The 109286-nt window shown below is 68.7% G+C and carries 143 protein-coding genes, 2 tRNA genes, 3 pseudogenes and 1 riboswitch (2 of these 149 cut by a window edge); of the genes and pseudogenes, 100 read left to right on the top strand and 48 right to left on the bottom strand.

From position 1 onward, the window contains the following. From OG884_RS06630 to OG884_RS06610, 5 genes are all read left to right on the top strand, one after another. Positions 1–374 carry the end of a GTP-binding protein gene (locus OG884_RS06630; protein ID WP_326643197.1) on the top strand. 1267 nt of this gene lie to the left of the window's left edge, so the window shows 374 of its 1641 coding nt (coding positions 1268–1641); its start codon lies beyond the left edge, outside the window; the stop codon is at positions 372–374. A 160-nt stretch (positions 375–534) separates the two neighbouring features. Next, entirely contained in the window at positions 535–1341 is an 807-nt protein-coding gene (locus OG884_RS06625; protein WP_326643195.1) for a single-stranded DNA-binding protein, read from the top strand. Positions 1342–2008: 667 nt separating this feature from the next. Next, positions 2009–3307: a GGDEF domain-containing protein gene (locus tag OG884_RS06620; protein WP_326643194.1), complete on the top strand. Its 1299-nt coding sequence runs from the start codon at positions 2009–2011 to the stop codon at positions 3305–3307. Positions 3308–3332: 25 nt separating this feature from the next. Further along, a complete protein-coding gene (gene ettA / locus OG884_RS06615; protein ID WP_326643192.1) occupies positions 3333–4997 on the top strand; it encodes an energy-dependent translational throttle protein EttA in 1665 nt (554 codons plus the stop codon). 124 nt (positions 4998–5121) lie between these two features. Further along, the gene (locus tag OG884_RS06610; RefSeq protein WP_326643190.1) at positions 5122–5562 is read left to right on the top strand and encodes an acyl-CoA thioesterase; all 441 of its coding nucleotides are present in this window, start codon (positions 5122–5124) and stop codon (positions 5560–5562) included. Between the two features lie 143 nt (positions 5563–5705). Here the strand turns inward: OG884_RS06610 and OG884_RS06605 are convergent, their stop codons facing one another. The 4 genes from OG884_RS06605 to OG884_RS06590 form a co-directional block, all read right to left on the bottom strand. Beyond that, positions 5706–7241, bottom strand: a complete 1536-nt coding sequence (locus OG884_RS06605) for a glycoside hydrolase family 13 protein (RefSeq protein WP_326643189.1) — start codon at positions 7239–7241, stop codon at positions 5706–5708. Positions 7242–7271: 30 nt separating this feature from the next. Then, the gene (locus OG884_RS06600; RefSeq protein ID WP_326643187.1) at positions 7272–7670 is read right to left on the bottom strand and encodes a globin; all 399 of its coding nucleotides are present in this window, start codon (positions 7668–7670) and stop codon (positions 7272–7274) included. A gap of 19 nt (positions 7671–7689) precedes the next feature. Further along, positions 7690–8739: a mechanosensitive ion channel family protein gene (locus OG884_RS06595; protein ID WP_326643184.1), complete on the bottom strand. Its 1050-nt coding sequence runs from the start codon at positions 8737–8739 to the stop codon at positions 7690–7692. A 504-nt stretch (positions 8740–9243) separates the two neighbouring features. Beyond that, a complete protein-coding gene (locus OG884_RS06590) occupies positions 9244–9528 on the bottom strand; it encodes a hypothetical protein (protein WP_326643182.1) in 285 nt (94 codons plus the stop codon). Positions 9529–9869: 341 nt separating this feature from the next. Between OG884_RS06590 and OG884_RS06585 the strand changes: the two genes are divergently transcribed. Then, entirely contained in the window at positions 9870–11441 is a 1572-nt protein-coding gene (locus OG884_RS06585) for an XRE family transcriptional regulator (protein WP_326643180.1), read from the top strand. Then, positions 11438–11932 carry a GNAT family N-acetyltransferase gene (locus OG884_RS06580; protein ID WP_326643178.1) on the top strand — a complete coding sequence of 165 codons (495 nt, stop codon included), beginning with the start codon at positions 11438–11440 and terminating at the stop codon, positions 11930–11932. The genes OG884_RS06585 and OG884_RS06580 overlap by 4 nt, the downstream gene beginning before the upstream one ends. A 274-nt stretch (positions 11933–12206) precedes the next feature. On the opposite strand, the gene OG884_RS06575 is transcribed toward OG884_RS06580, so the two are convergent. Next, positions 12207–12665, bottom strand: a complete 459-nt coding sequence (locus tag OG884_RS06575) for an NUDIX hydrolase (protein ID WP_326643176.1) — start codon at positions 12663–12665, stop codon at positions 12207–12209. A gap of 204 nt (positions 12666–12869) precedes the next feature. Here OG884_RS06575 and purU point away from each other — a divergent pair, with 204 nt between their 5' ends. Then, on the top strand, positions 12870–13724 hold the full coding sequence (gene purU, locus OG884_RS06570; RefSeq protein WP_326643174.1) for a formyltetrahydrofolate deformylase: 855 nt from the start codon (positions 12870–12872) through the stop codon (positions 13722–13724). A 188-nt stretch (positions 13725–13912) separates the two neighbouring features. Here purU and hypE read toward each other — a convergent pair whose 3' ends face one another. The 15 genes from hypE to OG884_RS06500 all read right to left on the bottom strand — a co-directional run bounded on the left by hypE (position 13913) and on the right by OG884_RS06500 (position 25529). After that, positions 13913–15127, bottom strand: coding sequence for a hydrogenase expression/formation protein HypE (gene hypE / locus OG884_RS06565; RefSeq protein WP_326643172.1), 1215 nt, complete (start codon positions 15125–15127; stop codon positions 13913–13915). Then, positions 15124–16251: a hydrogenase formation protein HypD gene (hypD, locus tag OG884_RS06560; protein ID WP_326643171.1), complete on the bottom strand. Its 1128-nt coding sequence runs from the start codon at positions 16249–16251 to the stop codon at positions 15124–15126. The genes hypE and hypD overlap by 4 nt, the downstream gene beginning before the upstream one ends. Before the next feature lie 6 nt (positions 16252–16257). Next, positions 16258–16509, bottom strand: a complete 252-nt coding sequence (locus OG884_RS06555; protein ID WP_442811642.1) for a HypC/HybG/HupF family hydrogenase formation chaperone — start codon at positions 16507–16509, stop codon at positions 16258–16260. Continuing rightward, positions 16484–16876: a hydrogenase maturation nickel metallochaperone HypA/HybF gene (locus OG884_RS06550; protein ID WP_326643168.1), complete on the bottom strand. Its 393-nt coding sequence runs from the start codon at positions 16874–16876 to the stop codon at positions 16484–16486. Before OG884_RS06550 ends, OG884_RS06555 begins: the two co-directional genes overlap by 26 nt. A 46-nt stretch (positions 16877–16922) precedes the next feature. Beyond that, positions 16923–17027, bottom strand: a complete 105-nt coding sequence (locus tag OG884_RS37405; protein ID WP_442811641.1) for a DUF6893 family small protein — start codon at positions 17025–17027, stop codon at positions 16923–16925. Further along, positions 17021–17524 carry a hydrogenase maturation protease gene (locus OG884_RS06545; RefSeq protein WP_326643166.1) on the bottom strand — a complete coding sequence of 168 codons (504 nt, stop codon included), beginning with the start codon at positions 17522–17524 and terminating at the stop codon, positions 17021–17023. Before OG884_RS06545 ends, OG884_RS37405 begins: the two co-directional genes overlap by 7 nt. Next, positions 17521–19023, bottom strand: coding sequence for a hypothetical protein (locus OG884_RS06540; RefSeq protein ID WP_326643164.1), 1503 nt, complete (start codon positions 19021–19023; stop codon positions 17521–17523). Before OG884_RS06540 ends, OG884_RS06545 begins: the two co-directional genes overlap by 4 nt. Further along, positions 19020–19652 (bottom strand): DUF6084 family protein, encoded by a 633-nt coding sequence (locus OG884_RS06535; protein WP_326643162.1) that lies wholly within the window; start codon positions 19650–19652, stop codon positions 19020–19022. Before OG884_RS06535 ends, OG884_RS06540 begins: the two co-directional genes overlap by 4 nt. Beyond that, entirely contained in the window at positions 19645–20322 is a 678-nt protein-coding gene (locus OG884_RS06530) for a DUF5947 family protein (RefSeq protein WP_326643160.1), read from the bottom strand. Before OG884_RS06530 ends, OG884_RS06535 begins: the two co-directional genes overlap by 8 nt. Beyond that, entirely contained in the window at positions 20319–20897 is a 579-nt protein-coding gene (locus tag OG884_RS06525; RefSeq protein WP_326643158.1) for a NifU family protein, read from the bottom strand. Before OG884_RS06525 ends, OG884_RS06530 begins: the two co-directional genes overlap by 4 nt. 57 nt (positions 20898–20954) lie before the next feature. After that, a complete protein-coding gene (locus tag OG884_RS06520) occupies positions 20955–22736 on the bottom strand; it encodes a nickel-dependent hydrogenase large subunit (RefSeq protein ID WP_326643155.1) in 1782 nt (593 codons plus the stop codon). Between the two features lies 1 nt (position 22737). Further along, positions 22738–23814, bottom strand: a complete 1077-nt coding sequence (locus OG884_RS06515) for a hydrogenase expression protein HypE (protein WP_326643153.1) — start codon at positions 23812–23814, stop codon at positions 22738–22740. Between the two features lie 65 nt (positions 23815–23879). Continuing rightward, positions 23880–24620, bottom strand: a complete 741-nt coding sequence (locus OG884_RS06510; RefSeq protein WP_326643151.1) for a D-sedoheptulose-7-phosphate isomerase — start codon at positions 24618–24620, stop codon at positions 23880–23882. Then, a complete protein-coding gene (locus tag OG884_RS06505; RefSeq protein WP_326643149.1) occupies positions 24607–24855 on the bottom strand; it encodes a HypC/HybG/HupF family hydrogenase formation chaperone in 249 nt (82 codons plus the stop codon). Before OG884_RS06505 ends, OG884_RS06510 begins: the two co-directional genes overlap by 14 nt. Then, positions 24852–25529 (bottom strand): D-sedoheptulose-7-phosphate isomerase, encoded by a 678-nt coding sequence (locus OG884_RS06500; RefSeq protein WP_326643147.1) that lies wholly within the window; start codon positions 25527–25529, stop codon positions 24852–24854. Before OG884_RS06500 ends, OG884_RS06505 begins: the two co-directional genes overlap by 4 nt. 169 nt (positions 25530–25698) lie before the next feature. Here OG884_RS06500 and hypF point away from each other — a divergent pair, with 169 nt between their 5' ends. Then, positions 25699–28044: a carbamoyltransferase HypF gene (gene hypF / locus OG884_RS06495; RefSeq protein WP_326643145.1), complete on the top strand. Its 2346-nt coding sequence runs from the start codon at positions 25699–25701 to the stop codon at positions 28042–28044. A gap of 102 nt (positions 28045–28146) precedes the next feature. Here the strand turns inward: hypF and OG884_RS06490 are convergent, their stop codons facing one another. Next, positions 28147–30219, bottom strand: a complete 2073-nt coding sequence (locus tag OG884_RS06490) for a prolyl oligopeptidase family serine peptidase (protein ID WP_326643143.1) — start codon at positions 30217–30219, stop codon at positions 28147–28149. A gap of 318 nt (positions 30220–30537) precedes the next feature. Here OG884_RS06490 and OG884_RS06485 point away from each other — a divergent pair, with 318 nt between their 5' ends. The 3 genes from OG884_RS06485 (at position 30538) to OG884_RS06475 (ending at position 32272) form a co-directional block, all read left to right on the top strand. Beyond that, entirely contained in the window at positions 30538–31047 is a 510-nt protein-coding gene (locus OG884_RS06485; RefSeq protein WP_030917850.1) for an HNH endonuclease, read from the top strand. Between the two features lie 91 nt (positions 31048–31138). Beyond that, a complete protein-coding gene (locus OG884_RS06480) occupies positions 31139–31960 on the top strand; it encodes a GNAT family N-acetyltransferase (RefSeq protein ID WP_326643140.1) in 822 nt (273 codons plus the stop codon). A 90-nt stretch (positions 31961–32050) separates the two neighbouring features. After that, a complete protein-coding gene (locus tag OG884_RS06475; protein WP_326643139.1) occupies positions 32051–32272 on the top strand; it encodes an FmdB family zinc ribbon protein in 222 nt (73 codons plus the stop codon). An 82-nt stretch (positions 32273–32354) separates the two neighbouring features. Here the strand turns inward: OG884_RS06475 and OG884_RS06470 are convergent, their stop codons facing one another. The 3 genes from OG884_RS06470 to OG884_RS06460 all read right to left on the bottom strand — a co-directional run bounded on the left by OG884_RS06470 (position 32355) and on the right by OG884_RS06460 (position 35749). After that, positions 32355–32837 (bottom strand): helix-turn-helix transcriptional regulator, encoded by a 483-nt coding sequence (locus OG884_RS06470; protein WP_326643137.1) that lies wholly within the window; start codon positions 32835–32837, stop codon positions 32355–32357. A gap of 81 nt (positions 32838–32918) precedes the next feature. Next, positions 32919–34757, bottom strand: a complete 1839-nt coding sequence (gene ilvD / locus OG884_RS06465; protein ID WP_326643135.1) for a dihydroxy-acid dehydratase — start codon at positions 34755–34757, stop codon at positions 32919–32921. Between the two features lie 167 nt (positions 34758–34924). Further along, positions 34925–35749: a nuclease-related domain-containing protein gene (locus OG884_RS06460; RefSeq protein WP_326643132.1), complete on the bottom strand. Its 825-nt coding sequence runs from the start codon at positions 35747–35749 to the stop codon at positions 34925–34927. A gap of 153 nt (positions 35750–35902) precedes the next feature. Between OG884_RS06460 and OG884_RS06455 the strand changes: the two genes are divergently transcribed. The 4 genes from OG884_RS06455 to OG884_RS06440 are packed head-to-tail and all read left to right on the top strand — an operon-like array spanning position 35903 to position 38657. Further along, positions 35903–37324, top strand: a complete 1422-nt coding sequence (locus OG884_RS06455) for an amidase (protein WP_326643131.1) — start codon at positions 35903–35905, stop codon at positions 37322–37324. A gap of 38 nt (positions 37325–37362) precedes the next feature. Beyond that, positions 37363–37662, top strand: coding sequence for a hypothetical protein (locus OG884_RS06450; RefSeq protein ID WP_326643129.1), 300 nt, complete (start codon positions 37363–37365; stop codon positions 37660–37662). 35 nt (positions 37663–37697) lie between these two features. Further along, entirely contained in the window at positions 37698–38060 is a 363-nt protein-coding gene (locus tag OG884_RS06445; protein ID WP_326643127.1) for a DUF5130 family protein, read from the top strand. Positions 38061–38105: 45 nt separating this feature from the next. Beyond that, a complete protein-coding gene (locus OG884_RS06440; protein ID WP_326643125.1) occupies positions 38106–38657 on the top strand; it encodes a hypothetical protein in 552 nt (183 codons plus the stop codon). A gap of 79 nt (positions 38658–38736) precedes the next feature. On the opposite strand, the gene OG884_RS06435 is transcribed toward OG884_RS06440, so the two are convergent. Continuing rightward, the gene (locus OG884_RS06435) at positions 38737–39699 is read right to left on the bottom strand and encodes a hypothetical protein (protein ID WP_326643123.1); all 963 of its coding nucleotides are present in this window, start codon (positions 39697–39699) and stop codon (positions 38737–38739) included. A 260-nt stretch (positions 39700–39959) separates the two neighbouring features. Further along, on the bottom strand, positions 39960–42527 hold the full coding sequence (pepN, locus tag OG884_RS06430) for an aminopeptidase N (RefSeq protein ID WP_326643121.1): 2568 nt from the start codon (positions 42525–42527) through the stop codon (positions 39960–39962). 220 nt (positions 42528–42747) lie between these two features. On the opposite strand from pepN, the gene OG884_RS06425 reads away from it, so the two are divergent. Both OG884_RS06425 and OG884_RS06420 read left to right on the top strand, forming a co-directional pair. Then, positions 42748–43368 carry a mycothiol-dependent nitroreductase Rv2466c family protein gene (locus OG884_RS06425; RefSeq protein WP_326643119.1) on the top strand — a complete coding sequence of 207 codons (621 nt, stop codon included), beginning with the start codon at positions 42748–42750 and terminating at the stop codon, positions 43366–43368. Between the two features lie 261 nt (positions 43369–43629). Then, the gene (locus tag OG884_RS06420) at positions 43630–45039 is read left to right on the top strand and encodes an aldehyde dehydrogenase family protein (RefSeq protein ID WP_326643117.1); all 1410 of its coding nucleotides are present in this window, start codon (positions 43630–43632) and stop codon (positions 45037–45039) included. A gap of 120 nt (positions 45040–45159) precedes the next feature. Here OG884_RS06420 and def read toward each other — a convergent pair whose 3' ends face one another. Next, positions 45160–45648, bottom strand: coding sequence for a peptide deformylase (def, locus tag OG884_RS06415; protein WP_326643115.1), 489 nt, complete (start codon positions 45646–45648; stop codon positions 45160–45162). Between the two features lie 97 nt (positions 45649–45745). Between def and OG884_RS06410 the strand changes: the two genes are divergently transcribed. Beyond that, positions 45746–46213 (top strand): ribose-5-phosphate isomerase, encoded by a 468-nt coding sequence (locus OG884_RS06410; RefSeq protein ID WP_326643113.1) that lies wholly within the window; start codon positions 45746–45748, stop codon positions 46211–46213. A gap of 3 nt (positions 46214–46216) precedes the next feature. On the opposite strand, the gene OG884_RS06405 is transcribed toward OG884_RS06410, so the two are convergent. Both OG884_RS06405 and OG884_RS06400 read right to left on the bottom strand, forming a co-directional pair. Next, positions 46217–46363 carry a hypothetical protein gene (locus OG884_RS06405; protein ID WP_326643111.1) on the bottom strand — a complete coding sequence of 49 codons (147 nt, stop codon included), beginning with the start codon at positions 46361–46363 and terminating at the stop codon, positions 46217–46219. A gap of 182 nt (positions 46364–46545) precedes the next feature. Continuing rightward, positions 46546–47775, bottom strand: coding sequence for a GNAT family N-acetyltransferase (locus tag OG884_RS06400; protein ID WP_326643109.1), 1230 nt, complete (start codon positions 47773–47775; stop codon positions 46546–46548). A 118-nt stretch (positions 47776–47893) separates the two neighbouring features. On the opposite strand from OG884_RS06400, the gene OG884_RS06395 reads away from it, so the two are divergent. Further along, positions 47894–49009 carry a PP2C family protein-serine/threonine phosphatase gene (locus tag OG884_RS06395; protein ID WP_326643108.1) on the top strand — a complete coding sequence of 372 codons (1116 nt, stop codon included), beginning with the start codon at positions 47894–47896 and terminating at the stop codon, positions 49007–49009. 13 nt (positions 49010–49022) lie between these two features. On the opposite strand, the gene OG884_RS06390 is transcribed toward OG884_RS06395, so the two are convergent. Continuing rightward, positions 49023–49616, bottom strand: a complete 594-nt coding sequence (locus OG884_RS06390) for a response regulator transcription factor (RefSeq protein ID WP_326643105.1) — start codon at positions 49614–49616, stop codon at positions 49023–49025. 211 nt (positions 49617–49827) lie between these two features. Between OG884_RS06390 and OG884_RS06385 the strand changes: the two genes are divergently transcribed. The 7 genes and pseudogenes from OG884_RS06385 (at position 49828) to OG884_RS06355 (ending at position 56460) form a co-directional block, all read left to right on the top strand. Beyond that, positions 49828–51135: a M50 family metallopeptidase gene (locus tag OG884_RS06385; protein WP_326643103.1), complete on the top strand. Its 1308-nt coding sequence runs from the start codon at positions 49828–49830 to the stop codon at positions 51133–51135. A 54-nt stretch (positions 51136–51189) separates the two neighbouring features. Then, positions 51190–51711, top strand: coding sequence for a MarR family winged helix-turn-helix transcriptional regulator (locus OG884_RS06380; protein ID WP_326643101.1), 522 nt, complete (start codon positions 51190–51192; stop codon positions 51709–51711). A 48-nt stretch (positions 51712–51759) separates the two neighbouring features. Further along, positions 51760–52539 carry a serine/threonine-protein kinase gene (locus OG884_RS06375; protein ID WP_326643099.1) on the top strand — a complete coding sequence of 260 codons (780 nt, stop codon included), beginning with the start codon at positions 51760–51762 and terminating at the stop codon, positions 52537–52539. Beyond that, positions 52431–53417, top strand: coding sequence for an AfsR/SARP family transcriptional regulator (locus tag OG884_RS06370; protein WP_326643097.1), 987 nt, complete (start codon positions 52431–52433; stop codon positions 53415–53417). The genes OG884_RS06375 and OG884_RS06370 overlap by 109 nt, the downstream gene beginning before the upstream one ends. 45 nt (positions 53418–53462) lie before the next feature. Further along, positions 53463–55340 (top strand): annotated as a pseudogene (locus OG884_RS06365) (NB-ARC domain-containing protein); the annotation flags it as partial. After that, a complete protein-coding gene (locus OG884_RS06360) occupies positions 55324–55881 on the top strand; it encodes an OmpA family protein (RefSeq protein WP_326643095.1) in 558 nt (185 codons plus the stop codon). The pseudogene OG884_RS06365 and the gene OG884_RS06360, both read left to right, overlap by 17 nt. A gap of 216 nt (positions 55882–56097) precedes the next feature. Then, positions 56098–56460 carry a nuclear transport factor 2 family protein gene (locus OG884_RS06355; RefSeq protein WP_326643094.1) on the top strand — a complete coding sequence of 121 codons (363 nt, stop codon included), beginning with the start codon at positions 56098–56100 and terminating at the stop codon, positions 56458–56460. A 160-nt stretch (positions 56461–56620) separates the two neighbouring features. Here OG884_RS06355 and OG884_RS06350 read toward each other — a convergent pair whose 3' ends face one another. From OG884_RS06350 to OG884_RS06330, 5 genes and pseudogenes are all read right to left on the bottom strand, one after another. Next, a complete protein-coding gene (locus OG884_RS06350) occupies positions 56621–57595 on the bottom strand; it encodes a coiled-coil domain-containing protein (RefSeq protein ID WP_326643092.1) in 975 nt (324 codons plus the stop codon). A gap of 3 nt (positions 57596–57598) precedes the next feature. After that, a riboswitch (cyclic di-AMP (ydaO/yuaA leader) is annotated at positions 57599–57735 on the bottom strand. A 72-nt stretch (positions 57736–57807) separates the two neighbouring features. Further along, a pseudogene (locus OG884_RS06345) lies at positions 57808–58200 on the bottom strand (galactose-1-phosphate uridylyltransferase); the annotation flags it as partial. A gap of 58 nt (positions 58201–58258) precedes the next feature. Then, entirely contained in the window at positions 58259–59059 is an 801-nt protein-coding gene (locus tag OG884_RS06340; RefSeq protein ID WP_326643090.1) for a DeoR/GlpR family DNA-binding transcription regulator, read from the bottom strand. Between the two features lie 76 nt (positions 59060–59135). Further along, on the bottom strand, positions 59136–59732 hold the full coding sequence (locus tag OG884_RS06335; RefSeq protein ID WP_326643088.1) for an HD domain-containing protein: 597 nt from the start codon (positions 59730–59732) through the stop codon (positions 59136–59138). Between the two features lie 594 nt (positions 59733–60326). Continuing rightward, positions 60327–60911, bottom strand: coding sequence for a TIGR03086 family metal-binding protein (locus OG884_RS06330; RefSeq protein WP_326643086.1), 585 nt, complete (start codon positions 60909–60911; stop codon positions 60327–60329). 187 nt (positions 60912–61098) lie between these two features. On the opposite strand from OG884_RS06330, the gene OG884_RS06325 reads away from it, so the two are divergent. Next, complete coding sequence (locus OG884_RS06325) at positions 61099–62643, top strand: choice-of-anchor I family protein (RefSeq protein ID WP_326643085.1); 1545 nt, start codon at positions 61099–61101, stop codon at positions 62641–62643. A gap of 222 nt (positions 62644–62865) precedes the next feature. On the opposite strand, the gene OG884_RS06320 is transcribed toward OG884_RS06325, so the two are convergent. From OG884_RS06320 to OG884_RS06300, 5 genes are all read right to left on the bottom strand, one after another. Beyond that, positions 62866–64539 (bottom strand): ATP-binding SpoIIE family protein phosphatase, encoded by a 1674-nt coding sequence (locus OG884_RS06320; protein ID WP_326643083.1) that lies wholly within the window; start codon positions 64537–64539, stop codon positions 62866–62868. Between the two features lie 44 nt (positions 64540–64583). Further along, positions 64584–66170: a phytoene desaturase family protein gene (locus OG884_RS06315; RefSeq protein ID WP_326643081.1), complete on the bottom strand. Its 1587-nt coding sequence runs from the start codon at positions 66168–66170 to the stop codon at positions 64584–64586. A 197-nt stretch (positions 66171–66367) separates the two neighbouring features. Then, positions 66368–67726, bottom strand: coding sequence for a TrpB-like pyridoxal phosphate-dependent enzyme (locus tag OG884_RS06310; protein ID WP_326643079.1), 1359 nt, complete (start codon positions 67724–67726; stop codon positions 66368–66370). Positions 67727–67767: 41 nt separating this feature from the next. After that, positions 67768–67911 (bottom strand): hypothetical protein, encoded by a 144-nt coding sequence (locus OG884_RS06305; protein ID WP_326643077.1) that lies wholly within the window; start codon positions 67909–67911, stop codon positions 67768–67770. A gap of 88 nt (positions 67912–67999) precedes the next feature. Beyond that, positions 68000–68070 (bottom strand) — tRNA-Gly (locus OG884_RS06300). 89 nt (positions 68071–68159) lie between these two features. On the opposite strand from OG884_RS06300, the gene OG884_RS06295 reads away from it, so the two are divergent. Beyond that, positions 68160–68233: transfer RNA gene (locus OG884_RS06295), tRNA-Pro, on the top strand. Between the two features lie 7 nt (positions 68234–68240). Here the strand turns inward: OG884_RS06295 and OG884_RS06290 are convergent. From OG884_RS06290 to OG884_RS06275, 4 genes are all read right to left on the bottom strand, one after another. Continuing rightward, entirely contained in the window at positions 68241–69860 is a 1620-nt protein-coding gene (locus OG884_RS06290) for a hypothetical protein (protein WP_326643075.1), read from the bottom strand. 70 nt (positions 69861–69930) lie between these two features. Then, positions 69931–70665 carry a hypothetical protein gene (locus OG884_RS06285; protein WP_326643073.1) on the bottom strand — a complete coding sequence of 245 codons (735 nt, stop codon included), beginning with the start codon at positions 70663–70665 and terminating at the stop codon, positions 69931–69933. Next, entirely contained in the window at positions 70662–70949 is a 288-nt protein-coding gene (locus OG884_RS06280; protein ID WP_326643071.1) for a hypothetical protein, read from the bottom strand. Before OG884_RS06280 ends, OG884_RS06285 begins: the two co-directional genes overlap by 4 nt. A gap of 264 nt (positions 70950–71213) precedes the next feature. Then, positions 71214–71720, bottom strand: a complete 507-nt coding sequence (locus OG884_RS06275) for a helix-turn-helix domain-containing protein (protein ID WP_326643069.1) — start codon at positions 71718–71720, stop codon at positions 71214–71216. Positions 71721–71905: 185 nt separating this feature from the next. On the opposite strand from OG884_RS06275, the gene OG884_RS06270 reads away from it, so the two are divergent. From OG884_RS06270 to OG884_RS06195, 16 genes are all read left to right on the top strand, one after another. Then, positions 71906–72139 carry a helix-turn-helix domain-containing protein gene (locus OG884_RS06270; protein ID WP_326643067.1) on the top strand — a complete coding sequence of 78 codons (234 nt, stop codon included), beginning with the start codon at positions 71906–71908 and terminating at the stop codon, positions 72137–72139. After that, positions 72139–72474 (top strand): hypothetical protein, encoded by a 336-nt coding sequence (locus OG884_RS06265; RefSeq protein ID WP_326643065.1) that lies wholly within the window; start codon positions 72139–72141, stop codon positions 72472–72474. Before OG884_RS06270 ends, OG884_RS06265 begins: the two co-directional genes overlap by 1 nt. Positions 72475–72553: 79 nt before the next feature. Beyond that, positions 72554–73027 (top strand): hypothetical protein, encoded by a 474-nt coding sequence (locus tag OG884_RS06260; RefSeq protein ID WP_326643063.1) that lies wholly within the window; start codon positions 72554–72556, stop codon positions 73025–73027. Further along, on the top strand, positions 73024–73425 hold the full coding sequence (locus OG884_RS06255) for a hypothetical protein (protein ID WP_326643061.1): 402 nt from the start codon (positions 73024–73026) through the stop codon (positions 73423–73425). The genes OG884_RS06260 and OG884_RS06255 overlap by 4 nt, the downstream gene beginning before the upstream one ends. After that, positions 73422–73763, top strand: coding sequence for a hypothetical protein (locus OG884_RS06250; RefSeq protein ID WP_326643059.1), 342 nt, complete (start codon positions 73422–73424; stop codon positions 73761–73763). Before OG884_RS06255 ends, OG884_RS06250 begins: the two co-directional genes overlap by 4 nt. Beyond that, on the top strand, positions 73756–74070 hold the full coding sequence (locus OG884_RS06245; protein ID WP_326643057.1) for a hypothetical protein: 315 nt from the start codon (positions 73756–73758) through the stop codon (positions 74068–74070). The genes OG884_RS06250 and OG884_RS06245 overlap by 8 nt, the downstream gene beginning before the upstream one ends. Then, entirely contained in the window at positions 74067–74321 is a 255-nt protein-coding gene (locus OG884_RS06240) for a hypothetical protein (protein ID WP_326643055.1), read from the top strand. The genes OG884_RS06245 and OG884_RS06240 overlap by 4 nt, the downstream gene beginning before the upstream one ends. Then, positions 74318–74740: a hypothetical protein gene (locus OG884_RS06235; protein WP_326643053.1), complete on the top strand. Its 423-nt coding sequence runs from the start codon at positions 74318–74320 to the stop codon at positions 74738–74740. The genes OG884_RS06240 and OG884_RS06235 overlap by 4 nt, the downstream gene beginning before the upstream one ends. Then, complete coding sequence (locus OG884_RS06230; RefSeq protein ID WP_326643051.1) at positions 74733–75374, top strand: hypothetical protein; 642 nt, start codon at positions 74733–74735, stop codon at positions 75372–75374. The genes OG884_RS06235 and OG884_RS06230 overlap by 8 nt, the downstream gene beginning before the upstream one ends. Next, entirely contained in the window at positions 75374–75790 is a 417-nt protein-coding gene (locus OG884_RS06225) for a MerR family transcriptional regulator (RefSeq protein ID WP_326643049.1), read from the top strand. Before OG884_RS06230 ends, OG884_RS06225 begins: the two co-directional genes overlap by 1 nt. Further along, the gene (locus OG884_RS06220) at positions 75787–75939 is read left to right on the top strand and encodes a hypothetical protein (RefSeq protein WP_326643047.1); all 153 of its coding nucleotides are present in this window, start codon (positions 75787–75789) and stop codon (positions 75937–75939) included. Before OG884_RS06225 ends, OG884_RS06220 begins: the two co-directional genes overlap by 4 nt. After that, on the top strand, positions 75936–76859 hold the full coding sequence (locus OG884_RS06215; RefSeq protein ID WP_326643045.1) for a YqaJ viral recombinase family nuclease: 924 nt from the start codon (positions 75936–75938) through the stop codon (positions 76857–76859). Before OG884_RS06220 ends, OG884_RS06215 begins: the two co-directional genes overlap by 4 nt. A 1-nt stretch (position 76860) precedes the next feature. Then, positions 76861–77694 carry a recombinase RecT gene (locus tag OG884_RS06210; RefSeq protein WP_326643043.1) on the top strand — a complete coding sequence of 278 codons (834 nt, stop codon included), beginning with the start codon at positions 76861–76863 and terminating at the stop codon, positions 77692–77694. Further along, positions 77691–78074, top strand: a complete 384-nt coding sequence (locus OG884_RS06205) for a hypothetical protein (RefSeq protein ID WP_326643041.1) — start codon at positions 77691–77693, stop codon at positions 78072–78074. The genes OG884_RS06210 and OG884_RS06205 overlap by 4 nt, the downstream gene beginning before the upstream one ends. Next, positions 78071–78568 carry a hypothetical protein gene (locus OG884_RS06200; protein ID WP_326643039.1) on the top strand — a complete coding sequence of 166 codons (498 nt, stop codon included), beginning with the start codon at positions 78071–78073 and terminating at the stop codon, positions 78566–78568. Before OG884_RS06205 ends, OG884_RS06200 begins: the two co-directional genes overlap by 4 nt. Before the next feature lie 263 nt (positions 78569–78831). Further along, positions 78832–79065, top strand: a complete 234-nt coding sequence (locus OG884_RS06195; protein WP_326643037.1) for a hypothetical protein — start codon at positions 78832–78834, stop codon at positions 79063–79065. Positions 79066–79284: 219 nt separating this feature from the next. Here the strand turns inward: OG884_RS06195 and OG884_RS06190 are convergent, their stop codons facing one another. Beyond that, positions 79285–79596, bottom strand: coding sequence for a hypothetical protein (locus OG884_RS06190; protein WP_326643036.1), 312 nt, complete (start codon positions 79594–79596; stop codon positions 79285–79287). A gap of 165 nt (positions 79597–79761) precedes the next feature. Here OG884_RS06190 and OG884_RS06185 point away from each other — a divergent pair, with 165 nt between their 5' ends. From OG884_RS06185 to OG884_RS06065, 25 genes and pseudogenes are all read left to right on the top strand, one after another. Continuing rightward, entirely contained in the window at positions 79762–79995 is a 234-nt protein-coding gene (locus tag OG884_RS06185) for a helix-turn-helix transcriptional regulator (protein WP_326643034.1), read from the top strand. After that, positions 79992–80861 carry a BRO family protein gene (locus tag OG884_RS06180; protein WP_326643032.1) on the top strand — a complete coding sequence of 290 codons (870 nt, stop codon included), beginning with the start codon at positions 79992–79994 and terminating at the stop codon, positions 80859–80861. Before OG884_RS06185 ends, OG884_RS06180 begins: the two co-directional genes overlap by 4 nt. Continuing rightward, positions 80858–81598 (top strand): hypothetical protein, encoded by a 741-nt coding sequence (locus OG884_RS06175; protein ID WP_326643030.1) that lies wholly within the window; start codon positions 80858–80860, stop codon positions 81596–81598. The genes OG884_RS06180 and OG884_RS06175 overlap by 4 nt, the downstream gene beginning before the upstream one ends. 15 nt (positions 81599–81613) lie before the next feature. Then, positions 81614–81796: a hypothetical protein gene (locus OG884_RS06170; RefSeq protein ID WP_326643028.1), complete on the top strand. Its 183-nt coding sequence runs from the start codon at positions 81614–81616 to the stop codon at positions 81794–81796. Further along, complete coding sequence (locus OG884_RS06165) at positions 81747–81932, top strand: hypothetical protein (RefSeq protein ID WP_326643026.1); 186 nt, start codon at positions 81747–81749, stop codon at positions 81930–81932. The genes OG884_RS06170 and OG884_RS06165 overlap by 50 nt, the downstream gene beginning before the upstream one ends. Continuing rightward, complete coding sequence (locus OG884_RS06160) at positions 81929–82141, top strand: hypothetical protein (protein ID WP_326643024.1); 213 nt, start codon at positions 81929–81931, stop codon at positions 82139–82141. The genes OG884_RS06165 and OG884_RS06160 overlap by 4 nt, the downstream gene beginning before the upstream one ends. 90 nt (positions 82142–82231) lie before the next feature. Next, complete coding sequence (locus OG884_RS06155) at positions 82232–82906, top strand: hypothetical protein (RefSeq protein ID WP_326643023.1); 675 nt, start codon at positions 82232–82234, stop codon at positions 82904–82906. Next, positions 82903–83076, top strand: a complete 174-nt coding sequence (locus OG884_RS06150) for a hypothetical protein (RefSeq protein ID WP_326643021.1) — start codon at positions 82903–82905, stop codon at positions 83074–83076. The genes OG884_RS06155 and OG884_RS06150 overlap by 4 nt, the downstream gene beginning before the upstream one ends. Further along, positions 83073–83471: a hypothetical protein gene (locus tag OG884_RS06145; protein ID WP_326643019.1), complete on the top strand. Its 399-nt coding sequence runs from the start codon at positions 83073–83075 to the stop codon at positions 83469–83471. The genes OG884_RS06150 and OG884_RS06145 overlap by 4 nt, the downstream gene beginning before the upstream one ends. Then, complete coding sequence (locus OG884_RS06140) at positions 83468–83905, top strand: hypothetical protein (protein ID WP_326643017.1); 438 nt, start codon at positions 83468–83470, stop codon at positions 83903–83905. The genes OG884_RS06145 and OG884_RS06140 overlap by 4 nt, the downstream gene beginning before the upstream one ends. After that, positions 83902–84327, top strand: coding sequence for a hypothetical protein (locus OG884_RS06135; RefSeq protein WP_326643015.1), 426 nt, complete (start codon positions 83902–83904; stop codon positions 84325–84327). The genes OG884_RS06140 and OG884_RS06135 overlap by 4 nt, the downstream gene beginning before the upstream one ends. Next, on the top strand, positions 84320–84655 hold the full coding sequence (locus OG884_RS06130) for a hypothetical protein (RefSeq protein ID WP_326643014.1): 336 nt from the start codon (positions 84320–84322) through the stop codon (positions 84653–84655). The genes OG884_RS06135 and OG884_RS06130 overlap by 8 nt, the downstream gene beginning before the upstream one ends. Continuing rightward, on the top strand, positions 84648–85202 hold the full coding sequence (locus tag OG884_RS06125; protein ID WP_326643011.1) for an HAD domain-containing protein: 555 nt from the start codon (positions 84648–84650) through the stop codon (positions 85200–85202). The genes OG884_RS06130 and OG884_RS06125 overlap by 8 nt, the downstream gene beginning before the upstream one ends. Further along, the gene (locus OG884_RS06120; RefSeq protein ID WP_326643010.1) at positions 85199–85567 is read left to right on the top strand and encodes a hypothetical protein; all 369 of its coding nucleotides are present in this window, start codon (positions 85199–85201) and stop codon (positions 85565–85567) included. Before OG884_RS06125 ends, OG884_RS06120 begins: the two co-directional genes overlap by 4 nt. Next, positions 85564–85749, top strand: a complete 186-nt coding sequence (locus OG884_RS06115; RefSeq protein ID WP_326643008.1) for a hypothetical protein — start codon at positions 85564–85566, stop codon at positions 85747–85749. The genes OG884_RS06120 and OG884_RS06115 overlap by 4 nt, the downstream gene beginning before the upstream one ends. Next, positions 85746–85910: a hypothetical protein gene (locus tag OG884_RS06110; protein ID WP_326643005.1), complete on the top strand. Its 165-nt coding sequence runs from the start codon at positions 85746–85748 to the stop codon at positions 85908–85910. The genes OG884_RS06115 and OG884_RS06110 overlap by 4 nt, the downstream gene beginning before the upstream one ends. Next, positions 85907–86335, top strand: coding sequence for a helix-turn-helix transcriptional regulator (locus OG884_RS06105; RefSeq protein ID WP_326643003.1), 429 nt, complete (start codon positions 85907–85909; stop codon positions 86333–86335). The genes OG884_RS06110 and OG884_RS06105 overlap by 4 nt, the downstream gene beginning before the upstream one ends. Continuing rightward, a complete protein-coding gene (locus tag OG884_RS06100) occupies positions 86332–86667 on the top strand; it encodes a hypothetical protein (RefSeq protein WP_326643001.1) in 336 nt (111 codons plus the stop codon). The genes OG884_RS06105 and OG884_RS06100 overlap by 4 nt, the downstream gene beginning before the upstream one ends. Then, positions 86664–87779, top strand: a complete 1116-nt coding sequence (locus OG884_RS06095; RefSeq protein WP_326642999.1) for a DNA cytosine methyltransferase — start codon at positions 86664–86666, stop codon at positions 87777–87779. The genes OG884_RS06100 and OG884_RS06095 overlap by 4 nt, the downstream gene beginning before the upstream one ends. A 96-nt stretch (positions 87780–87875) precedes the next feature. Next, complete coding sequence (locus OG884_RS06090) at positions 87876–88211, top strand: hypothetical protein (RefSeq protein ID WP_326642998.1); 336 nt, start codon at positions 87876–87878, stop codon at positions 88209–88211. Continuing rightward, entirely contained in the window at positions 88204–88878 is a 675-nt protein-coding gene (locus OG884_RS06085) for a hypothetical protein (protein WP_326642996.1), read from the top strand. Before OG884_RS06090 ends, OG884_RS06085 begins: the two co-directional genes overlap by 8 nt. 203 nt (positions 88879–89081) lie before the next feature. Continuing rightward, the gene (locus OG884_RS06080; RefSeq protein ID WP_326642994.1) at positions 89082–89282 is read left to right on the top strand and encodes a hypothetical protein; all 201 of its coding nucleotides are present in this window, start codon (positions 89082–89084) and stop codon (positions 89280–89282) included. A 44-nt stretch (positions 89283–89326) separates the two neighbouring features. Beyond that, positions 89327–89572, top strand: a pseudogene (locus OG884_RS06075) (WhiB family transcriptional regulator); the annotation flags it as partial. Positions 89573–89769: 197 nt separating this feature from the next. Then, on the top strand, positions 89770–90276 hold the full coding sequence (locus OG884_RS06070; protein WP_326642992.1) for a winged helix-turn-helix domain-containing protein: 507 nt from the start codon (positions 89770–89772) through the stop codon (positions 90274–90276). 17 nt (positions 90277–90293) lie between these two features. Then, a complete protein-coding gene (locus OG884_RS06065) occupies positions 90294–91310 on the top strand; it encodes a hypothetical protein (protein ID WP_326642990.1) in 1017 nt (338 codons plus the stop codon). 5 nt (positions 91311–91315) lie between these two features. On the opposite strand, the gene OG884_RS06060 is transcribed toward OG884_RS06065, so the two are convergent. Continuing rightward, the gene (locus tag OG884_RS06060; protein WP_326642988.1) at positions 91316–91552 is read right to left on the bottom strand and encodes a hypothetical protein; all 237 of its coding nucleotides are present in this window, start codon (positions 91550–91552) and stop codon (positions 91316–91318) included. A gap of 177 nt (positions 91553–91729) precedes the next feature. Here OG884_RS06060 and OG884_RS06055 point away from each other — a divergent pair, with 177 nt between their 5' ends. The 15 genes from OG884_RS06055 (at position 91730) to OG884_RS05985 (ending at position 100380) form a co-directional block, all read left to right on the top strand. Next, positions 91730–92299 carry a hypothetical protein gene (locus OG884_RS06055; protein ID WP_326642986.1) on the top strand — a complete coding sequence of 190 codons (570 nt, stop codon included), beginning with the start codon at positions 91730–91732 and terminating at the stop codon, positions 92297–92299. Next, positions 92300–93124, top strand: coding sequence for a hypothetical protein (locus OG884_RS06050; RefSeq protein ID WP_326642984.1), 825 nt, complete (start codon positions 92300–92302; stop codon positions 93122–93124). Continuing rightward, entirely contained in the window at positions 93124–94725 is a 1602-nt protein-coding gene (locus OG884_RS06045) for an AAA family ATPase (protein ID WP_326642982.1), read from the top strand. The genes OG884_RS06050 and OG884_RS06045 overlap by 1 nt, the downstream gene beginning before the upstream one ends. A gap of 2 nt (positions 94726–94727) precedes the next feature. Further along, positions 94728–95135, top strand: coding sequence for a single-stranded DNA-binding protein (locus OG884_RS06040; protein ID WP_326642980.1), 408 nt, complete (start codon positions 94728–94730; stop codon positions 95133–95135). A 19-nt stretch (positions 95136–95154) separates the two neighbouring features. Beyond that, a complete protein-coding gene (locus OG884_RS06035) occupies positions 95155–95655 on the top strand; it encodes a hypothetical protein (RefSeq protein ID WP_326642978.1) in 501 nt (166 codons plus the stop codon). A 220-nt stretch (positions 95656–95875) separates the two neighbouring features. Then, positions 95876–96037, top strand: coding sequence for a hypothetical protein (locus OG884_RS06030; protein ID WP_326642975.1), 162 nt, complete (start codon positions 95876–95878; stop codon positions 96035–96037). Between the two features lie 29 nt (positions 96038–96066). Beyond that, the gene (locus tag OG884_RS06025; protein ID WP_326642973.1) at positions 96067–96447 is read left to right on the top strand and encodes a hypothetical protein; all 381 of its coding nucleotides are present in this window, start codon (positions 96067–96069) and stop codon (positions 96445–96447) included. 351 nt (positions 96448–96798) lie between these two features. Continuing rightward, the gene (locus OG884_RS06020) at positions 96799–97362 is read left to right on the top strand and encodes a hypothetical protein (protein WP_326642970.1); all 564 of its coding nucleotides are present in this window, start codon (positions 96799–96801) and stop codon (positions 97360–97362) included. Continuing rightward, positions 97359–97748, top strand: a complete 390-nt coding sequence (locus tag OG884_RS06015; protein WP_326642968.1) for a hypothetical protein — start codon at positions 97359–97361, stop codon at positions 97746–97748. The genes OG884_RS06020 and OG884_RS06015 overlap by 4 nt, the downstream gene beginning before the upstream one ends. A gap of 40 nt (positions 97749–97788) precedes the next feature. Beyond that, complete coding sequence (locus OG884_RS06010; protein ID WP_326642966.1) at positions 97789–98148, top strand: hypothetical protein; 360 nt, start codon at positions 97789–97791, stop codon at positions 98146–98148. A 73-nt stretch (positions 98149–98221) separates the two neighbouring features. After that, on the top strand, positions 98222–98662 hold the full coding sequence (locus OG884_RS06005; protein ID WP_326642964.1) for a hypothetical protein: 441 nt from the start codon (positions 98222–98224) through the stop codon (positions 98660–98662). Between the two features lie 58 nt (positions 98663–98720). Then, on the top strand, positions 98721–99422 hold the full coding sequence (locus OG884_RS06000) for a hypothetical protein (protein ID WP_326642962.1): 702 nt from the start codon (positions 98721–98723) through the stop codon (positions 99420–99422). Further along, positions 99415–99744, top strand: coding sequence for a hypothetical protein (locus OG884_RS05995; protein ID WP_326642960.1), 330 nt, complete (start codon positions 99415–99417; stop codon positions 99742–99744). The genes OG884_RS06000 and OG884_RS05995 overlap by 8 nt, the downstream gene beginning before the upstream one ends. Before the next feature lie 19 nt (positions 99745–99763). Further along, positions 99764–100156: a DUF7736 domain-containing protein gene (locus OG884_RS05990; RefSeq protein WP_326642958.1), complete on the top strand. Its 393-nt coding sequence runs from the start codon at positions 99764–99766 to the stop codon at positions 100154–100156. Further along, a complete protein-coding gene (locus tag OG884_RS05985) occupies positions 100153–100380 on the top strand; it encodes a DUF6011 domain-containing protein (protein WP_326642956.1) in 228 nt (75 codons plus the stop codon). Before OG884_RS05990 ends, OG884_RS05985 begins: the two co-directional genes overlap by 4 nt. Before the next feature lie 65 nt (positions 100381–100445). On the opposite strand, the gene OG884_RS05980 is transcribed toward OG884_RS05985, so the two are convergent. Beyond that, complete coding sequence (locus OG884_RS05980; RefSeq protein WP_326642954.1) at positions 100446–100946, bottom strand: endonuclease domain-containing protein; 501 nt, start codon at positions 100944–100946, stop codon at positions 100446–100448. Beyond that, complete coding sequence (locus OG884_RS05975) at positions 100936–101136, bottom strand: hypothetical protein (protein ID WP_326642952.1); 201 nt, start codon at positions 101134–101136, stop codon at positions 100936–100938. Before OG884_RS05975 ends, OG884_RS05980 begins: the two co-directional genes overlap by 11 nt. A 160-nt stretch (positions 101137–101296) precedes the next feature. Here OG884_RS05975 and OG884_RS05970 point away from each other — a divergent pair, with 160 nt between their 5' ends. The 15 genes from OG884_RS05970 to OG884_RS05900 form a co-directional block, all read left to right on the top strand. Continuing rightward, the gene (locus OG884_RS05970) at positions 101297–101695 is read left to right on the top strand and encodes a hypothetical protein (RefSeq protein ID WP_326642950.1); all 399 of its coding nucleotides are present in this window, start codon (positions 101297–101299) and stop codon (positions 101693–101695) included. A 64-nt stretch (positions 101696–101759) separates the two neighbouring features. Continuing rightward, positions 101760–102176 carry a hypothetical protein gene (locus tag OG884_RS05965; protein WP_326642948.1) on the top strand — a complete coding sequence of 139 codons (417 nt, stop codon included), beginning with the start codon at positions 101760–101762 and terminating at the stop codon, positions 102174–102176. Between the two features lie 57 nt (positions 102177–102233). Beyond that, complete coding sequence (locus OG884_RS05960; RefSeq protein ID WP_326642946.1) at positions 102234–102635, top strand: hypothetical protein; 402 nt, start codon at positions 102234–102236, stop codon at positions 102633–102635. A gap of 69 nt (positions 102636–102704) precedes the next feature. After that, positions 102705–103031 carry a hypothetical protein gene (locus tag OG884_RS05955; protein WP_326642944.1) on the top strand — a complete coding sequence of 109 codons (327 nt, stop codon included), beginning with the start codon at positions 102705–102707 and terminating at the stop codon, positions 103029–103031. Positions 103032–103298: 267 nt separating this feature from the next. Beyond that, on the top strand, positions 103299–103820 hold the full coding sequence (locus OG884_RS05950; protein WP_326642942.1) for a hypothetical protein: 522 nt from the start codon (positions 103299–103301) through the stop codon (positions 103818–103820). Further along, on the top strand, positions 103817–104056 hold the full coding sequence (locus tag OG884_RS05945; RefSeq protein ID WP_326642940.1) for a hypothetical protein: 240 nt from the start codon (positions 103817–103819) through the stop codon (positions 104054–104056). Before OG884_RS05950 ends, OG884_RS05945 begins: the two co-directional genes overlap by 4 nt. Beyond that, on the top strand, positions 104043–104426 hold the full coding sequence (locus OG884_RS05940; protein ID WP_326642938.1) for a hypothetical protein: 384 nt from the start codon (positions 104043–104045) through the stop codon (positions 104424–104426). Before OG884_RS05945 ends, OG884_RS05940 begins: the two co-directional genes overlap by 14 nt. Continuing rightward, on the top strand, positions 104423–104710 hold the full coding sequence (locus OG884_RS05935; protein ID WP_326642936.1) for a hypothetical protein: 288 nt from the start codon (positions 104423–104425) through the stop codon (positions 104708–104710). The genes OG884_RS05940 and OG884_RS05935 overlap by 4 nt, the downstream gene beginning before the upstream one ends. A 162-nt stretch (positions 104711–104872) precedes the next feature. Continuing rightward, entirely contained in the window at positions 104873–105775 is a 903-nt protein-coding gene (locus OG884_RS05930) for a hypothetical protein (protein WP_326642934.1), read from the top strand. 331 nt (positions 105776–106106) lie between these two features. Continuing rightward, complete coding sequence (locus OG884_RS05925) at positions 106107–106364, top strand: hypothetical protein (RefSeq protein ID WP_326642932.1); 258 nt, start codon at positions 106107–106109, stop codon at positions 106362–106364. 300 nt (positions 106365–106664) lie between these two features. Then, on the top strand, positions 106665–107138 hold the full coding sequence (locus OG884_RS05920; protein ID WP_326642930.1) for a hypothetical protein: 474 nt from the start codon (positions 106665–106667) through the stop codon (positions 107136–107138). After that, the gene (locus OG884_RS05915) at positions 107138–107815 is read left to right on the top strand and encodes a hypothetical protein (RefSeq protein ID WP_326642928.1); all 678 of its coding nucleotides are present in this window, start codon (positions 107138–107140) and stop codon (positions 107813–107815) included. The genes OG884_RS05920 and OG884_RS05915 overlap by 1 nt, the downstream gene beginning before the upstream one ends. Before the next feature lie 113 nt (positions 107816–107928). Next, on the top strand, positions 107929–108264 hold the full coding sequence (locus OG884_RS05910; RefSeq protein ID WP_326642926.1) for a hypothetical protein: 336 nt from the start codon (positions 107929–107931) through the stop codon (positions 108262–108264). 26 nt (positions 108265–108290) lie between these two features. Beyond that, complete coding sequence (locus OG884_RS05905) at positions 108291–108464, top strand: hypothetical protein (protein ID WP_326642924.1); 174 nt, start codon at positions 108291–108293, stop codon at positions 108462–108464. Positions 108465–108683: 219 nt separating this feature from the next. Continuing rightward, positions 108684–109286: the 5' portion of a phage antirepressor KilAC domain-containing protein gene (locus OG884_RS05900; protein ID WP_326642922.1), read on the top strand. It continues 363 nt past the right edge of the window; only the first 603 of its 966 coding nucleotides appear in the window; the start codon lies at positions 108684–108686; its stop codon lies off the right edge, out of view.

The following is a 109286-nucleotide window of genomic DNA, read 5'->3' as shown; positions in this document are numbered from 1 at the left end:
GGCGGTTGCTTCTCGCCTGGCAGTACCTGCTGGTCCTGCTCTTCGTCGCGGGCCTCGCCTGGGTCGGCGCGGCTCTGGCCTACGGCGTGTTCGGCGCGGGGAGGCCGCCGGCGGGGCTGGAGCTGTTCGGCGACGTCGCCTCGCTGCCGTGGGTGGGACTGATGATGTTCTCCGTACTCGGGCTCGGGTTGCTCACCGCGGTGGCCAGCCGCAACTTCGTCGTACTCGGCGCCGGCAACGAGCGTGACGCGCTGGAGCGTGAGATGCGCCGCAGGGTCGCCGGGCTCGCGGAGAGCATGGTGATCGAGCCGGTGGAGCGCGAGCTGACCCGCTATAACGAGTTCTACTCGGCCATGCGGGGCCTGCGAGGCTGATTCCCACCGCCCGGGTACGCGTGACGCCGGCTTGTCCACAGCTTGGCCGCGTGTCCGATGGTTGTCCCCAGAGCGTGATTCGGTTACTCGCGAGGGGAACGGCTCGGGCCATCGTGTCTTTCATGCCGCCGGCACTCGGCCGGCTCTCATGGGAGGCACGATGAACGACATCCATGTCACGCTGACCGGTAATGTCGCGGCCACGCCGCGCCAGCACACCTTCCCCGACGGCTCCCGGGTCACCTCGCTCAAGATCGCCTCGACGAGTCGTTACTTCGATCGGGAGAACCAGCAGTGGCGCAACGGCGAGACGACCTACTTCGGCGTCCGTTGCTTCCGCGGGCTCGCCGACAACGTCGCCCAGTCGGTCCAGCTGGGCCAGCCCGTCGTCGTTCAGGGACGGTTGCGGATCCGCGAGTTCACCCACGAGGGCGAGCGCCGATTCATGCCCGAGGTGGAGGCCAACTCACTCGGACACGACCTGCGCTGGGGGCTCGGGAGCTTCAGCAAGCCACAGCGCGGCGGCCCGGTCGCGGCGCTGGGCAGCGCGGAGCGGAGCGAGCTCGACCGCGAGACGTCCGACTGGGCCATGAGCGGTGGCGCCCCCGTGGACGCGGTGGCTCTCGGCGCCTCCTCCCCGCTGAAGGTCGGGCTCGACGACGAGCGGGCCGCGCCGACCGGCGGGCCGGCCGAGAGTGGTGCGATTCACGGAGACGCCGCTGAGGCTGCCTCAGGTGCGGTGGATCACGACTCCGCCGGGGAGAAAACGGAGGAGGGAGGGGCCGTGACCAGGAGAAGGAAGGCGGTGAAGGGAGCCACGAAGCGCGGAGACGCCGCGGGGGCCGACGACTCGGCTGCGGGGGGCGCCGGGGAGGAGACGGCCGGGGCAGTGCCGGGCGCGGCGAAGGTCCGCCCAGAGGTGAGTGATGAGACGCCCTGGCCGATGCGGGAGCGTGTGGCGGCCTGAGCCGTTTCCCGCCGGGAGGCCCGGGACGCGGGCCTCCCCACCCGATCGGCCATCCGAGGCCGGAGAGGTGTGCGGAGAAAACGTTCGAGACGGGCGGGAGATCGAACTTCGGGCAGAGGAATGAGCACGGGTCCGGGCAGAGGAATGAGCACGGGTCCGTGCAGAGGAAGAACACGGGTCCGTGCAGGGGAAGAACACGGACAGACGGACAGGGGGTGGGCACAGATTCGAACGGAAGATTTCGAACGGAAGATTTCGGACGGAAGATGAGGACGGGCGGGCGTCCGATGAAGGGGGACTTCGCAGGGGCAGGATGTCTGACGGGGTACAAGGCCTCGCACGGAAAGGGGCCTGGTGCGAGCGGAGTGAGGGGGGACCGGCCGGGCATGGTCGGTGTCTCGCCGCGGAGACGCGGAGGCGCGGAGAGGCCGAGATAACCAGCCGATGGTCTTGCCCGTGTCAGATGCCCAAGACACCTGTTAGGTCCAGGTCACGCCCCGCAGCATGGCTTGCTCCTTTCCCACACGGCCCGCTCGCGAGCGAGCGGTTTCCAAAACGTAGGTCAACCGGTGGGCTGGCCCACTCCGTCAAAGGTAGCGGTTCCCATCGCGCGTCGCACACTCCGCAACTATTGTGTTACACATCGTTAGTCGGAGAGGGGGACGACATGGCGGCTCCTAGTCACACCTCGGTCAAACCGCGCGACGGCATGACACCCTTGGTCGACCGCTGGCCCTTGCTCGGACAGCGTCGCCCGCTGGTCGGCTACCTCTGCGGGGTAGTGGCGCTGGATCTCGCCGCGATCGTGTTCTTCGTGGTATCCGGTGTTTTCCGCTGGTCCGATGTGCTGACCTTCACCGCGCTGATGGCGTGTGGAGCCGTGTGCATCGAGGCGACCCGGAGGCTTGGCATGCCGGCCGGCGTCCACCGGGACCTGCTCTCCGCCTGGTGGCTGCCCGCCGCACTGCTCCTCCCGCCGCTCTACGCTCTTCTGGCGCCCATTCCGCTCCAGTTCCTGCTGCAGAGGCGGGTGCGTGCGACGGTTGTCTACCGGCGGGTCTTCAGCTCGGCGGCGATCGGCCTGGCCGGATGTGCGGCCTCCCTGCTCTTCCACACCGCGGTCGGCGACCTGAGCGCGCTGACCAGAGGCGATGGGGGGCCGATCCTGGTGGCCGTCGGCTGCGCGGTCCTGTTCACGGTGATCAACACCGCGCTGATCGCCATCGCGGCGCACACCGCCGACCCCGACAGTCGCTGGCGGGAGGTCCTGTGGAACCGGGAGAATCTGCTCCTCGACGTCGTCGAACTCTGCCTCGGCGTCACCATCTCCATCACCTGCGGGCTCAATCTGGCTCTGCTGGTTCTGGCGTTGCCTCCCGTGGTGCTGCTCCAGCGCAGCCTGCTTCACGCCCAGCTTCAGGCCGCGGCCCGCACCGACCTCAAGACCGGCCTGCTGAACGCCGCGGCCTGGCAGCGAGAGGCCGACACCGAGATCGTCAGAGCGCGTCGCACGGGTGAGACACTCGCGCTGCTGATCGTCGACATCGACCACTTCAAGAGGGTCAACGACACCTACGGTCACCTGATCGGCGACCAGGTCCTCGTCGAGGTGGCCGACACCATCCGCAGCCAGCTGCGCGACTACGACGTGGTGGGCCGGTTCGGCGGTGAGGAGTTCGTCGTCCTGCTGCCCAGAGCCGACGTGACAGAGGCCCGCAGGGTTGCCGAGCGGCTGCGCTCCCGGGTGGGACGGATGGCGGTCCCGGCCGACGACAACATGATCACCGTGACCATCTCGGTCGGTGTCGCGATCATGAGCGTGCACGGGGACGACCTGATCGAACTGCTCGCCGCGGCGGACCTCGCCCTCTACCGAGCCAAGGAGCTCGGCCGCGACCAGATCTGTCTGTCGGCCACCATCGTGCCTCCGGCCCGCAGGCCCGGATCCGAGGCCGCCCCTAGCTGAACTTTCCAGGCCTTAAACTAAAGGCATGCCGGAGTACATCTACACACTGCAGCGCGTGCGCAAGGCGCACGGCGACAAGGTCGTCCTAGACGACGTGACGCTGTCGTTCCTACCGGGTGCCAAGATCGGTGTCCTGGGCCCCAACGGCACCGGAAAGTCGACGCTGCTGAAGATGATGGCGGGCCTGGAGCAGCCGTCCAACGGCGACGCCCGGCTCATGCCCGGCTTCACCGTCGGCATGCTCCAGCAGGAGCCCCCCCTCAACGAATCCAAGACCGTCCTCGGCAACGTCGAAGAGGGTGTCGCCGAGACCAAGGCGATGCTCGACCGCTTCAACGAGATCGCCGAGCTGATGGCCACCGACTACAGCGACGAGCTGCTCAACGAGATGGGCAAGCTTCAGGACGCCCTCGACCACCGCAACGGCTGGGATCTCGACAGTCAGCTGGAGCAGGCGATGGACGCCCTCCGCTGTCCCCCGCCGGACGCCGAGGTGACCCAGCTCTCCGGTGGAGAGCGTCGCCGGGTCGCCCTCTGCAAGCTGCTCCTGGAGCAGCCCGACCTGCTCCTGCTCGACGAGCCCACCAACCACCTCGACGCCGAGAGTGTCCAGTGGCTCGAGTCCCACCTGGAGAAGTATCCGGGCACCGTCCTGGCCGTCACCCACGACCGCTACTTCCTGGACAACGTGGCCACCTGGATCCTGGAGCTCGACCGCGGCCGTTGCCACCCGTACGAGGGCAACTACTCCACCTACCTGGAGGCCAAGGCCGCGCGGCTCAAGCTCGAAGGTCAGAAGGACGCCAAGCGCAAGAAGCGCCTGGAGGAGGAGCTGGAGTGGGTCCGCTCCAACGCCAGGGCCCGCCAGACCAAGAGCCGGGCGCGCCTGCAGCGCTACGATGAGATGGCCGCCGAGGCCGACAAGTACCGCAAGCTCGACTTCGAAGAGATCCAGATCCCGCCGGGCCCGCGTCTGGGCACCACGGTCATCCGGGCCGAGAAGCTCACCAAGGGCTTCGAGGAGCGCGTCCTGATGGAGAGCCTCTCCTTCGACCTGCCGCGTAACGGCCTCGTCGGCATCATCGGCCCGAACGGTGTCGGCAAGACCACTCTGTTCCGGATGATCACCGGTGGTGAGACGCCGGACAACGGTGCGATCATCGTCGGTGACACCGTCAAGATCTCTTACGCCGACCAGAGCCGGGGAGGGATCGACCCGGCGAAGAACGTCTGGGAGGTCGTCTCCGACGGGCTCGACTACATCAAGGTCGGCCAGGTCGAGATGCCGTCGCGCGCCTACATCGCCGCGTTCGGGTTCAAGGGCCCGGACCAGCAGAAGAAGGCGGGCATCCTGTCCGGCGGAGAGCGCAACCGGCTCAACCTGGCGCTCACCCTCAAGCAGGGCGGCAACGTGCTCCTGCTCGACGAGCCCACCAACGACCTCGACACCGAGACGCTCTCCAGCCTGGAGAACGCGCTGCTGGAGTTCCCCGGCTGCGCGGTCATCACCTCGCACGACCGGTGGTTCCTCGACCGCATCGCGACCCACATCCTGGCCTGGGAAGAGGGGTCGAACTGGTTCTGGTTCGAGGGCAACTACGCCGACTACGAGAAGAACAAGATCGAGCGTCTGGGCGCCGACGCGGCCCGGCCGCACCGCGTCACCTACCGTAAGCTCACCCGCGACTGACCCCGCCTCGCCGCACCTGACGCGGGCCGCGTCAGGTGCGCTCCCGGTCGCGACCGCACGATCCGACGAGCTCCCGGTGCCCCCGCCGTACGACGGGAACCGGGGGCTCGCTACGGTTCTGGGTGTGTTTGGACAGAGCATCGCGGACGAGGTCGGCCATGGCCACCGACACGTGTTCCCCAGGGCTGTCAGGTTCGCCGACATCGACTCGCTGGGTCATGTCAACAACGTGCGGTTCCTCGACTATCTGGAGGACGCGCGGTCGGGGATGTTCTACATCGACCCCCAGCGCGAGGGAAACGCTCCTTTCGCCGGACTGGTGATCGCCCGGCATGAGATCGACTACCGGCGCCCCCTCACCTTCCGTCCCGACCCGGTCCGGGTGGAGTCGTGGGTGACGAAGGTTAGTCCGGTGCGGTTCACCCTCGCGTACGAGATCCGCGACGATGACGAGATCTTCGTCAAGGCCCGCTCGGTGCTCGTGGCCTACGACGTGGAGAGTGCCTCTCCCCGGCGGCTGAACTCCGGCGAGCTCGCCTACCTGCGCAGGTTCACCGCGGGCTGAGGCCCTTCCAGGAGCGAGGCCGGCCTCCTGACCCGAGGCCCGTCCGCCGGCCTCCTGACCCGAGGCCCGTCCGCCGGGAGCCGTCAGACCCGAGGCCCGTCCGCCGGGAGCCGTCAGACCCGAGGCCCGTCCGCCGGGAGCCGTCAGACCTCGGGGGCCTGCAGCCAGACCGCGGTGTCCGGCAGGAGCAGGTGGCCTTCCACCGGGGTGCTGCCGATCAGGACACGGTCGTGCGGCGGCAGTCGCACCGGCGCGGAACCACAGTTGATGACGCAGATCAGGGAACCCCGGTTGAGGACGAGGGCGTCCTCCGGGGCCTCCTGCCAGCTGATCTCTTCGGGCAGCGTGCCACGGAGGGCTCGGCGGACGCGCAGGGCCTCCTGGTAGAAGCTCAGCGTCGAGCCGGGGTCGCTCGACTGGCGCTCGGCGGAGAGCACGGTCCACTCGACGGGCTGGGGCAGCCAGGACCGTGTTCCATCGGGCGAGAAGCCGTACGGTTCGGCCATGCCGGACCAGGGGATGGGAACCCGGCAGCCGTCGCGGCCGGGCAGCTCTCCCTTGGAGCGGGCGAAGATGGGGTCCTGGCGGGCCTCCGGGGGAAGACTCTTCACCTCGGGGAGGCCCAGTTCCTCCCCCTGGTAGAGATATGCGGAGCCCGGTAGGGCGAGCATGGCGAGCAGCGCCGCGCGGGCGCGGGCCAGGCCCGTCGTGGAATTGGTCAGGCCGTCACCGTACCGGGTCACGTGGCGGACCACGTCGTGGTTGGAGAGCACCCAGGTGGGAGCGGTCACGGCGGCCAGCGTGTCATCGATGATCTTCTTGAACGCGGGCCCGGACCAGGGGGCCTCCAGCCAGGCGAAGTTGAAGCTCTGGTGGAGCTCGTCGGGGCGAAGGTAGAGCGCGAGATCCTCGACGGAGTCGGTCCAGACCTCGCCGACCGCCACCCGCTCGCCGTCGTAGGAGTCGAGCACCTTGCGCCAGGCGCGGTAGACCTCGTGCACCTCGGGCCGTCCCCAGATCGGCGACTCGGCCTTGAACGCCTGGTCCTGCGGCGGGGTGTCCGGCAGCTCCTCGGCCTTGTACAGGCCCATCGCCACGTCGATCCTGAACCCGTCCACCCCCCGGTCGAGCCAGAACCGCAGCACGTCGAGGAACTCGGCGTGCACCTCGGGGTTGCGCCAGTTGAAGTCAGGTTGTTCCGCGGCGAAAAGGTGCAGGTACCACTGCCCGTCGGAGGTCTTGGTCCAGGCCGGGCCGCTGAAGGTCGACTGCCAGTTGTTGGGAGGCAGATCACCGCCGTCACGGAAGATGTAGCGGTCGCGTCCCTCGCCGAGCAGCGCGGCCTGGAACCACGCGTGAGCCGAGGAGCTGTGGTTCGGAACGATGTCCACGATCACCCGGAGCCCGAGGCGATGCGCCTCGGCGACGAGCTCGTCGAAGTCGGCGAGCGTGCCGAAGAGGGGGTCGACGTCACGGTAGTCGGCCACATCGTAGCCACCGTCGGCCATGGGGGAGCGGTAGAAGGGGGTCAGCCAGATCGCGTCCACACCGAGTTCGGCGAGGTACGGCAGGCGCTGCCGGATGCCGGGCAGGTCGCCGACACCGTCTCCGGAGGCGTCGGCGAAGCTGCGAACGTAGATCTCGTAGACGACGGCATCACGCCACCAGGGGGATTCCATGTGCTTTGGACTGCCCCCGCTTGACGATTTTTATGCGTCAGGGGCGTTGATCATGCTGCTCGCCGCGTACACGAGATAGTCCCAGAGACGTTTCTCCAGGTCCTCGGGGAGTTCCAGGGAGATCACCGCGTCGTGCATGTGCCTGAGCCAGGCGTCGTGCTCGACCGAGCGGATGACGAACGGGTTGTGCCGCATCCGCAGGCGCGGGTGGCCTCGCTGTGCGCTGTAGGTGTTGGGGCCGCCCCAGTACTGGATGAGGAACAGGCGTAGTCGCTCTTCGGCCCCGTCCAGGTCATCCTCGGGATACAGCGGCCGTAGCACCGGATCGGCCGCCACTCCCTGGTAGAAGTGGTGCACGAGACGTCTGAAGGTCTCTTCGCCGCCGACGGCGTCGTAGAAGGACTGGGATTCCCCGGGGATAACGGACACGTCCCCAGCCTAATCGACGTCAGCCGGCGATCGGGATTTCGGCGTGGTCGAGGGCGGACTTGACCCGGATGCGGAGCTCGCGGGCGACCTCCGCCTGCCGGGAGGGGATGGTCTTGACGCTGACCCTGAAGATGACGGCGGTTTCGGAGATCTGCTCGATGCCCCAGACCTGCGGCTCCTCGACGATGATGGAGTCGCGGAAGGCGAGGTCGTTCCACATCTCGTCGGCGACCTGCTTGAGCAGGTCGCGGACCACGGGGATGTCGGAGGCGTAGGCCACGGGCACGTCTACGGTGGCGCGAGACCAGCCCTGCGACGCGTTGCCGACGCGGGTGATGGTGCCGTTACGGATGTACCAGACCCGGCCGTCGCTGTCGCGCAGGCGGGTGATGCGCAGGGTGACGGCCTCCACGGTGCCGATCGCGGTACCCGCGTCGATCACGTCGCCCACGCCGTACTGGTCCTCCAGAAGCATGAACATGCCTGCGATGAAGTCCTTGACGAGTTCCTGGGCGCCGAAGCCGACCGCCACGCCCAGAATGCCGACGCTGGTCAGCAGGGGGGCGATGGGGACGGAGAGCCGATCCAGGACGGTCAGCACGGCGGTGCCCAGGATGATGATCGAGGCGACCGGCTTGAGCACGGAACCGATGGTCTCGGCCCGCTGTCTGCGCCGCTCGGCCACGATCGCGTCGAGGCCCTCGGGGGTCACCGCCTCCCTGCCGCGCAGCCGTCCCGCCAGGGACGCACGCTCGGCGGAGGCCTTCCGCACCACCCGGCTGATCAGCCGGTGCGCCACGTTGCGCAGGAGCAACGCGATGATCACGACCAGCGCGATGGCGATCATGCCCGCGATCACGGGGGCCGCCCAGCTCACGGGTACGATCATCTGCACGAAGTCGCAGATCATCCCTCCGCCGTTCCCGCAGCCCTTTGTCAATCCCGCGCTCATGTCGATGAGTTCCTCGACCACGACTCCGGGGCCGGGGGTCGGGGTGACGCTGGTGCTGGGGGTGGTGCTGGGGGTTGGGCTGGGGCTGGGGATGGGCGTGGGGGAAAGCAAGAACACGGAGTGGATCCCTCTCGGATCGGATCGACGGGTCAGACGGGCGAGTCATGCGACCTACCCATATTGCCGATCGAACCGGCCTCCGTCACATCACGCCGGGGAAGACGGGGACATTCGGATCTGGGGCCGCGGGGGCGGACCCGGATGCCCCGGTGACGGGCGGCCCGGACGGGACACGCACCCGGAAGCGTGTCCCGTGCCGTTCCCGAGGGGGATCCCTCCTACTCACCGCCCGGACGAGAGACCAGGCGGCAGCCTTTGCCTTACAGCAGTTCGTGGCTTCGGCTCGGGCGAGCCTCAGCGGTTCCGCCGGTGGAGGCCCGCGCGTGTCAGGCCGGTGGTCCTTCGTGGGACGCGGCGCGGTTGAGCGGTCCGGCTCGGACGATTCGGAGCCGACGGGGTGACCAGCGTCCGAGGACGCTCCGCACCGGTCCCCCCGTCGGCTCCGCCGGGCCGTGGTAGGCGCGGCGCGTCGGGCAGGTGAAGCCCTCCGCGCCGCTCACCTCATTCCCCTACCGCGGCGAGTACGCGTGCGACCTTGGTCGCGGCACCGGCGGGGTCCTCCACCGTGTGCATCCGTTCACCCCAGGACCACCAGTAGTACCAATCCCGGTGGCTGGGGGCGGCCTGTGCTCGGCAGGTGACGTTCTCCGCCAGGCTGGTCGCCTTCGGATTGATCACACGCACGAACGCGCGGCCGGAGTGGGTCCGCACCACACGGGCGTGCAGCCCGCGGCAGTCAAGCTCCGTCACCAGTCGCTCCAGGTGCCGGAAGTCGTCTTCACCCACCTCGCCCCTCCTCGTGGTTTTGGTTCGCCGGCACCGAATCGTGTTCGCTTGATCACGCCTTCGGTGCTGCTCGCCAAAGATGACTCACAGTGGCCCCATGGGTCAATTCAGGGAAAACCCAGTTCAGGGTGGGCGTTGTGCCAAGTAGGTTGAAAGAAACAGTCCGCCGGGGGACGATTCTTAGCCGACGGCTTTATTAGCACGTTCCGGATGAGTCAAACGTGGTCCATCATTCTCGGTAGGCGTAGTGCGACGAATAGATCACACTGTGTCAATGGAGAGAGGACCGGTCGGGACTAAGTGTGCCAGCCAGCCCAGCTGGCCGCGAGAGAGGGGCCGGTATGTCCGGCAGGCAGCACAGGGAGACAGAGCTGGCACGGCAGGTCCGGGCCCGTGGCCTGGCCGTCGGGAAGTCCTCGGCGCAGATAGCCGGGGAAATCTACGAGAAATGCAATTCGCAATTCGGGACTACCCGGGTTAAAGGTCACCGCCTTGCCCATGGTGTCGCCCTCGCGGACGTCATCGAACAGATACGGGCGCTGTTCGAACGCGACGGCAAGTCGGCCCCTGGCATCGGTGAGACGCTCCTGTCCGCGTACGAGAGCGGATTGAAGCGGCCCGGTCCCGAGTACCTGCACTACCTGTGCTCCGCCTACCGGGTCGAGCCGGCCTCCCTCGGGTACGACGGCCCGTGCATCTGCGGCCACGGCCACAGAATGCCCGGTGTCGTCCGAGGCGATCTCCAGGATGGAAGACCCGACACATCCCCTGATCCGCGCGAGCTGCTGATCCAGCCGATCGGCTTGGAACTTTCCGCGGATGGGAGCGAGGAGGACGAGAACGTGTTACGGAGGACACTCTTACAGCTCCTGGCCGGCAGCGGCATCGCGCTGGACGGACAGGTGCTCGGATCAGTGGAGAGCATCCGCAGACGGATGGACGACACGCTGGTTTCGGCCACCGTCTCGCCCGCGATGCTCGACCAGTGGGAGGAATCCACCATCGGCTTCGGCCGTCAGTACATGAACACCCCCCCGCTCAGGCTGCTGTGCGACGTGATGCTGGAGTTCAGTGCGGTGCGCAAGGCCATGGAGCGGCGCCAGCCGGTCGACCTGCAGGAACGGCTATGTCGCATGGCGGCCCAGCTGGCCGGTCTGAGCGGAATGATCATGGTCAATCTCGGCGACCACAGGCTTGCCCGATCCTTCTTCAGGACCGGCAGGACCGCCGCGGACGAGACCGGCGACCGTGCGCTGAGAGCGTGGGTCACGGCCAGGGAGGCTCTGGTCCCGCTCTATTACGGTGACCCGCGCGAGGCGCTCAACCTCGCGAAGAAGAGCCGTGACCTGGCCGGGCAGACGCCCTGCGCGGCCCAGGCCATGGCCCCGGTGGTCGAGGCCCGTGCGCTGGCGATGATGTCGGGCACGGGCAAGAAGGACGTGGTCGACCAGGCGAAGCGGGCGCTTTCCCGGGCCAGGGTCGCCTTCTCCCAGATGGCCGCCGCGGACCAGGACGACGCCACCTTCGGCTACACCGAGCGACAGCTCTACTTCCACCAGGGAGACGCGCTGGTCAAGCTCGGGCAGGCGATGGAGGCCGACCTCATCCTGGAACAGGCGCTCACCAAGTACGGCCCGACCGACTGGCTCGACCCGACCTTCATCAAGTTCGACCGTGCCCAGTGCAAGATCCTTGAGGGTGATGTGGACGAGGCGCTGGACATCGCCCAGCGCACGATCTCGGGTCTCGATGAGGCGTGCAGGCCCGACATCCTCATGCAGCGCGCCCACGAGGTGGGCAGGCAGGCCGAGGTGAAGGCTCCCGGGCATCCCAAGCTCAAGGTCTACCTGGAATCGCTGCGCGGTCGCGGCGCGTGGCCGGAGGACTCGGTGGCCGGCGGGGGTGGCAGTTGAGGCCGAGGCTTCGGCGTTATCGCTGGTCCGACATCGAATCCGTCTGGGCACTCCACCAGATATGCCTCGCCCAGGTCGGCCTCGCGCCAGGGGACGGTGTCTACTACGAGGACGATTTCCCCAGGATCCACGAGATCTACCTCGCCGACCGGGGAGAGTTCCTCGTGGGTGAGACCCCTGCCGGGCGTATTGTCACGATGGGCGGGCTCCGTCGCGTCGACGACCAGACCGCGGAGATGTGCCGCATGCGGGTTCATCCGGAGTTCCAGCGTCGTGGGTTCGGCGCCCAGATGGTCGTCGCGCTGGAGGCGCGGGCGATCGAACTCGGCTACGTACGGCTTCGTGGGGATACCACCCTGAGTCAACCGGCGGCGATGGAGCTCTACCGCAAGTTCGGGTGGCGCGAGGTCCGCAGGGAAGAACGAGGGGGATCTGTGGTGATTTATGGAGAAAAAGATCTAATGGCCGCTATGTCCACATTAATGAAGTGACCTGAACTTAGGCCGCTTCACTATTCGGCATTGCCAATTCGTGAAATATTCGAATAATTGTTCTTTGTGTCTATCGCCGTCCTCGGGTGAGTGCGATGAAAAAGATCATTGTTCACAAATTTGGCGTGTCCAGGCTCGGTGGCATTGCCAGCGCCATCCACAAAGGGTGAGATTCTCCCCGGCCGGGGGAATCGTTCTCTGCCGACCGCGGCCCTCGATCTTCGAGATCGAGGGCCGCGCCATACGGTATTTCCGGGTTTGCCCGACGGTCGCATCACCCCAGCCGGGTGACGCGGGAGACGACTTCCCGTAGGTCCGGGGGCTCCAGGCTGTCGGGGAGCTCGGCCATCTCCTCCGTTGAGAACCAGCCGAAGCCCAGGTAGGTGGTGTCCTCCTCCGCGCTGAGCGACCCCGGGCTCACCTCGGGAGTGCCCTCGAACCTGGCCAGGTAGAACCGTTCGGTCTTGGCGTAGTGGACGCCGAGCCAGTGGAAGTCCCGGCGTACCGGCACCCAGCGGTCCACCACCGCCTCGCCGGGCAGGCCCGTCTCCTCCGCGAGTTCCCGCCGTGCCGCGTCAAGGGGGGGCTCGCCCGGGTCCATGCCGCCGCCCGGTGGCTCCCACAGGCGTCGGCCGCCGACGGTGTCACGCCAGTGCATGAGAAGCACCCGGCCAGAGGAGTCCACGCAGATCACCCGGGCAGCGGGCCGGTCGTTCGGCTGAGGGGCGTCCATAGGTCAGGGACGCTACCATCGCCGCCCCGTCCGGGGGATCCGTGCGGACTCCGCCGGCCGGGGGACCCGTGTCCGGGTGGCTCTTCCCACCTCCTGGCTCGCCGCGTGCCGACCGGCTGGGTGTGGCACCGGGATTCGCTGTACTCTGCCCAGGTCAGGTGGAAGTACCTTACGATCCGACCGCTCCAGCTCAAGGGTGAAGGCATGAGTTCCAGGGCCGAGTTTGTGTTGACGCTGTCCTGTCCGGACCGTCCTGGCGTGGTGGCGGCGGTCTCCGGTCTCCTGGCCGGACGGGGCTGCAACATCATCGAGAGCCAGCAGTTCGGTGATGCCGTGACCGAGCGGTTCTTCATGCGGGTGCAGTTCGCCTCTCCGTTGCCCGATGGGGAACTGCGCGAGGCCTTCGCCGCGCTCGCCCCCGAGTTCGGCATGGATTTCAAGCTGCGGGAGGCGTCCGTCAAGCCGCGTGTGCTGGTGATGGTCAGCAAGTTCGGCCACTGCCTGAACGACCTGCTCTACCGGACACGCTCGGGCCTGCTCGACATCGAGATCGTCGCGGTCGTCTCCAACCACCCGGATCTGCGGCCGCTCACCCAGTCGTACGGCATCGACTACCATCACCTGCCGGTCACGCCCGAGACCAGGTCCAGGCAGGAGGCGGAGGTGCTGACCCTCGTCGATCACTACCAGGCCGACCTGGTGGTGCTCGCCCGCTACATGCAGGTGCTGTCCGAGGACCTCTGCGTCAAGCTCGCGGGCAACGTGATCAATATTCACCACTCGTTCCTGCCGTCGTTCAAGGGCGCCAAGCCCTACCACCAGGCGCACTCCCGTGGCGTGAAGCTGATCGGCGCGACCGCGCACTATGTGACCGCCGACCTCGACGAGGGCCCGATCATCGAGCAGGAGGTCGCCCGGGTCAACCACACCCACTCCGCGGACGACCTCGCCGCCATCGGCCGCGACGTCGAGTGCCAGGCCCTGGCCCGTGCCGTCCGCTGGCACACCGAGCAGCGCGTCCTGCTCGACGGCCACAAGACGATCGTCTTCCCCCGCTAGCGTCCCGTTTCCGCCTGTCGCCCGGCGGGTGTCCGAAGGCCAGGTTGCCGGATCGCACCACCTCCTCGCTCGCGTGGCTCACGCCGGAGGAGCGCCCCCGCTCCCCCGGGGTGTCCTTGCCATGCCCGCTGGTGTGTTCGGGTTTCTGTCTCTTGCTCATGTCCAGAACCTCATGGATTCGCTGGTTATCAGCAGATTCTCGGCAGCGGGTCGCCGACCAGCAGGTCGACGATGCGGGTGCCCCCGAAGGAGGTCCTCAGCAGGACCAGCCCCGGCGGGTCGTCGTTGATCCGTCCGATGATCGCCGCGTCGGAGCCGAGTGGATGGGAGCGGAGGGCGGCCAGTGCCGCCTCGGCGGCCTGTTCGGCCACCACCGCGACCATCCGGCCCTCGCAGGCGACGTAGAGTGGGTCGATCCCCAGCAGTTCGCACGCCCCCCGCACCACCGGGCGGACCGGAACGGCGTCCTCGTCGAGTACGACGGCGACCTGCGAGGCCCCGGCTATCTCGTTGACGATCGTCGCCACCCCACCGCGGGTCGCGTCGCGCAGGCAACGTACCGCGCCGTCTTCGCAGGCGTCCAGCAGCAGGCCGGTGAGGGCGTTGAGCGGTGCGGTGTCGGAGCACAGGTCGGCTTCGATGTCCAGCTCTCCCCGGGCCAGCATGACGGTGATCCCGTGCTCGCCGATCGGCCCGGACACGATGACCACGTCACCCGGCCGCGCGGCGGCGACGCTCAGCCGGATGGGCCGCTCCAGTGTCCCGATGCCGGAGGTGGTCACGTAGCAGCCGTCGGCCTTGCCCCTCTGCACGACCTTGGTGTCGCCGGTGACGATCCACACGTCCGCCACCCGCGCGGCCTGGGCCATCGAGGCGGTGATGCGCCGCAGGTCGGCGAGGGGAAAGCCCTCTTCCAGGATGAATCCGGCCGACAGGTAGCGGGGGCGGGCCCCGCACATGGCCAGGTCGTTGACCGTGCCGTTCACCGCGAGGTCGCCGATGTCGCCCCCGGGAAAGAAGAGCGGCGTCACCACGAACGAGTCGGTGGTGAAGGCGAGCCCGTCGGTGACCGCGCCGTCCTCCAGGGGTTCCAGCATCGGGTTGCGGAACGACTCCAGGAACACCGCCTCGATCAGGGTTTGCGTGGCCTTGCCGCCCGCGCCGTGCGCCAGGGTGATGAGCTCCTCCCGCACGCGCGCCCTGCGGCGCCGTACCCGCTCGATCCGGTCCAGGACCTGCTGCTCCCGGTCGGATGTGTCGGGGCCGCCTGCCTTTCTCGTCCGGTCCAGGACCCGCTGCTCCCGGTCGGATGTGTCGCCGCCCGTCTTTCTCGTCCGCTCCAGGACCCGCTGCTCCCCACCTGGCCCCTCGCCCGGCCCGGCGTAGCCCTCTCCGTCGTTCACCTCCGAGTCGCCTCCCTGACGCGCTCGCGCGAGAACCGGCCGAAGTTGTAGTACGCCGCGCAGGCGCCCTCGGACGAGACCATGCACGTGCCGATCGGTGTCTCCGGGGTGCACGCGGTGCCGAACACCTTGCACTCCCAGGGCTTGAGCACTCCCTTGAGCACCTCGCCGCACTGGCACGCCTTCGGGTCGGCCACCCGCCCGCCGGGAATCTGGAAGATCCGCTCGGCGTCGAAGGCGGCGTACCGTTCGGTGACCCTGAGGGCCGACTGGGAGATGAAACCCAGCCCGCGCCACTCGAAGTACGGTCGCAGCTCCATCACCTGATTGATGACGTGCAGAGCTTTGAGGTTGCCGTCCCACGGGACCACCCGGGAGTACTGGTTCTCCACCTCCGAACGTCCCTCGGCCAGTTGCGCGAGGAGGCGGTAGACCGTGTGCAGTAGGTCCAGCGGCTCGAAACCGGCCACCACCAGGGGCTTGCCGTAGACACGGGAGATGAACTCGTACGGCCGGCAGCCGATCACGGTGGAGACGTGGCCGGGGCCGATGAACCCGTCCAGGCGCAGGTCGGGGGAGTCCAGGATCGCCTTGATCGCGGGGATGATCGTCACGTGGTTGCAGAAGATCGAGAAGTTCTCGATCCCCTCGGCCTCGGCACGCAGGACGGTCATCGCCGTCGAGGGTGCCGTGGTCTCGAACCCGATGGCCATGAAGACCACGCGCCTGCCGGGATTCTGCCGGGCGATCTTCAGCGCGTCCAGCGGGGAGTACACCAGCCGGATGTCGGCGCCCCGCGCCTTGGCGTCGAGGAACGAGCCGTTACCGCCGGGCACCCGCATCATGTCGCCGAACGACGTCATGATCACATCTGGTTGCTCGGCGATGTGGATGGCGTCGTCCATCCGTCCCATGGGGATGACGCAGACCGGGCAGCCGGGGCCGTGCACCAGCGTGACGGCCCCTGGCAGGTAGTCCTCCAGGCCGTGCCTGTAGATCGTGTGGGTGTGCCCGCCACACACCTCCATGAACTTGTAGTCGCGGCCCGGCTCGCAGAGTGCGGTGATCCGCGCGGCGAGCATCCGGGCCTTCTCCGCGTCGCGGTACTCGTCGACGAAACGCATCAGCCCTCACCCCTCTTCGATCATGGATTCTCGGAGGGCCGAGATCTCGTCCTCGTACGCCTGGCCGATGCTTTCCAGGAAGTCGAGCGCGGCCCTGGCCTCCACCTCGTCGATCTTCGACAGCGCGAACCCGACGTGGATGAGGATCCAGTCGCCCGGCACGATGAACTCGCCCTCAAGCAGGCCGATGTTGATGGCGCGCTTGACGCCGCTGACATCGACCATGGCCAGGTCAGGACGGTCCGACAGGATTTCCACGATCTCCCCGGGAATTCCCAGGCACATGAGCGGCCTCCGCCATCTGGATGGATTCGAGGACGAGGTCGTCGCCGCCCTCGGTGTCGATATCGGTGCCGCCGCACCCCGCACAGACGGTGAAGGGGTCGACGGAGGCGGACGTACTGCCGCAGGAGCGGCAGGTCATCCGCACGGGGACGATGACCAGGTCCACCTGGGCGCCCTCGGCCACGGACCCGTCGGCGATCGCGGAGAACGCCTGGTTGATCACCGGTTCGGTGATGCGAAGCAGGGCACCCGCGTGCACTCGCGCCCGCCGCACCCGCCTGCCGTCCGCGCGCTTCTCCACCGCGGTGAGGATCGCCTCGGCGATCCCGAATTCATGCACGACTGTTCCCTCTCATTCGAGTTCGATCTCCCGGTGTCCGGACGCGTCACATACTGCGCATCCTCAGATAGCGCTTGATGTCGGGAAGCGTCACGTAGAGCAGTGCGGCCACTCCCGCCAGCGCCGCCCCGGCCAGAACGCGTTTCAGCATGTCCGTTCCTCCTCGTGCCCCGCGGTGGCGAGCGCCATCGCGATCTGTTGCCCGGCCAGTTCGACGACGAGGTCCGCCGCCCTGCCGACGGCGTCCGAGACCGGCGCGCTGAGCTCCATGCCCGGCGAGGTGTCGGCGGGCTGGCAGCCGACGAGCAGGACGCGGCCGGCCCCGCCGCCGAGCGTGTTCACCAGCGACAGCACGGTCTCGGGTGTCATCGAGTGCGCGTCGGCGAAGGATCCCGGCACCTCGCCCGCCGTTGGTTCGAGGACGTACAGGGTGCCGGGCGGGCCGTCGCGGGATACCGCGTCGATGAGGATCGTGCTGTCGTAGCCGCCGCCGGTCAGCTCGTAGGCCAGATGGATTCCCCGGATGCCGAAGTCCCGCAGCTCGACCTCGTCGGGCAGGTCGGCGTCCGCCAGGCGCCCGGCCACCGCGACCCCGAAGCCGTCGTCGCCGAGGAAGACGTTCCCCACACCGGCCACCAGGATTCTCATGCGCCGGCCTCCCCGTCGAGTGCCGCCCCCGGAGGCGACCCCTCCGAGGCCTTGCCGCCTGGGAGTGAGTCGCCTGGGAGTGAGTCGCCCGGGAGTGAGCCGCCGGTGAGTGGGTCGTCCGGGAGCGGCTCGACCTCGTCGGGGGCGAAGTAGAGGAAACGGCCGTGCGATCGGTGCAGGTCGGCGCCCGGGTCCTCCTCCAGGGTGACGGCCAGGTGGTGGGCGCCGTCGAGATCGAGGAGCACCGCCTCGACGTGGGCGGTCCTGCCGGTCAGGAACATGTCATGGGCGTCGGCGCGCCGCCTGCCGGGAACCAGCCGGACCCTGCTGCCCCTGGATACGGCCACCCCGCAGACCGTCACGCTGTCGGTCTCCGGCGAGACCGTGGCATCGCCCGCGGGGTCCCACCAGGGCGTGGGAACCTCCGGCCGACTCCAGGGATCTCCCTCCTGCCCCGGAGGCTTGGAGGGCTGCGGGCCCGTGGTCGCGTCCACCGAGCGGATCGCACCGTGCAGCCGTTCCACCAGTTCGGGGGGCATGCCGCTGACCATGTCGATGAGCTCGGCCACCCGGGGGTCGGTCGCCCGTGCCTCCCGCGTCTCCTCGTCGGTGAGGGTGAGCGTGCGGAGGTGGAGCATCTCGTCGATCTCGGTGGAGTCGAACAGGGTGCCCGGACTCTCCGGGGCGATGTCCGGGTGGTCGTAGAGGATGATCGGCGAGGAGAGCATCACGTCCCGGTGGCCGGGCTCGCCCACGAGTACCGGCCAGGTGTGCTCGTTGCGGCAGGTCTCCACGGCCGGCCGCGCCCATTCCGGCGGGTCGAGCAGGGAGACGAAGGCCCCGGCGGTCACCGCGATGAGCAGGTGCGCCGAGATCAGCGAGTGCCGCAGCGCCTGCTCGCGCGGCGCGCCCAGCGGTTTCCAGTCGTCGGTGTTCTGCACCCGGGCACGCAGCTTGACCAGCTCGTAGGGGCCGGGCACCAGTTCGGCGGAGACCCTGAGCTCGGCGTGGAGCGGCAGGTGTTCGGAGACGACGCGTCCCACGACCTCTCCGGACGATGCCACGATCGGCTCGATCACGCGGTCTCCGGGAATCCGTACCTCGATCACCCGCTCGGGGGCGTCGAGCAGGCCGGCGACGGGGAGCACCGTCTCCAGCTCCCGCTCGGTCGCCTCGTCGAAGCTGAGGTAGGTCCGCTGGCCGTTCCGTAGCTGCTGGACCGGCCAGTAGCCGTCGTCCTCGGCACGCTCGACGCTCCGCGTTCTGAGGTGAAGGAAGCGCAGGCTCAGGTGCGCCACGGCGTACGTGGCCCCCTCCAGGAGGCATTCGGTCACGCTGGCCGGGTGCTCGGCGGTCGCGGTGAACCCCGGCGGGACGAGCACTCCGAACTGCCAGCGCACCTGGTTCTTGGCCGCCGAGGCGCGGTAGGGGTAGAGCAGGTAGCCCTCGTACAGCACCGCGTCCGCCACCCGCCGGGCGATGTCCATCGGCACGCTCATCGCCGCGCCTCCTTGAGCAGTAGTTCCAGGGTCTCGTCCCAGGTCGCCAGGGCGCGGGCGGACTTGAAGCCGCTGAGTTCCCGGAGCGTGTCGCGGCGCAGCCGCAGCCACCCGGAATCCGGGAAGTAGCGGTCCATCAGCTCCCGCCACACCGCCACCGGCAGCCGGCAGCGGGCCTCGCAGTGCCACGGCACCTGGCTCACCGAGAAGCCGCCCGGCGCCCTGGCGAACACGGTGCCGCTGAAGAGCATGAGCATCGGGATCTCGCCCTCGTCCAGCGCGGCGAAGTATCTGCCCGCGGCCACCTCCAGGTCGTAGCCGCAGGGCACCGGAACGTCGATCTCGGTGCTCCGGGTGAACGCCGGGACCATGACCGAGACGTTGGCGAACTGCAGGGGCTTCAGCGTGTCGCCCCACCGGGCCGGGTCGCCGAACAGGTCGCCGAGCAGCCCCGCCTCGGCTCCGCCGTAGCGCCTCAGCTGCGGCTCCACCCGGATCTGGCAGTGCAGCGCGATGGTGTGCACCCCGTCGGGGGAGGGGTCGGTGACGCGCAGCCGGAAGACGAGCGTCGGGAAGGCGGCGTACGCCTCCGCCCGGATGTCCACGCAGCCGAACGCGAGCTCAGCCACGGCCGTCACCGCCCAGGACGGGCGCGAGCGCCGCATCGGCGCTGTCAACGGGCGGCACGGTTCGGCTACGGCCGCGCAGGTCGGCGAAGAAGCCCTCGATGGCCGCCCGCGCCTCCTGACCGCCGTCGAAGCCCTTCCAGTGCAGCCGCACCAGGCCGACCAGCTCGTAGCAGGTGTCGATCGGCACCAGGTGGCAGGCGAAGCCTCCGTCGGGACGGCGGTCCACCAGGAGTGCCTCCACGTCGGGCTGGACATCGGCCATCGCCGGGTTGGCCGCCAGGACGCGCTCCCACGTTTCCAGCGGCAGCAGCGACTCGGTGGCGCCCGCCGGGCTCGGGTAGAACGCGACCGTCTGGTCCAGCGCGGAGTTGCGGAAGAAGAACGCCGTGCGGACCGGGATCTGCATCTCGTCCCAGTCGGCCGTGCCCAGCAGGAACCGCGGGGCGTGAAGGTAGCGCCGGGGGACGGACCGGTAGCGCGCCCGGCCGCTCGTATCGCGGGTGAACAGCAGATGGCAGGCCCGGCAGGCGCACAGCAGTCCCCGGGTCTCCACGTTCACGACGTGGCCGTGCTCCTCGCCGGCGGGCACCGCGCACAGTTCGCACAGCGTCACCGGCGGCCCGTTCCCGCTGGGCGGCTCGCGGAACCTGCGCAGCCCGATGGTCGTCACGAGACCGGCTCCGACGCCGGTGTCCGCTCCGGAACCGGGCACGGGCCGGGCGCGCGGCGCTGGATCTGCAACAGCTCCGGGCGGTCGTCGGTCACCCCTTCGACCTCCACCCCGGACACCTCGGGAGCGGCCTGGCCGATGGCCCGCTCGATGGCGTCGGTCACGGTGAGCCGCGAGGACGGGCAGCCGTGGCAGGTGCCCTCCAGGCGGAGCCGCACGATCCCGTCCTCGCCCACACCGAGCAGCTCCACGCCGCCCTCGTGCGACCCCAGATAGGGCCGTACGCCGTCCAACGCCTCGCGAACGCGTTCGGCCGTGCTCAGCGGGTGCAGGTCGTGCAGCACCAGCAGGCCGGACACGAGCGGGTCGTCGACCAGGTGGCGCAGTACCTCGGATGCCTCGGCCTCGGTGACGATCTCGACGACGCGCTCCAGACCGGCGCCGTACAGCTCGACGAGGGCCCGTACCAGGTCCTCGGCCTTGGCGCGGGTCACGGCGTCGCTCAGCGTGCCGAGGTCGGCGATCAGCGCCTCGACGCGATCGCCGGTCACCCGGATGTCATGGGCTTGTGGCATCTGCCCAGGCCCCCTTTCCGACCCCGGGGAGCGGTCGGCCCCCCGGCCGCCGCTGGATCAGGTGGTGTCGAAGGCGTGTGGGGTGTGCAGCCTGCGGAGCTCCTCGCCGCCGCCGAGGTACATGTGCACCCCGCACGGCAGGCACGGGTCGAAGCTCCGCACGGTGCGCATGATGTCGATGCCCTTGAAGTCCGCGGGCGGGTTCTCCTCGAAGATCGGTGTGTTCTGCACCGCGTCCTCGTAAGGTCCCGGCGTGCCGTGTACGTCGCGGACGCTGGCGTTCCAGGGGGTCGGCGGATACGGGTGGTAGTTGGCGATCTTCCCGTCCCTGATCACCATGTGGTGGGAGAGCACGCCCCGCACGGCCTCGGTGAAGCCGCAGCTGATCGCCTCGTCGGGAACCGTGAACGGCTCCCAGGTCTGGGTGCGGCCCGCGCGCACCTCGGCCAGGCCCTGCTCGACGAAGTAGAGCGCGCACGCCGCCGCGTAGGCCTGGAAGTAGGTGCGGGCCCGGTTGCGCTCCAGGGCGTTGGACAGCGGCTGGCCGTTGTGCTCGGGGATCGTCCACTCGAACGTCTTCTCCGGTTTCAGCGCCGTCCGCGGCAGGTTGATCTGCACGCTGTGACCGGTGGACCTGACGTAGCCGATGTCGACCCTGCCGGCCAGCGCCGTCGCCCAGAGCCTGGCGATGGGGCCGCCGCCGGTGTCGAGCGCGAGCGTGTTCTCCCCGTCGAACCAGCGGGGTGACATGACCCAGCTGTACTTGTCGCCGAAGTCGCGCTTCTGCGGGTGCGGGATGGTGTGCTGGTTCCACGGGTGCCGGATGTCGATCGGGTTGCCCAGCGGGTCGTGGGTGACGAACGGCTCCTGGCCCTGCCAGTCGTCGTAGTAGGAGCTGCCCAGCAGGATCCGGATGCCGAGGTTGATGTCGACCAGGTCGTTGGTGACGAGCCTGCCGTCGACGATCACCCCCGGCGTGACGAACATCTCGCGGCCCCAGTCGCCCATGTTGCGGTAGGTGTAGTCGCAGTGCTCGGGGTTCTGGAAGCTTCCCCAGCACCCCAGCAGCACGCGCCTGCGGCCCACCTCCTCGTAGCCGGGCAGTGCCTGGTAGAAGAAGTCGAACAGGTCGTCGTGCATGGGCACGACCCGCTTCATGAACTCCACGTAGCGCATCAGCCGGGTCAGGTAGTCGGTGAACAGCTGCACCGTCGCGACGGTGCCCACCCCGCCCGGGTAGAGCGTGGAGGGGTGCACGTGCCGGCCCTCCATGAGGCAGAACATCTCCCGGGTGGTGCGGCTCACCGCCAGCGCCTCGCGGTAGAACTCGCCCTCCAGCGGGTTCAACGAGCGCATGATGTCGGCGATGGTCTTGTAGCCATGATCGGCCGCGTGCGGTGCCTCGGTGCGCTCGGCCATCGCCAGCACGCCGGGATTGGTCTCGCGGACCATCTTCTCGCAGTAGTCGACCCCCACCAGGTTCTCCTGGTAGATGTTGTGGTCGAACATGTACTCGGCGGCCTCGCCGAGGTTGACGATCCACTCGCCCAGGGCCGGGGGGCGCACCCCGTAGGCCATGTTCTGCGCGTAGACCGAGCAGGTCGCGTGGTTGTCACCGCAGATCCCGCAGATGCGGCTGGTGATGAAGTGGGCGTCGCGCGGGTCCTTGCCCTTCATGAAGATGCTGTAGCCGCGGAAGATCGACGAGGTGCTGTAGCACTCGGCGACCTGCCTGTTCTTGAAATCGATCTTGCAGTAGATGCCGAGGCTCCCGACGATCCTGGTGATGGGGTCCCAGGCCATCTCCACGAGTTCCGGGTTCTGTTCCGATGTCGTCATGTCAGCTCCAGGGCGCCTTGTAGCCGGTCAGCAGCTCGCGCCCCTTGTGGCGCCACTTCGGTTCCTTGTCGACGGTCTTGGAGGTGATGCCGCGCAGGGCCCGGATGACCGTCCCGTACGCGCCGCTCACCGTCGAGGAGATGAGGGCGCCGGGCGGCTCGTCCATGAACGGCATGAACTTGTCGGGGAAGCCCGGCATCGTGCAGGCGATGCAGATGCCCCCCACGTTCGGGCAGCCGCCGATCCCGTTCATCCAGCCGCGCTTGGGGACGTTGCACCTGACGACCGGCCCCCAGCAGCCGATCTTCACCAGGCACTTCGGCGAGCCGTACTCGGTGGCGAACTGCCCCTGCTCGTAGTAGCCGGCCCGGTCACAGCCCTCGTGGACGGTCTGGCCGAACAGCCACGTCGGTCGCAGCGCCTCGTCCAGCGGGATCATCGGCGCCTGCCCGGCGACCTGGTAGAGCAGGTAGAGGAGCGTCTCGGAGAGGTTGTCCGGCTGGATCGGGCAGCCGGGCACGTTGACGATCGGCAGGCCCGCCTTGGACCTCCAATCCCAGCCCAGGTAGTCGGCGACGCCCATGGCCCCGGTCGGGTTCCCCGCCATCGCGTGGATGCCGCCGTACGCCGAGCAGGTGCCCGCGCACACGATCGCGGTCGCCTTGGGTGCGAGCCGGTCCAGCCACTCGCTGGTCGTCATGGGCTGGCCGGTGTCGGGGTTGTTGCCGAATCCGCACCAGTACCCCTCCTGCTTGATCGCCTCGTTCGGGATCGAGCCCTCGACGACCAGCACGAACGGATCCAGCTCACCGCGATCGGCCTTGAAGAACCACTCGATGAAGACGTCCGCGCCCTGCATCGGCCCGGACTCGAAGTCGATCAGAGGCCAGTGCACGGCCACCTTGGGAAGTCCGGGAAGCGCGCCGAGCACGATCTCCTCGATGCTCGGCTGCGTCGCCGCGGTGAGCGCGACGGAGTCGCCGTCGCAGCTCATCCCGGCGTTGATCCACAGTATGTGGACGATCGGTTCCTGCCGGTCCGGAGATCTTCTGCCTGCCGTATCCGTCGGCGCTGTCATGACGCCTCCCCAACTCCTGGTGGATGTCTGTGGAACGTGAAGGGGGAGGGAGCCATCGCGGGTCCTCAGCCGGGGTCGTGCGTCCGCGGGGTCAGTGCGTGCCGGATGAGTTCCCGCAGGACGTGGTAGAGGGTGGTCTGCGCCTCCTGGATCCGGTGTACCGAGGAGGAGGGGACGACGAACAGGTGGGCCAGAACTCCCAGCTCGGACAGTTCGGTCAGCCTGCCACCCCCTCCGCCGGCCAGTCCGACGGTGAGCATGTCCCGGCGGGCCGCCTCCTCGAACGCCCGGACGACGTTGGCGGAGCCGCCGCTCGTGGACAGGCCGACGGCGATGTCCCCCGGCCGGCCAAGCGCCGCGAGCTGCCTGGAGAAGATCACCTCGAACCCGACGTCGTTGGAGAGCGCGGTGACCACGGCGACGTCATCGGTCAGACAGAGCGCGGGCAGGGCCGGGCCGTGCTGGGGGTGCAGGAAGGCGGAGGCCACCTCCTGGGCGTCGGTGCTGCTCCCGCCGTTGCCGAAGCTGAACAGCCGGCCGCCGGAGGCGAACCGCTCGGCCATCTCCCCGGCGCATGCCGACAGCTCCGCCGCCGACTCCTCACCCACCCGCCGGCGCAGCCGCACGATCTCGCCGATCTTCTCCAGGGCCGACCGCCGGGCCTCGGTCTCCGCCTCCGCCGTGCCGGGCCCGGTCCGGTCCGGATGGTCGTGGTCGTGGTCGTACTCGTGGTCGCACTCGTACTTGTCGAGGAAGGGGTACAACCCCCGCGTGCCCTCCATGGGCGTTCCGTCAAGCGTGCTCATCGCCGTCCCTCCGCCCTTCGTTCCCGTGCGCGATCACGGCGATGGCCTCCCTGGCGTGTACGAGAACGGTGTCGCCCACCATCGGGTCGACCAGCGCCACGCTCACCTCTTCGAGGACTCCGCCCGCGTCGACGATCGCCAGCTCTGCCTCCAGCAGTCTGACCACCCGCACCGGCAGTGCCTGGTCGGAGCAGGTGATGCAGACACCGGCGGTACAGTCCTCGGGCCCGTTCACCGGGTCGCCCCTCTCATGGGTGGGCCGAGCCGGTCGAAGAACACGTGGACCAGCTCCCACAGCAGGTGGTACGCGGTGACGTGGACCTCCTTGACCACGGCCGGGTCGTCGGACGCGATGACCAGGACGTGGTCGGCCATCTCGCCGTCGTGTCCCTCCCTGTGTCCCTCCCTGTGCCCCTCTCCGTGGCCTTCGCCGCCGGTCAGGGCGATGGTCAGCAGGCCCAGTTCCCCAGCGGTCCTCAGGCCGCGCCGGACGCTCGCGCAGCGGCCGTCGCGGGAGATTCCAAGGGCCGTGTCGGAGGCGTCCGCCCAGTGGCGCACCTGGTGGGCGAAGACCTCGGCGGCATCCTCGCCGCTCTCGCCGACGCCGACCGTCGCGGTGTCATTGCCCAGTGCCACCGCCGCGAGCGCCTTCTTGCCCACGATGACCGGGTGCATGAACTCGACCGCGACGTGCGCCGCGTCCGAGCCCGCGCCGCCATCGCCGAAAACGATCAGCTTGCCGCCGAGGTGGAACCTGGCGGCCATGGCCCGGGCGGCATCCGCGATGCGCTCCACGTCGCCCGCCAGAGCGCGCCCGGCGTGCTCCCGCCGCGCGAAGGCCGCGATGACCGCCGCCTCCGTGACCGGGGCGATGGCGGATGGTTTTTGGGTACTTGGTGTGACAGGCATGTCAACGCTCCGTATTTTTCACGGTAACCGATACGTTACGGTTGGCCGTTTCAGGGCCGACACCCCTGGCTCGACAACCAACGGCAAAGCTCTGATCATCGACGTAACCTTCCCGTCCAGATCATGTGAGCCCTGGGGCGCCCCCGCCATGCGCGGGAAGGATGGCGGGATGGGCACGGGGTGGGCGCGGGTCCGCGTCAGGATCAGGGTCGAGGGGATCGTGCAGGGGGTGGGTTTCCGCCCTCATGTCCACTCCCTGGCCCGGCGGCTGGAGTTGTCGGGGTGGGTGGGCAACGACGACCATGGCGTTTTCATCGAGGCCGAGGGGGTGCCCGGCGACGTCGCGCGCTTCCAGGAGGAGCTGCGAGATCAGGCCCCGCCGCTGGCGGCGATCCACCGTATGACGGCCAGCGCGATACCGGCGCGCGGGGATCGCGGATTCCGCATCGCGGCCAGCCGAGGCGGAGACCAGCGGGTCACCCTTATCTCACCCGATGTCGCGACATGTGATGACTGCCTGGCCGAGCTGTTCGACCCCGCCGACCGGCGCTACCGGCACCCCTTCGTCAACTGCACCAACTGCGGGCCGAGGTTCACCATCATCCGGGACGTCCCCTACGACCGGCCCGCCACCACGATGGCCACCTTCGCCATGTGCGGAGAGTGCGAGAGGGAGTACCTCAACCCGGCGGACCGCAGATTCCACGCCCAGCCGATCTGCTGCCCGGCCTGCGGCCCGGTCCTGCGCCTGCTGGACGGCGGTGTTCACCACGGCGGTGTTCACCACGGCGGTGTTTCCCGGGGTGACAGCCCGTATGTCCAAGGTTCTGATGGCGATCCGATCGTGGCGGCGGCGGAGGTGTTGCGGGCGGGCGGCATCCTGGCGGTCAAGGGGCTCGGCGGGTATCACCTGGCGGTCGACGCCGCGGACGAGGAGGCCACCAGGACCCTCCGGTCCCGCAAGCGCCGCGAGGACAGGCCGTTCGCGGTCATGGTCCCCGACCTGCGCGCCGCGCACGCACTCTGCGAACTGGACGCCGAGGGCGAGCGGCTGCTCACCGGCCCGTGGCGCCCGATCGTGCTGCTGCCCCGCCGTCCCGGCGCCGCGCCGGCCGGAGCCGTGGCCCCGGGTGACCGCACTCTCGGCCTCATGCTGCCGTACACGCCGATCCACCACCTGCTCGCCACCGAGTTCACCCGGCCGTACGTGCTCACCAGCGGAAACCTCTCCGATGAGCCCATCGCCCACCGCGACGGCGACGCGCTCGTCAGGCTCGCCGGGATCGCGGACGCCTTCCTGACGCACGACCGGCCGATCCACATCCGCGCCGACGACTCCGTGGTCCTCGTCGCGCGAGGGCGGGCGCTACCGCTGCGCAGATCCCGGGGATACGCCCCCGAGCCACTGCGGCTCTCGCCGCCCGCCCGGCGACCCGTGCTCGCCTGCGGTGCCGAACTGAAGAGCACGTTCTGCCTCGCGAGGCAGGGATACGCCTTTGTCTCCCACCACATAGGCGACCTGGAGAACTACGAGACGCTGCGCTCCTTCACCGAGGGGATCGAGCACCTCGGGCGCCTGCTCGGCATCACCCCCGGGCTCGTCGCCCACGACCTCCACCCCGAGTACCTGTCCACCAAGTACGCCCTCGACCTGGACTCGGTGGACCTGACCGGGGTCCAGCACCACCACGCGCACATCGCCTCCTGCCTGGCCGACAACGCCGAGAGCGGTCCGGTCATCGGGGTGGCCTTCGACGGCCTCGGTTACGGCACCGACGGCACGATCTGGGGTGGCGAGATCCTGGTGGCCGACCTCGTGGACTTCACCCGCGCCGGGCGCCTGGCACCGGTGCCGATGCCAGGCGGTACCGCGGCGATCAGGCAGCCCTGGCGGATGGCGGCCGCCCACCTGAAGGCGGCGTACGGCGCCGCGCTACCCGAGGATCTGCCGGTCAGGAGCCGCCAGGGCACACGCTGGGAGGAGGTGCTCGCCGTGGCCGAAGCCGGGACGAACTCCCCCCTCACCTCCAGCGCCGGCCGCCTGTTCGACGCGGTGGCGGCGATCCTCGGGCTCCGCGACACCGCCGGATACGAGGGACAGGCCGCGATCGCCCTGGAACAGCGGGCAGACCCCACCGAGAGCGACGCCTACCCGGTGCGGATCCTCGACGAGGGGGCGCTCCTGACGATCCAGGTCGCGGACCTCATCCGGGCGGTCACCGAGGAGACCCGCGCCGGGGTGGTCCCGACGCTCGTCTCCGCACGCTTCCACAACGGGCTCGCCGCCGTCACCGCCGCGGCGTGCGCGAGGGTCCGCGAGAGCACCGGGATCGGCACGGTCGCCCTGTCCGGCGGGGTCTTCCAGAACCGCCTGCTGCTTGACGGCCTCGCAGGCGCCCTCGGGCTCGGAGGTTTCCGGGTCCTCACCCACCGCGCCGTACCCCCCAACGACGGCGGCATCAGCTTCGGCCAGGCCGCCGTGGCAGCGGCACGCGACGCCCTCGGCCTGCTCTGACACAGGGCCTGACGAGAGGCGCCGAAGTCAGGGGCGGGGTACGTCCCGAAGTGCCAGAGGTCGCACTCCGGGTCCTTGCCGGCGTAGTCGCGTGAACCGCTTTCAGGAGGTCAGACCGGTGTGGTGGGCGAGGAAGGTCAGCTGGTCGGCGGCCAGCTCGATGGTCTTGCTCACCGAGCGGGCCCCGTGACCGGCCTCCATCTCGTTGCGGAGCAGGATCGGCCGGTCCGAGGCCTGGGCGTGCTGCAGGGCGGCGCACATCTTCCAGGCGTGCAGCGGATGAACCCGGGTGTCGGACTCGAAGACCGCGAACAGCGTCGCCGGATAGCGCTCCCCCTCCCGCACACGGTGGTAGGGGGAGTAAGAGTGCAGCCAGGCGAACTCGTCGGGCTTCTCGGCGGAGCCGTACTCGACGTTCCACGTCGCGCCCAGACCGAACAACTCGTAGCGGATCATGTCGAGCAGCGGCGCCGAGCAGACCACCGCGGCGTACAGCTCCGGGCGCTGGGTCAGGGCCGCGCCGACCAGGAGGCCGCCGTTCGAGCCACCGGAGATGGCCAGTTGCGAGGGCGTGGTCACGCCGGTGGCGATCAGATGCTCGGCCGCCGCGTGCAGGTCGTCGAAGACGTTCTGCTTGTGGGAGAGCATCCCGGCCCTGTGCCACTCCTCGCCCTGCTCGCCGCCACCGCGCAACTGGGCGATGGCGTACGTGCCTCCCGCCTCGACCCAGCTCAGGATGGACGCCGAGTAGCCGGGGGTCATCGAGAGCCCGAAACCGCCGTAACCGTACAGGACCGTGGGGCGCGGGCCCTCGGCGCCAGGGCGGGAGATCACCAGCATGTGGACCTCGCTGCCGTCGGCGGAGTGATAGGTCACCTGCTCGGTGTTGACGGCGGGCACCTCGACGGCGCCGGGGGAGGCCGCCCAGAGGGTCGTCTCGCCGGTGCGGGCGTCATAGCGCTGGATGCTCGGCGGCGTGGTGTTGTCGGTGTAGCCGAACCACGCCTCGTGGCCGCCCTCCGGGCGCTCGCTGATGCCGCCGATGGTGCCCAGGCCGGGCGTCGGCACATCTCCGACGCGCTCACCGGTGGCCAGGTCGTGCACCGAGATCTCACTGATCGCGTGGCGGGTCCAGCCGACGAGCATGACCGGCCGGTCGAGGTCGTCGAGGATCGCGAAGTCCGTCAGCACGGCCTCGGGGTCCTGTGGGATGAGGTCGCGCCAGTTCTCGAACCGAGGGGCGGACGGGTCGGTCACGCAGACGCGGGCGCGCGGGGCGTCGCGGTCCGTGAAGACGTACAGGCGGCCGTCGCGGCCGAAGTGCAGGGCCGTTTGGGCGTCGACGTCCTGCTGGACGACGACCAGGTCGGGGGAGGAGGGGGAGGAGGCCTCCAGGTCGGCCACCCACAGGTCGTTGCGCGGCGCCGTGCCCCGGGAGGCGGAGATCTGCAGCCGGCGGCCGTCGCGGGAGACCGCCACGCCGTAGTAGTTGGTCTTCTCCAGGCCCTCACCGAAGATCAGGACATCCTCCTCGGTGGAGGTGCCGACCCGGTGCAGGTAGACCCGGCGGTGGAACTGCTCCTCCCCCTCGGGCACCTCGGTGGCGGGCAGCCTGCGCACGTAGTAGAAAGCCTCGCCGCCGGGCAACCATGCCACGGGGGAGTAGCGGCAGCGGTCGATCGGCCCCTCGATGCGGTCGCCGAACGCGATGTCCATCAGGTAGAGGCTGGACTCCTCGTCGCCGCCCACCGAGACCTGGTAGGCGAGCAGGCGGCCCTCCTTGTCGGGCTGCCAGGAGTCGAGGGTGGTCAGTCCGGTCGAGTCGAGTGCCATCGGGTCGAGCAGCGCCCGCTCGGTGCCGCCGGAGTCGACGGTGTAGAGCACGGCGTGCTCCTGCTCCGGGGTGCGCCTCATGAAGAACCGCCGCTCCCCGCGCCACGTCGGCGCGCCGACCGAACCGGACCTGAGCAACTCCGTGATCCGAGTCTTGAAACCCTCGCGCCCGGGGAGGATGTCCAGTTCGGTCTCCAGCAGCCTCGCCTGCCCCACCAGCCAGTCCTTCGTCGCCGGATCGTTCGGGTCCTCCAGCCATCGGTAGGGATCGGGAACAGGCACCCCGTGAAGCTCCTCGACGAGCTCAACACGGCTGGCTGGAGGGTACGGCTGTCGCGTCATGGCTGGAACACTACGACCTCCGGAGGACAGAACGCGGGCATTGCGCGAGGGGCGTACCTGATCTTCGCCAGGAGGAGTTAAGAACTAGTAATGCGGGCATAAAACGTATCAGGCTTCTCTCCAGTCATTTATGGGTGGCGGGAACCGTGACGCAGCAGCCAAACTTGGTGAAGGACGGTGCCGTGGTGAGCATCCGCTGGGCCGTCCGGCGGAGGTCCTCGTGACGGAAGCGCCCGGGCCCCAGGAGGGGCCGCCAGCCGGGGCACGCGGTGGCGTGCCCCCCCAACTGACACGTCCTGTGGCGGGAGAGGCCCGCTGATGCGCCAGGTCCTGCTCTTGAACGCCACCTACGAACCGCTGACCACCCTGTCCCTGCACCGGGCCGTCGTGCTCGTGCTCAGGGAGAAGGCGGACGTCGTGCACCGCGACGGGCGGGGCGCCGTGTTCCGCTCGGCGAGTCGCACGCTCGACGTTCCCTCGGTGATCAGGCTTCGGAGATATGTCCGGATTCCTTACCGGTCGCGGATCCCGCTGACCCGGACCGCGTTGATGCGCCGGGACGACTACCGATGCGCCTACTGCGGCCAGCGGGCCGAGACCATCGACCATGTCATCCCGCGCTCGCGAGGCGGTCCCCACACCTGGGAGAACTGTGTCGCGTCGTGCACGACGTGCAACCACCGCAAGGCCGATCGCATGCTGGAGGAACTGGGGTGGACGCTCAGCGTCGCCCCGGTGGTGCCACGCGGCGTCCACTGGCGGTTGATCGGCGCGCACATCGTCGGTGACCCCCAGTGGGCGCCCTACCTCGCGGAGAGCGCGGCCTGAAAGGACGGCGCCGCCGCGATCGTGCCGTACGGCACGATCGCGGCGGCATGCCCGTTGGCGGCGGTGATCCCCGGTCGGCACAATCATGGTCATGACATGGACCTTCACCTCCGACATCGAGGCGTACGCGGGGACGGCGGAGCCGTGGTTGCTGCGGGATCCGGTTCGCAACACCGTCCCCCTCACGGTCCTGCGCGCCGTACGGAGTGGTCTGTGGGGCGATGACGTGCTGCTGGGCAGGCTGGAGCGCGACGGCCGGATCGTGGCGACCGCGATCCAGACACCTCCTCACCCCCTCCTGCTCCCGACCATCCCAGCCGACGCCGTGCCCGAACTCGCCACCGGCCTGATCGAGATCGAGAGGGCGATCCCAGGGGTGAGCGGGCCACTCCCGCTGGCCGAGGCGTTCGCCGCCTCCTGGTGGCGGCCCGAGGCCAAACGCCGTGCCGAGCGTCTCTACCGGCTCGACGCGCTGCTGCCCCCCGACCCTTGCCCGCGGGGGGCTTCCCGGGTGGCCGGCACCGACGACCTCGACCTCCTGGTCCGGTGGGGAGAGGAGTTCCAGTCCGAGGCCGAGGGCGTCGCCCCCGTCGACCTGACCCCGCTGGTGGCCAGCCGGATCGCCAGGCGGGAGCTGGTCGTGTGGGAGGCGGACGGGCGGCCCGTCGCGTTCGCCGGGGCCTCCTCGCCCGTCGGTGGAATGTCCCGGGTCGGTCCCGTCTACACGCCCGCGGAGTTTCGCCGGAAGGGCTACGGCACCGGGCTCTCCCACGCGGTGAGCGCCAAGGCGCTCACCGAGGGCGCCGAGGAGGTGCTGCTCTTCACGGACCTGTCCAACCCCACGTCCAACTCGATCTACCAGGCGATCGGCTACCGGCCGGTGGCCGACTACGTCTCCATCACCTTCGCCTGACCTTCCGCGCCGTGTCCTTCTCACCCGCCCGGAGAGACAGGGGGCCTGGGGCACGGGTGCTCGGCGAGCGAGCCGGGTAACCTTGGGGTCATGCCCCGATACGACTTTCGCTGCCGCGCCTGCGGGTCCACCTTTGAGATCTCCCGTCCGATGGCTCGCTCCGGTGAGCCCGCGCTCTGCCCCGAGGGCCACGACGACACGGTCAAGCTGCTGTCCACCGTCGCCGTGACCGGAGGCTCCGCGAGCTCCTCGGCCGCGCCCCAGCCCTCCGGCGGTGGCGGCGGCTGCTGCGGGGGCGGCTGCTGCGGCTGACCACACCGGGATCTGTCACCCGGATCGGTTCGCACCGCCGGGTGACAGCCCCCGAGAAGCCGGCTAAGCCCTACTTATGCACTTATGCGGCGCGCTTGCCCTGGAAGGGCAGGAATCCCTCGGCTCGGTGCGGGCGGGCCTGTACGAAGGTGGGTTCGGTGGCGACGATCCGGTCGAACCGGAACGCCCGGATCGCGTGGCGCATGCGGCACATGCCGACGAGATACCAGTATTCGCGGTGGACCATGCAGGTCACCGGGTCGACGTCGCGGACTGTGACCCGCCCGGAGACGTCACGGTAGTGGAGACGGATGACGAGGCCTGAGGTGATGGCGTTGGCGATCGTCCGGGCGCGGTCGGCGATCGGGGCGGGCATCGGCTCGGTGAGGGTCGTCAGGGTGGTGGCGACGACGTCGTTGTCGATCTCCATCTGCTCGAACGCGTGACGCAGGCCGCTGCGGGCGGCGCCTGCCTGCGGACCCGACCCCAGATGCGCCATCGACAGGGCGAGGGCGGCGATCTCGGCGGCCGTCAGCGGGGCGGTGGGCTTCATGACGCTAGTCATACCCAGATAATACGTCTGAGCACTGACATTTTTTCGAACTTCCTATCGGGTAAGGCATCTCTACCCGATAGGAAGCCCAGGTCAGCGTGACAGCTGCGACAGGTCGCGCGAGGCGCCGGTGGAGGCGGAGGTCGTGAGCGCGGCGTACGCCTGCAGCGCGGCGCTCACCGGGCGCTGGCGGTCGCGCGGCCGGTAGCCGCCCAGGTCGGCCAGGAGCCTCTCCCGGCGCGCGGTCAGTTCCTCCTCGGAGACCTTCAGCCCGATCGAGCGGCCGGGGATGTCGATCGCGACGAGATCGCCGTCCTCGACGAGCGCGATGGTGCCGCCCTCGGCAGCCTCGGGGGAGGCATGACCGATGGACAGGCCGCTCGTGCCGCCTGAGAAGCGGCCGTCGGTGATCAGCGCGCAGTCCTTGCCCAGCCCCTTGCCCTTGAGGAACGAGGTGGGGTAGAGCATCTCCTGCATGCCGGGCCCGCCCTTCGGTCCCTCGTAGCGGATCACCACGACGTCACCGGCCTTGACCCTGTTGTTGAGGATGCCCTCGACCGCGTCGTCCTGCGACTCGAAGACCACGGCCGGGCCCTCGAACCTCCAGATCGACTCGTCGACCCCGGCGGTCTTGACGATGCAGCCCTCGGTGGCGATGTTGCCGTAGAGGACGGCCAGGCCGCCGTCGCGGGTGTAGGCGTGCTCGACGTCACGCACGCAGCCCTCGGACCGGTCGAGGTCCAACTCCTCCCAGCGGGCGCCCTGGGAGAAGGGCTTCACGGTGCGGACGTTGCCGGGGCCCGCGTGCCACAGCTCAAGCGCCTCCGGCAGCGCACCCGGCGACTGCGGGTCCCAGGCGTCGAGGTAGTCGCCCAGGGTGCCGCCGTTGACCGTGTAGGCGTCGCGGTGGAGCAGGCCCCCTCGGTCGAGCTCGCCCAGGATCGCCGGGATGCCGCCGGCGCGGTGGACGTCCTCGACGTGGTACTTCGCCGTGGCGGGGGCGACCTTGCACAGACAGGGCACCCGCAGCGAGATCTCGTTGATCTCCTTCAGCCCGAAGTCGACTTCGGCCTCGCGGGCCGCCGCGAGGATGTGCAGGATCGTGTTGGTCGAGCCGCCCATCGCCACGTCCAGCGCCATGGCGTTCTCGAACGCGTCCTTGGTCGCGATGGCGCGCGGCAGGACCGTCTCGTCGTCCTGCTCGTAGTAGCGGCGGGTGATCTCCACGAGCCGGCGCCCGGCGTCCTCGAACAGCTTCCTGCGCGCCTTGTGCGTGGCCAGGATCGTGCCGTTGCCCGGGAGCGCGAGGCCGATGGCCTCGGCGAGGCAGTTCATCGAGTTGGCGGTGAACATGCCGCTGCACGAACCACAGGTCGGGCAGGCGTTCTCCTCCATCTCCAGCAGTTCGGCGTCGGAGACGGCGTCGTTGGCCGCGGCGATCATCGGGTCGATCAGGTCGAGCTTCCCGTTGGGGGTCTTACCCGCCTCCATCGGACCGCCGGAGACGAAGACGGTGGGGATGTTCAGCCTGAAGGCGGCGAGCAGCATGCCCGGAGTGATCTTGTCGCAGTTGGAGACGCAGATCAGCGCGTCGGCACAGTGCGCGTTGACCATGTACTCGACCGCGTCCGCGATCAGCTCGCGGCTGGGCAGCGAGTACAGCATGCCGCCGTGACCCATCGCGATGCCGTCGTCGACCGCGATCGTGTTGAACTCGCGCGGGATCGCCCCCGCCTCGCGGATCGCGCCGGCCACAACGTCACCGACCTCGCGCAGGTGGACGTGCCCGGGGACGAACTGGGTGAAGCTGTTGGCCACGGCGATGATCGGTTTCCCGAAGTCCTCGCCGGCTACGCCCGTCGCCCGGAGTAGGGCCCGGGCCCCGGCCATGTTCCTGCCGTGAGTGACCGTACGAGACCTGAGGGCGGGCATGAGGCTTCTCCCATCATCGAAACCGTGGTCTATGAATGGTACGGCCACCGCTCAGCGCGTGAGACGACTGCCCATGCCATGAGAGATCAGGTCCGTGACCACACTTTCCGCGAACACCGCCGCTTCGCGGACACCGTGTTGGGAGAGGCCGGTGAGGACGGCCGAGGTCAGTTCTCCGGGTAGCGCGCGGGCAGGACCTGCCCGGCGACCTCGTAGATCCTTTCGATTTCGGTGTCGGTGAGTGAGCGTTCCCGCTTGGTGATCCATTTACGGACACGACTACCGTCGAACACGTCGACCTCGCGGACGTTGAGGACCTTCCAGGGGATGGCCGGGCCGTAGATCGCCAGGGACGGCACGATCGTGATCTCACGGCCGAGCTCCGCGCCGATCAGCTCGGCGGCCTGGGACGCCTCCCAGCGCGCCTCGTCGAGACGGGGCTTCTGGTTGAACGGGCCGTGGAACAGCTTGCGGTGCGACTGGACGCGGACGGGCAGGCGCTTGTCCCACTTCTCCGAGTCGACCGCGTAGACGCCGGTGGGACCCACGACCAGGTGGTCGATCTGGGCCTCGCTACCGGGGATCGCGCGGGCGTGCAGGGTGCGGTAGCCCCCGCGCTCCAGCCGTTTCAACTGCATCTCCGTCCGCCGCTCCGCGACCGAGGAGCGCCGCCAGGCGGGCACCGACGAGCTGGAGCGGGCATGCAGCACCGTGTCGACGATCGCGGCCACCACGGCGGCGGTGAAGCCCAGCTGCCAGCTGGCCAGCAGGACGGCCGCGAGCACGCCCACGCCGACCGCGACGAGAACGCGCCGGCGCAGGTGGCGGTACTTGGGGTGGTCGAGCAGGCTGCGCAGCGCGGCGCGCTCGACGGGTGCGTACGTAGACGCTGGTGCGGCGGGTCGAGACGTCGGCCGGTCCTCGGCCTGTCGGTCACTGACCCAAATCGGTGACGTAGTGTTACCGTCTTCTGGTACCTGACCGGAATCCACGTAACTCACGGTAGCTGACGTCCTCGGGGGGTGCCTAGTATTGCGTATCTCATACTTTTGTGACCACCGTCACCCGCTTGACACTGCTATGAACCGGGTATCTACGGGCTTCCACTCTGGATAACCGCGCGCTCTGCGCCTACTGTGCGGGGCGTGGCTCACATTCACGACCTTAACGCCCTGGAGCAGGCGGCAGCCGTGCGGCGCAGGGAGATCTCGCCCGTCGAGATCACCGAGCACTACCTCGACCGGATCGCCCGCCTGGACTCCCAGATCGGCGCGTACGTAACCGTGACCCCCGAACTCGCCCTGGAACAGGCGCACAAGGTCGAGGCGAGGGTGCTCGCCGGAGACGACCCCTCTCCCCTGGCCGGAGTGCCGATCCCGATCAAGGACCTCAACCTCGTCAAGGGCGTGCCGATCCACTTCGGCTCGGCCACCTACGAGGACTTCGTCGCGCCGGTGGACGACAGCGTGGTCGAGCGGCTCAGGGACGCTGGGACGATCATGCTCGGCAAGACCGCGACACCCGAGTTCGGGCTGCCGTGCTACACCGAGACCTCCGTCTCGGCGCCCAGCCGCACCCCATGGGACCCCTCCCGGTCGGCGGGAGGGTCCAGCGGCGGCGCGGCGGCCGCGGTCGCCGCGGGCCTGGCCCCCGCCGCGCAGGGCAGCGACGGTGCCGGGTCGATCCGCATCCCCGCCTCGGTCTGCGGGCTGTTCGGTATCAAGCCCTCCCGGGGCCGGATCAGCTTCGCGCCGATAATTCCAGACCTGGCCGGCCTGTCGACCAACGGCCCGATCGCCAGGACCGTCGCCGACGCCGCCGCGCTGCTCGACGTGATGGCCCACCACAACCCCGGCGACCTCTACCACGCGCCGCCGCCCGGACTCGGCTCCTTCAGCGCGTACGTGGGCCGCGACCCCGGCCGCCTGCGGATCGCCCGCTACGCCGAGCCGCTGGTTCCCGGTGTCGTCGTGGACCCCGAGGTGCTCGACGCCTACGAGCACGCCTCGGCGGAGCTGGCGGCGCTCGGACACGAGGTGGTCGACATCGCCCCGCCGTTCGGGCCGGACCTGGTGCCGCAGTTCGTGACGCTCTGGTACGCGTTCTCCTGCATGCATCCGGTCGATCCGACCAAGCAGGACAGGCTCCGGCCGCTGACCGCCTGGCTGCGCGAGCGCGGCTTCGCCACCCCGGCCCCCGACTTCCTGCAGGCCCAGTCGGCGCTGCAACTCGCCACCCGGTTCGGCCTGCTGGCGACCGACCCCTATGACGCGGTGCTCACCCCGACCGTGACGCAACCGCCCAGGCCCGTGGGCTGGTTCGAGGACGTCGACGATCCCGAGGAGACCTTCGAGCGGATGAAGCGGTTCGCCGCCTTCCCGGCCATCTACAACGTCAGCGGTCAGCCCGCGGTCAACCTGCCGCTGCACTGGAGCGCGGACGGCCTCCCGATCGGCGTGATGCTGGCCGGCAGGTTCGGCGACGAGGGCACCCTGATCTCCGTGTCGTCGCAGATCGAGGCCGTACGCGGGGGTTTCTGGGGTGAGCGCAGACCCGCCGTCTGGTAGTCCTCGACGGGCCGCCGACCTGGGGTTACTTTTGAGACATGGACAGCGCGATCGAGGTCCTGGGCTTTCTCATCGGGGTCTCCGGCAGCCTGTTCCTGCTCATCGTCCTGCTGGTGACGATGCCCGGCAGGATGCGCGACAGGGCGGCGAGGAGCACGTCGGCGGGTGCGATCTGGCTGGGGGGGCCGTTCGGCAGCGAGCGCGGGATCACCGACACCGTTCTCGTGCTGACGGAGCGGCGTCCGAGCCTGCCTCCGGCGCCAGAGGCGGACTGGGTCTCGCTCGCGGAGACCGCCGAGCCTGGACGGCACACCGGCGGAGCGTCGGCGGCCTGGTGAAGCCCGGCGAGAGCCGGTGAAGGCGAGGTACGGAGATGCTGACCCTGACCTCGACACAGGGAGACGACATCCGCGGGGCCCTGCGCACGGCGGAGCGGCTCACCGGGCTGCGCTTCGCCGCCTACCTCGGGCCGGCGATCGGCCCGCGCCGTCACTTCTCCGAGCGGCTGCACGCCGCGCTGGGAGAGGAGGCCGACAGGGCGGTGCTCGTCTTCGTGGACCATCGGGGGAGGGCACTGGAGATCGTCACCGGTTCGCGGGCCAGGGCCTGGCTGCCCGACGCCGAGTGCCGCGCGACCGCGATGTCGATGGCCGCGATCCTCGGCCTGGGCGATCTGGTGGGCGGGCTGGTCACCGGAGTCCTGCTGCTGGCGGACCGGGCGTCGCGGCGCGGATGATCCGTTCGCGCTGAGCGAAGCTGATTTTCCCGGATAATCGGGCTCGTGCTGAGGATCAGGTGGGATGCGCTGCTGGGTCGCTCTGCTGAGAGGTCCACGGCGGCGCGGGAGCCCGATGTGATCATCGGCTACGTCCAGGAGGCATTCGCCGATGCCCGGGCGAGGGTCCGCAGGGAGGATGAGACGGCGGTCATCCTGCTGGTCACGACCGGCGCGGCCGCCGGTGCCGTCGTCGCCGGGCTGCTGAACGGGTACTGGAGACCCGGCGAGCTGTCCAGCAAGATCGAATGGCTCTGGTGGGCCGGCATGTTCTTCTGGCTGATGGGGATCCTCATGCTCGTCGGAGCCCTCTACCACCGTATCGCGGGGCTGGCGGGCAGGACGCTGGAGAGACGCCGTTTCTATCCCGGGGGGTTCGTCGGCCAGGTACGGCCGGGACCGAGGTCCGGCGACAGGGTCGATCTGCTCGTCCTGGAGATCAGGAGGCTCAGCGCCGTCGGAGACGCCAAGCGGCGCTACATCCGGCGGGGCGTCTGGCTGATGCTGATCTCCATCACGTGTTGCGCGCTGTCGGTGTTCGTCAGCCGGCTACTCTGATCCGGCCCCGCCATCAGAGCCGATTCAGGGCCGATTCAGGGCCGATTCAGAGCCGAATCGGGGCCGATCCGGCCCCGATTCAGGGCTGGAGAAGCCTCACCAGATGGTTGCTGATGTCCGTCAGCAGCGTCGAGGGCGCCACCGGGGCGCTCGCGACGGCGGAGAACAGGGCCGGTAACCCCGGCAGGGGGAAGCCGTCGTCACCGGACGCCTCAGCGCCCACGTCGTTCTTGGCCAGGATGGTCCGGCTGCGCTCCCAGGCCTCGGTGACCTCCTCAGGAGAGGGCACACCGAACCCGTGGCCCACCGGAGCGGCGTGGCGCAGCCGAACCAGCGGGGTCTCGGCGAAGGCCAGTGCCACGCCGGCACGCAGGGCGAGGTCGTCGCGGCGGTCCGCTCGTACCCAGTCCATCGCGGTGCAGGGGGTGCGGCAGTCGGCCACGCAGGTGGCCAACGCCCCGGCGACCTGGCTGTGCTGGCGGTCGAAGTAGGCACGCCACCCTTCGGCGGGCTCTCCCGCCACGCGCAGTGTCCGGTTGGCCGCCGACTGCTCGGCCTTCGTGTGGTCGCACTCGCGCTCGCCGATCACCCCGAACCTGCTGCCCGGCGCGGTCAGGCCCTCCGGCCAGCGCGCCGGATCACCGGCGTTGCCGAGCACCGGCTCGAAGGCGAGCAGCGGGAGATACTCGCTGGCGATGTGGACGGCGGCGACCATGGGGCTCAGCTCGCGACGGTGCCACCTGACCGCTATGACCTCCAGCAGCAGCTCGTACGCGGGACGCAGCGACTCCAGCGCGCCACGTGGCTGCTCGCGGGGCGTCTGCGGCATGGTGCAGGCCCGAGCCCGCCGCCGCAGGTCGCTCGGTACGGTCCGTGCCTCGGCGGCGAAGTCCTCAGCGTCGAGCGAGAGCAGTCGCTGGCCGAACTCGCAGGCCGCTTCGATGTCGCCCGCGTCCGCCACGACACCGGAGGCGAGGGCTCCGACATCACCGAAGGCATACCTCCTGGCCAGGGAGATGAGCAGATCACGTGCCGATTCCACGGGATTACCCTCTCTTGACTTTCTTCCCGGGGCCGGTGCCCGGGGCCTCCACACCCACCGAGGATTCGACAACCGGCGAATGAAGGGACTGCTGTCGATACGGAGCCGGACACGGGGCGTTTCTTGCGGTTAACACCTATCTCTACCAGTGTTCGCCTCGAGGTGCTCAGGGCCGCGTGGCCCCGGCGGCCCGTGAAGGCGTGCCGGACGGATACCCCTCGCCGTCACGGCGAGGGGTATCCGTCCGGTCTCCGCGGGGGTCAGCTCGCGGAGGCGTCCTTGGCCTGGGCGCGCAGGGCGCGGCTGATACCGTCGGCGCCCTCGAGCAGCAGCCGCCGCAGGGCGTGCGGCGGCTGGTCGGACGAGATGAAGTCCTGGGTCCTGGCAACCGTCTCGGGCAAGATGGCCAGAGCCGGGTAGCAGCCGTTGGCGAAGTTCTGGGCGCTGTCGGAGGTCCAGGACTTCCAGATCCTGCCGATCTCCTCGAAGTACTTCGCCACGTACGGCTCCAGCAGCTCCGGATGGCGCGGATCCATGAAGCCGACGATCGTCGAGCGGAGCAGCGCGCCGCTCAGCTTGCCCTCGGTGATCGCCGTCCAGGCGTTCACCTTGCCCTGCGCCGTCGGGATCGAGGCACGGGAGAGCGCGGCGGAGCGCTCGCCCGCCGCGGTGGCGTCGCGCAGCAGCTCCTGAGCGATGTCCTCCTCGCCGAGCAGGCCACCGGAGACCAGGGCGCCGGTCAGTGTCCAACGCAGGTCGGTGTCGACGGTGAGGCCGTCGAGCACGGTCTCACCGTCCAGCAGCCCCTTCAGGAACGCCAGGTCCTCGGTGGAGGTGGCCGTGGCCGCCAGTGCGTTCAGGTAGGCGAGCTGGTGGTCGGAGCCGGGCCCGGCGCCCACGACCAGGTCGCGCAGCGCGGAGGTCAGCCGGGCCATGCCCTGGTCGCGCCAGGCGGGGTCGGCGTACTGCTGGATGGCCAGGCGGGTCTGGCGGAGTACGGTCTGGGTGACCGTGATGTCGGTGATCGACTTGACCCCGGAGACGACCAGGGCGAGGTAGTCGCGGGCGGACATCTCGGCGTCGCGGGTCATGTCCCAGGCGGCCGACCAGCACAGTGCACGGGGCAGGGACTCGGTGAACTTGCCGATGCCGCCGTTCACCACGGTCTGCAGCGACCGCTCGTCGAGCCTGACCTTGGCATAGGTCAGATCGTCATCGTTGATCAAGATCAGATCCGGCTGGACCTCGCCGACCAGCTCGGCCACCGCCGTGCGCGCACCGACCACGTCCAGCTCGACCCGCCTCACGCGGACCAGTTCGTCGTCCCGCAGGGAGTACAGGCCGATGGCCACGCGGTGCGAGCGCAGCGTCGGGTAGTCGGCAGGGGCCTCCTGGAGCACCTCGAAATCGCTGAAACGGCCCTCGGGGTCGGTGGTGAACGACGGGCGCAGCGTGTTGACCCAGGAGGTCTCCAGCCACTCCTTCGACCAGGAGGACAGGTCGCGCCCCGAGGTGTGCTCCAGCGCGCCGAGCAGGTCCGCGAGCGTGGTGTTGCCCCAGGCGTGCTCACGGAAGTAGTCGCGGACCCCGGCCAGGAAGTTGTCCAGCCCCACGTAGGCGACGAGCTGCTTGAGGACCGAGGCGCCCTTGGCGTAGGTGATCCCGTCGAAGTTGACCTCGACCGCGTGCATGTCGACGATGTCGGCGGCGATCGGGTGGGTCGAGGGCAGCTGGTCCTGGCGGTAGGCCCAGGACTTCTCGACGTTGGCGAAGGTCGTCCACGCGCCCTGGCCCCAGCGGGTGGCCTCGGCCTGGCAGAGCACCGAGGCGTAGGTGGCGAACGACTCGTTCAGCCACAGGTCGTCCCACCAGCGCATGGTGACCAGGTCACCGAACCACATGTGCGCCATCTCGTGCAGGATCGTCTCGGCGCGGCGCTCGATCATCGCGTCGGTGACGCGCGAACGGAAGACGTAGTCCTCCAGGAAGGTCACGCAGCCCGCGTTCTCCATCGCCCCGGCGTTGAACTCGGGGACGAAGAGCTGGTCGTACTTCCCGAACGGGTAGCGGACGTCGAAGACCTCGTGGAAGAAGTCGAAGCCCTGCCGGGTCACCTCGAAGATGTTCTCCGGGTCGAGGTGTTCGGCGAGCGAGGCCCGGCAGTACAGGCCCAGCGGGATGCCGTCGTGCTCGGAGGTCACCTTGTGGTACGGCCCGGCGCACAGGGCGGTGATGTAGGTCGACATCACCGGGGTGGGCGGGAAGTGCCAGCGCTTGGCCGCCTGGAGCGCGCCGTGCTTGCCGTGGTACTCCGCCAGCTCCTCAGCCGAGTCGGGCGCCGCGTTGGAGATGACCTCCCAGTGGGACGGCGCGAGCACGGTCAGCTCGAAGGTGGCCTTCAGGTCGGGCTGGTCGAAGCAGGCGTACATCCGGTGCGCGTCCGCGGTCTCGAACTGGCTGTACAGGTAGACACTCTTGTCGACCGGATCGACGAAGCGGTGCAGGCCCTCGCCGGTGCGGGTGTAGGAGCAGTCGGCGTCCACCTGCAGTTCGTTGCTCTCGGCCAGACCCGGCAGCGGCAGCCGCCCGGTCTCCGGGTCGTAGCCGCTCGGGTCCAGTTCGACGCCGTTCAGGACGGCCTTGCGCACCTTCGCGCCGGCCAGGTCGATGAATGTCTCGGCACCCGGGCGGGTGCTGGTGAAGCGGACCGTGGTGACGCTCTCGAAGCGCTCCTCACCCTCGGTCAGGTCGAGCTCCACCGCATAGGACTGCACGCTGAGCAGCCGTGCGCGCTCGCGCGCCTCGTCACGGGTCAGATTGCCTGCCACTACCGCTCCCTCTTCACAACTTCCCCCCGCTCCGTTGCTAAGGGGTGACTGAATCCTGCCACGTAAGGCCACGACGCGCGGCGTTGGAACAGCCTGCGGGTTGATCACTAGATCTGAGGATAAAGCTGCATGTCAAGGTATTAATCCACCCATGGAATAGGGAACTCTGCCGTCCGAGTTGTCGCTACCGACGAAGCCTTACGACCAGGAAGCCGAGAAGATGACTGAGCGAACCCCCGTTGACCTCTGGTTTGATCCCTTCTGCCCGTTCGCGTGGATGACCTCTCGGTGGCTGCTGGAAGTGGAGAAGGTGCGGCCGATCGAGCCGCGCTGGCACATCATGAGCCTCAACGTGCTGAACGAGGGCAAGGAGGTCCCGGACGGATACCGCGAGATGATCGCTCTGGCCATCGGCCCGGTCCGGGTTGTCACCGCCGTGCAGGAGAAGTGCGACTCCGAGACGGTGGGCCGCCTCTACACCGAGCTTGGCACCCGCTTTCACAACCAGGGCAGGGCCAAGGAGCTTGACACGCTCCGCGAGACCGTCGAGGAGGCCCTGGAGGCCGCCGGGCTCGACCGCGCGTTCGCCGACGCGATGGACTCCGAGGAGTTCGATGAGGCCCTGCGCGCCTCGCACAACGACGGCATCGAGCGGGTCGGCCAGGAGGTCGGCACCCCGGTGATCTCGGTCGAGGGCGTCGCCTTCTTCGGCCCGGTCATCTCGCCCGCGCCCAAGGGCGAGGACGCCGGCAAGCTCTGGGACGGGGTACGCCTGGTCGCGGCCACCGACGGATTCTTCGAGCTCAAGCGCTCCAGGGACCGGCGCCCGATCTTCGACTGATCCGCGGCTCAATCCTCTCCGCCTTCCCTGCCTTCCCCGCCTTCCCCGCCCGCCGCGCGCGACCGCGGTGGGCAGGGAAGGTGGGGAGGGCAGGGTGTGTCAGGCCGCACCTGCGCCGTAGGCCGGGAGCCGGAAGACGTCAGACCAGGTGCCGTGACCAGTGGAATCACGACTGAGCTCTCGGGTAACGGTGATCTCCGTCCGCTCGCCGCACCCGCCGCGCCCTCGCGAAGGAACGGCACGCACGCAAGGATGAGAGGCATGCGTCACCTTTATCTGAACGGAGCCTGGCAGCCCTCCGCGTCGGGCGAGAGCATCGACGTGATCAATCCGGCGACCGAGGAGCTGATCGACAGGGTGCCCGCCGGGGTGCCCGCCGACGTCGAGGTCGCCGTGGCCGCCGCACGCGAGGCTTTCCCCTCCTGGTCCACGACGCCCCCCGCCGAGCGAGGCCGGATCCTCGCCGCCGCCGCCGAGCTGATACGAGAACGCTCCGATCAGATAGCCAGGATCATCGCCACGGACATGGGCGCGCCGTACGGCGTGGCGATGAGGGTGCAGACACTGATGCCGGCCGGGGTGCTGGCCTCCTACGCCCAACTGGCCGAGACCTACGACTTCGAGGGCGGGCAGGTCGGCAACTCCCGCGTCTTCAGGGAGCCGGTCGGGGTGGTCGCCGCCATCACCCCCTGGAACTACCCTCTCCACCAGGTCGTCTGCAAGGTGGGCGCCGCGCTCGCCGCGGGCTGCACCGTCGTGCTGAAGCCCAGCGAGGTGGCGCCGCTGGCGGCCTTCGCGCTCGCCGGGATCCTCGACGAGGTCGGGTTGCCCGCCGGGGTCTTCAACATGCTCAGCGGCTACGGCCCGGTGGTGGGTGAGGCCCTGGTCACCCACCCGGAGGTGGACATGGTGTCGTTCACCGGCTCCACCGGGGCCGGGCGCCGGGTCGCCTCGCTCGCGGCCGAGACGATCAAGCGGGTGGCCCTGGAGCTCGGTGGCAAGTCCGCCAGCCTGGTCCTGCCGGACGCCGATCTTCCGGTGGCGACCGAGGCGACGGTGGCCAACGCCTTCCTCAACTCCGGCCAGACCTGTTCCGCCTGGACCCGCATGATCGTCCACCGGGACCAGTACGACGAGGCGGTCCTGCTCGCTGTCGAGGCCGCGCGGAGATACACGGTCGGCGACCCCTTCGACGAGGCGACCCGGCTCGGCCCGCTCGTGTCGGCGGCCCAGCGTGACCGGGTGGTCCGCTACATCAACCGGGGCCAGGAGGAGGGCGCACGGCTGGTCGCCGGAGGCACCGACCGGCCGATGGATCGCGGTTTCTACGTCGAGCCCACCGTGTTCGCCGGGGTGGAGCCGGGGATGGTGATCGAGCAGGAGGAGATCTTCGGCCCGGTCCTCACGATCATCCCCTACACCCGGGGTGAGGACGAGGCCGTCGCCATCGCCAACGGCACGCGGTACGGCCTGGCCGGCGCGGTGTGGGCGGGTGGTGAGCAGCGCGCGATCGAGGTCGCGCGACGGCTGCGCACCGGCCAGGTGGCGATCAACGGTGGCCGGTTCAATCCGCGAGCCCCCTTCGGCGGCTACAAGCAGTCGGGCCTCGGCCGCGAGCTGGGTGAGTTCGGCCTTGAGGAGTATCTGGAGATCAAGGCAATCCAGCTCTGAGGGCGTCGGGCGAGGACCTCCGCACCCGACCCGGGCAGCCCCACCGGGTCAGGGTGCCTGGAGCAGGTGCCGGACGCCACCCCGGTCTGGGGGGACGCACCCACGTGCCGCCCCACCGGATCAGGGTGCCTGGAGCAGGACCTTCCTGGCGGCGTCCTTGGCCAGCCGGTCCACGTAGAGCATGCCGTCGAGGTGGTCGGTCTCGTGCTGGAAGCAGCGTGCCAGCAGGCCGCGGGCCCTGACCCGGATCGGTCGCCCCAGCCGATCCAGGCCGCTTATCGTCACGCCGGCGGCCCGGGGCGTTCTGGCGTAGAGCGGGGTGCCGGTCTCGCGGCTGGGAACGGAAAGGCAGCCCTCCTCGTCGAGGACCTCGGAGTCGTCGTCCACGGTCAGCTCAGGGTTGATCACGTGCCCCTTGCGGTTGCTGCAGTCGTAGACGAAGATCCTTTTCGACACGCCGATCTGCGGGCCTGCCAGGCCGACGCCCTGCGCGGCGTACATCACGTCGAACATCTCGTCGATCATGCGTCGCAGATCACGGTCGAAGTCGGTGATCGGCTCGGCGGGCGTGCGCAGGACGGGGTCACCGACCACTCGGATGTCACGCATGTGAGGTTCTCTCTTGTAAGGGTTGTGTGAGCATAGGGACTGTTACTCTAGCCGGGGCCGAGTGAAGCCGCCCGCGCACACCTGCGAAACTGTGTGAGTGCGCGTCTACATCGGTGCCGACCATGCCGGCTATGAGCTCAAAAACCACATCGTCTCCTGGCTGAAGGAGCACGGCCACGAGGTCGTGGACTGCGGTCCCTCCTTCTACGACGCGGAGGACGACTACCCGCCGTTCGTGCTGCGCGCGGCCCAGGGCGTCGTGGAGGACCCGGGCAGCCTGGGGGTCGTCATCGGCGGTTCGGGCAACGGCGAGCAGATCGCGGCGAACAAGGTGCGCGGCGTCCGCGCCGCCCTGGCCTGGAGCGAGGAGACCGCCAGGCTCGCCCGCGAGCACAACAACGCCAACGTCGTCGGCGTCGGCGCGCGGATGCACACGGAGGAGGAGGCGACCCGGTTCGTCGAGGTCTTCCTCAACACCTCGTACTCCGGGGCCGAGCGCCACAACCGCCGGATCGCACAGCTCACCTCGTACGAGACCATCGGCCAGCTCCCGCCGCTGCCGTAGTCCTCACCGCTTGCGCGTGGGCTCCTTGTGGGGCGTCTCGTCGCGCAGGGGACGGCGGTCCGCGCTCTCCTGCTGCTCGGGTGTCGGGCGCGAGACGTCTCGCGCCCGCATCGCGGTGATCGCGGTGATCTGCAAGCTCTGCAGTGCCATGCCGCAACCATAACCCGCCAGGCCCGTCCTGCCCGCCAGGCCCGTCCGGGCGGGCCCACTCCGGGGCCGTCCTGATCCGGACGCGGTCTGATCCAGCCAGGCTTGATCGGCGGGCCGGGTACGCGGCCCGGCCCGACCTGATCGGCGGGCCGGGCAGCTGCGGCCGTGCTCAGAAGACGTGGTCAGAAGACCGTGCCGCCCCAGGGGGCGGGATCCCACGACATCGCGGTGGACAGCTCCCGCAGGGCCCCGGCGCGCGACTCGCGTACCGCCCCCGCCGCCCGCAGCGCCGCCAGCGGGCGCCCGCCCAGATAGGCCGCGCCCAGCACGGAGACGGGCAGCGCCAGGTCGGCCGGGTCGTCGCAGGGCAGGCAGCGGGCGCCGGAGGTGTCGGCGGTCAGCCGCCAGCGGCGCGCGTTCCATCGGCACACGTCGTCCTCGACCTCGATCACCACGTCCACCGGCGCGGAGTAGCCGCGGGCCGGAAGGGCCCGCTCGACGTCCACGACGCGGATCCACAGCTCGTCCAGCCAGCGCGCGTGAAGCATGCGGGGTTCGGCCAGCAAGTGGATCAGCGGGTCGTCCGAGGGACGGTTCCCGGCGGTGACCTGCGAGACCAGGTCGCGGTCCAGGACGTGCCGCCAGAGCAGCGCATAGGCGGCGGGATCGAGACCGAACAGCTCCTTGACCTGCAGTTCGCCGTCAGGGATGTCGTCCTCGGTCCAGCTCTGCCTGATCCTGAAGAGCGCGTAGCCCCGCGGACCGGCGTCGTCCTCGACGATCACGGCGCGCAACGGTCCGGCGCCGCCCTGGTCGGCCTCGTGGTCGGTCAGCGTCGAGTTCCAGCGTGCGGGCGTGCGGGCGTACAGTCCCGGACGCTCGTCGAGCGCCGACTCGTGGACCTTCTCGAAGGTGGCCCTGGCGTCCGCGGGCCTGACGACGCGCAACCGCAGGCCCGGATCGACGGGGGCGTGCCGGGTGAAGGCCGCCTTCGCCGTGGGGATCCGGAAGACCAGGCTGTCCGCGGCCCTGCCGTAGCCGTAGCGCCCGTAGATCGCGGCCTCGGAGGCGTAGAGCGCGGCGACCGCCTCACCCCGCTCGTGGAGGTCGGAAAGCTGGCGGGTCATCAGCGAGGAGAGGACGCCCCGGCGGCGATGGGAGGGCAGCACGCCGACCGCGGTGACGCCGCCGACCGGGATCGGGCCGCCGGGTACGGTCATGGTGAAACTGCACACCGCCGTGGTGCCCACGAGCAGATCGCCGTCGAACACCCCGAGCGAGCGGTCGAACTCGGTGACGCCCCTGTACAGCTCCCCCCGGTGCGGGGGGATGGGGGCGCCGAACGCCTCCTCATCGACGGTCATCCAATCGGACCAGTCGGCTTCGGTGATCGGACGCAGGCTAAGAGTCATTTTTCACACGGTAGATGGGACAAACAGTTCCGGCCAGCTAATATCCACGCTTAGTGATCAAGGCATTGGTCAAGTTGGCCGCCTAAAGGGGGGATAGCCAGATACAGTCAGGCGCATCATGAGTTCCCGTCCGGTGCCGCTGCTCCCCCCGGCGCTCCGTGCATTCCTGGTCCGCATCCCGCTTCTCGTTCCCATGGTGCGTCTACTGCGCCGCGGCCCCCTGGCGCGCGACCGGAACCTGCTCATCACCCTGATCCTGCTGACCCTGTTGATCGGTGTGCTGGCCGCGAAAGTGTCCATGGAGTGGTTCTCCCCGGCTCTCATGATCCCGATCACCCTCATGGCGGGCCTCCAGCTCCGGCTGAACAGCCTCGTCAAGCTGCTGTGCGCGGTCGCGGCCTCGCTGATCTACGTGGCCGTGGTGCGCGGGGTGGACTACATCGGTCCCGGCCTGCTGGTCACCTTCGGTTTCACCGCCGTGCTGGCCGCGCTGATGGCCCGCACCCGGGGCAAGCTCGGCGTGCAGGGCCTGCGCGGCGACGCGATGCTGCTGGAGCTGCGCGACCGCCTCAAGAGCCAGAGCGACCTGCCCCCGCTGCCCAAGGAGTGGGGCTCCAAGGTGGTGCTCAAGCAGGCCGGAGGATCCTCCTTCGGAGGCGACTTCCTGGTCTCCATCCGCGAGGGTGACACGATGGAGCTCGCCCTGGTCGACGTGTCGGGCAAGGGCGTCGACGCGGGTACCCGGGCGCTGCTGCTGTCGGGCACCTTCGGCGGGCTGCTCGGCTCGGTCGACGCCTTCCTGCCCGCCTGCAACACCTACCTGCACCGCCAGCGCGAGGCCGAGGGCTTCGTCACCGCGGTCCACCTCCGGCTCAACCTCGTGACGGGCGAGTACGTCATCACCTCGGCCGGTCACCCCCCGGCGGTCAAGTACGAGTCGGGCGCCGGAACGTGGCGGGTCTCCACGGCCAAGGGAGTAGTCCTCGGCGTCGTACCCGACCTGCACTGTGAGACGGACCAGGGGATGCTCCGCAAGGGGGACGCGCTCATGCTCTACACCGACGGCCTGATCGAGCAGCCGGGGCGCGACATCGACGCGGGCCTCGACCGCCTGCTGGGGGAGGCCGAGCGCCTGGTGCCCTCCGGGTTCCGCGACGGTGCCCGTAACCTGGTCGCCTCCATGTCGGCGGGCCACAACGACGACTGCGCCCTCATCCTCATCTGGCGCCCTTGAGGCGCGGAAGGCGTCAGAGCCATCCGAAGTCGTCGGCGATGCGTACCGCGTCGAGACGGTTGCGCGCCTGGGTCTTGCACATGATCCGGGACAGGTGGTTGCGGACCGTTCCCACGGAGAGGAACAGCCGGTCGGCGATCTCGCTGGACCTGGCGCCCCGCGCGACCAGCCGGAGCACGTCGAGCTCCCGGCGGGTCAGCGGGTTGTCCGCCGATCTCAGGGCCGCCACCGCGAGTTCGGAGTCGACCGTGCGGCGGCCGGCCGCGACCCGGCGGACGCCGTCGGCCAGCTGCCCGGGGTCGACCTCCAGGCTCATGAAACCGAGCGCGTGGACGGCGAAGGCGCGGCGGACCTGGCCCGGGTTCGGGGCGCGGGACAGCAGCAGGACACTGCAGCGGGGAGCCTCCTCGTGCAGCCGGAGGGCGGTGGTGAAACCGTCGATCCCCGGCAGGTCGAGGTTGATGATCGCCGTCTCGGGTGCGTGTCGCAGGACGGCGGGGACGACGTCCTCACCGTCGGCCACGTCGGCCACCACCTTCATGTCGCTCTCGCTCTCCAGCGACGCCACCAGCCCGCGCCGTATCAGGGGGAGGTGCTCGGCAACCAAAATCCCGATCAAAACGCTCCGATCTCTCGCCCTCACCTTCATCAAAGAGTGATCGCGTGATTGCTGAATGTCAACAAAATGTGGTCGATCGCCAAAATGTGGGCAAGTGACTTGATGGGGAACGTGGCCGCGACGGAGGCGTGCAGGCCGGATACTTCGGCTAATCTCTTATGGGGCATTGTCGGGGAAACCGCGATGGGAGTATGAACCTGTGAGCTGGCTCTCCGTGGTCGGGGTCGTCGTCTTCCTCGTGGGACTGATGGTGTCGATCGGGCTGCACGAGATCGGCCACCTGGTGCCGGCCAAGCTGTTCGGCGTCAAGGTCACCCAGTACATGGTCGGTTTCGGCCCGACGATGTGGTCGCGACGCAAGGGCGAAACCGAGTACGGGATCAAGTGGCTCCCGCTGGGCGGCTACATCCGGATGATCGGCATGCTGCCGCCCAGGCCGACCGATGCCCCCGGCAAGGTGCGCTCGGTCTCCACCGGACCGTGGCAGGGCCTGATCGAGAACGCGCGTGACGTGGCGCTGGAAGACGTGCGACCGGGCGACGAGAACCGGGTGTTCTACCGCAAACCCTGGTGGCAGAAGGTCATCATCATGTCCGGCGGCCCGGCGATGAACTTCGTGCTGGCGTTCATCCTGTTCGGCGTCGTGCTCATGGGGTTCGGCATCCCCGTGCAGAAGACCGAGATCGCCTCGATTCCGCAGTGCGTGAAGACCGCCGCCGACTACGCCAAGAACCGGGAGTGCACCGCGGCCGACAAGCCCAGCCCGGCCAGCGTGGCGGGGCTGAGGCCGGGGGACGTCATCGTGTCCGTGGCCGGCAGGCCCGCCACGAGCTGGGACGCCGCGACGCGGGCCATCCGAGACCACGGCGCGGGGCCGACCGCGATCGGCATCAGGCGTGGGGGGCAGGAGCTGACCGTCAACGCCGATCTCATCGCCCAGGACCGCGAGTCGCTGGACGAGCCCGGCAAGATCGAAAAGGGCGTCGGATACCTCGGGGTCAGTCCGAAGGTCGTCATAGAGCAGCAGGGCTTCGGCGCCGTGGCCGAGCACATGGGAGACCTCACCTCGGCCACCGCCTCCGCGCTGGTCAAGCTCCCCGAGAAGATGGTGGGCGTCTGGCACGCCGCCTTCTCCGGTGACGAGCGTGACAAGAACGGCCCGATCGGCGTCATCGGCGTCAGCCGCATCGGCGGTGAGATCGCCGCCTCCGCGATCCCGCTGGAGAACAAGATCGTCGTCTTCATCAACCTGCTGGCGGGCTTCAACCTGGCGATCGGCCTGTTCAACCTGATCCCGCTGCTTCCGCTGGACGGCGGCCACATCGCCGGTGGCCTCTGGGAGGGCCTCAAGCGCGGCTTCGCGCGCGTCGCCCGCCGCCCCACCCCCGGCCACGTCGACATCGCCAAGGCGCTTCCGCTCACGTACGCGATCGCCTTCCTGATGGTCATCATGGCGGGCCTGCTGATGTACGCCGATCTGGTCAACCCGGTCCGCCTGTCCGGCTGATCGTCTTCGGGCGGGGCGCCGCAGGCCGCCCCCCGCAGGAGTTAGGGTGGCGCCGTGAACGAGGGGACGCCCGGAGCAGTGATCGATGTGGCCCTGTTCCGGCTCCGCCGGATCTGGTCGCGGCCGCTGCGCGCGCGCAAGGCCGAAGAGTCGCAACGGCCGGTGCCCATGTCGAACGTGATGGTCGTGCACGCCGTGCACAAGCTGAGCCTGGACGTGTCCGAGGTGACCGTGGGGGCCGTCGCCGAGCAACTGGACGTCGACCCCTCCACCGCCAGCAGACTGGTCAACGACGCGATCGGCGCGGGGTTCGTGGAGCGCGAGGAGTCGGTTGTGGACGCCAGACGGGCCCGGCTCGTGCTGAGCGAGCGGGGCCGTCGCGTGCTGGAGGCGGTGGTCCGCCATCGGCGCACCTACCTGGACAGCCTGATGGCCGACTGGGACGAGCAGGACCGCGAGGCCTTCGCCCGGTTCCTCGCCCGTTTCGCCGAGGCCGCCATCGCCCGTCCGGCGAACCCGGCCAACCTCGACCGGGTGATCGCCGAGACGCTGGCGGAGACCTCCGCCCCCGGCTGAACGGATGGCTTGTCCTGGATGTAATTGTTTGCTCGTAAGGTGACTCCGGTGAAGGTGATCGGGGGATACGAGCTCATGCGTGAGCTGGGCCGGGGCGGTATGGGCGTGGTGCACCTCGCCACCACCCCGGCCGGTGGTCTGGCCGCGGTGAAGGTGCTCCACCCGCAACCGGCCCGGGACCCGGCCTTCCGGCGGCGCTTCGACCGCGAGGTCACGGCGGCGCGCAGCGTGGCCAGGTTCTGCACCGCTCCCGTGCTCGACGCCGGGATCGAGAAAGGCGTGGCCTACCTCGTCACGGAGTACGTGAAGGGACCCGACCTGGCGCAGGCCGTACGCGAGCAGGGGACGCTGACCGGTGCCAACCTGGAGGCGCTCGCGGTCGGGATCGCCACGGCTCTCCATGCCATTCACGGGGCGGGGGTGATCCACCGCGACCTCAAGCCGTCGAACGTGCTGCTGTCACCGCTGGGCCCGCGCGTGATCGACTTCGGTATCGCCCAGCTCGTCGACAACCAGAGCCTGACCAGCCAGACGATCATGGGCACGCCCGCCTTCATGGCCCCCGAGCAGGTGCGCGGCGAGCCTTCGGCGAGCCCGCCGAGGGCATCGTGGTCAGCTCCAGCGGCGTCTACGCGGCACCGGACACGGCCAAGCCCGTCCAGGTCGGGTTCCGCTCGTTCGACCTCGGCCCGGCGAAGGGCTGAGCGGTGCGGTTCGGCGTGCTGGGACCGCTGCAGGTCCTTGAGGGCGACCGTGACCTCACGCCCGGACCCGCCAAGCACCGCGCGCTGCTGGCCGCTCTGCTGCTGCGGCGAGGGCGGGTGCTGACCGTCGACCGGTTGATCGCCGAGGTGTGGGGCGAGGAACCGCCCGCTTCGGCCGAGCCGGTGCTGCGGGTGTACGTGAGCGCGCTGCGCAAGGTGGTGGACGGGATCCGGACCGTGCCCGGAGGCTACCTCCTCGACGTCGACCCCGACCAGGTGGACGCGCACAGGTTCGAGCGCCTGGTGCGCGCGGGCAGGCGGGCCAGGGACGCGGGCCGGACCGCCGAGGCGGCCGACGAGCTGCGTGCCGCCCTGGCGCTCTGGCGGGGACCCGCGCTGGCCGGTATCGACTCGGGGCGGCTGCGGCGGGCCTATGCCGTACCACTGGAGGAGGCGCGGCTGACCGCGCTCGAAGAGCGTGTCGAGCTGGACCTGGCGCTCGGCCGCGGCGCGGAGTTGACAGGGGAGCTGCGCGCGCTCGTGGCCGCGTATCCGCTGCGGGAGCGGGTATGGGGGCAGCTCATGCTGGCGCTCGACCAGGCGGGACGCAGGCCGGAGGCGCTGAGCGCCTACCAGGAGGCGCGGCGGTTGCTGCTCGACGAGCTCGGCCTGGAACCCGGTGCCGAGCTGCGGGAGGCGCACGAGCGGGTGCCGGCCAAAGGTACGCCTCCGAGAGCCGTGCCGAACGAGATGCCGCCGGACGTCGTCGATTTCACCGGGCGAGAGCGCGTGCTGGACTGGATCCGCGGGGCCGTGCAGGCCGTCGGTAGCGCCCCTGTCCACCTGGTGCTGCACGGCCCGGCGGGAGCGGGCAAGTCCGCGATGGCGATCCACGCGGCCGGCGCGCTCGATTTCCCCGACGGACGGCTTTACGCCTCGCTCAGGGCCAGGACGTCGGGTGCGGTGCTGGAGGACCTGCTGCGCTCGCTCGGCTGCCCTTAGGGGGCCGTACCCGCCGAGCCGCCCGAGCGGGTCCGTCTCTACCGCAGCATGGTGGGCGGGCGGCGGCTGCTGGTGGTGGTGCTGGACGACGCGGCCGACGAGGCACAGGTGCACCCGCTGCTGCCCACCGGGCCCGGCTGCCTGACGCTGGTGACCAGCCGCTCGCCGCTGCTCGGCCTGGAGGCGGCGCGCGCCTGTGAGCTCGAGGTGTTCGATCCCGGCGAGTCCGTGGCGATGCTGGCCCGGGTGGTGGGCGAGCAGCGCGTGCGGGCCGAGCCGCAGGCGGCGGCGCGGATCGCGGCACTGTGCGGTGGGCTGCCGCTGGCGCTCAGGATCGCCGGGTCCAGGCTGGCTCGGCGGCCGAACTGGACACTGAAGCACCTGGCGGGACGACTTGAGGACGAGCGCGGCCGCCTCGACGAGCTCAGCGCGGGCGATCTGGCCGTACGGAGCAGCCTGGCGCTCGGTTACCACGCGCTCTCGGATCGGGAACGCCTGCTGTTGCGCCGCCTCGGCGCGCTGTCCGCGCCCGACTTCGCTCCGTGGGCGGCCTCCGCGCTCCTCGGCGCGCCCGCCGATCGGTTGCTGGAGGCGCTGGCCGAGGCGGGCCTGTTGCAGGTGCGCGGGCTCGACGCGACCGGCAGGGAGAGGTACGGCTGGCACGATCTGACCAGGCTTTATGCCGCTGAACGCCTCGCTGAGGAGGAGGGTGCCCCCAAAGGAGTCCTCGCCGTGGCCGTCCGGGAGATCCTTGACCGCACCCGGCGGGCCAGGGCGCTGCTCCTGCCCGCCGAGCCGGGCTCGGGTCAGACCCTGGCCCATACGGCGGAGCAGGCCATGGTCCTTGCGACCACGCAGCTCAGGGAGTCGGCCCGCCGACTGGCCTTCTACCTGACGCCCTTCTTCGAGCTCGGCGCGCACCGCGAGGACTGGCGTGCGGCCGCGGAGATCGGCCTGCGGGCCGCGAGGCGTATGGGCCACCGCCACGGCGAGGCGCTGCTGTTGCGGTCCACGGCGGACCTGCACCTGGTGGAGGGCCGTCCGGTGGAGGCGGCCGGAGCCCTCCAGCGGGCGCTTCCGCCGGCGGAGGCGGGACTGGACCAGCGGCGGCCTGCCGAGGCGCGTGAGCGGGCCGAACGCGGTCTCGGCCTGCTCAGGCGGCTGGGGGATCGGCTGCCCGAGGCCGCGGGACTGGTGGTCCTGGCCAGGGTGGCCATGGTGGAGGGACGGCCCGATGTCGCCCGCGGGGCCGCGGAGGAGGCGCTCGGGACGTTTCGCGAGCACGCGGACCGCCGGGGGGCGGCGCGGGCGCTGCTGACCCTGGCCATGGCTCTTCTGGACCTTGATGAGGTAGATGGGGCAGTTGATGCGATAACAGGTGCTATGGGAGAGTTTGACGCTCTCGGTGACAGGCGTGGCCTCGCCGGTGAGTCCGGTGAGTCCGGTGAGTCCGGTGAGTCCGGTGAGTCCGGTGAGTCCGGTGAGTCCGGTGAGTCCGGTGAGCTCGCCGAGCAGGGCGAGGTGATCGCCAGTAGGGAGGTCAAGGCCGGCGGTGCCGACCTGACCGTGCAGATCACCGGTCTCAAACGGCAGGGCCGGCTCTCCACGCTGACCTGGACGGTCACCAACAAGGGCGACGAGCGCTGGCAGATGAGCAGCGACATGGGGGACACCCCGGGCGGCCTCGGCCTGACCGTGGCGGGGGTCAGCCTGGTCGACCCGGTCAACGGCAAGCGGTACACCGTCGCGCGCACGGGCAAGTATCCCAGGGCCAAGTGCCTGTGCTCCGACTACGACGTGTTCACCGAGCCGGGTGAGGTGCTGCCGCTGCACGCCACGTTCGCCGCTCCGCCACCGGACGTCACGAAGATCAATCTGGACCTCAAGGTGCTGGGTGTGTTCACCGATGTCCCGATCTCCTGAGCGTCTCGCGGTCCTCGCGCTCACGTTCACACTGGTGGTGGCCCCGGCCGTGGTCGCGTGGGCCGATCCGGAGGACACCGCGGCCGATGTGGAGGACATCGTCGCCCCTGTCGAGGACATCATCGCCGAGGTGGAGTCGCTCGACGGCGCCGAGAGCGAGTCGAAGCGGGGTGAGCAGGTCACCGTGGCGCTCACCAGCGACGTGCTGTTCGCGCTTGACCGGGCAGTGCTGACGCCGCAGGCACGGCAGCGACTGCGGCGGGTCGCCGAGAGGATCCAGGCCGAGTCCGCGGGCGGGGTGGTCAGGATCGAGGGGCACACCGACGACCAGGGAGCCGACGCCTACAACGACGCGCTGTCACTGCGGCGGGCGCGGGCCGTACAACAGGCACTTCGGCAGCAGGTATCCCATGTGACCTTCCAGGCCATGGGCTTCGGCGAGCGGCGGCCCAAACTGCCCAACGTCGTTCAGGGGCGGCCGGTGAAGGAGAACCAGGCGAAGAACCGGCGAGTGGAGATCGTCTTCAATGCCAAGCGGTGATCCTGGTCCGGCGCACCGGCGCACCGGCGCACCGAGATCTGCTCCGTCATGCTCGACGCGGGATGTCAAACAAAGGGGCGGGAGAGGCCGCGCCCGAAGTGGTTTCCTTCCCGGCCCGTGTCCGGAAGATCTTTCCCACCTTTGCGATAGTTGCGCGTCGTCCTTCGCCCCGTATCGTCCCCAACAGTGATCCCGATTGTGCGAGGAAGGATCGGCATGGCCGACGATGTGGTGCGACGTGTTTTCCAGTCCGTCGACTCGTTCGACCCCGACGAGTTCGTGCGGTTGCTGGCCGAGGACGCCACGTTGGTGTTCGGCAATGCCGAGCCGACGACGGGACGCGAGGCCATCGCCGCCGGGTTGCGGGTGTTCTTCTCCACCATCGGCGGCCTGCGGCACCGGATCGTCAGAAACTGGCAGGTGGACGCCGACATCATCGCCGAGACCGAGGTGACCTACCGGCGGCTCGACGGCAAGGATGTCAGCGTCGTAGCCGTATCGATCTGGCGCACCCGCGATGACGGTCTGATCTCGGACTACCGCATATTCGTCGACCTCGCACCCGTCTACATGGTCTAGGTATGCTCCCTCGCGCCACGCGGGAGGCAGGGCGAGGTCTGTCGGCCCCGGGTGCTCCCTCGCGTGGGAGCACCCGGCCTGGTCGTGTCTCGTCAGCCTTTGGCCCCTGAGGTGCGGAGGGGGAGGTGCCCGAGAAATCGCAGGTCAGCGCGTCGTGGCATTAGTACATCGAGATGTGCGGGTGGTCGTAGTGGTTGGCGGTGACGCCGCCGCGGTTGGACATGACCCTCCAGCCGGAGCCGTGGTTGATGCGCTGGCGCCAGATCACGTACTTCACCCCGAGCTTGGACTTGTTCTTGATGGCCCAGGCGGAGATCTCGTCGCCGAGCCGGATGTTGGCGGCTGTGGGCATCGTGCCGCCGGCGCTCATCATGAAGTCGCAGGCGCGGCCGAGGGGGTGCTCGCCGCCGTCGTTCGCGGACCGGTAGCAACCGACGGCGTACGGGAGGTTGAAACGCCTCTTGAGGGCCTCACGCATGATCCGGGTCCGGTCGGTGATGTTGTCGGCGCCGGTGGGGAGTTGCGGGGCCCAGCTGCCGTCGGAGCGGCGCCCGGAGCCGACGGGGGCGAGCCGGTCGAGCCTGTTCTTGATGTCCTTGATCAGATCTTCGAGCTCGTCGCGCTGGGTCTGCATCTCCCTGGCCTCCTCACCGATTTCGTCGGTGAGTCTGGCTGTCGTCTCGGTTGCCCTCTTCCTGCGTTCGAGGCTCTCGGCGAAGCCCTGCAGGTGCGCGCTCTGCTGGGCGGTGAGCTGCTCCATCACCGCGGTTCCGCCCATGTCGTCGGAGAACAGCAGCGCGGGCAGGCCCCCGGTGCTGCTCTGGTAGCGGAGCTGAACTATGGAGTCGACCTGCTTTTCCGCCTCGGCGTAGAGATCGGAGGCCCTGGCCAGGTTCTGCTTGGCGACGGTCTCGGCCTTCTGCGCTTTCTTGAGGGACTCGCGCTTGGCCGCGTAGGCCTCGATCAGTCCGTCCACCTTCTTGTTGATCTTGGCCAGCTCGGCACGGAGCTTGGCCTCGGTCGGCTTGGGCTCCGCGCTTCCCGCGGTGGGGGCACCGAGGGTGAACGCGGCGATCAGGCTCAGGCAGAGGACCAGAGTCGCATGCCGACGGAACGTGGGGGACGGAGCCGCCACGAACTCTCCTCTCCTTCCGCCTACCGGGTTAGCTGACGGGTTCGGGCTGGAGGACGCCCTTCCACCGAAGTGGTTTCACCCCAGGTGCGGTGGTTCCCCGGCTCCCGGGCGATGCGCCTGGGATTAGGCATATCGGCTGTTGCAGCCGATGTGGGAAGGATAGTAGTGGTAAACACAAGGTCGCGCGACCTCAAGACGAGACCAATTAGTGATTAATTCGTGACAGCAGAGCGCAGAAGGTGTGCTGCCTCCTCGGGCAGCACGTCGTTCACGAAGGCGCCCATGGCCGACTCGGAGCCGGCGAGATATTTCAGCTTGTCCGGCGCGCGACGGATGCTGAACAGCTCCATGTGCGCGTACGACAGGTCACGACCGGTGTTGACCGGCGCCTGGTGCCAGGCCGCGATGTAGGGCATGGGCACGCCGAACAGCCCGTCGAGGCGGCGGAGCACGTCGGTGTAGAGCGGTCCGAACGCCGCGCGCTCCACGGGCTCCAGCCCGACCAGGTCGGGGACCTGCCGGTGGGGGTAGAGATGAACCTCCACCGGCCAGCGCGCCGCGGCCGGGACGAACGCCGTCCAGTGCTCGTTCGAGGCCAGGCGTCGTCGCGGAGGTCGAAGTAGAACAGCTCCCGGCCGTCGGCCAGGTGGGTGATCGTACGCTTCATCGGCCGATGTTCTCGCTCTCCAGCTGCGGCTCTGTGATGATCAGCTCCCCCACCGAGGCGGCGAGTTCCTCGCGGGCCTCCTCGGTCAGGCTGGAATCGGTGATCACGATGTGGGCCTGGGCCAGCTCGGCGATCGTGCTGATGCCGACCGTGCCCCACTTGGTGTGGTCGGCGAGCACCACCAGGCGGTGCGCGGAGGCGATCAGCTCGCGGTTGGTCTCGGCCTCCAGCAGGTTGGGTGTGGTGAACCCGGCGCGGGCGCTCATCCCGTGCACGCCGAGGAAGAGGGTGTCGACATGGAGTCCTCGGATCGCCGAGACGGCGACCGGGCCGACCAGCGCGTCGGAGGGGGTGCGGACCCCGCCGGTGAGCACGACCGTGCGGTCGGCCTTGGGGGAGCGGTGGAAGACGTCGGAGATTCGGACCGAGTTGGTGATCACGGTCAGCTCGGGCACGTCGACCACGTGGTGGGCGAGCGTCCAGGTCGTGGTGCCCGCGGAGAGCGCGATGGCGGTGGCGGGCCGAACGAGCCGGGCGGCCTGCTGGGCGATCATCTCCTTCTCCGCCTGCCGGCGCGCAGACTTGGCGGCGAAGCCCGGTTCCTCGGTCGAGCCGGGTCCGGCGGCGGTGGCGCCACCGTGGACCTTCTCCACCAGTCCGCGCTCGGAGAGCACCTCAAGGTCGCGCCGGATCGTCATGTCGGACACCCCGAGCTCTCGGACGAGATCGGCGACCCTGACTCCGCCCCTGCTCCGCACCCTCTCCAGGATCGCCTGCTGCCGCTGCTGGGCGAGCATTGACTCACTCCCTTTAATTCACCAGATTCCACCAAAATACCACGGCGAGTACTGTTGAATTGTGGTGGTCGCCTGCTCACAGCCGCTCAAGCTCCGCCATGATGTTCGCTCTCGCCGTCTCCTCCAGATCGGCGATGTGGAAGATCACCGGAAGGTCGAGCAGCGAGCGCAGCACCGCGGCCCTGCCGGACCTGAAAGCGTCGTCAGGCACGAAGGCGTACTCCTCACGCACGGCGGCCGCGTAGGCGGCGTAGGCCTCCGGTGACGCGCCCAGGATCGCCAGGTCCGCGTCGGACAGCACGGCCCCGTCCGAGTCGCCCGGTGCGGGGGCATGTGTGACGGTCAGCCTGACCAGCCGGGTGACCGTGGCCACCGCCTCAGGGGACAGCCCCGTCTCCGGCAGCGCGCGCTCGGCCAGGATGGCGCTCCGCTCCTCGTTGTCGCCACGCCGCGGGTCGTAGACGGCGTCGTGGAACCAGGCCGCCAGCCGTACGAGGTCCGGGTGCTCGGCGTGGGAGGCCAGGATGTCGATGTGGGCGAGCACGGCCTCCAGATGGGTGGTGGTGTGATATCTGCGGTGCGGCTCGTCGTAACGAGTGATCAGTTCGCGGCCGAGGGGCTCGGCCTCGGGGCCGGTCAGGGACCGCCAGCGGGCCATCAGCTTCTCGCTCATGGGGGCGAGCCTAGAACCTGGCCGACGAGCCTGGAACCTGGCCGACGAGCCTGGAACCTGGCCGAAAGGGAGGACCCACGACTCCGCCCGTCAGGTTCAAGGCGGACACGCCCGCAGGAGGCGCGGATCGTCAAGGTTGGGGAAACGCACTCACCGGAGCAGGGCGGATCGTGGTTCGGGCCTTGTGCGCCGGGCGTCGTGGGAGGAACGTGAAGGTCTGAATCGGTGGCATCGCGTCTCGCGCGGATCAGGAATCACGGAGGCCGGCACTTGCGGGACCTGGAAGAACCTGAAGGAAGGGGTGGCCGGCATGGCCAGAAGATCGCGTAAGGGCAAGGCCCGCAAGAAGCACAAGGCCAACCACGGCAAGCGGCCGACCGCTCGCTAGCCCTGTATTCCGCACGTGACCCCGATTGACCTGGGGTGATTACCCGCTGCACTGGATCATATATAGCTGCTGACCTGCGACGACGCGGCACGTGCGGAAAACGAGGCTAGCCGCGTACCTGATCTCTCAGGGCAGTACAGCCGGCCGTTCGGTCCGGGCACGAGACCATCCCGGTCTCGCGGATGGGAGCGGACGGGGACGGACGGTCAGGCGCGGCGGCCCCAGGAGGCCAGCAGCCGGGTCTGCGCGTCGGTGTCGGAGGGCACCTTCCGGTGCTCTCCGACCTGGTGCTCTCCGGTGGCCGACGCCTGCCGGTAGCCGGGTCCCGCGTCGGCGAACCAGGTGGCGCAGGCCGTGACCAACTCCGGGTCGAGCCGCTCGTCGGCACCGATGGCACGGGCCAGGTCCCATGTGTGGATGAGGGCGTCGGCGAACAGTTCGGTGATGTACTCCCTGCCGGGCACGTCGCCGAAGGGCAGGTGGACGATGCGGTCGAGGACCCGGTGACCGGCCGCCGCCTGGAGGGCGGGCACGGCCGAGGTGTCGAACGCCTTGATGGGGTCGTCGCCGAGCAGGTCGCCCTCGAAGGCGTCGCCGATCTCCGCGGTTGTCCGCCCGGCCAGTAGTTCGGGTGCCCACAGGTTCTCGCCGACCACGTGGTTGACGAGGGCACGCACGTCCCAGTCGACACACGGTGTCGGGTTCTCCCACTGGTCGGGGCCGATCCGGTGGACGAGAGCGCCGAAATCGTCCAGCGCGCGACGGTAAGCCTCGGGTATGTCGATGGTCATGATGCCCTCCCGATGCCCTCCTGGGTTGTCTCCCGGCTCTCATCTTGACCGTAACCCCTGGACCGCCAGTAGTCATCGCGTCGATGGGCGGGACCGGCCCGTCCGGGGCGCATCCGACCGGATGGCTTCACCTTTCGGTCATCTCAGCGCCAGAGGGGGTTCATGGTATCTCGTGAGGATTTGTCCCATGCGCACCACGACCTTCAGCCGAGCGGCCGTCGCCGCGGCCACCGGCCTGATCCTTCTGCCCGCGGCCGCAACCCCGGCCGCCGCCGAATCCGGCCCCCGGGGCATCGAACTGACCTTCCTCGGCCGCCACACCACCGGCACCGTCGCCGCCGGCGCCTCGGAGATCACCGCGTACGACGCCAAGACCCGTCGGGTGTTCGTCGTGAACGCGCAGGCCGGAACCGTTGACGTGCTCGACATCCGTGACCCGCGCAAGCCGCGCACGGTCGCCACCCTGGCCACCCCCGGGGCCAACAGCGTCGCGGTACGCGACGGCCTGGTCGCCGTCGCCCAGCAGGCCGCTGTCAAGACCGACCCGGGCACCGTCGCCTTCTTCGATGCTCGGAGCGGGAAGAAGCTCAGGCAGGTGACCGTCGGCGCGCTGCCCGACATGGTGACCTTCACCCCGGACGGGCACCGGGTGGTCGTGGCCAACGAAGGGGAGCCGTCCTCCTACTGCGAGGGGGAGAAGGCCGACCCCGAGGGCTCGGTGAGCGTCGTCGATCTGAAGCGCTGGACGGTGCGGACCGCGGGGTTCCAGAAGTTCGATGCCGAGCGGCTACGGGCCAAGGGGGTGCGGATCACCGGTCCCGGGGCCACCGCCGCCCAGGACCTGGAACCCGAGTACGTCACGGTCGACGGCGACACCGCGTACGTGACCCTCCAGGAGAACAACGCGCTCGCGATCGTTGACCTGAAGCGGGTGACGGTCCGCGACGTCGTCCCGCTGGGACTGAAGGACTGGTCGAAGAGCGGCTTCGACGCCTCGGACAGGGACGGGAAGATCGACATCAGGCCCAGGCCGGTGAAGGGCCTCTACCAGCCCGACGGGATCGTGCACTTCCGCGACCGCGGGCGCACCTACCTGGTCACCGCGAACGAGGGCGACGGGCGTGACTGGGGCTGCCACGCCGACGAGGTCAGGGTGAAGTCCCTGAACCTCGCGATGCCCGACGCGGAGAACCTCAAGAAGGACGGCGAGCTCGGCCGGCTGAACGTGGCCGTCGACTCGCCCAGGGACGCGAGCGGCGCCTACACCGAGCCGCACGCGTTCGGTGCCCGCTCGATCTCGATCAGGTCCGCCTCGGGAGAGCTCGTCTGGGACTCGGGCGACCAGTTGGAGCAGCTCGTCGCCAAGGAGCTGCCCGCCGCCTTCAACGCCGACAACGAGGCGAACGACTCCTTTGACAGCCGCAGCGACAACAAGGGCCCCGAGCCCGAGGGGGTCACGGTCGGTGAGGTGCGCGACCGCACCTACGCCTTCGCCGGGCTGGAGCGGGTCGGCGGGATCGTCGTCTATGACGTCGACAACCCGCGGGCGCCGCGCCTGGCCGGGTACGTCAACACCCGCGACTTCGCCGGATCGGTCGCGGACGGCACCGCCGGGGACGTAGGCCCCGAAGGTGTGCTGTTCATCTCCGCCTCCGACAGCCCGACCCGCCACGCGCTCCTGGTGGTGGGCAACGAGGTCAGCGGTACCACCGCGATCTACGAGGTTCGCTGAGCCGCGCGGCCGGAAGGACACGCCGCACACCAACCGGCCCGTTCCCACGCCGAGCACGTCACCGGCACGGGAACGGGCCGGTGACGTTGCCGGTCTGACCGAACGGCCGTGGGGCGCGGGCAGGACCGGGAGTGATCCCGGCACCGCGCGGCGAAGCGGCGACCCACCCGAAGCCGCGTACGCGGCAGGCGGGAGACTCGGCCCTCCAGGGGGGAGAGGATATCAACGCAGCCGCTGCTCGATCCAGACGATCTTGCCCTTCGGGGTGAGGCGGGAACCCCAGCGGTGGGCGAGCCAGTTGATGAGCTGCAGGCCGCGACCGGTGTCGCTGGTGGTGGACGCCTCCCGCATCATCGGCTCGGACGCGGAGCTGTCGGACACCTCGCAGACCAGCGTGGGCCCACGAAGCAGGCGTAGCTCGACCTCACCCTGGCCGTGCTCGACCGCGTTGGCGACCAGCTCGCTGACCATCAGCTCGGTGTTGTCGCACAGGGCGTCGAGTCCCCAGCCTCCGAGTGTGGCCCGGACGAAGCGGCGGGCCTGTGCGGCGGAGCGGCGGTCGGTCGGCAGCGACGTCTCGACGAACTCCTTCTTCGTCAGCTCGGACACCCTGGCCAGCAGCAGGGCGATGTCGTCGCGCTCGTGTCCCGGACGCTGGGCGCCGATCGTGAGATCGCAGACCTCCTCCAGGTCCTGGTCATGGCCGGAAAGCAGGCCGCGCAGCGCGCTGATGCCCTCATCGATGTCCCGGTCACGGCTCTCCACCAGGCCGTCGGTGTAGAAGGCGAGCACGGTGCCGTCGGGGAGCGTGAACTCCCGCATCTCGGCAGGCTCGTTGCCGATGCCCAGGGGCAGTCCCGGTGGTAACTCCAGCAGTTCGGTCTCGCCGCCCGGCCGCACCAGAATCGGCGGAACGTGGCCCGCGCAGGCTATCGCGCACCGCCGCGTGACCGGGTCGTAGGTGGCGTACACGCACGTGGCGATCTGGCTGGCGTCCAGGTCCTGGCTCATCAGGTTGAGCCGGAACAGCACGTCGGCAGGGCTCAGGTCCAGGCTGGCCAGCGTGCGGGCGGCCGTGCGGAGCTGGCCCATGGTGGCGGCGGCCCTGACGCCGTGCCCCATCACGTCGCCGACGACGAGGGCGACCCGGCAGCCGGGCAGCGGGATCACGTCGTACCAGTCGCCGCCCACCCCGACCAGATCGCTGGCGGGCAGGTAGCGGGAGGCTATCGTCAGGCCCAGCGGCTGGGAGAGGTCGACGGGCAGCAGGCTGCTCTGCAGGGTCAGCGCGGTACGGCGCTCACGGTTGTAGAGCCTGGAGTTGTCGAGGCAGACCCCGGTTCTGGCCGCCAGCTCCTCGGCCAGGTTGACGTCCTGTTCGTCGAAGGGCTGGCTGGTGGGTCTGCGGGTGAAGATGACGAAGCCGAGTACCCGGCCGCGCGCCTTCAGCGGCACCACCAGGAACGAGCTGTCCTCCAGCACCTTCGACACCGAGTCGCGCTTCCAGAAGCGCCCGATCTCCTCGGCCGTCCGGCGCCCCAGGCGGGGGTAGAGGATCGGGTTGCCGGTGGCCATGCACCGGGCGTAGGGGGTCCATGACTCGTAGACGGCCACCTCGTCCACGGGGAACGCGCTGGCGTACACGCCGGGGGAGGGATCGGCCACGCCGACCGCGATCCGCCGCACCAGCGCCGAGCCGTCGGTGGTCTGCTGGGGGAACTCCCCCTCGGTCACCAACCGCTCCTGTACCAGGATGCCGGCCGCGTCCGCGAAGCGCGGCACGGCGACGTCCATCAGCTCCCTGCCGGTCTCGAACATGTCCAGTGTGCTGCCGATGCGTTTGCTGGCGGCGTTGAGCAGGGACAGCTGCTCGTGCATGGATGCGGGACTGCCCATCCGGAACCCTGGCGTCGCTGGATCTTTGGTGACGAAACGGGACTTCACTCGCTCCACCGGGGTGTGGGAACCGGCGTCCACCAGGTTGCCAGTTCGAGGTCTTCTGCGATGGCATTGGCGCCGTTGTATCCGGGGGCCGCGGAGACCGAGCCGCCGGGGTGGCTGCTGGCGCCACAGAGATAGAGGCCGTCGATGGGGGTGCGGTACCGGCCCATCTCGGGGATCGGCCGGTTGCCGCCCAGTTGGGACGGCTCGTAGGCCCCCACATGATGGCTGCCGCGCACCATGTTGACGCAGTGCCGCTCGATGTCGAGCGGTGAGAAGACCCGCCTGCCGAGGACGGCGCCCCCCGCGAGGTTGGGGGCGTACTCGGCCCACTCGGCGAGCAGCCGCTCACCGACCTCCTCGCGCCGCAGATCCCAGTTCGCCGCGTCGCCGCCGAGGTCGTACGGGGCCCATGGCCACCAGAAGGCCACATGTTTGCCGCTCGGCGCGTATGAGGGGTCGAACAGTGAGGGACACGCGCCGTTGCCGGCCAGCCGGTCGGGCAGCTGCCCCTGGTGGATCTGGTCGAAGGTGCGGCCGAGCTGCTCGCTGTCGTCGGCGCCGAGCACGACGAGGAAGGCCCGGTCCACGTCGGGCTCGAACTCGGTGGCCCGGTAGTGCGGTGCCTCGTCGAGCGCCAGGTGGAGGGTGACGAGGCTGTGCCCGGCCCACTTGTACTCCTCGATCTTGGCCGCGATCTCCGGGCCGAAGTTCTCCGGGCCCGCCAGCCGAACGGTCTGAGGGGCGTCCACCGCACTGGCCACGAACCGGCGGGCGGTGAGGACGTCGCCGCTCGCCAGCTCCACCCCGGTGGCCCGCCCGTCGCCGACGAGGATCCGCTCGACATGGGCGCCGGTCACCACGGTGCCGCCGTGCTCCTCGATGACGGCGCGCAGCGCGCTCGCGACGTTCCCCGCACCGCCCACGGGTACGCCGAGCCGGGCGATGCGCGACAGCAGCCGGGGGAAGAATCCGCCGGTGCCGGGCACGTCCTCGATGGAGATGGCGTGCAGGAAGGACTTGAACAGGACCCTGACCTGGTCGCTCTCGAAGTTCCTGTCGACGGCCTCGTACAGCGAGAGCGGCATATAGCTCATCAGGTCGCGGCCCAGATCGCCCTTGAGCCGCTCGGCGAGCACCGGTGGCGGTAGCGGGCCGGAGTACAGGAACCCGTTCATCAGGTCCCTGGCCGCCTCGGCGTAGCGCTCGTACAGTTCCAGCCAGCGCTTGGCGTCGGCCTTGGAGAACCGGGCGAAGGACTCGGCGGTGCGTTTGGGGTCGGTGTAGACCGTGATCGCCCGGCCGTCCCGGAAGATCGTGGCGTGCTGGGTCTCGGGATAGACGTAACTCAGACCGTATCGCTGGAGCTCCAGATCGGCGGGGACCGGTCCCTCCTCCAGGAAGTGGTAGCTGCTGTGGGTATTGTGCCGGAACCCCGGAAGCGTGAGCTCCTGGGTGCTGCAACCACCGCCGGCGACGTCGTTCCGCTCGACGACCGCAACCGACAACCCCGCCTTCGCGAGGTAGGCGGCACAGGTGAGGCCGTTGTGGCCTCCGCCCACGATGACGCCGTCGAACTCCGACACGTTCCCTCCAGGGCGCTCTGACTGCTGGTATGGAGGATTGTAAAGAATGATCTATATACGAACCTCGTGTTTAACAGAGATTCGTTGATATTTCCACATGGACTAGGCCTTAGGGGTGCTTAGTCGATGAAATAGCCATAGTGGCCGCACCGGGAACTCCCCGGAGACCGGATGGTGAGCTCCCGGTGCGTGCCGGGTTACAGGGAGGGCAACCCGGCCAGGGCCGTGTCGATCCGATCCTGCGACAGCGAGAGGTCCTCCAGCCGCCCCGACAGATAGCGGTCGTAGCCGTCCAGGTCGAAGTGTCCATGCCCGCACAGCGCGGTCAGCAGGACCTTCTCCTCACCCGTCTCCCTGCAGCGCAGCGCCTCGGCGACGACCTCGGCCAGCGCATGGGCGGCCTCGGGGGCGGGGACGACCCCCTCGGACCTGGCGAAGCACAGCCCCGCCTCGAAGCAGTCGTTCTGGCCCATGGCCACCGCCTCGAACATCCCCAGCTCGTACAGGTGTGACAGCAGCGGGGACATGCCGTGGTAACGCAGCCCGCCCGCGTGGATGGGATCGGGGACGAAGCCGTGGCCCAGAGTGTGCATCTTCAGCAGTGGGGTCAGCCCCGCGGCGTCGCCGAAGTCGTAGGCGTAGACGCCCCTGGTGAGTGACGGGCAGGCCTCCGGCTCGACCGCGCGGATCACCGGGGCCATCCGCCCGGCCAGCTTCTCCCGCAGGAACGGGAAGGCCAGCCCGGAGAAGTTGGAGCCACCTCCGGTGCATCCCACGACCACGTCCGGTGCCTCACCGAACGCGGCCATCTGCTCGATCGCCTCCTCGCCGATCACCGTCTGGTGCAGCAGCACGTGGTTCAGCAGGCTGCCCAGCGCGTACCGGGTGTCCGGTTGGGCCCCCGCGGCCTCCACGGCCTCGCTGATCGCGATGCCAAGGCTGCCCGGCGAGTCGGGGTCGTGGGCCAGCGTCTCGGCGCCGTACGCGGTCACCGGGGACGGGCTCGGGTGCACGGTCGCGCCGTAGGCCCGCATCAGGCTCCTGCGGCCGGGTTTCCCCTCGTAGGAGACACGGACCATCCATACCTCGCACTCCAGGCCGTACTGCGCGCAGGCGAACGCCAGCGCCGAGCCCCACTGGCCGGCCCCGGTCTCCGTGACCAGTTTCCCGACCCCCTGGCGCGCGTTGTAATAGGCCTGCGGGACGGCGGTGTTCGGCTTGTGCGAGCCGGAGGGTGAACCGCCCTCGTACTTGTAGTAGATCCTCGCGGGGGTGCCGAGGGCGCGTTCGAGCCTGCGAGCCCGGATCAGCGGTGTGGGCCGCCAGAGCCGGTAGACGTCGCGGACGCTCGCGGGGATCGGGATGAACCGTTCGGCGCTCGCCTCCTGATCGATCAGCTCCACCGGGAACAGCGACGTGAGATCGTCGGGCCCGACAGGCCGTGAGGTGGCCGGATGCAGGATCGGTGGTGGCGGGACCGGGAGGTCGGCCACGATGTTGTACCAGTTGCGGGGGATACGGGACTCGTCGAGCAGGATTCGGGTGGCCTCGGTCATCGGGCGCCTCCACATGTCGGATCCACTCAGTGCCGCTCTCATCACCCACCGTAGTTCAGCTCGCGTGCGACGTCCCGGTTCCTCGCGACACCCGCCGTCACCGAGGCCACGACGGCCGGATCGATGCCCGGAGAGAGAATCCGCTCGCCTGAACACGCCCGCCACGCGGAGAATCCATCATTCATGTAACGACTCTGAAGGCCGGGAAAGGTCCGGAAAAGCAGCAGGGCCAGCTCACCCACAAGGGGTTTGAGCTGGCCCTTCGCCATTCGGAGCGGACGACGGGAATCGAACCCGCGTAGCCAGTTTGGAAGACTGGGGCTCTACCATTGAGCTACGTCCGCGCGAAGCGGCTTCAGTCTGGTCTAGACTTCATCCGTTCGTCAGGGCGTAAGCGTACCGGAGTTCCGGAGCGTGCGCGCACTCGACCTACCGGGGTGTGGCGCAGTTTGGTAGCGCACCTGCTTTGGGAGCAGGGGGCCGCAGGTTCAAATCCTGTCACCCCGACCGCTGGTCAGAGGCCGATCCTCACGGGGATCGGCCTCTTCCGCTCCCGCCGCTGTCCGATTCTGGGAGCAAAATGGGAGCCGATCTTGGAAACCGCGTCATCCCGGAACGGCTGCAGCAACCCCTCCAGCAACGGCAGCGCCGACCCCGCTGGCGTCCCGCCCCAGTGCCGCTCCAACTCGACCCGCTCCATGAGCGCCGTCTCCCACCGCCGCTGCAACGCCTCCACGAGCTCGCCCCGCATCGTGTCGGTCACATGCGTGTAATGAGCACGCATGGTCCCGTCGCCGATGTGCCCCATCCGCTCGTCCCGCAGAGCTTCCGCGATCCGGTCTTCGGCCATCATCGTTTCGTGGCCATGCCGGAACCCGTGCATGGTCAACCCCTTCATGATCGGCAACCAGCACGCCGTCGCCGCATCCTCCGGCACATAGGCGCCGCGCACGAACCGATCCAGCAACTGCTCCCGCGTCAGCCCCGCCAACTCCTCAGCAGCCACGCCCTGGGCGACACCATGCTCGACGAGCGCGGCCCGCGTCGACCGCGAGTTCACCCCGGCCGCCCGGATTCGCCCTGGCTGCCAGCCTCGGAACGATCCGCTGCGAGGCAGAGGGATCCCCGGCCAGCCGACCGCGAGACTCGCCACCACTGGCGCCGCCTCCCGCCCGCTCTGGGCCGGGTAAAGGCCATCCGCCGCCGGACGTAGAAACCGCCGGGAAAACGTGCTGCGCCGCGGGTGCCCGCCGTCGGGGCCGAGGAACACGTACGACCCGCCCGAGCAGTACGGCTCTGGTGCTTCGGCCGGACAGGTGCACTTGATGATCCTCTGCTCATCGTCCAGGTGCAGCCTGAGGAGCGACTGCAAGAACGGGGGGACGTCCACCGTCCTGATCGACCCGTCCTTGGGGCGACCGCGGTAGAAGTGGCCGTTGAGCTCGTACAGCTTCCAGTCCAGGTCGATCGTGTCGCCGTGCACACAGTCAGGGGGAAGCCCGAGGATCTCCGACCAGCGGGCGCCGGTGAATCCGGCGAACACCGTCTGTACGAACACCCCCGGCCCGGCCAGGACGCCAAGCCGCTCGGCGATGAGCACGATCTCCAACGGCGTCGCGTACGCGCGCCGCTTCTGTAGCACCCGCTGCACTCGCCGATCCGCCCGCTTACCCGACGCCCGCGGCAAGGCCGCCGGGTTGGTCGGGATCCGGGACGGCACCGCAGCGGCGAGCGCCGTCCTCAGCCGAGACCGGGCAGCCTTCGCGGTGGCCTTGGAATAGCTGTACACCTTGACGAGATCTCGCTCCCACTCGTTGATCTCCTCTGTGGTGAGGGAAGCGAGCGTCCGCTCGGCGAAGAACGGTCTCACGCACGTCTCCAGCAGGAACCGGTAGTTCTCCCGCGTGCTCTCTTCCAGGTCCAGGGACCGGAACCAGGTGTTGATCCACGTGTTGATGAGGATCTGGCCGGCGCGCGGGTCGACGTAGGTGCCCGCGCGGATCTTCGCTTCCTGGTCGTTGGCGTATTCGCGGGCGGCCTTCTTCGTAGGGAACCCGGACATGCCGTCCAGCTTCCCTGAGGGGAGCTTCCAGCGGGCCCGCCAGGAGCCGCTGCGCTCTTCGGCGTAGCCCATCAGGCACCCCGCGAGGGGGGCCAGGTGGTGAGGGACATGGGGTTAGTTCCTCCTGGTATGAAAATGTTGATCAGCCGATCGGGTGCCCGATCGGCAGCAGTCCACATACGGCGTCCACGAGCGGGTCCTCATCGACGAGGGGAACGTCGATATCGATCGGCGGCAGCAGCGTCGGTTTCTGGGGAGACGGCTCAGCGGAAGGCGGCTCCCCGTTCTCCACCGGGTTGGGTCGTTCCTTGCCGGAGGGAGGCGCGGCGGCCTGCGGGCGGCTCGACTGAGACGACGGCTCGGGCTTGGGCGTTGAGATCAGCGTAGGACTGGGGGGCATCGACGGACTCGGAGTCATCGACGAGCTGGCGGCCGGCCGGGGAGTAGGTAGCAAGACAGCAGGGCGGCGCCTCGTCGGCGCGGCCGACGCAGAAGGCTTGCCGGCGGTGGTGAACGGTGTGACGACGCTGCTCGTCTGGATCGTCTCCACGCGCTCGTTGATGGTCACTGCTGGTGGTGGGCGGCCCGGGAGTAGATTCGCCGCAACTGAGACTGAGGCGGCGGCGACAACCGCTGCGGTGCCAGCGCTGACGGCTGCGCCGAAGGGGTATTCCTTGGCCAGGTCAAGGATCGTCAGGAAAGGTGTGGGCAGGACTAAGCGCTCTCGCCATGCCTTGATCGCCTGCATAGCCTTGCGGTGGGACTGCTCGCTGTTGATGACCACGACGGGGATTTCGCCGGTGGCGGGGTCAATCTCGATGACGCCGATCTCGGGCTCGAGAGAGGCTCGCTCGACCCCGTGTACATCGGCGCTCACGCGGCCATGCCCCGGTCACGGAAATACATGGTGATCGACTGCCACACCGCCGCCTCGCGAATGGGAGAGGAGCCGCCGATCGGGTGCACGACTACCCGTGCTCGCCGCCCGTAGATGGCGAGACGGACAAGGCAGGGGGCTCCGCGGGGGCGGCGGAGCGCGGCTATGAGTTCTGGTGGCGGCGGGGTTAAGCAGTCGAGTTCGTGGCGCAGGGCTGAGCGCACTGCGAGGAGCGCTCGGCCTCGCTGTTCCATCGCCGCGGCGGCGGCGTGGATGTCGGCCATGGTGCTGTTAGCCGCTGCGGTCAGGGCACGGTCTATGAGTCGGGTGAGGTCTAGGTCTGGGCCTGGGCCGGGGAATGGCACGCTCCACCTCCTGCCGATGCGCAGAAAGCGCAAGTTCATACCCTCGCCACAAGGGATTTTGGTCTCCCTATAAAACGGGATAGTTCAAATTTTCACCACCTGCCTAAGCGTTTGTGACCGTCCCGTTACTGTTGTCCGCTTAGTGCACCCTTACATACCCAAAATGCGGTTGCCGTGGATACCTCAGGCGGACGCACGATTGCCGGGATCCTGCTGGTCGCGTATCCTTTGAAGATCCTCGACCTGTTTACGCAGCCCTTTGATCTCTTCCATGAGTTCGGCTTGCTGGCGTGCCATGGCCTCTAGGTGACTTAAAAGTGTATCCTCCATCGCTGATTCGCTCGGAGATTTGGGGGCCGAGATTGCGGTTACGGCTGGCTGGGGAATTACGGCCTTAGTGGTCGCCGTTTCTGGCGTAATTACGGACGATGCATTGACTGAAGTTGGGCTGCCGCCGTCCAGGACGGCGTCAATGCTGCCCTCCTGCCATTGGAGCGCCCGCTCCAGGCGCAGGATGCTCATGCCGTCGTAGGGTCCAGGCTTTCGGCTTTCGATCTTGCTGATGAGGCTGACCGAGGGGCCGCCGACCGCGACCAGTTGAGTTTGGGTCAACCCCAATTGCTGGCGGCGGCGCTTGACCTCGCGGGCGAGGCGCGCCCGATCCTCGGGCGTGCGGGGTTTCTCGTCCATGGTGGGCCGGATCTCCTGTCGGCGGGGAGATCGCTCGGTCTCCCTGTCGCTCTGTCGATCCGACTGTAGACGCCCATCGTGGTTTTGACGAGTTCTTCGTAGTTCTACGTTGCGGAACGCAGTCAAGTGAAGTTGGAACTAGTTTTGCATTGCGCTAACTACTCAAAAGTAGTAACTTCCTGACCATGCACGAAGCACCTCACAACTCAGAGACCTCTACAGAGTCCCCCCCCAAAGAGCTGCTCTACACGCCCAAGGAGGCCGCGGAGCTCGTCCTCTTCTCCCATTTCTGGCTGCTCGACAAGGCCCGCAAGCGGGAGATTGACCATCACAAGATTGGTCGCCGCTACTTTTTCAGCAGGGCGAACCTCGACGCGATCAATGCCTCAACCGTTCAGCGCGTCCGCAAGAGCGCCTGATGGCCGAGCCGATCCTCATCAACAAGCACCAACTCGCCGAGCTCCTCGGCGAGAACTGCAAGGTGAGCTGGATCGAAGCGCAGTGCCGGACCAGGAAAATCCCTCACCTGCTGATCGGCGGCCAGTACGCGTTCACCGAGCAGCACGTCGCCGAGATCCTCCAGATGCACGAGCGCCGGCCCGAACCCGCGCAGCCCGCCGCCCCCGCGCCGACGGCTCCGGCGCCGCAACGCCGCGCCCGAGCGCCCCGGGCTCCGCTGCCGATTCCGGCTGGTAATGCGCCGCTGCGCGACCGCGGCCTCCCACTGCATCGGCTCCGCCGCACCGGCTCTTGACATGCCGCGAGGCCCAGCCGTTGCGACCGGACAGGGCCTCGCTGATCCCCATCCCTCCTGTGAAAGGACAAGGGTCTCGATGACCATCATCCCACCCACCCCGCCACCTACGACGGAGTCCCCGTCGGTCGCCGTGATGACGGCGGCGGAGCTGGCCGCGATCGCGAAGCGGCTCACGACGCTGAAGATCGAGCCCGCGGAGCGGCGCATCGTGCTCGACCACCTGCGGGAGACCATGCAGCACGTGTTCGACACCGCGCTGATGGTGTCGTTCGACCTCGCCGAGGACGGGCCGCGCGCCGAGGAGGCGAGGGACGTCGTCCACGACACGGCTCTCGTCTGCGCCTCGGCGAGGAACCACTTCGAGGCGTCGGACACCGCGATCGCGGACCTGGAGTTCGGGCAGACCCCGCCGTCGGAGGCGGAGCTGGACGCGCTGATCGACTCCGGGCAGGTCCCCGGCCCGGACGGGGCGTATCAGACGAAGGCGGGCCGGGATGCGCTCTCGCAGCTGCGGGCCACGCTCGCTGAGCGGCACGGGGTGACGGGATGAGCGACTCCCCGATCACGGTGCGCCTGCCGCGCCTCATGCTCGACCTGCTCGTGCCCGAGGGCACGACCCTGCCGCTGGCGTGGGTCGTCCTGGTGGGCCACCGCGAGCAGATCCGGACGACGCCGGGCGGGACGCCCGTGTACGGCGACGTCACCAGCTGGCAGCCGATCCTGCCGGTGTCCTACGAGGGCCGCGCGGTCGCGGTCGCCGAGCGCCTGGGAGCGGCGTCGCTCGGCAGCGAGCCGGACCAGTGGCTCTGGTACCCGGCGACCGACGACGGCGACCTGCCCATCACGGAGCTGTGGGGCGTGGTCGACGGCAACGATGTGCGGCCCGAGGTGGCCATCGCCCCGCTGACGGCGCTGCTGGCCGAGTCCCAGGACGGGGGCCAGTCGTGAGCGCTCCCGCCCTGGAGGCCGTCACGATGCTGGCCGCCCGCCAGGTCCTGGCCGCCGCCGCCGACCTGCTGGAGAAGACGTACCCGGCGCCCCGGGTGACGTCGGTGGACGTCACCCGCGTGGTCATCGAGGCCGCTGACCGGGTGCTGCCCGGCGACCGGTCCGCCGCCTACCACCTGGCATGCGACGCCCTGGACGCGCTGACCGCACACCGTAGCGCGCTGGGTGAGGACCCCAAGGCGCTGGACCGCTGGAGCAGCGTGTTCGCCCGCACGGAGATGGTCGCGCAGATGCGCGTCACCAACGCCGAGCAGGTCCCGGCGGTGACCCGTGGCTGAGATCAACATCCCCACCGGCCCGATCGAGGCCGAGCCGTGGGACGCGATCCGCACCGCCCCCGGCGAGTCCCTGACCGCCGCGTGCCGCACCGCCCTGCTGCGCGAGCTGGACGGCATGGAGATGGAGTTCGGCGCTTACGACCGCGAGATCCTGCGCTGGCTCGCCGGAGGACAGCCGTCCGTCGTCGCCACGATCTGCTCCTGGCTGCGGCGGGTCCGCACCCTCCCGCTACCGGCCATCCCGACCGTGCGCGACGCCACCGAGGCCGAATACCGCGCCGAGCAGACCAACGAGGAGCAGGCATGAGGACCGAAGCCGCCCCGCAACCCGCTGACCGTGTCTTGGCTGCGGTCGCTCAGGTGCTCGTCTACCTAGGTGACGTGCCGCATGACCGCGTCATCATGGCCGCCGCTGTGCTCGCTCGCCGGCAGCCTGAGCTGACCTCGGAGCAGGCGGTGATCACCGCCGCCAACGAGATGTGGGACGCCGATGCCCGCGCCGCGTGGAACGAGGGGCGCAAGCTGCTCGATGAGGCTGAGGCGCGGGTGGTCGCGTGAGCGCCCTGACCGTGTCCAGCCTCGTCGTGGAGGCCCGCCCGTCGGCGGTTGAGGTGGCTGTGATCCATCTGCCGCCGGGGTCGCTGGCCCGCGTGCACCACCCGGACGGGACCCGCGAGTACACGCCCGGCTTTCCCGACGCCCCGTACTACGTGGTGGTTCCCGGCGACAACTCCGCGATCGGGTGGGGGTGGAACGTCGGCTGGTACGGGTCCCTCGCCGGGGTCCGGAACGGGCGTCACCGCCTGGACCGGGACGCCTGGCACGCCGCCGCCCGCGAGCTGAAGACCCACCCGGTGGTCTACGTGCAGTACGAGGCGCTCACCTACTACGGCAAACCCCGGTGGACCGCTACAGGCGTCCGCGTCGAGGGCGCCTTTTCCCTTCCTGAGCAGACCGAGGAGCCCGCGCATGTCTGAGACGGAGATCGCGGAGCGTTTCAAGCGCGAGACCGCCACCCACGTCATGGAGATCAAGCACGACGACGGCCTGTACCGGCACCTGCGGTTCAAGAGCCCGAAGCATGGTCGTTACTGGTTCGACTTGATCACCGTTCCGCACGCCCTGATCTTCCGGGGTGACGGCGAAAGCTTCGTGTTCAGCCGTACCGACGACATGTTCGAGTTCTTCCGCTCCGGCCTCTGGTCGGACGGGTCGCTCCACATCGACGCGGTCTACTGGGCTGAGAAGCTCACCAGCGACCGCGACAGCGTCATGAAGTACTCGAAGGAGCTGTTCGACCAGCAGGTCGCCGAGGAGCTCAAGGAGGCTGAGGCCGACTGGCCTGGGGTCACCAAGGCGTGGGACGAGACGGTCAACGACTTCTTCGCCAGTTACAACACCGAGTACGAGCACGACGCGCGCGCCGCTGTGGACGCCTTCGAGTTCTGGCTTGGCGACGATACCGAGGAGCCTTTCCGCTTCCAGGACACCGGGGAGTGGGAGTTCAAGGACTACCACTGGTGGTTCTTGTGGGCTCTCCACGGGATCGTGTGGGGCATCTCCCAGTACGACCAGGCGAGGGCCGCCGCTCCGCAGGGCGGTGAGCAGTAGTGGGCGCCCCCGCTGTCCTTCCCGCCACGGTCTCCTGGCCGCAGGGTGTGACGCATCTGCGCTCCGGCGGGGTCGCCGCCCTGCTGAGGGTCACCCCGCGCCGGGTTGCCCGCTGGCAGACCCTCGGACTGATCACGGCGTCGACACTGACCGGCGGAGGGCATCGCCGCTTCACCCGCGACGACGTCGAGACGTTCCTGCGGGAGACGACCCTCACCTGCCGCCTCCACGCAGGCGACATCGTGTCCTGCCCGGAGTGGCGCGACGGCGGCCCCGTCCGGGTGCTCGACGTCACCCCGAGCGGGCGCAACAGGATGCACGTCCGCTGGCAGGACGTCGCAGCCCACGGCCACGCCAAGGTCATCGCGACCGGCCGTAACCGGCTCGTTCGCCGCCTCCACCAGGGGGCGGCATGAATCACGACGAAGACGCGATGAGCGCCTACCTCGCCCGGCTGAACGAAGAGCCGTACCCCGCGCCTGTCCCTCGTGACCCATGGAACCCCGCCGAGGACGAGATGACACCGCAAGACGAATTCGAGTACGAGCAGGAGAAGCGCACGTGAGAAGCCGACTCGTTCTGCCGGCCAGCGCGGACCGCTCCGAGAAGTGGCACGAGGCCCGCATGCTGGGCATCACCGCTTCGGAGATCGCGGTCATCCTCGGTTTGTCGCCGTTCGAGTCGGAGTTCTCCCTGTTCTGGCGGAAACTCGGCGAGCTTCCGCCGATCGAGGACAACGACTCGATGTCGCTTGGCCGACACCTGGAGTCGTGGGTGGCGGACAAGTTCGCCGAGGATCACCCGGATTTCGCGCTCGGCTTGGGCGGCTTGTACGCCTCGGCTGAGCGTCCGTGGCAGATGGCGACCCCTGACCGGTTGGTGCGCCGGTTCGGCGCCGGCCTGGACCCGGTGGCGGCGTGGGAGGGCAAGACGTCCAGTAGCTACGACGGGTGGGGCCTGTCCGGCACGGACGAGGTTCCGGTGTATTACCGGGCTCAGGCGCTGTGGCAGATGGACACCCTCGGGGTGCGCCGCACCTACCTGTCGTGCCTGTTCTTGCAGTCCAAGCAGACCCGCCACTACGTCATCGACTACGACGAGACCGACGTGGAAGTGATGCGGCTGGCCGCCCTGGACTTCATGGACCGACTCACCAAGGGTGTGCCGCCGCCGGTCGACGGCAGCCAGGCCGCCCGGGATGCGCTCAAGCACCTCAACTCGCACGTCGAGGAAGGCGTGAAGGCCGTCGTCCCGCAGAGCGTGGGCGATGAGTACCGGGACGCCTATGCGGCTTTCCGCGAGGCGAAGCAACGCAAGGACGCCGCGGAGAACAAGGTGCGCGAGCTGGCGGGCAGCGCCCGCATCGTGCTCGACCCCGACGGCCGCCGGGTGTGTACCCGCTCGATCTACGAGATGCCCGCCCATCACCGCGAGGCGTGCACCGTCGACAAGCTCAACCCTCCCCGATCGAAGAAGGACATCTGACGTGGCTGGACAGACCATCACCAACGCCGTGGCCCAGCAGGAGGAACGGCCCGCTGTGAACGCGCTGGCCGTGCGACTGGCCAAGGTGAAGGACCTGCTGGAGAGCATGACCCCGGAGATCAGCAAGGCGCTGCCGGCGCATGTCACCGCAGAGCGGATGGCGCGGATCGCTCTCACACAGTGCCGGGCCACCCCCGAACTCCTCACCTGCTCGGCGGAGTCGCTCGTCGGCGCGGTGCTCACCTGCGCTCAGCTTGGCATGGAGCCCGGCCCCACCCAGGAGGCTTTCCTCATCCCGCGCAAGGGGCAGGTGACGTTCCAGCTGGGCTACAAGGGCATGGCCAAGCTGTTCTGGCAGCACCCCTTGGCGGCTTACCTGACCACCGCCACTGTCCGGGTGGGCGATGAGTTCGACTACGACCTCGGCACCACCCCGCACCTGCTGCACAAGCCGAACAAGAAGGACCGCGGGGAGCCGGAAGGCCACTGGTACGCCGTGTTCAGGCTGATCAACGGCGGGTTCGGATTCGCCGTCCTGGACAGGCCCGCGGTGGAGCGACGGCGCCGGTCGTCGCAGTTCCCGAACGGGTTCGGCTGGGCGAAGAGCTACGACGAGATGGCGGAGAAGTCCGCGCTCCGAGACATGTTCGACACGATGCCAAAGTCCGCGGAGATCGCTCGCGCGCTGGCGTGGGACGGCGCGGTCCGTACTGACCTGGACCCCGATGCGATCGATGACGCGCCGTCCATCGATGACGACACCGTCGAGGCGGACCCTGTGGATCTCGACGAGCACGGATGGCCCACGACTGTCCCGCTGGGCGGTGAGTCATGACCGACCACTGGGACAGCAAGCTTCCCGCCGTTGACCTCACCATCGGCCAGCTCAACGGGATCATCATCGCGATCAGCCGCGAGGGCCGGGACCGCGTCGAGGAGCTGAAGAAGCTCAACACCAAGGCTGCGGAAGCGCGGGCGAACGCCGAGGTGGTGTTCGCGCGGGCGTTCATGAACGCCGACGGCCGGCCCATGGATGAGCGGCGGCAGATCGCGATGCTCGCCGCGGCGGACGCCCGCTACAAGGCCGACCTCGCCGACCGTGAGGTGGCCGCGTTGAAGAAGGCCATCGACTCGGGGCGAGACGACATGGAGGCCGCTCGCACGATCTCAGCGAACGTGCGAGACGAGCTGAAGACGCTCGGAGGTCAGCCGTGAAGCGCGGTGAGCCGCTGAAGCGCCTGACCAGGCTGACGGCGAAGAAGCCCATGGCCCGCGGCAAGGGTTTGAAAGCGGGCGGGAACGAGCTCAAGCGGACCACAGCGAAGCCGAAGCGCGCCCGCCGCACGGGTCCGCCGCCCGCGGTCATGGCTCTGCTGGCGAAGCGGTCCGGCGGCTGGTGCGAGCTGGGCATCGTGTGCCTCGGCAACGCGCAGGCCACGGATCCGTCGCATCGGATCGCGAAGGGCATGGGCGGCACGAAGGACCCCCGGTCGAACACCGCGGCCAACAACACTCACGCGTGCCGCGCGTGTCACGACGTGGTCGAGCGGGACCCCGCAGCGGCGTACGCCAACGGGTGGAAGATCCGCCGCGGCCTCGCCGACCCCACCGACGTCCCCGTCCGCCACTGGGTGCACGGCTGGGTGCGGTTGGACGTGGCCGGCGGATGGTCGCCCGCTCTGGAGTACGCCCCCGAGGGGGAGTCGTGACGGAGCTGCCCGGTGTCGAGCTCGTCGACTGCCCGACCGCGGCCGGCGCACCGTGCGGCTGCTGTCCGTCCTGTCTCGCCCAGCAGGTTGCGGACCCCAGGTACGGGTCTCCGTCGGATCTGGACGCGCCCCCGTGAGTGTCGCTCTGGCGGTCGCGGTGGTCCTGATCGTCCTCCTGCTCCTCCTGCCCCTGGTGTCTGCTCCTGCCTCCTCGGGGGTGTGCAGGAGCAGACACCCCCACCTACCCCTTTGGAGAGATCTCCGTGAAAGCCCTGGTCCTCGCCGCCGCCCTCGTTGCGGCGGCGTCCTGCTCGACCTCGCCCGGCGAGGTGGTCAGTCGTGTCGGCCCGCCGAATGAAACGTCGTCGCAGGTGTACACGCTGCATGTCCGCACCGGGCCTGACGGGAAGAGCGAAGCGGTCGCTGTGACCCCCGGCGAGTACGAGGCGTGCCCTGTCGGCTCCCTCTACCCGGCATGTGCGGAGGGTGCGCGATGAGCCCCGTGCCGCCCGTGGAGTTCCTGGAGCCCGTCGACCCCGACGAGGAGTCCGACGCCCTGTTCGACGTCGACACCCCGGACACCACTCAAGCCCCGCCTCACCTCTAGCTCGTCCCCGGTCCCGCCCTCCGAGGGGCAGGGCGGGACCACCCCCGGACGGCCTGCTGTACGGGAGCCAGCAGACCAACCACACACGCGCGAGAGGAGGAGAGACGTGTCAGACCTGGAGACGGCGAGCGAGTACGCCAGTCAGGCGGTGGACTTCCTTCGCGAGATCGTCTGTAGGCAGCTCGGCGGCGTCCTTCGGCGGAGGGGCGGCTTGCGCCTCTTCGGCGGTGAGGAAGCCCGCAGCAATGAACGCCTCGACGACGGGCCGTCCGTAGGCGCGGGCGAAGGCGGCGACGCTCTCCGGCTTGGGAGAGGAACTGTCCCATCGGCCGATGCTCGACTGACCGATGCCGGTTCGCCGGCTGATTTCGCTCGGCGAGTGCGTCTCGGCGATTCGCTGCACGTACTTCCACCAGGTCACAGCGTGCAGCGTATGCGCTCAGCGCTGAGACTTCCAGCCCTCGTGTCCGTAATGGCTGCCCTGTCCGTTTATTCATGCTTGCGCGCTGTGCGCACACGCACTAGCCTCAAGCGTAGAAGCTCAAGCGAAGGGCTGAAATCCCCTCTGACGTGGGAAAGGAGACACGTGAACGCCACGCTGCGACTGCGCCGTGACGAACTCGAAAAGCACCGCGCCCGCCTCGACCTCAACACCGAGACCCGCCTCGCCAAAGCCATGGGCGCCGACCGAGGGACCGTAAACAAGGTCCTCAACGGCAAAGCCAAGCCCGGACCCGACTTCATCGCCTCCCTGAAGATCGCCATCCCTGGCGTCCGCTTCGAGGACCTTTGGGAAATCGTCATCAAGGAGGCGGCGTGACGTCGCTCCAGCCCTCGGGGGGCTCTTCACCGTTCGACGCGATCAAGCACACCGACGAGCACGGCGACTACTGGTTGGCTCGTGAGCTGATGCCGCTTCTGGGCTACCGGAAGTGGGAGCGGTTCGAGGATGCAGTTGAGCGCGCTCGTATCACCATCGCCAACAGCGGTGGAGACCCCGACCGAGAAGCTTCCCGGCGCCGGGAAGCTACAACGCGAGGCAACCGAGGTGCCTCCCAGGCCCGGGACGACTTCCGGCTGACCCGACACGGCGCCTACCTGTCGGCGATGAACGGCGACGTCCGCAAGCCCGAGATTGCCGCCGCCCAGACGTACTTCGCGGTCAAGACACACGAAGCGGAGACCGCGCAGGCCGATCAGCTCGACGAGCTGGAGGTCGCCGAGCGGTACGTGGCCAGCCTCAAGCGCAACCGCGAACTCCAGGCCACGAACCAGAAGCTTGAAGTCCGCGCGCTCGTCGCAGAGTCCACGGTCAAAGAGATCGAGGGCGGCGACGGTCTCACCCCGACCGCGTTCCACAAGAAGTACTTCTCCGACGTCCGCGAGCGCGACTTCTTCGAGCACCTGTACCGCAAGAACTACCTGCTCGACCAGCGCGGCAAGGGCGCGTGGGACGAGAAGAAGCAGCGGTACAAGGACGGCTCCGAGCACCGTCACCCCAGCTTCAAGGGCAAGCCGTTCTTCTACCTGCACTTCGGCGGCACGTTCGGCGACAAGCGGCGCGAGCACACCCGCGTCCGCCCCGGCACCCCGGAGCTGGCGCTGAAGGCCGCGCTCATCAAGGACGGGCTTCCGGCCAACCCGCACCTGACTGGGCTCTTCGCCATCGAAGGAGGCGCGTCATGAGGTCGGTATTCGAGAAGTTCGCGGCGGACATCGTTGCACGCAACGACGACAACCTCCTCGACTATGGCCCCGAAGAGCAGACGGCCCGCGCTGTGGAGGCGTTGGAGAAGTTCTCCAAGACCACTCCGCTCAAGCTCGCCACGCCCGGACACATGATCGATCTGGCTGGTTTCGGGTCGGCGCCCGTCCACTTCGAAGGCCCCGAGGATCGCTACCTCCTCCTCAGCGAGGTCGCCGAGGCGCTCGGCGTCCCCATCTGGGAAGCCTGCGACTGGGCCGACAAGCAGCAGCTCCACGCCCTCCGTGACCAGCGGGAGCTGGACGAGGAACGCGGAGACGGCCTCCTCGGCTGGGAGTGCCTGCGCGGGTACTGCGACCTGAACCTGTCGTTCGTCGTCCACCACGCCGACGACTACGCCGGAAGCAAACCTGACGCCAACGGCAAGAAGTGGGACTTCTCCGGTGACTGGCTCATTAGCCATGACCGGCTGCTCGCCTTCATCGGTGCCAGCCCGTGGTCGGAAGAGCTCATGAGCAACATGGGCGACCTCTTCGCCCACGGGATGAAGAAGTTCTTCGGCGACGACATCAAGAACCTGCCCGCCTACCGCGCTGACGGCACTCCGGCGACGGCGGCCGACATGTTCCACACCGACCTCACCGAGGAGGAAGCGCGCCAGAAGGCCCGACGAGGTCCTCGCGGCGACTTCCTTCCACCCCTTCCCCCTTCCTCCTGAACGGAGACCACCTCCATGTCTGAGAACACCGGTGTTGAGCGGGAGACGCTCTCCATCACCATTCCGCCCGGCGCCGTCGAGGTCACTAAGTGGCTGGTGTCGGCGTATTGCGCTCCGCTCGCCCTGAGAGACACCCGCAGGGAGGCGCGTGAACTCGTCGAGACCGCAGAAGTACGGCGAGTACGACGGCGACGTTGAGTTCGCCTGGCAGCCGCAGGACATCACTGTCGACGACAGCCCGGAAGAGCTGTACGCGACGGTGAACGGCGACGAGATGACCACCGAGTACACCATCGCCCCGATCACCATCCACATCGACGGCGGTGCCGAGTGAGCACCTACGAGGCCCAGAGGCCGATCCACCGGGTCCGGTGCGACGTCGGCGGGTGTGGCGCCGAGTTCGAGCCCACCGGCGACTGGTACCCGCGAGACGGCCACCTGGCCCGTCAGGCCGCCGCTAAGGCCGGGTGGGACGTCCCCCCGCCGCGCGGTAAGGGTTCGCGCTCGCCGTACGACTTCTGCCCCGATCACGCCCGCCGCTGACCTGCACGGTCCCGGATCTCCCCGTTTGAGCCGAGGAGATCCGGGACCGCCACCACCAATCCAAGCAGACCTGACCCCACGGAGATCCACATGAAGCCCCGCGATCCCAAGCCGCAGCCCCAGCCCACGCCGGCCGTCCCGCCCGTGGTGTGGCCGACCGACGAAGGCCGCAACACCTTCGTGCTGACCAACCAGACCGCGTGGCACCGCCACACCGAAGCCGCCCGCGGGCGCCGGGAGCAGGCCGAAAGGCTCGGAGCAGAGATCGGCGTCAAAGCGCAGGCGCTGGAGGAACTGCGGCAGAAGATCGACGCGCTGGTCCAGGAGAAGCAGAAGCAGGACCGCTACGCCGGGCAGGAACAGGGCGCCGCAGACGCGTACGCCGTTGCTCTGGCCGCGCTGGGGGAGCAGCTCCCTCCTCCCCCGGACCGTCTCGTGGCGGGAATGCCGGGCATGTCGCCGTTGGAGGCTGCGGCGCACGCGGCGGCGTGGAAGGACATGGCGCCGACCGGATTCCACCAGACGCTGTCGGGTTCCCCGCAGGGCGATCCTCAGGAGCACGCGGCAGCGTTCGGCGGCGCCTTCTCGCCGCACGCCGAGCGGCCCGCCGATGGCTACTGCATCAACTGTGGAGAGCCCGCCTGGCGCGAACCGGTGCACCCGGAGAACGCGCCGAAGGGCGCCAAGCACGGCTTCGGCGCGTCCTGCACGAACGACCCCAACCAGGTGGCCGACCTCGGCGACAACCCCGGACCTCTCCGGTGACCCGCCTGGAGGCGTTCCTCAACGCTCTCGCCGCGGTGGTCCTGCCCGCCCCCAAAGGACGCCACCACCCCGCCCGGGTGACCGCGCCGGCGGCTGTCTCGGACGACACCGCCCCCATCCCCGCCCTCGCACGTAACCCGTACCCCGCTTCTCAGGAGCCGACCAGATGAGCACCGACACCCCCGCCCAGACCCCGCAGGCGCCGACCTACTGGCAGGCGAAGCTGGAGATGATCCGCCGCGCCATCCAGGCGTGGCAGAACAGCGACGACGAGAGCAGCGACGAGAGCAGCGACGCGAGCACCCTCGAAGACGCGCTCCTCGACCACGGCTTGCAGCTCCTGCCACGCGCCATCACGTCAGGCTGCTGGCTGGTCCTCATCGACGGACAGCCCGCCCCGACCCCGGGCGGGCGTCCGGCGGGACCGGTGGACGCCGAGGAGGCAGCGGAAATCTTCCTGCTGGCAGCCGCTCAGGCTGAGGCGGAGGGTCGGACACGGGAGATCGTGATGCGTCCGGCCACCGACAGCGAGCTGGTGCGCCACGCTATCGGCGGTGGCCTGTGAGTACCGCACAGGTTCCGCCCACCCCGGAGAACGTCGCTGAGTTCTTCGCGCACAACGATGGCGAGTACGACGACGGCGGCAACCTGTGGTTCCCGTCGATCAAGGCGACCGACAACGTCATCGAGATTGCCATCACGCCTGGCGATGAGGATGGCACCGAGACGGAGGAGGTTGTCCACTTCCGGGCGGTCGTCGTCGAGGGCGACGAGACGCCGATCGTCTTGGAGTGGCCCGCCGAGCTGGGGCTGTCCTGGCATGACGGCGGAGACCTGCTCATCCTCAGGGACACCGGCATCATCCGCATGTACCCGCGAGGCGTGGACGAGTGGGATCTGAGTCCGGCTGAGGCGCGGGAGATGGCCGCCCAGCTCGCCGCGATGGCCGATGCCTCCGAGGCCGCTTTCCCTACTCAGGGAGAGGCGGAGACCCGATGAGCACCGAGACGCCCGAGCAGGTGACGCACCTGTGGGAGATCGACCACCCGTACTACTGCTCCGAGGGCAACTTCTACAAGGTCGGCCTGGCGAACAGGTTCGAGTCGTGGACGGAGTTCACCGAGACGCTGTTCTACAGCGGCGACCACGACCAGAACCTGGTGTTCCGCTGGGACTGGCACTCCTGGCGCCGCCACCCTGACCCGGACTTGCGCAGCGACTCCCCGGACGAGCTGGAGCTGTTCTTCGTGCTCCAGCGCAAGGCCATCTTGTGCAGCGCGACCATCCAGATCACGGACGAGGACGAGCCCGCTGTCCGCGCGTGGCTGGCCGATCGGGCGAAGACCATCACCTCCATGTGGGCGCCGCTCGACCTCGCTGCCTCCCTGTCCGACACCGGAGAGGCGGACACCCGTGGCTGAGCCGATCAACCCTGGCGACCACGACCCGGACCTGATCCGCGCCGTTGGCGAGAAGCTGAGCGAGCACTGGCCGCACCTCCTCAACGACGGCGTCCAGTACCGCGTCGCGGTAGACGCCCTCGACGGCGCCGTGCAGTACCAGGACAACGTCCTCACCCGACTCCGCGACGCCGAGACCGAGCGCGACACCTACCGCTGCGCCTTGGTCGCTCTGGTCCGCCACGTCGATACCGCGCTCTACCGCTCCTACTACGAGCGCCTTGTGCCCGCTGACGTCCTCGCTGAGGCACTCGACACCCCCGCCACGACGGAGACGACCGATGTCTGAGCCCCTGCCCGCGTCCGAACTGGACGCCATCCGCCCGCTGATCCTGATCGACGTGGATGGAGTTTTGAACCCGTTCCGCAAGCCCGGACCCGAGTGGATCCGCACGAAGTGCTCGGCCGGCGGACGCTCCTACAACATGATCCTCAACCCCGAGCACGGGCCGAAACTCCTCGCGGTGGCCGCTGAGACCGGCGCGGAACTCGTATGGGCGACCACGTGGGAACACGACGCCAACCGGGAGATCAGCCCGAAGATCGGCCTGCCCGGGCTGCCGGTCATCGAGGTGGAGCGCGACAACCAGCACCTCCACCTGCACGACCCGGTCCGCCACAAAACACCGCACGTCGCCGCCTGGGTGAAGGGTCGCCCCTTCGTCTGGCTCGACGACTACCTCACCGACCGCGACGAGGCATACCTGCGCGGCCACGAAGGCGTCGGCGACTTCCTGATCATCCACGTCGATGACGGGCTCGGCATTACCGACGACGACCTCGCCGAAGCCACCGCATGGCTGACCGAGCACGCAGCCACAGGGGAGGAGGCGTGACCCTCAAGCCGTACTGGCCGCTGATTCTCACCGTCCAAGCCGCCCTGGTGCTGCTGGTCGGCTTCGCAGGCGGGGCGTGGATCGCGGTCGTCGCCGTCGTCGTCATCTCCGCCGTCTGCGTGGTCGCCGGCCTGATCCTCGGCATGGAGGCTGGCCAGTCCCGCTCAGCGTCAGACCTGACCCGGGCCCACCGGGAGCTGGCGACCGCGCGAGCGGAACTCGACGCCCAGCAGGCCACGAACGCCGACCTATGGGCAGCCCGAGACCGGGCACTGCGCCAGTCGGAGATGTCCGCCGAACTCGCGGAAAGCCACCTCGTCCGCGCACGCCGGGCTGAGGCGATGCTGCCGGAGGTGGCGCCGTGATCGAGACGTTCGCGGTCCTCGCTGCCTGCTCGTTCGCGGCCCTGGTCGGCTTCTCCGCGGGCGCTGGCCTGATCGGTGTGCTGTGGCTTCTGGCTCGCGCTCACCGCTACGACCGGGAGTGCCGGTCCTGCGCCCTGGACCAGGAGTTGAGCGACCTGCTGGAAACGGAGCGGCGGCGTTGAGTCGGATCTTCGGCGCCGTGGTGTTGGCGGGCGGCTTCTTGGCTGCCCGCCTCTCCCCGGACGACCCGCTCGGCGAGGTACTCGCCGCCGTGCTCCACGCAGAGGTCGACGACGTGGAGCCCACCATCACCTGCACACCCGCTGAGAAGGAGACGACGTGATCATCCCTATCCCTGAGCGCCTCGCCCAGCTTCGCGTCGCCCGCGGCATCCCGCAGCGCCGCGTCGCCGAGGCCGCCGGCGTCGCCCTGGGCTCGATTACCCGTTGGGACACCGGCCGCGGAGGGCCAACGGTCGGCAACGCCGCCACCTACGCCGCCCTGGTCGAGCGTCGCCTCGTCGTCACCCGAGACGGCCACCTCGTCGGAGACCTGCTCGACACGCTGCCCGACCTACAGGGGATGCGCCAGGCTGCCCGCCTGTCTCAGGCAGCTTTGGCTGACCGCATGGAGATATCAGCGACCTCTGTCGGGGCGTTGGAGCGCCACGCCGGGCCGACCAGCCACCTGGGGTCCGTGCAGCGCTATTTGGAGGCGCTGCGCTACGAGGTCGTGCTGGAGCCTGTGGAGCTGGCGGTGGCCGGATGATGCCCGAGCAGGCCGTTCTGGACGCCACTGACAACTTCGTCCCCGCCAAGCTGCCGCGTGCCGTCCCTGATGTCCACCGCGACCGTGAGGCTGCGAAGCACTTCGCGGCGATGGTCGAGCACCTTGGTCGCGCCTTCGCCGCACTGGAGGCCGGGCGGTGGGACTCCGCCCGTGACCACCTCTTCCTGGTGAGGGAGTCGTCGGCGATCTGTGACGCCTCCCTCAACTCCGGCCAGCCCGACCCGAAGGACTTCCTGGCCCAGGTGCGCGCCCAGGTGCCGCAGGAGTGGGCGGAAGCCATCCAAGCGGCGCTGGAGAAGGAGGGGAAGTGATCCTCGATCTGTTCGCGGGCCCTGGCGGTTGGGATATGGGTGCCCGCATCCTCGGACTCGCCGAGCCGATCCACGGCGTTGACATCGACGTCGACGCCTGCGACACCGCCCGCACCGCAGGGTTCCACCGCACCCAAGGCAACGTGACCGACCTCGAACCTGACAGCCTCCGCGGCGCGACCGACGCCATCATCAGCCCGCCCTGCCCCACCTTTAGCGCCTCCGGCAAGCGCACCGGCCTGAACGACCTCCAGCACATCCTGGAAGCCATCGGGCAACTCGGCGACAGCCAGGCCGGACTAGGCCCTGACGACGCTTGGGCCGACGTGTACGTCAGGGTGCAGGACGTCCGCTCCGCCCTGGTGGTGGAGGCCGTCCGGTTCGCGCTCCGACTCCCACACCTTCAGCGGCTGGTCTGCGAGCAGGTTCCCGGTGTCACCCCCATCTGGCAGGAAATGTGTGCGGAACTGGCCACCGCACATGACTTCACAGCGTGCAACGTCCTGACACTGCACGGTGAGGACTTCGGCCTGCCCTCCCGCCGGACCCGAACCTTCGTCATCGCCACCCGCAACCAGACCCCAGACCTGGACGGGCTCCCGTTCCGGGAAGGGTGGACATGCGGCAGGTACGCCGCGCCGGCGAACCTGACCCCGGGAACGCGAGCACGCTTCCCCCAGACCACGATGGCGTCGGCACTGGGCTATCCAGCAGGGGAACGGATCAACACCCGAGGGAACCGGCGCACATCCGGCGGCAACGAGTTCAGCGCCGACGGCCTGTCCTGGTGCCTCACCGAGAAGGCCCGAAGCTGGAAGCGCGTCTCAAACGGCGCCCCACTGACCGCATCCCAAGCGGGACTACTGACCGGCTTCCCCGCGGACTACCCGTGGCAAGGCAGCCGCTCGAAGCAGTTCCTCCAGGCCGCTGACGTCGTCTCTCCCCCCGTCGCCGCCGCCGTCCTAGGAACGGCCCTCGGGATCGACTGGGAGACGCCGGTCCGTGACTATCTGGCGGCGATCTACGGCGGCGACTACAGCCGCGAAGAGATCCTCCTCGCGGCTTCTGCCTGCACATCCACGCAGCTCGACCTGTTCGCGGAGGTGGCGTGATGGATCGCCCGTACTGCTGCTCTCTCGCTGAGTGGGAGGGCAACGCCGCCGAGCACTCCCGCACATGCCCTGAGAGACCAGTTGAGGAGGCTACGGATGCCTGAGGTCCGCCACCCTCTCGCGGGGATGCTCGCGGTCGTCGTCCCACTGGAGATCGACCGGATGCGGGCCATGAACGACGAGCAGCGCACCCAGCAGATCGCCGAGCACGCCAGCCGCACCGTAGCGCAGCTACTCGGGGAGCAGGGCGACGTGCTCCTATACGGAGGCCGTGGCTGCGCTGAGACTTTCGCCGTCTTGGCCCGCGGCTTGGTGTGCCTGGCGTGGGCGCCCGGCGGCGTCACCGCGTTCGGCATGCACTTCTGCGCCCGCCACGAGGAGTGCGAGAAGGCGGACGCTGAACTCGCCGCCCGGGAGGCCAGCTGTGTCTGATCACCTCCGCCACGGCTACACGTGGGACGACGTCGACCAGTGCACCCGCATAGCCCTGTCCTGGCATATGGTCGGCGCCGGGTTCGTGCAGATGGCCGACCGCTACCACCTCGCATGGTCCGGCATCGTCGCCGCCCTGTACGAGGCCGCGGAGCAGCCGGAACGCGCCGACCTCATCCATGCCGGATGGCGGGCTCTTACTGACGCCCGGGACCAGGAGCTTCGCGCGCACGGGTGGGCCATCGACACCGGCGAGCTTCGAATCCGTCCCCGGTTCGCCGCCTACTGGGATCCGCCGCCCGGCGGCGGCTTCGAAGAGGCGATCGTGGAGCGCCTTGGCCTGTACCAGGCGTTCCACACGCTCACCCCCGGTATGCGCGACGCGGTCCTCGCGGTTGCCGCCACCGGCTCCTACGCCGCCGCAGAGCAGTATCTCGGCATCACCCGGGCAGCTCTCACCGTACGTCTGTCCGCTGCTCGCATGGCCATCCTGCGGGCGTGGATGGAAGGCGAAACGCCCGCCCGGCCCCGCCTGGTGCGCGACCGGAAGCCGATCCGTTGCGGCACTCCGCACGGGTACCGGGCTCATAGCAAACGCCGCGAGAAGGCGTGTGAAGCCTGCCGGGCCGCCCGCTACGACAAGCAGAGAGAAACCGCCCATGCCTGACGCCGCCCTTGCTCGTCTCGCTGCGCACCTGCCGTGCCTGGAAGCCGCCGCAGCTGACGAGTCCGCCCCCTCGGCAGCCCGCTCCCGGGTCGCCGCGGTCGCTGCTTTGACTCGGACAGCGTTGGAGGCCGCCGGCCACCGGATGGCTCAGGATGCTGCCGGACAGCCCCGGATGGTGCCGGATGCCCTCACGGAGGTGCTCGGTGACTAGCTGGAACATCTCCTCTCTCAGCCTGCAGATCGGCACCTGCACCACGTGCGGCAAGAAGTCCTACGAGACCCGCAGCGCCGCGAAACGAGCTGGCCGTGCCCTGCACCCGGATGCGTGCATGCGCGCCTACCAGTGCGGCATCTTCTGGCATCTGACGAGCTCTCCCCGCAAGCAGCAGGGAGGCAGCTGGTGAGCGCGAAAGCAGGAGTGCACCGCGGCGCCCGCGCGAGTCGTCGGCTGACGTGGTCTTGGCACGATGACGCGCAGTGCTGGGGCGAGGACCTCGCGCTGTTCTTCGGCCCTGACGGTGAGCGTCAGCCCGAGCGTGACGTCCGCGAGCGTAAGGCCAAGGCGATCTGCGCCCAGTGCCCTGTTCGGGCCGAGTGCCTGGACTACGCGCTGTCCCGTCCGGAGAAGTACGGCCTCTACGGCGGCATGAGCGAGGAAGAGCGCGCCAATGCTCGTCGCCGAGAGGCCCGCCGAACCGCGCCTCCCACGCCCGCTCCGTGCAAGCTCAGCAAACGCGACGCCGGCCTGTACGAGGCGAGCATCCTCCTCATGGACCGCCGCAAGCTGCCCATGGCCGTGGCTGCCGAGCGCCTCAGGGTGAGCGATCGCGAACTGCGGTCCATTCGCCGGCGAGGCCGTCAGGCGATCCGGGCCGCGGAGGTGACCTCGTCTTGACCGCACCGATGCTCTACACCAACCTCGGCCGATCGCACCCGCCGCTTCACGTGGACGTGGAAACCGGCCGGGTCACGGTCGGCGCCCGATACGTCCACGTCCCGCCGGTGGAGTTCCGGCTCCTCACCGTCCTCTGGGAGCGGGTGGGCGTCGCGGTGACGTACGCACAGATCGCGCAACACACGACCGCCGGATCCCAAAAGAAGATCCAGCTGGACATCGCTCGGCTTCGCGAGGCGATCGGCGACGACCCCCGGTCACCTCACTACATCACCAGCGTCCGAGGCGTCGGCTACCGCCTCGAACCCGACGCGGTCACCCCCAGACGGGACCCGTTGGCCGCATACGAGGTGGTCGTCACTGCTGGGCGACTGGCGTTGCCGTGCCCGCATGACGGCTGCGCTGAGGATCTCCTCGCCACGAATGCGGCTCCTGGAGGGCTCACCCGGATGAGGGAACTCGCCGCGTGGCACGAGCTGAACCACTGGGCGGAGGCGTCTTGAACAGCGCGAGAAAAGAAGTGAATCAGCTGATCCGCGACGCCCGGAAAGCCGGGTTGCATACCGAGTTGCAGGGCTGGAAGTGGCAGCTGACGAACCCGGAAACCGGCGGCCGAGTCTTCGTGCCAACGCAGGGCGCCGGACGGAGCCTGTCTCACCTGCGCGCTGATCTACGGCGCCTCGCGGAGCCGCCGGCGCCGATGGCTGCTGCGGTGGCGCCCGCCCGTGTGGAGGAGGAGTACGACGTGGCGATGCCGGTTGAGGAGCTGCTGGGGCTCGCCGCGAAGCAGGGCGTGCGGGCGGAGGTCCGCGGCGGCCTGCTGGCCGTGTCCGGCCCGTTCGACGCTGAACCTCTGGCCCGCCTGCTACGGGATCGCTCCGTTGAGGTGCTCGCCCATTTGTCCCCCCGAGTTGAAAGTGAGGTCGAGGTGCCGAAGATCCGAGACGTCGCCCGCATCGACATCCCCGCCCCGGTGAGGAACGTCGCCGGCGACGCGCAGGAGTTGTGGCGCATCATCCGCGGCCTGGCCGCAGAGCAGGGCGACGAGGCGCACCCGAATGCCGGGGTCCAGGGCGTTATGTGGCGCGGCGCCCTGGCCCGTGTGGTGCGGGAGGCAATGCCGCAGTGGGCGGACGACTACCGCAAAGACGTGTCCGTGTATTTGGAGCGCTCAGGCCATATGAAGTGCCAGTCGCGTAACGCGAACCCGCCGGTGTGGTGGGTGCGACCTGAGTGGAACAACGGAGGACTGACTGTGACGAAGACCGTGGCCAAGGCGAAGGCGACGCCCAAGCCGAAGACACCCGCGCCTGCCCTGGCTGCGGGCCTGGCGGACGCCGCGGACCCGTTGACGATGCTCCAGGCCGTCGCCAAACGCGTCTCCGACGCCGAAGCCCGAGCCGACGACGCAGAGCTGATGGCCGCCATGTTGGAGGAGGAGCTGACGAAGGTCCGCGGGGAGCGAGACGAGTACAAGGCGCAGCTCGACCAGTTCCGCGACACGTTCCGAGTCCTCGCTGGAGGCGGAAAAGCGTGAGCCCCTCACTCAGAAGCAGGGGAGCCGGAGGAGTCGGGCGTGGTCTTGCGCCGGCCGCGGGGCCGGGGGCCAAGCGCCTCGCGCACGATCTTCGCGACGTAGTCCATGGAGTACGTGAAGTTGATCATCTTCGTGATGTCGGTCGCGGTTTCACCTTGCTGGGCAGCCTTAATGATCGCCTCGCGCAGTCGCTTGGGCGCCTCGTTGTAGGCGTGCGCGGCTTCCAGGAGTTCAGCGGTCACTTCGGCATCCACCTTCTCAGCGTCTCATGTGCCCATTACCACAACCCGATGATAAGACACGCAACTTGTTCGCGCATCCGAAACCCGTGAGACTAACACGCACTGAGTACGTATAATCTAGAGAGCGCTGTCCCTCCCTTCACAGCTAGCGCACAAGCAAGGAAGGTCCCACCTTCGTTGAACCTCAAGGCCGTCCCCTTGACCTACAAGGGGATCAAGTTCCGCAGCAGTCTCGAAGCTGACTGGGCGGCAACGTTCGACGCCGTCGGCCTGTACTGGAACTACGAGCCCATGGCTCTCCAGCTGCCGAGCGGACAGTTCTACCTGCCCGACTTCTTCCTGCCGACCCTGCACACGTGGGCAGAAGTGAAAGGCCCCCACTGGGAGCGCCTGGACAAGGCCATCGAGCTGCGTGACACCCTCAAGGTGGACACAGACTGGCCCGACTGGTTCCGTCACGTCCACGTCGTGATCCTCGAAGCCGCCGGCCCGGGAGACGCAGCCTCTTGGCGCGCACCCGATGACAGCCGCGAGGTGTGGTTCACCGACTGTGGCGGATGCCAGAACTTCACCTGGGTCGAAGAAGACGGGCGCTGCTGGCGTATCGGTTGTCGCCACCAGGGCGGCGGCGACCACCCGCTGTACTACCCGGCCACCGTGGCGACGGGTGTGAACGAAGGTCGATGCACCTTCACCATGACCCGTGCGCCCAGGCCGGAAATCGTCGGCTCGAAGGGCGGTAAGTAGATGGCGCGGATCAGATCCGTCAAGCCGGATTTCTTCACCTCGGAGAAGATCGCCGCACTGCCCATGTCGGCCCGCCTCACGTTCATCGGGCTGTGGACGCATGTCGACGACAACGGAGTCGCGGCGGACAACGTCCGACTCATCACCGCGGCTATCTGGCCGCTCGAAGACGACCCTATGGAAGCTCTCGTGAGGACTCGCGAGGATCTCCAGAGACTCTCCGAGGCATGCCTGATCGTGCGTTACGAAGCCTCCGGAAAGGCTCTCCTGTTCGTCAAAGGCTGGGATGAACACCAGAAGGTGTCCCACCCCGGCAAGCCTCGCTATGTTCGCCCCTCGCAGGAGGACATCGAGCGCGAGGAAGCGATCGCGTTCATGCTGGCCTGCGACAACGCGACCCTTGACGAATCCTCCGGAGAATCTCCGGAGACCCTCGCGAATCCTCCGGAGACCTTCGGCCCTGAGCAGGGAGCAGGGAGCAGGGAGCAGGGAAATAACCCCCCTACCCCCCAGAGGGGGAAACGCGGCTCGCGCCGCGTCGGAGATGACGACCCCGGCTTCGCCCGATTCTGGGAGACCTACCCCCGCAAGGTCGGCAAGGGCCACGCCAAAAAGGCATGGGCCAAAGCCGTCGCTGACGGCGTGGACCCCGAGGACGTCATCGTCGGCGCCGAGCGATTCCGCATGGACCCCACCCGGTCCCGCGACCAGCAGTTCATCGCCCACCCTGCCACGTGGATCAACGGCGAACGCTGGAAAGACCAGGCCCCAGCCCGCGAGGACGTCACGTACCAGCCCTCCGGCGGAGGGTGGTGGAACAACTGATGGACATCCTCCGCGAGATCGTGCTGCCCAAGCTCGAAGGTGTCCGCGCCCAGCACGGCAGCTTCATGGCCCGCTGCCCTGCCCACGACGACGGGAAAGCCAGTCTGTCCCTGACCGTCGGCAAGGAACACCCCGTGGTGTTCCACTGTCACGCAGGATGCGAGCGCGACGACATCCTCGCTGGCATCGGCCTCACCTGGGCTGACGTCTGCAAGGCCAGCGAGAAGGACACCCGACCCAAGGGGGAGTGGACCCCGCGGGGCGACGCCATCGCGGTCTACGACTACGTCGACGAGCAGGGCAATCTGCTGTACCAGGTGCTCCGCACGGCAGACAAGCAGTTCCCCTGCCGGGTGCCGGATTTGTCCCGGCCGAAGGGCTGGAACTGGCGGCTCGGTGACACCCGCCGGGTGCTGTACCGGCTGCCGAAGGTCATCGAGGGCATCCGCGATGGCCACGTCATCTTCATCGTCGAGGGCGAGAAGGACGTCCACGCTCTCGAATCCCACCAGCTCGTTGCGACCTGCAACCCCGGTGGTGGTGGCAAGTGGCGTGCCGAGTACTGCGAGATGTTCCGCGACGCCGACGTCACGATCATCTGTGATCGAGACGACCCCGGCCACGCCCACGCTCGCCAGGTGCGCGACATGCTCCACGGGATCGCCCGATCCATCCGCATCTACGAGCCTGTGGTTGGCAAGGACGCCGCCGATCACATCGCTGCGGGCAAGAAACTCCAGGACTTCGTGGAGATCTGGACCAGCGAGGTCGAGATCAAGCCGGATCTTGCGCCGGACCTGTGGGAGTTCCTCGCGGTCGAGGACGCCGAGTACGACTGGGTTGTCCCCGGCCTGCTGGAGCGCGGCGACCGCTTGGTGTGGACTGGCTTCGAGGGGTTGGGCAAGTCCATGGCGATCCGCCAGATGGCCGTGATGATCGCCGCAGGACTTCACCCGTTCAAGTGGACCGAAATCCCCAAGATGCGGGTCCTGCTGATCGACTGTGAGAACTCTGAGCAGCAGTCGCGCCGCAAGTTCCGGCCACTCGCCGACCTGTCGATCAGCTCCCGGCATCGCGTTCCGGACGGCGCCCTCCGCCTGATCCACAAGCCCGCGGGAATTGACGTCTCCCGCCCGGACGATGCGGCTTGGCTGCTGGAGCGTGTCACCGCCCACAAGCCGGACGTGCTGTTCATCGGCCCCTTCTACCGGCTGCACGCGGGGAACATCAACGACGAGTCCGCGGCCCGCCACACGGTCGGCATCCTCGACATGGCCCGCACCGCAGCCAACTGCGCCATGGTCATCGAGGCCCACGCCGGTCATGGAGAGCAGGGCAAGAACCGCTCCGTCCGACCTGTGGGCTCCAGCCTCCTTCTGCGCTGGCCTGAATTCGGATTCGGCATCGCCCCCGCCTACGAGCCCGACCCGGGAGAACCGTGCCGGACGGTCGAAGTCAAGGCGTGGCGCGGAGCCCGCGACCAACGCGACTGGCCAACCCAGCTCACCTGGGGCGGCGAAGGAAGTTGGCCATGGCAGATCGCCCCCGACCGCATCCACACCCCGCCCAAGGGCTGGGAACCCAACGGAAGGAACAACTGATCATGTCTGCACCGATCACCCTGAACGGCCGCCTAGTTCGCGACCCCGAGCTGAAGTTCACGCCCACAGGCAAGGCCGTGGCCCGCTTCACCGTCGCCACCTCCCGCCGCCGCAAGAACGGCGACCAGTGGGAAGACGTCGACACCACGTTCTGGCCGTGCACCGCGTGGGACCAGCTCGCCGAGCAGGTGTGTGAGAACTTCCGGCAGGGCTCCGCGGTCGTCGTCACCGGCGCCGCCTACCAGAACAACTGGGAGACGGACGGCGAGAAGAAGTCCCGCATCGAGGTGCGGGTCGAAGCCGCCGGCGCGAACCTCCGCTGGGCCAAGCCCGCGGATCGCGCTTCGTCGTCGGCTCCGGCCGCAGACCCGTGGGCGAACGGAGGCGTCCCTGATGCCCCTCCGTTTTAGGCCCCGACTGCCAATTCCGGTGCATAAGACCGAGGAGGAGCGCGCCGAGTGGGCGCTGAGCTACCTCGGCCAGTGGTTCCACGTCGATCGCGAGGTGTGGGGCGCGCACTGTGGTGGACGCCGACTCCGCATCGACGCGGTCATGAAGCCCCGAGACGCTTCGGCATGGAAGGACGATGCACCCGTGTTTGGCGTCGAGTTCAAGCTGACCACGGCCGGGAGTGACACGCGGGAATTCACCTCATGGGTCGCACAAGCAGTGGACTACACCCACGTCTACTGGCAAGGCTACGGGCGGCTGAAGATCTTCACCTGCCCTTCTCCCTTCGTAGCCCTCGCCGAACGTGACGGCGGTGACTTGATGGCCAGAATGCTCGGGCAACTCGGCGTCGGGGAGCTCAGTCCTATCCAGCACCGAGGCTGGGCGCTGCTCCTCAACGATCACGTTGTCTGGTGTGAGGCTGACGGTCCTGTCGCAGCCAAACAGTGGAGTATCCGCTCTCGGGTTGGCAGTCGATGACCATCGCTGAGATCGCTGACCCGTGCCCGGCATGCCAGGGGTGCATGCCGGGCTACGGCCCGGATGACCTGGTGTGTACGTGCGGTACGGACTGGGCTCAGCCCGGCCTGGTCCCGGTGTGGGTGCCCGCGATGAGGCAGTTGATCGGGACGCTCGCGGAGTTGCTGTCTCGTCCTGGTCCTCCGGACCCCGCCCAAGATCGTGAAGCTGAGGAGAAAGCATGACCCGCCTCGCACCGCCCGTGCCGTACTACGGGTCCAAGCAGACCATCGGACCCGCCCACACCGGCCAGTCCGACGTCGGATCTCGCTCCCGAACCGAGGTCCTGTGGTCCAACCGGCCCTTCCTGAACGCCACTCCGGCGCTTTTCGAGACCGCCTGACCCGCCCCCCGAGACCACGAGGAGACGCTGTGACCGCCGATGAATGGAACGAGACCCACCCGATCGGAACGCCGGTCCTGGCATGGCCAGGCGTCCGCGAAGACGAGCCGATGGTGACCCGCACCCGAACCCCGGCGTGGACGCTCGGGCACGGCGCGGCTGTCGTGAGCGTCGACGGGTACGCGGGCGGCATCGCCCTCACCCACGTCGAGGCCGTCCCTGGCCTGTGCCGGGCGGTGAGCGAGCACGGAGACGTGTGCGTCAACTCCGAGGACCATTCCGGTCTGTGCCGGTCCGGGGTGGGGCGCAAGCACGTGTCCTCGCCCGAGAAGGCAGGCAGGCCGTGGCACTGGTATCGCGACGCCGCCGCTGCTCGGGGCGCGGACGCATCTGAGGAGTCCACCCGATGACCGCCCCGAACGGTTGCGCCTACTGCGGCGTAGATACGCGGACGAGCGCTGGCTCAACGCCAGCGACGTGGATTCCGATCCGCTGGAGTGGCGGGTGGCGCTGGAGTACGTGGACGAGGTGTTCCCGTTGGGGGTCGCTCTCGCCTCTCCTGTCTCAGATGCCTCAGTAGAGCCCCCAGCGATGCCGTAGAGCGGCGCGCACGCGTCGCGGGACACGGGCTTAGGGCTCCATAACTCAACGCCTCTACGTCGCTCACAGCGCCGCGACCCATCCACTTTCAGGAACTGGAGTTCCAGCTCTTACCAAGATCTCGCACTCCAGTTTGATCAACAGCCACGGAAGGGCACCCGATGACCAGCACCGATGACCTCGCCCCGTACCCCGAGACCCCCGAAGAAGCGACCGCCGAGAACCTCGCCCGGCACATGGCCGTCGAAGCGCACTACTCCGCCACCCTCAACTCGCCCCGCTTCCAGCTGATGATGGCCGCCGAAAAGACCGGCGAGAACCTGGCTGACAAGCGAAGCCTGTACATGCTCAACCAGGCGCTCATGCTCGCCGAGCACGGAGTCGCGTTCCTGCTCCACGAGCTTCAGCGTTTCGCCCCCGACCAGGCCGACGAGGTCGCCGCCCGCATGTGGGACATGTGGGAAGACCCGCCACTCCAGGCCATCACGTGGGACGCCCTGGAGTCGTACGGCATCAACCCCGAGCAGGTGTCGGCCGCCGCTCTCGCCCGGTGGGAAGCCGCCACCAATCCGCCGGCTCCCGCGCCGTCCGGCCTCGCGCCCTGGGATGACGGGACGTGCGGTGACTGCGCGACCGGCAAGTGCCACGGCACCGAGTCCGACGACTGCGGCTGTGCCCGCCATGAAGTCAGCCAGCCAGACATCGACGACGAGGTTTGGCTGTGACCGCGCGCACGTTCACCGTGTGGCACTGCGACGCCAGCTGTGACGCCTCCGCCCTGGCGGAGACCCCCGGCTGGGTCAAGATCAACTACTCCCACGGGTGCCCTGCCCATGCAGCCGTGATCGCCGCCCACGAGATGTCGGCCACCTGGGGCTACCAGGGCATGGGACGCAACCGGAGCAGGTGGACCGTCCTCTCCTGCTCCTGCGGGCGCTGGCAGTCGGGCAGCCTCCGCGAGGTCGTCGGCCCTGGCCCTGACCGCGAGTACTGGCAGGCGCGAGCCGACCACCTCGCCCACATTAAGGCGAAGGTCGCCGACCCGGATGACCGCTGTTTCGGCTGTGGCGAGATCCACGGCGTAGGGGCTTGCGCGGCCGAGTTCCACTGACCCGCTCTGCCCTGCCCCGACTCCCCGAAAGGAACCCCTGATGGACCTGCCCAACGACTGCTACCTGACCTACGTCATCGCCCACGAGGCGTGGTACGCGAAGGTCCCCGGAGTGATCGACGTCCCGCGACTGAGCATCGTGGCCAGCTCCCGAGGCGGAGGTTGCGCCTGGGAGTTCATCGCCGAGGAGGCCGACCTTGGCCCAAGGCGACCTTCGATCCGCCTCCGCATCTTCAACGAAGCATTCGCTGCGTTCGAGCAGATCCCAGAGTTCTTCAAGACGGTCGGCGATGCGAAGCCGACCACGCTCGCCGGACTCGTGGAGATCCTCAACGGCCTCGGTGCGGTGGACGACACCGAGCGCGTCGAGCCCAAGCGCATCCGCACCACTTCCGCCTGACCCACCCCCTGCCCGGTGTCTTACCGGGCAGGCACCCCAACCCCCAACAAGATCAACGACAAGGACCCCCTGAATGTCGAACCACGAGACCACCACGACCCACATCGGGCACAACGGCGCCCAGCTCCGCATCGCCGCGAACGCGGACTGCGAGCAGACGAACAACGGCTGCGCAACCCTCACCATCAACGACGGCGACGCCTACCACGCGTCAGCCCGGTACACCCGCAGCCTCGCTGAGCGGATCTGCCAGGCGGCCGGGCTCGGAGCGGTTCTCCTCGAAGCCGCCGACCACCCTGGCTACGAAGCGCTGACTGATCTGACGCTGGAGGAGAAAGAGCAGCTCCCGGGCCGGTTCCACATCCCGCGCTGGGACGGCGACGGCGAGCCGAATGCGTGGCTGTGCGCGGTCTGCTGGGACGAAGGCACCGCCACCGGTTGGCCCTGCGAGGCCGCGATGAAGAACGGCGGCGATGTCTTCACCTCCACTGGCGAGTTCTACACCCCTGCCTGACCCACCCCCTCTCCGCCCCGCCCTGCACGTCTGGGCGGGGCACCCCGAAAGGACCGACATGACCACCAAGCAGGTCACCTGCGTCACCGTCATCTGCGACCGGTGCGGCGCCGAGCTCCGCCCCGACGACGCATACACCGCCCACCTCCCCGCCGGCGACACCATCGAGGAGAGCGACGCCTACATCAACGAGGAGTGGCGCAAGGTCGGCGGCCGAGACCTGTGCGGCAACTGCTGGACGTACGGGGATCCGCCCGACGACGACCCCGACGCCGAAGTGTTCGTCGAGCTCCCGCACCCGCTGCGCGACCCCGAGCCCGCCCTCTCCGCTGCCCGCCCCGACCAGACGGGCGGCCTCCGTGCCCGCCTCGATGCGGCGCTTCGCCCGGCCATGCTGATCGGCCTCGACGACCCGCTTGGCGAGAAGCGGGCCGGGGAGTGGGCGGACTGGGTGCTCAAGACGGCGCTAGTCGTGCGAGAAACCGAGTTGGAGGGTGCCCGCGAAGCGCTCGCCGACCTCGACGACATCATCACGACCGAAAGGTCCATCCACGAGGCGACCATCGCCCGCGCCGAGGAGGCGGAGGAAGCTCTCGACGCCCATAAGGCCGCTCTCGCCCGCGTCGTCGACCACGCCCGCGCCCTCGCCCCGTCCCGCCCCGGAGCGGCCGACAGGATCGCTGAGGCCATCCTCGGCCCCGGCGACTACCAGCCGGGCGCAGCCCTCGCCTCCCTCGGAACGGAGAAGCCCGATGCCTGAGACCCCGGACGTTGACGCGCTCGTCTCCCACGAGTGGACATCGCATCCACGCTCCGCCCACCGTCTCCACATCTACGACTCTGCCTGTGCTATCTGCCGGGGTGATGTGGCTGCGATCGTCGCTGTCGTCGCTCCTCTGATCGTCGAGCAGACCCGCCGCGAGGTCGCCGACGAGTTCCGTGCCCTCGCCTCCCGCTACCGGGCGGTCCCCGACGAGGGACTGAGGCTGGGGCAGCTCTGGCACCGCGACGAGCAGGCGCGGGAGTACGACCGCATCGCCGACGCGATCGACGGAGGCTCACATGCCAACTCCTCATGCTAGCTCGCATGACGCAACGAGCATGACCCGCGACTTCCACCTCGGCGACATCCTGACCATCACGACGGGGCGCATCATGTCGCCCTCCGGCATGGGAGGCGTCTACGAGATCCTCAACTGGATGACAGGCGACAACCTGTTCACCCACCAGCTCGGCCGCGCCTCCCACGAGTGCGAAGGTCCGCTCTTGGAGCAGCACCCCGACCTCGCCGCAGTCGAGATCCCCGCCGAGTTCGAGGGCGAAGCGCACGTCAAGGCGTGGCTGGCCAAGCAGGTGGAACGGTTCGGTGAGACCCGCCCCGTGACGCCGCTTGCTCTCGTCGACCACACCCGCATCGACCCGATCACGGAGATGCAGATGATGCGCCCCGACCTGCCGATCGCCGTGGTGGAAATCCCGGACACGCCACGGTGACTCTGTTCGCCACGGAAACGGAAACGCCCCGCACGGGCAAGTGCGGGGCGTGCCGCAAGGTGCTGACCGACCCGAAATGGATCGCTCTCGGGTTCGGCAAGTGCTGCGCGAAACGCCTCGGCCTCATCCCTGCTCGGCGCCCGCGGGGCGTCTCGCTGTCTGCTCGGGTGCGGGCCGGCGGAGACGTCGAGGGGCAAGGGGATCTGCTGGCGGAGGAGAGGTGACGGGCTACTCGGCGGGAGGGGTGTGGGGCTGGCCCTTCTTGAAGGCGGGGATGCCGTGCTCGTCTTCAACCAGGGATGACGATATTGAACGGCCCGTAGGTCTGATTCAGGCGTTCCCAGGTCACACTCGATCGTCGGATCCCGGAAGAATCGTAGTTCCAGCCATCCCGGCGCCTTCTCCAAGTGGATCCCGTGAATCGCACCGTGACCGTGGTTCCGATTGGCGGTTCGGGCGTGACCTCGGGCGACAGGTCCTTGCGGTTCAGCAACTCAATGTAGAAGGGGGTAGCCAGGTACCGGGCGGCAGCTTCGCTTGTGTTGAAGTTCAATCCCGAGTTGCAGCGGTTGCAGAGCAAGCCGCGAACAGCCCATTGACCGCGCCCGCCGTGATGATCGACAAAGAGGCGTCCGTTTCTGGTCTCGTCACCGCGACGTCGGCAGATCTCGCATCGGTCGTTCGCGCGTTGACGCAGCAGATCAAACTCGGCGCAGGTCAGCAGATAGCCAGCGTGCGTGCACTTTCGGCCCTTCGGCTTCTCGTGCTTGACGAACTGCTCAGTCTCCACGCTGATCGTCCTTCGTCTTCTGTGCGCGGCGCTGGCGGGCGCGCTTGGCCATGTACTCGGCGAGCGCTTCCTTCACGATCGCGGTGTTGGTTGTGGCGTCCTCGCTGGCGGCCCGTTCGACCTGCTCCCAGATCTCGTCTCCGAGGCGGACTCGTCGGATGGGCGTCTCACCTGTCTTGGGCCTGGCCACTGCTGCACTCCCCGGTTTGTGTGTACACGGGATCATACGAGGACTCCTCTCTGCGACCTAGTTTCTGTTGCCACAATAACATGCCAAAAAGACTTGTGGACACGGCTTTGAGTGTGCCAATCTGTAGCCACAGAAACGCGAAACGATAAGGGAGAACGAAATGACCGCCACCACCGCCCCCCGCACCACCCCCACGTACCAGCAGGCCGCGGACACCATCGCCGCCGCCCTCCTCACGAAACTCCCCGCCGGCGCCCGCGACCAGCTCATCCGGGACCTGCCGGTCGCTGACCGTCGCGCCGCCTACGCCGCCGCCAACCGGATGCCCCGCCGGGCGAACGCCCTCACCGACGACATCGAGCAGATGGGCGAGATCACGGTCGTGCCGTGCGACCACGGAGGCGTCCGCATCCACCACGACGCGACCGGCCTGGTGTTCGACGTCGAGGGCTGCTGGATCGACACGGCCAGCATCGACCTCGCCTCGATCGCCGGCGAGGACGCCACCACTTGGAGCGTCCGGGACCTCGCGGTCGCTGCCGCCCTCGCCACCCTCTAACCCGCCCCGGCCCGGGGCAATCCGGGCCACCCTCCCCCCTTCGCATCCGAGAACGGAGACCCCGTTGAACGCCACCGAGATCGCCGCTGAGATCGCCCGCCTGTCCGCCCTCCTCGCCCCCGCGATCACCGATGAGAACAGCGACTGGGACGGAGACTTCGCCGCTGTCCTCGGCCATCTCGCGGACGCGCAGCGCGACCAGGGCGCTGCCCTCAACGTGGTCGCCAACTCCGCCGAGGGGATGGAGGACGAGCTCTGGGGGAGCGTCGCCTACGAGGCGGCGCGCTCCGCGGACATCTTGGCGGTGACCGCGAAGAACTTGGCCTCCGGTCGGGACTCCGCGCAGGCGGCGCAGGAGGAGACCGCCGCCGCGATCGACGCCGCTCGCACTGCTCACTTCTCGACGATCTTCGCCGAGACTCGCCCGTCCAACTTCTTCGCCGCTCTCGCGGACCTGCCCGGCGCTCTCACCACCCGCTGACGCTGCGATTGGGGCTCCGCCGGGAGCCCCATCCGCACCACCTGACAGGAGAACGACATGGAGCAGAAGCGGGTAACCGTCCTACACAACCGGGACGCGCGACGCGACTCTCTCTACCTGCCCGCCGACCACCTGGCCGAGGTCTACAGCCGCCTGCTTTCCTCCGACTGGTCCTTGTGGACGCCCGATCTGCTCGCCGAGTCGCTGTTCTGGGTGTTTCGCGCGCAGGAGCCGCGCGAGCTGCTCACCCTGTCCGCCAAGGAGCAGGCGCTGAACAGCGCCTACCGCAACCGGCGGCTCCGCCCCTTCGTCCGCGGCGACGTGTTGGTGATCGGCAATCAGGCGTTCGCGTGCGAGCCGTGGGGGCGAGCCCTCCCGGTCGACCGGAACGCACTGAAGATCGTTACCCGCCTCGCTGACACTCGCCGGGAGCGCCGCACAGCAGCACGCGCCCGCTGACCTTGCAGCCCGGGGGAAACCTCGGGCCTTCCCACCGTCTGACCCTCCACGATCGAGGAGAACACCGAGTTGAGCATCAACTACTACGCGGTCACCCCTGAGACGCCGGAAGGCGAGGAGTGGCTGCACATCGGCAAACACATCGCCAACCACGAGTTCCTGTTCCGAGCCCACCGCGACCTCGGGCTCATCACCGTCGAGGCGTGGCGGGAGTACCTGTCGCAGCCCGGCGTGCGACTCGTCACCGACCACGGCTGGGAGGAGTCGCTGGCCGACTTCATGGCCAACGCGACTCTCCGTCCCGCCGACGACCCGCACGGGCGGCTGCAGCTCCGCAAGGCGGCGTCCTTCCGGGACGAGCGCGGCGTTCCCTTCGCGGACTACGAGCTCTCCTGACCCTCCTCGGCTCTCTTCTTCCGGTGTTTCGGCCGGACTGCACTCGGACTGCGGAGAGAGCGCCCAGACCACCACCCCCGATGATCTTGAACGGAGCCCCCTCGTGAACCTCATCCCCCGCTCGCCCCGCCAGTTCGTCCTCGCGTTCATCGAGGGCCTGGCGGAGATCCGCCGCCTCACCACCCGCCCCTGACGTCGTTGTCGGCCCGCCTCCTACGGGCCGACACGCCACACTGGATCCGACCCCCGCAGAGGAGAACTGACCCGATGCTGACCGCTGAGCAGGTCGCCACAGCGTCCAAGGACACACTCCGCACAGAGGTCCTATGGCTGCTGGCCGAGAACACCCGCCTCACCCGGGAAGCCGCCCAGCAGGTGATATGGGAACGCGAGCGCATCATGCGGGACTGGACTCGCCGAGCCGCGAAACCGCCGGCGGGCACCGAGTGGATGGCGCCCACGAACCGGCTCGCCGCCGATGACGGTCCAGCGTTCGGCGTGCTCCACGTCCGCGACCCCGCCGTGTCGCCGCACCTGGCGCCGCCCACGACCCGCCGCGGACGGTACCTGTCCGGGGATGTGCGGGAGGCTGGCCCCGGCTCCTACATTGGCAAGACGTTGTGCGGAGAGCCGATGATGGCCGATGAGGTCTGGTGCTCAGCACGGGGGAGTCTCCAGCACGCCGTGAACCACGGCAAGACGGGGCCGTGCCGCTGTGTGGAGCTGTGCGGCATGTGCTCCTACCTGTCAGCCTGCCCCACGATCGAGGCCGCCTGGGAGGCGACGTGAGAGCCAAGCGCCCACCCCTGCTGGATCGCGCCCGCTGGTGGTGGATGTTCCGCGACGTCTGGGCCAACGACATCACCCTGGCCGCCTCTGGTGGGCGAGTCTTCCTGGAGATGCACATCCGCTCCCGGTACAAGCGGTGCATCGTGGTGGAGACCACGCCCGACGAACTGCGCCTGCTGGCCGACCAGATCCGCGACATGCTCGACGACCCGGAGAAGATCGATGTCCAACTCTGACGGCGTCCTCGCCGCGATCGACGCCTGTCTTGAGGACTACGACGTCGGCCCCGACGCCATGAGGTGGGCGCCCGACGGGCTGGACCTGACCGCCGAAACAACTGTGCCAAACACAGATCTCCCCGAGTGGCAGTACGTGATCGTCGGGGCAGATCCCGCCGTGGTAGAGGTGCGGCGCTACGGCCAGCCGTGGGGCGCCTACCTGCTCAACAGTTTCCCCGATGGGCCGCGCGAGTACATGGAGCGCACGGTGGCCGAGCATGGCGAAGAGACCGCCTTCTACGTGGACGAGGACGGGTGCCTCCTCGGCATCGAGGCCGTTGGAGCACTGCCCGGAACCGTCATCGCCACCACCAAGGAGACCCTGTGAGCCGCTCCAGGTACGACCGTGAAGCCGTATTCTTCGACCGCCTCCGTGCCCTCGACCAGCACCACCGAGCCTTGAGCGTGGCCCTCGCATGGCTGATCTGCGTCGCCGCGAGCACACTGCTCATGGTTGGTCCCGCCGTGGGCTTGTTCGGCTTCACTGCCGTCGCTGGCCGCGACCCGGTTGGCGCGGAAGTGGCATGGGCCATCGCAGGCGGCAGCATGCTCGTCGGCTCCGCCTTCATGCTGCTGATTGATCGAGGCGCCAAGAAATCGCAGGTGGCATGAATGCGACCTGCGGAAACGCGACACTCGGAATAGATCATCTCAGCTGATCGCTGAGACACGAAAGCGGCCCCCCGATCCCACACGGAGAGCCGCCCGCCAACCTCGTCAGACCCCCGATCCCCAGTGGTCTCCTCTCAGCGTACGACCTTGAGGAGGCCCGCCTTGCCGAGCTACTGGGTTCACAGCGCCCCCGCCGACTACGACCCCGACAGCGACCTGAGGGAATGCGCCCGCGCCGAACGATGCTCCGATGCCCGCCTGGAGACTACGGACGGCAAGACGGTCCGCCGCGGCGCCTTCACCCCCCGCGCCTACTGCGACTCCTGCCGCAGCATCATCGAACGCGCGATCCGAGAACTCCCCGCCTACTGGGGGCGCGTCCACGCCACCCTCGGACAGCGAAGCCAGTCCGCCGGCCCGAAGGTGAGCATCTCCAAGTCCGCACCGATCCCGCTGTCCCTCGCCGCGGACGAGCTGCTGCGTGACATGGCCTCAATGATGGTGTCGTGGTGGGAGCGCGTCGCTGCGGTCGCCCGACTGAAAGCCCCGGACACGGAGGCGTCGCAGAGGCTCGTCTCCTACGACACCGTCCGAGCCGCCTGCTCAGTGCTGGCCGCTCATGTAGACGCCCTGCTCGCCCTGGAAGCCCAACCCATGATGCGGTCGCTGTCCCTACGGGAAGCCGCTGACCTGCCCGCTGGCACCACCGGGCTGGTGCACCGGTCCGCGGAGTACGCCGACGTCCTCCTTGAACTCGACGGCGCCCACGCCGGCCTCGAAGTCCTACAGCTGCACTACCGGTGCCGGAGGCAGATCGGGGAGGTCGATGCAAGCGCCCGCCGGATGCCTACCCCGTGCCGGTGCGGCTTCTCGGAGCTGTTCGAAATCCTCGGCGTCAACGGCGAGTTCAGCGGTGCGCAGTGTCGCCAGTGCGGATCTGAGTACACCGCGGAGACGTACAAGGATCTCGTACACGAGATGGGGGACACCGTCCGCCGGAGCGGTGCGCGGCGCCGTAGGCCGTCAGTGAAGTGGACTGACGACGAGGTGACTAGGCGAGCCTGATAGGGCTCGTTCGGTGGGATGATGGGGCTCTCATGGTTGAGTCCCCTCCCTCCGCTATTGACCTCTTCGGCCTGCGCTCAGCAGGCGAGAGGATCATGTTCTTGCCTGCTGTCTGGCCTGTCGTCATGGACGTCGAGCAGGCCGAACAGCACGCTCAACGTGTGCTGGAGATGGTTGAGAGGATCCGCGCCGGTCAGATCCGGGAAGGTTCCGGCTGCGTCTAACTTGGCTTTGTGGATGCGACCTGTTATAAACGGCATTGATCGTGGAACTGCCAGCCCTTGAACACCTTAGGTGTCAGGGGCTTTTTGCTTGTCGGAGGTGGCCCGGCATGCAGGAGAAGACTGGCGAGCCAATCACCATCCGGGAAGCTGCGGTTCGACTGAACAGGCCAGAGCCCACCGTGCGGGTGTGGGCGTCTCGCCACCACGCCCGGCGGATCCCGTTCAGGCCAGGCAAGACGGCCTGGTACGACTGGAACGACCTGAAGACCATCGCCCGGCAATTGACTCTCGGCCTGCCCGTGCCGAAGTCACCGGAAGAACGCGACGAGATCCGGCTCGCGGTTCGCGCCGGCGCCGCGGCCTAGATTCCCTTAGACATTCCGAGACGCGCTCCTCTGGCGAGGGTGCGCCGGCTCCGCGTGGACTTCCCCGTACGCGCGTCGAGCCTCTGGGGGCTGGTCCTTGCGCGAGGGTGCCAGCCCCCACCAAGAACGCGCACCCTCCCTGGCGGGGTGGGTGTGCCGCGCGTCGCTGAGCAATGTGGAGCCCCCTTCACGCTCGCCGCGCGACTCCGGTACGGCCTGGCCTGAGGGCATGGGGGTGCCCAGCGGACGGTCAGGCCGTACCGGAACAACACCGCGAAACACCCCCGATGGAGAACGCTCATGAAGGTCTACCTAGCCACCAGCGGCACGTACTCCAGCTACCGAGTACACGGCGTGTACGCCCGCCGAGAGGACGCTGAAGCGTACGAATTCAGCGAGAACGTCGATGAGTACGAGCTGCTGGAGAGCCCGCAAGAGGTCCGGTCCTGGCACAGGCTGTTCTGGTACCCAGACAATCCCGAGGGCGAATACGAGCGTGAGGGCTTCTTCATGGGCCCCTACAAGACTCGCAACCCCGACGAGATGATGCCTGTCCGCATGGACTATGACGGCCGCTGGGAGCGGGTCGAACACCGCTGGAAAGGCGGTTACGGCGATCGCGGCTCCGGCGTGCTGGAGGTCCAAGGGTGGGACATTGAGCGCGTCCGGAAGGTGTTCGGGGAACTCCGCGCAGAGTGGCTGAACTGCAAGGCGCTCGGCATGGTGTGGGACCCGCGCGACACGAAGTGGACGCCCGGCGAGGTGGACGCCTGATGCGTATTCAGATCCTTCCCCTGCCTCATGTTGTCGTCGGCGAGGTTGTTGAGCAGCCGTTCGCACTCGTCGTGGACCAGTACGACGCGCCGACCACCGAGGAAGAGTTCGACCTGTGGCAGCACTTCAAGCAGGAGTGCGGAGCCCGCGCGGTGCTCGTGACCCCGGAAACCGTAGAAGTCGTAGACCGGTACGCAGAGCCCGCCGACGTCCAGCCCGCGACCCCGACGATCCTCGACGCCTTCGCACCCAAGGGCACCCCTGACGAGGAGGTCCGGGACTTCGAGGAGTGGGTTCGCCGCCTCGACGAGTTCGACCTGGACCCGGACGGAGACAAGCCGAACACGCCTCTACACGCCCCTGCGCGAGCCCTGATTGACGGGTACCGCAAGACGGTGGAGCACACCCACAAGCTGATACGTGACGGCGGCGACGCTGGCCAGCTTGGCCACTACCTGTGGAGCCACCGCAGAGGCTTGGAAGCGGCGGCGCTCGTCCTCAACTTCACCGTGGAGAACGCCCACGAGAAGGCGTGCGAAGCGCTGGGCTTCGACCCCTACGACGTTCCTAAAGATGCGCCGCATGAGTGCAACGACTGGAGCGGACAGTCGCCGATCTGCCTCGTGTGCAGGCGGGAAAAGACCGAGGGCACCCACCACCGGGAGCAGGCGCCGTGAGGTTCTTCTCTCGCCGTCACCGGGGGAGCCAGGCCGAAGCGCCCACCTCCGTCTACCAGCTGCCAGTCGCCTTCGGATCTTCCCTCTCGTTCTACTGCTTCTGCGGCGGGAGTATGCGCCCGACCGCGCTCGTCTCCGCGACGGAGACCAGCAAGACGTTCCGCATCACGTGCGGAGGCTGCAAGCGCACGCTGGACGTCATCCTCGATGTCGCGGACGCGGTCAAAGCGCTCACCCGCAGCCCTCACCGGGCGCCGTTGCCATGCACCGCCCGGCAGGTCCTCGCCGCCTCCCTCCTGCGAGACGAGATGCTCGCCGAGGAGCCCGACCACGTCGAGACGCTCGTGAAGGGGATCCTGCTCGACCTCGACGAGCACGGGCTAGAGATCGTCCAGAGCGACGCTGAGGTGTTGAGGAGAGCCCGACCAGACCGCCCACCAGGATGGTGAGCCGAGTGGATGGCGGTGAACGAACGATGACTGTCCTGACGCCGAAGAGCGTCCGCGAGGTCGCGGCGTGGATCAAGCTGTGGCGCCCAGACGACCTGGTGGACGTCGAGGTGGCGCCCGAGCCGAGGATCACCGTGCAGACGGCCGGGCGGCCCTTGGTGTACGAGGCCGACTCCATCCGACGCCTCACCCTTGAGTGAGCGATCTGTCTAGCGATCCTCGGATCTGTTGCACAGATCGCCCATCATATTCCCGGTTTCGTTAGAACAAACGAGCGATCTTTCCGCCGGAGAGCGCTCTCTCGCCCAACGAAAAATAGGGGCGCATGGGATAATAGGGGCAGCAGTTCTTCAACATGAAAAACCCCGGCGAGTGCGTCAACACTCCCGGGGACGGCCGATCTATTGAGGAGATCGACAGTGCACCACGGTACTTCGTATGGCCCCGAGGACAACAACCGGGGTTCTCAGCAAGAGCTTCAGCTTCCCGTGCTAGGCGAGTCCTCCTTCGATGCGATCCGTCGCCTCGATGAGCAGGGCGAGTACTGGACTGGGCGCGACCTTCAGCCGCTCATGGACTACGTGCGCTGGGAGAAGTTCGCGGAAGTCATCGAGAAGGCCAAGGCGTCCCTCGCCCTCGTGAAGGGTGCCGATCAGGCCAACCATCACTTCGCCGTTTGGGGGAGTGATGGCGGGCGCTGGGGAAACCAGAAGCTCGACGACTTCCGCTTGACGCGCTTCGGCGCCTACCTCACCGCGATGGCGGGGGATGACACGAAGGAAGCCGTCGCCCGCGCCCGCATCTACTTCGCCGCTCAGACCCGCAAGCAGGAACTCGCCGAGCAGGCTGCGCTTGTCCCCGGACCCCGTTCTTCCATGGACCTCGACAGCATCGACGAGTTGGAGCGGCTGAACCGCGCGTTCGGTCAGGCCATCGCGATCGCCAAGCACGCGACCGCCCGCGCCGAGGTCGCCGAGGCTCGCGCCGACGAGTTCGAGTCTGGCCATGCTCAGGCTGAGCTG

The organism is Streptosporangium sp. NBC_01755, from assembly GCF_035917995.1.
Taxonomy (GTDB): domain Bacteria; phylum Actinomycetota; class Actinomycetes; order Streptosporangiales; family Streptosporangiaceae; genus Streptosporangium.
The sequence above is the reverse complement of the archived record's forward strand: the minus strand, read 5'-3'. Positions and strand labels throughout refer to the sequence as shown.

Bases quoted from the DNA above. Each gene is read 5' to 3' on its own strand.
- OG884_RS06625 (WP_326643195.1), top strand. From the start codon at position 535: ATGAACGACATCCATGTCACGCTGACCGGTAATGTCGCGGCCACGCCG.
- OG884_RS06620 (WP_326643194.1), top strand. From the start codon at position 2,009: ATGGCGGCTCCTAGTCACACCTCGGTCAAACCGCGCGACGGCATGACA.
- ettA (WP_326643192.1), top strand. From the start codon at position 3,333: ATGCCGGAGTACATCTACACACTGCAGCGCGTGCGCAAGGCGCACGGC.
- OG884_RS06605 (WP_326643189.1), bottom strand. From the start codon at position 7,241: ATGGAATCCCCCTGGTGGCGTGATGCCGTCGTCTACGAGATCTACGTT.
- OG884_RS06585 (WP_326643180.1), top strand. From the start codon at position 9,870: ATGTCCGGCAGGCAGCACAGGGAGACAGAGCTGGCACGGCAGGTCCGG.
- OG884_RS06575 (WP_326643176.1), bottom strand. From the start codon at position 12,665: ATGGACGCCCCTCAGCCGAACGACCGGCCCGCTGCCCGGGTGATCTGC.
- purU (WP_326643174.1), top strand. From the start codon at position 12,870: ATGAGTTCCAGGGCCGAGTTTGTGTTGACGCTGTCCTGTCCGGACCGT.
- hypD (WP_326643171.1), bottom strand. From the start codon at position 16,251: ATGCGTTTCGTCGACGAGTACCGCGACGCGGAGAAGGCCCGGATGCTC.
- OG884_RS37405 (WP_442811641.1), bottom strand. From the start codon at position 17,027: ATGCTGAAACGCGTTCTGGCCGGGGCGGCGCTGGCGGGAGTGGCCGCA.
- OG884_RS06545 (WP_326643166.1), bottom strand. From the start codon at position 17,524: ATGAGAATCCTGGTGGCCGGTGTGGGGAACGTCTTCCTCGGCGACGAC.
- OG884_RS06540 (WP_326643164.1), bottom strand. From the start codon at position 19,023: ATGAGCGTGCCGATGGACATCGCCCGGCGGGTGGCGGACGCGGTGCTG.
- OG884_RS06525 (WP_326643158.1), bottom strand. From the start codon at position 20,897: ATGCCACAAGCCCATGACATCCGGGTGACCGGCGATCGCGTCGAGGCG.
- OG884_RS06520 (WP_326643155.1), bottom strand. From the start codon at position 22,736: ATGACGACATCGGAACAGAACCCGGAACTCGTGGAGATGGCCTGGGAC.
- OG884_RS06515 (WP_326643153.1), bottom strand. From the start codon at position 23,814: ATGACAGCGCCGACGGATACGGCAGGCAGAAGATCTCCGGACCGGCAG.
- OG884_RS06510 (WP_326643151.1), bottom strand. From the start codon at position 24,620: ATGAGCACGCTTGACGGAACGCCCATGGAGGGCACGCGGGGGTTGTAC.
- OG884_RS06500 (WP_326643147.1), bottom strand. From the start codon at position 25,529: ATGCCTGTCACACCAAGTACCCAAAAACCATCCGCCATCGCCCCGGTC.
- hypF (WP_326643145.1), top strand. From the start codon at position 25,699: ATGGGCACGGGGTGGGCGCGGGTCCGCGTCAGGATCAGGGTCGAGGGG.
- OG884_RS06490 (WP_326643143.1), bottom strand. From the start codon at position 30,219: ATGACGCGACAGCCGTACCCTCCAGCCAGCCGTGTTGAGCTCGTCGAG.
- OG884_RS06485 (WP_030917850.1), top strand. From the start codon at position 30,538: ATGCGCCAGGTCCTGCTCTTGAACGCCACCTACGAACCGCTGACCACC.
- OG884_RS06480 (WP_326643140.1), top strand. From the start codon at position 31,139: ATGACATGGACCTTCACCTCCGACATCGAGGCGTACGCGGGGACGGCG.
- OG884_RS06475 (WP_326643139.1), top strand. From the start codon at position 32,051: ATGCCCCGATACGACTTTCGCTGCCGCGCCTGCGGGTCCACCTTTGAG.
- OG884_RS06470 (WP_326643137.1), bottom strand. From the start codon at position 32,837: ATGACTAGCGTCATGAAGCCCACCGCCCCGCTGACGGCCGCCGAGATC.
- ilvD (WP_326643135.1), bottom strand. From the start codon at position 34,757: ATGCCCGCCCTCAGGTCTCGTACGGTCACTCACGGCAGGAACATGGCC.
- OG884_RS06450 (WP_326643129.1), top strand. From the start codon at position 37,363: ATGGACAGCGCGATCGAGGTCCTGGGCTTTCTCATCGGGGTCTCCGGC.
- OG884_RS06445 (WP_326643127.1), top strand. From the start codon at position 37,698: ATGCTGACCCTGACCTCGACACAGGGAGACGACATCCGCGGGGCCCTG.
- OG884_RS06425 (WP_326643119.1), top strand. From the start codon at position 42,748: ATGACTGAGCGAACCCCCGTTGACCTCTGGTTTGATCCCTTCTGCCCG.
- OG884_RS06420 (WP_326643117.1), top strand. From the start codon at position 43,630: ATGCGTCACCTTTATCTGAACGGAGCCTGGCAGCCCTCCGCGTCGGGC.
- def (WP_326643115.1), bottom strand. From the start codon at position 45,648: ATGCGTGACATCCGAGTGGTCGGTGACCCCGTCCTGCGCACGCCCGCC.
- OG884_RS06405 (WP_326643111.1), bottom strand. From the start codon at position 46,363: ATGGCACTGCAGAGCTTGCAGATCACCGCGATCACCGCGATGCGGGCG.
- OG884_RS06400 (WP_326643109.1), bottom strand. From the start codon at position 47,775: ATGACTCTTAGCCTGCGTCCGATCACCGAAGCCGACTGGTCCGATTGG.
- OG884_RS06395 (WP_326643108.1), top strand. From the start codon at position 47,894: ATGAGTTCCCGTCCGGTGCCGCTGCTCCCCCCGGCGCTCCGTGCATTC.
- OG884_RS06360 (WP_326643095.1), top strand. From the start codon at position 55,324: ATGTCCCGATCTCCTGAGCGTCTCGCGGTCCTCGCGCTCACGTTCACA.
- OG884_RS06355 (WP_326643094.1), top strand. From the start codon at position 56,098: ATGGCCGACGATGTGGTGCGACGTGTTTTCCAGTCCGTCGACTCGTTC.
- OG884_RS06340 (WP_326643090.1), bottom strand. From the start codon at position 59,059: ATGCTCGCCCAGCAGCGGCAGCAGGCGATCCTGGAGAGGGTGCGGAGC.
- OG884_RS06335 (WP_326643088.1), bottom strand. From the start codon at position 59,732: ATGAGCGAGAAGCTGATGGCCCGCTGGCGGTCCCTGACCGGCCCCGAG.
- OG884_RS06330 (WP_326643086.1), bottom strand. From the start codon at position 60,911: ATGACCATCGACATACCCGAGGCTTACCGTCGCGCGCTGGACGATTTC.
- OG884_RS06325 (WP_326643085.1), top strand. From the start codon at position 61,099: ATGCGCACCACGACCTTCAGCCGAGCGGCCGTCGCCGCGGCCACCGGC.
- OG884_RS06320 (WP_326643083.1), bottom strand. From the start codon at position 64,539: ATGGGCAGTCCCGCATCCATGCACGAGCAGCTGTCCCTGCTCAACGCC.
- OG884_RS06310 (WP_326643079.1), bottom strand. From the start codon at position 67,726: ATGACCGAGGCCACCCGAATCCTGCTCGACGAGTCCCGTATCCCCCGC.
- OG884_RS06305 (WP_326643077.1), bottom strand. From the start codon at position 67,911: ATGAATGATGGATTCTCCGCGTGGCGGGCGTGTTCAGGCGAGCGGATT.
- OG884_RS06290 (WP_326643075.1), bottom strand. From the start codon at position 69,860: ATGGGCTACGCCGAAGAGCGCAGCGGCTCCTGGCGGGCCCGCTGGAAG.
- OG884_RS06280 (WP_326643071.1), bottom strand. From the start codon at position 70,949: ATGGCCGACATCCACGCCGCCGCCGCGGCGATGGAACAGCGAGGCCGA.
- OG884_RS06275 (WP_326643069.1), bottom strand. From the start codon at position 71,720: ATGGACGAGAAACCCCGCACGCCCGAGGATCGGGCGCGCCTCGCCCGC.
- OG884_RS06270 (WP_326643067.1), top strand. From the start codon at position 71,906: ATGCACGAAGCACCTCACAACTCAGAGACCTCTACAGAGTCCCCCCCC.
- OG884_RS06265 (WP_326643065.1), top strand. From the start codon at position 72,139: ATGGCCGAGCCGATCCTCATCAACAAGCACCAACTCGCCGAGCTCCTC.
- OG884_RS06260 (WP_326643063.1), top strand. From the start codon at position 72,554: ATGACCATCATCCCACCCACCCCGCCACCTACGACGGAGTCCCCGTCG.
- OG884_RS06255 (WP_326643061.1), top strand. From the start codon at position 73,024: ATGAGCGACTCCCCGATCACGGTGCGCCTGCCGCGCCTCATGCTCGAC.
- OG884_RS06240 (WP_326643055.1), top strand. From the start codon at position 74,067: ATGAGGACCGAAGCCGCCCCGCAACCCGCTGACCGTGTCTTGGCTGCG.
- OG884_RS06230 (WP_326643051.1), top strand. From the start codon at position 74,733: ATGTCTGAGACGGAGATCGCGGAGCGTTTCAAGCGCGAGACCGCCACC.
- OG884_RS06220 (WP_326643047.1), top strand. From the start codon at position 75,787: ATGAATCACGACGAAGACGCGATGAGCGCCTACCTCGCCCGGCTGAAC.
- OG884_RS06205 (WP_326643041.1), top strand. From the start codon at position 77,691: ATGACCGACCACTGGGACAGCAAGCTTCCCGCCGTTGACCTCACCATC.
- OG884_RS06175 (WP_326643030.1), top strand. From the start codon at position 80,858: ATGAGGTCGGTATTCGAGAAGTTCGCGGCGGACATCGTTGCACGCAAC.
- OG884_RS06170 (WP_326643028.1), top strand. From the start codon at position 81,614: ATGTCTGAGAACACCGGTGTTGAGCGGGAGACGCTCTCCATCACCATT.
- OG884_RS06155 (WP_326643023.1), top strand. From the start codon at position 82,232: ATGAAGCCCCGCGATCCCAAGCCGCAGCCCCAGCCCACGCCGGCCGTC.
- OG884_RS06145 (WP_326643019.1), top strand. From the start codon at position 83,073: ATGAGCACCGACACCCCCGCCCAGACCCCGCAGGCGCCGACCTACTGG.
- OG884_RS06135 (WP_326643015.1), top strand. From the start codon at position 83,902: ATGAGCACCGAGACGCCCGAGCAGGTGACGCACCTGTGGGAGATCGAC.
- OG884_RS06125 (WP_326643011.1), top strand. From the start codon at position 84,648: ATGTCTGAGCCCCTGCCCGCGTCCGAACTGGACGCCATCCGCCCGCTG.
- OG884_RS06100 (WP_326643001.1), top strand. From the start codon at position 86,332: ATGATGCCCGAGCAGGCCGTTCTGGACGCCACTGACAACTTCGTCCCC.
- OG884_RS06090 (WP_326642998.1), top strand. From the start codon at position 87,876: ATGCCTGAGGTCCGCCACCCTCTCGCGGGGATGCTCGCGGTCGTCGTC.
- OG884_RS06050 (WP_326642984.1), top strand. From the start codon at position 92,300: ATGGCGCGGATCAGATCCGTCAAGCCGGATTTCTTCACCTCGGAGAAG.
- OG884_RS06045 (WP_326642982.1), top strand. From the start codon at position 93,124: ATGGACATCCTCCGCGAGATCGTGCTGCCCAAGCTCGAAGGTGTCCGC.
- OG884_RS06040 (WP_326642980.1), top strand. From the start codon at position 94,728: ATGTCTGCACCGATCACCCTGAACGGCCGCCTAGTTCGCGACCCCGAG.
- OG884_RS06030 (WP_326642975.1), top strand. From the start codon at position 95,876: ATGACCCGCCTCGCACCGCCCGTGCCGTACTACGGGTCCAAGCAGACC.
- OG884_RS06020 (WP_326642970.1), top strand. From the start codon at position 96,799: ATGACCAGCACCGATGACCTCGCCCCGTACCCCGAGACCCCCGAAGAA.
- OG884_RS06010 (WP_326642966.1), top strand. From the start codon at position 97,789: ATGGACCTGCCCAACGACTGCTACCTGACCTACGTCATCGCCCACGAG.
- OG884_RS06005 (WP_326642964.1), top strand. From the start codon at position 98,222: ATGTCGAACCACGAGACCACCACGACCCACATCGGGCACAACGGCGCC.
- OG884_RS06000 (WP_326642962.1), top strand. From the start codon at position 98,721: ATGACCACCAAGCAGGTCACCTGCGTCACCGTCATCTGCGACCGGTGC.
- OG884_RS05995 (WP_326642960.1), top strand. From the start codon at position 99,415: ATGCCTGAGACCCCGGACGTTGACGCGCTCGTCTCCCACGAGTGGACA.
- OG884_RS05990 (WP_326642958.1), top strand. From the start codon at position 99,764: ATGACCCGCGACTTCCACCTCGGCGACATCCTGACCATCACGACGGGG.
- OG884_RS05970 (WP_326642950.1), top strand. From the start codon at position 101,297: ATGACCGCCACCACCGCCCCCCGCACCACCCCCACGTACCAGCAGGCC.
- OG884_RS05960 (WP_326642946.1), top strand. From the start codon at position 102,234: ATGGAGCAGAAGCGGGTAACCGTCCTACACAACCGGGACGCGCGACGC.
- OG884_RS05950 (WP_326642942.1), top strand. From the start codon at position 103,299: ATGCTGACCGCTGAGCAGGTCGCCACAGCGTCCAAGGACACACTCCGC.
- OG884_RS05940 (WP_326642938.1), top strand. From the start codon at position 104,043: ATGTCCAACTCTGACGGCGTCCTCGCCGCGATCGACGCCTGTCTTGAG.
- OG884_RS05925 (WP_326642932.1), top strand. From the start codon at position 106,107: ATGCAGGAGAAGACTGGCGAGCCAATCACCATCCGGGAAGCTGCGGTT.
- OG884_RS05920 (WP_326642930.1), top strand. From the start codon at position 106,665: ATGAAGGTCTACCTAGCCACCAGCGGCACGTACTCCAGCTACCGAGTA.
- OG884_RS05915 (WP_326642928.1), top strand. From the start codon at position 107,138: ATGCGTATTCAGATCCTTCCCCTGCCTCATGTTGTCGTCGGCGAGGTT.
- OG884_RS05910 (WP_326642926.1), top strand. From the start codon at position 107,929: ATGCGCCCGACCGCGCTCGTCTCCGCGACGGAGACCAGCAAGACGTTC.
- OG884_RS05905 (WP_326642924.1), top strand. From the start codon at position 108,291: ATGACTGTCCTGACGCCGAAGAGCGTCCGCGAGGTCGCGGCGTGGATC.